General features: G+C 56.7%; 98 protein-coding genes, 1 tRNA gene and 2 other RNA genes (1 of these 101 running past the window's edge). 43 read left to right on the top strand and 58 right to left on the bottom strand.

What is annotated here, in order from left to right; genetic code table 11:
* Both srmB and BLT77_RS10270 read right to left on the bottom strand, forming a co-directional pair.
* On the bottom strand, positions 1 to 614 hold the 5' portion of the coding sequence (srmB, locus tag BLT77_RS10275; protein ID WP_090365182.1) for an ATP-dependent RNA helicase SrmB. 601 nt of this gene lie to the left of the window's left edge; the window shows 614 of its 1,215 coding nt (coding positions 1-614); it begins with the start codon at positions 612 to 614; its stop codon lies beyond the left edge, outside the window.
* A 5-nt stretch (positions 615 to 619) separates the two neighbouring features.
* Positions 620 to 1,315 (bottom strand): tRNA1(Val) (adenine(37)-N6)-methyltransferase, encoded by a 696-nt coding sequence (locus BLT77_RS10270; protein ID WP_090365181.1) that lies wholly within the window; start codon positions 1,313 to 1,315, stop codon positions 620 to 622.
* Between the two features lie 350 nt (positions 1,316 to 1,665).
* Here BLT77_RS10270 and brnQ point away from each other — a divergent pair, with 350 nt between their 5' ends.
* Positions 1,666 to 2,970 (top strand): branched-chain amino acid transport system II carrier protein, encoded by a 1,305-nt coding sequence (brnQ, locus tag BLT77_RS10265; RefSeq protein WP_245709918.1) that lies wholly within the window; start codon positions 1,666 to 1,668, stop codon positions 2,968 to 2,970.
* A 62-nt stretch (positions 2,971 to 3,032) separates the two neighbouring features.
* On the opposite strand, the gene BLT77_RS10260 is transcribed toward brnQ, so the two are convergent.
* Positions 3,033 to 4,283 (bottom strand): glycosyltransferase family protein, encoded by a 1,251-nt coding sequence (locus BLT77_RS10260; protein ID WP_143026610.1) that lies wholly within the window; start codon positions 4,281 to 4,283, stop codon positions 3,033 to 3,035.
* Positions 4,284 to 4,830: 547 nt separating this feature from the next.
* Between BLT77_RS10260 and BLT77_RS10255 the strand changes: the two genes are divergently transcribed.
* From BLT77_RS10255 to BLT77_RS10240, 4 genes are read left to right on the top strand one after another with little or no spacing between them, the layout of a single operon-like run.
* On the top strand, positions 4,831 to 6,024 hold the full coding sequence (locus BLT77_RS10255) for a PP2C family protein-serine/threonine phosphatase (RefSeq protein WP_176819270.1): 1,194 nt from the start codon (positions 4,831 to 4,833) through the stop codon (positions 6,022 to 6,024).
* 12 nt (positions 6,025 to 6,036) lie between these two features.
* Positions 6,037 to 6,372, top strand: coding sequence for an STAS domain-containing protein (locus BLT77_RS10250; protein ID WP_090365177.1), 336 nt, complete (start codon positions 6,037 to 6,039; stop codon positions 6,370 to 6,372).
* 21 nt (positions 6,373 to 6,393) lie between these two features.
* Positions 6,394 to 7,533: a nucleotidyltransferase family protein gene (locus BLT77_RS10245; protein WP_218126926.1), complete on the top strand. Its 1,140-nt coding sequence runs from the start codon at positions 6,394 to 6,396 to the stop codon at positions 7,531 to 7,533.
* 19 nt (positions 7,534 to 7,552) lie between these two features.
* Entirely contained in the window at positions 7,553 to 7,987 is a 435-nt protein-coding gene (locus BLT77_RS10240) for an ATP-binding protein (protein WP_090365176.1), read from the top strand.
* A 150-nt stretch (positions 7,988 to 8,137) separates the two neighbouring features.
* Here the strand turns inward: BLT77_RS10240 and BLT77_RS10235 are convergent, their stop codons facing one another.
* Both BLT77_RS10235 and BLT77_RS10230 read right to left on the bottom strand, forming a co-directional pair.
* Positions 8,138 to 11,257, bottom strand: coding sequence for an efflux RND transporter permease subunit (locus BLT77_RS10235; RefSeq protein WP_090365243.1), 3,120 nt, complete (start codon positions 11,255 to 11,257; stop codon positions 8,138 to 8,140).
* A 1-nt stretch (position 11,258) separates the two neighbouring features.
* Positions 11,259 to 12,455 carry an efflux RND transporter periplasmic adaptor subunit gene (locus BLT77_RS10230; RefSeq protein WP_090365175.1) on the bottom strand — a complete coding sequence of 399 codons (1,197 nt, stop codon included), beginning with the start codon at positions 12,453 to 12,455 and terminating at the stop codon, positions 11,259 to 11,261.
* Between the two features lie 139 nt (positions 12,456 to 12,594).
* Between BLT77_RS10230 and xerD the strand changes: the two genes are divergently transcribed.
* The 3 genes from xerD to recJ all read left to right on the top strand — a co-directional run bounded on the left by xerD (position 12,595) and on the right by recJ (position 16,089).
* Entirely contained in the window at positions 12,595 to 13,485 is an 891-nt protein-coding gene (xerD, locus tag BLT77_RS10225) for a site-specific tyrosine recombinase XerD (RefSeq protein ID WP_090365174.1), read from the top strand.
* 88 nt (positions 13,486 to 13,573) lie between these two features.
* Positions 13,574 to 14,284 carry a bifunctional protein-disulfide isomerase/oxidoreductase DsbC gene (dsbC, locus tag BLT77_RS10220; protein ID WP_090365173.1) on the top strand — a complete coding sequence of 237 codons (711 nt, stop codon included), beginning with the start codon at positions 13,574 to 13,576 and terminating at the stop codon, positions 14,282 to 14,284.
* Between the two features lie 80 nt (positions 14,285 to 14,364).
* On the top strand, positions 14,365 to 16,089 hold the full coding sequence (gene recJ, locus BLT77_RS10215) for a single-stranded-DNA-specific exonuclease RecJ (RefSeq protein WP_090365172.1): 1,725 nt from the start codon (positions 14,365 to 14,367) through the stop codon (positions 16,087 to 16,089).
* On the opposite strand, the gene BLT77_RS10210 is transcribed toward recJ, so the two are convergent.
* Entirely contained in the window at positions 16,073 to 17,548 is a 1,476-nt protein-coding gene (locus tag BLT77_RS10210) for a Na+/H+ antiporter NhaC family protein (protein WP_176819269.1), read from the bottom strand. The two genes, recJ and BLT77_RS10210, sit on opposite strands and share 17 nt — an antisense overlap.
* A 230-nt stretch (positions 17,549 to 17,778) precedes the next feature.
* Here BLT77_RS10210 and prfB point away from each other — a divergent pair.
* The 5 genes from prfB (at position 17,779) to BLT77_RS10185 (ending at position 23,660) form a co-directional block, all read left to right on the top strand.
* Positions 17,779 to 18,877 (top strand): peptide chain release factor 2 gene (prfB, locus tag BLT77_RS10205; RefSeq protein WP_143026609.1). Its coding sequence is split into 2 segments (ribosomal slippage): positions 17,779 to 17,853 and positions 17,855 to 18,877, totalling 1,098 coding nucleotides; the frame shifts between segments, so codons are not numbered across the junction.
* 15 nt (positions 18,878 to 18,892) lie between these two features.
* The gene (gene lysS / locus BLT77_RS10200; RefSeq protein ID WP_090365170.1) at positions 18,893 to 20,398 is read left to right on the top strand and encodes a lysine--tRNA ligase; all 1,506 of its coding nucleotides are present in this window, start codon (positions 18,893 to 18,895) and stop codon (positions 20,396 to 20,398) included.
* A 511-nt stretch (positions 20,399 to 20,909) separates the two neighbouring features.
* Positions 20,910 to 22,178, top strand: coding sequence for a dicarboxylate/amino acid:cation symporter (locus BLT77_RS10195; protein WP_090365169.1), 1,269 nt, complete (start codon positions 20,910 to 20,912; stop codon positions 22,176 to 22,178).
* 101 nt (positions 22,179 to 22,279) lie between these two features.
* Entirely contained in the window at positions 22,280 to 23,023 is a 744-nt protein-coding gene (locus BLT77_RS10190) for a ferredoxin--NADP reductase (protein ID WP_090365168.1), read from the top strand.
* Positions 23,024 to 23,069: 46 nt separating this feature from the next.
* The gene (locus tag BLT77_RS10185; RefSeq protein ID WP_090365167.1) at positions 23,070 to 23,660 is read left to right on the top strand and encodes a glutathione S-transferase family protein; all 591 of its coding nucleotides are present in this window, start codon (positions 23,070 to 23,072) and stop codon (positions 23,658 to 23,660) included.
* Positions 23,661 to 23,709: 49 nt separating this feature from the next.
* Here BLT77_RS10185 and BLT77_RS10180 read toward each other — a convergent pair whose 3' ends face one another.
* From BLT77_RS10180 to BLT77_RS10165, 4 genes are all read right to left on the bottom strand, one after another.
* Positions 23,710 to 24,126: a nitrate reductase cytochrome c-type subunit gene (locus BLT77_RS10180; protein ID WP_090365166.1), complete on the bottom strand. Its 417-nt coding sequence runs from the start codon at positions 24,124 to 24,126 to the stop codon at positions 23,710 to 23,712.
* An 11-nt stretch (positions 24,127 to 24,137) separates the two neighbouring features.
* Positions 24,138 to 26,624: a nitrate reductase catalytic subunit NapA gene (gene napA, locus BLT77_RS10175; protein ID WP_090365165.1), complete on the bottom strand. Its 2,487-nt coding sequence runs from the start codon at positions 26,622 to 26,624 to the stop codon at positions 24,138 to 24,140.
* Positions 26,621 to 26,884 carry a chaperone NapD gene (locus tag BLT77_RS10170; RefSeq protein WP_090365164.1) on the bottom strand — a complete coding sequence of 88 codons (264 nt, stop codon included), beginning with the start codon at positions 26,882 to 26,884 and terminating at the stop codon, positions 26,621 to 26,623. Before BLT77_RS10170 ends, napA begins: the two co-directional genes overlap by 4 nt.
* A 110-nt stretch (positions 26,885 to 26,994) precedes the next feature.
* On the bottom strand, positions 26,995 to 27,195 hold the full coding sequence (locus tag BLT77_RS10165) for a DUF4250 domain-containing protein (RefSeq protein WP_090365163.1): 201 nt from the start codon (positions 27,193 to 27,195) through the stop codon (positions 26,995 to 26,997).
* Positions 27,196 to 27,380: 185 nt separating this feature from the next.
* Between BLT77_RS10165 and BLT77_RS10160 the strand changes: the two genes are divergently transcribed.
* Positions 27,381 to 28,331 carry a DUF3187 family protein gene (locus BLT77_RS10160; RefSeq protein ID WP_218126925.1) on the top strand — a complete coding sequence of 317 codons (951 nt, stop codon included), beginning with the start codon at positions 27,381 to 27,383 and terminating at the stop codon, positions 28,329 to 28,331.
* A 69-nt stretch (positions 28,332 to 28,400) separates the two neighbouring features.
* Here the strand turns inward: BLT77_RS10160 and ygfZ are convergent, their stop codons facing one another.
* Positions 28,401 to 29,285, bottom strand: coding sequence for a CAF17-like 4Fe-4S cluster assembly/insertion protein YgfZ (gene ygfZ / locus BLT77_RS10155; protein WP_090365161.1), 885 nt, complete (start codon positions 29,283 to 29,285; stop codon positions 28,401 to 28,403).
* Positions 29,286 to 29,399: 114 nt separating this feature from the next.
* Positions 29,400 to 30,629 (bottom strand): phosphoglycerate dehydrogenase, encoded by a 1,230-nt coding sequence (gene serA, locus BLT77_RS10150; protein WP_090365160.1) that lies wholly within the window; start codon positions 30,627 to 30,629, stop codon positions 29,400 to 29,402.
* 177 nt (positions 30,630 to 30,806) lie between these two features.
* Here serA and BLT77_RS10145 point away from each other — a divergent pair, with 177 nt between their 5' ends.
* Positions 30,807 to 31,418: a DUF2238 domain-containing protein gene (locus tag BLT77_RS10145; RefSeq protein ID WP_090365159.1), complete on the top strand. Its 612-nt coding sequence runs from the start codon at positions 30,807 to 30,809 to the stop codon at positions 31,416 to 31,418.
* Positions 31,419 to 31,422: 4 nt separating this feature from the next.
* Here BLT77_RS10145 and BLT77_RS10140 read toward each other — a convergent pair whose 3' ends face one another.
* From BLT77_RS10140 to BLT77_RS10115, 6 genes are all read right to left on the bottom strand, one after another.
* On the bottom strand, positions 31,423 to 32,004 hold the full coding sequence (locus tag BLT77_RS10140; RefSeq protein WP_090365158.1) for a TetR/AcrR family transcriptional regulator: 582 nt from the start codon (positions 32,002 to 32,004) through the stop codon (positions 31,423 to 31,425).
* A gap of 9 nt (positions 32,005 to 32,013) precedes the next feature.
* Positions 32,014 to 33,450, bottom strand: a complete 1,437-nt coding sequence (locus BLT77_RS10135; protein ID WP_090365157.1) for a coniferyl aldehyde dehydrogenase — start codon at positions 33,448 to 33,450, stop codon at positions 32,014 to 32,016.
* A 92-nt stretch (positions 33,451 to 33,542) separates the two neighbouring features.
* Positions 33,543 to 34,091 carry a glutathione peroxidase gene (locus tag BLT77_RS10130; protein ID WP_090365156.1) on the bottom strand — a complete coding sequence of 183 codons (549 nt, stop codon included), beginning with the start codon at positions 34,089 to 34,091 and terminating at the stop codon, positions 33,543 to 33,545.
* 93 nt (positions 34,092 to 34,184) lie between these two features.
* On the bottom strand, positions 34,185 to 34,841 hold the full coding sequence (gene rpiA, locus BLT77_RS10125; protein WP_090365155.1) for a ribose-5-phosphate isomerase RpiA: 657 nt from the start codon (positions 34,839 to 34,841) through the stop codon (positions 34,185 to 34,187).
* A gap of 181 nt (positions 34,842 to 35,022) precedes the next feature.
* Complete coding sequence (locus tag BLT77_RS10120; protein ID WP_090365154.1) at positions 35,023 to 35,463, bottom strand: Hsp20 family protein; 441 nt, start codon at positions 35,461 to 35,463, stop codon at positions 35,023 to 35,025.
* A 144-nt stretch (positions 35,464 to 35,607) separates the two neighbouring features.
* A complete protein-coding gene (locus BLT77_RS10115) occupies positions 35,608 to 38,313 on the bottom strand; it encodes a hybrid sensor histidine kinase/response regulator (protein ID WP_090365153.1) in 2,706 nt (901 codons plus the stop codon).
* A 93-nt stretch (positions 38,314 to 38,406) separates the two neighbouring features.
* Between BLT77_RS10115 and BLT77_RS10110 the strand changes: the two genes are divergently transcribed.
* Together BLT77_RS10110 and BLT77_RS10105 are read left to right on the top strand one after the other, a co-directional pair.
* Positions 38,407 to 38,865: a hypothetical protein gene (locus BLT77_RS10110; protein ID WP_090365152.1), complete on the top strand. Its 459-nt coding sequence runs from the start codon at positions 38,407 to 38,409 to the stop codon at positions 38,863 to 38,865.
* Entirely contained in the window at positions 38,862 to 39,896 is a 1,035-nt protein-coding gene (locus BLT77_RS10105) for a hypothetical protein (RefSeq protein WP_143026608.1), read from the top strand. The genes BLT77_RS10110 and BLT77_RS10105 overlap by 4 nt, the downstream gene beginning before the upstream one ends.
* Before the next feature lies 1 nt (position 39,897).
* Here the strand turns inward: BLT77_RS10105 and BLT77_RS10100 are convergent, their stop codons facing one another.
* From BLT77_RS10100 to BLT77_RS10085, 4 genes are all read right to left on the bottom strand, one after another.
* Positions 39,898 to 40,491, bottom strand: coding sequence for a 5-formyltetrahydrofolate cyclo-ligase (locus BLT77_RS10100; protein ID WP_090365150.1), 594 nt, complete (start codon positions 40,489 to 40,491; stop codon positions 39,898 to 39,900).
* Between the two features lie 80 nt (positions 40,492 to 40,571).
* Positions 40,572 to 40,754, bottom strand: a non-coding RNA gene (gene ssrS, locus BLT77_RS10095) — 6S RNA.
* A gap of 139 nt (positions 40,755 to 40,893) precedes the next feature.
* Positions 40,894 to 41,076: non-coding RNA, 6S RNA (ssrS, locus tag BLT77_RS10090), on the bottom strand.
* 52 nt (positions 41,077 to 41,128) lie between these two features.
* Positions 41,129 to 41,467 carry a cell division protein ZapA gene (locus tag BLT77_RS10085; protein ID WP_090365149.1) on the bottom strand — a complete coding sequence of 113 codons (339 nt, stop codon included), beginning with the start codon at positions 41,465 to 41,467 and terminating at the stop codon, positions 41,129 to 41,131.
* Positions 41,468 to 41,763: 296 nt separating this feature from the next.
* Here BLT77_RS10085 and BLT77_RS10080 point away from each other — a divergent pair, with 296 nt between their 5' ends.
* The 7 genes from BLT77_RS10080 to gcvP all read left to right on the top strand — a co-directional run bounded on the left by BLT77_RS10080 (position 41,764) and on the right by gcvP (position 50,697).
* Positions 41,764 to 42,324, top strand: coding sequence for a UPF0149 family protein (locus tag BLT77_RS10080; protein WP_090365148.1), 561 nt, complete (start codon positions 41,764 to 41,766; stop codon positions 42,322 to 42,324).
* Between the two features lie 32 nt (positions 42,325 to 42,356).
* Positions 42,357 to 43,658: a Xaa-Pro aminopeptidase gene (pepP, locus tag BLT77_RS10075; protein ID WP_090365147.1), complete on the top strand. Its 1,302-nt coding sequence runs from the start codon at positions 42,357 to 42,359 to the stop codon at positions 43,656 to 43,658.
* 51 nt (positions 43,659 to 43,709) lie between these two features.
* Positions 43,710 to 44,930 (top strand): 2-octaprenyl-6-methoxyphenyl hydroxylase, encoded by a 1,221-nt coding sequence (ubiH, locus tag BLT77_RS10070; protein WP_090365146.1) that lies wholly within the window; start codon positions 43,710 to 43,712, stop codon positions 44,928 to 44,930.
* Positions 44,924 to 46,120: an FAD-dependent oxidoreductase gene (locus BLT77_RS10065; RefSeq protein WP_090365145.1), complete on the top strand. Its 1,197-nt coding sequence runs from the start codon at positions 44,924 to 44,926 to the stop codon at positions 46,118 to 46,120. The genes ubiH and BLT77_RS10065 overlap by 7 nt, the downstream gene beginning before the upstream one ends.
* A 94-nt stretch (positions 46,121 to 46,214) precedes the next feature.
* The gene (gene gcvT / locus BLT77_RS10060) at positions 46,215 to 47,309 is read left to right on the top strand and encodes a glycine cleavage system aminomethyltransferase GcvT (RefSeq protein WP_090365144.1); all 1,095 of its coding nucleotides are present in this window, start codon (positions 46,215 to 46,217) and stop codon (positions 47,307 to 47,309) included.
* Positions 47,310 to 47,334: 25 nt separating this feature from the next.
* The gene (gcvH, locus tag BLT77_RS10055) at positions 47,335 to 47,724 is read left to right on the top strand and encodes a glycine cleavage system protein GcvH (RefSeq protein ID WP_090365143.1); all 390 of its coding nucleotides are present in this window, start codon (positions 47,335 to 47,337) and stop codon (positions 47,722 to 47,724) included.
* 90 nt (positions 47,725 to 47,814) lie between these two features.
* A complete protein-coding gene (gene gcvP / locus BLT77_RS10050; protein ID WP_090365142.1) occupies positions 47,815 to 50,697 on the top strand; it encodes an aminomethyl-transferring glycine dehydrogenase in 2,883 nt (960 codons plus the stop codon).
* 333 nt (positions 50,698 to 51,030) lie between these two features.
* Here the strand turns inward: gcvP and BLT77_RS10045 are convergent, their stop codons facing one another.
* The 4 genes from BLT77_RS10045 to BLT77_RS10025 all read right to left on the bottom strand — a co-directional run bounded on the left by BLT77_RS10045 (position 51,031) and on the right by BLT77_RS10025 (position 57,779).
* Positions 51,031 to 53,337 (bottom strand): OmcA/MtrC family decaheme c-type cytochrome, encoded by a 2,307-nt coding sequence (locus BLT77_RS10045; protein ID WP_090365141.1) that lies wholly within the window; start codon positions 53,335 to 53,337, stop codon positions 51,031 to 51,033.
* Between the two features lie 175 nt (positions 53,338 to 53,512).
* The gene (locus BLT77_RS10040) at positions 53,513 to 54,472 is read right to left on the bottom strand and encodes a LysR family transcriptional regulator (RefSeq protein WP_090365140.1); all 960 of its coding nucleotides are present in this window, start codon (positions 54,470 to 54,472) and stop codon (positions 53,513 to 53,515) included.
* Between the two features lie 865 nt (positions 54,473 to 55,337).
* A complete protein-coding gene (locus BLT77_RS10030) occupies positions 55,338 to 56,030 on the bottom strand; it encodes a helix-turn-helix transcriptional regulator (protein WP_090365138.1) in 693 nt (230 codons plus the stop codon).
* 624 nt (positions 56,031 to 56,654) lie between these two features.
* A complete protein-coding gene (locus tag BLT77_RS10025) occupies positions 56,655 to 57,779 on the bottom strand; it encodes an ISAs1 family transposase (RefSeq protein ID WP_090365137.1) in 1,125 nt (374 codons plus the stop codon).
* A 377-nt stretch (positions 57,780 to 58,156) separates the two neighbouring features.
* Between BLT77_RS10025 and BLT77_RS10020 the strand changes: the two genes are divergently transcribed.
* The 4 genes from BLT77_RS10020 (at position 58,157) to BLT77_RS10005 (ending at position 62,138) form a co-directional block, all read left to right on the top strand.
* On the top strand, positions 58,157 to 59,773 hold the full coding sequence (locus tag BLT77_RS10020) for a Na/Pi cotransporter family protein (RefSeq protein WP_143026607.1): 1,617 nt from the start codon (positions 58,157 to 58,159) through the stop codon (positions 59,771 to 59,773).
* A gap of 152 nt (positions 59,774 to 59,925) precedes the next feature.
* Complete coding sequence (locus BLT77_RS10015; RefSeq protein WP_090365135.1) at positions 59,926 to 60,843, top strand: LysR family transcriptional regulator; 918 nt, start codon at positions 59,926 to 59,928, stop codon at positions 60,841 to 60,843.
* Positions 60,844 to 61,042: 199 nt separating this feature from the next.
* Positions 61,043 to 61,822 carry a nucleoside phosphorylase gene (locus BLT77_RS10010; RefSeq protein WP_090365134.1) on the top strand — a complete coding sequence of 260 codons (780 nt, stop codon included), beginning with the start codon at positions 61,043 to 61,045 and terminating at the stop codon, positions 61,820 to 61,822.
* An 85-nt stretch (positions 61,823 to 61,907) separates the two neighbouring features.
* Positions 61,908 to 62,138, top strand: a complete 231-nt coding sequence (locus tag BLT77_RS10005) for a hypothetical protein (protein ID WP_090365133.1) — start codon at positions 61,908 to 61,910, stop codon at positions 62,136 to 62,138.
* Here the strand turns inward: BLT77_RS10005 and BLT77_RS20605 are convergent.
* The gene (locus BLT77_RS20605; RefSeq protein ID WP_281241973.1) at positions 62,135 to 62,266 is read right to left on the bottom strand and encodes a hypothetical protein; all 132 of its coding nucleotides are present in this window, start codon (positions 62,264 to 62,266) and stop codon (positions 62,135 to 62,137) included. The two genes, BLT77_RS10005 and BLT77_RS20605, sit on opposite strands and share 4 nt — an antisense overlap.
* 107 nt (positions 62,267 to 62,373) lie before the next feature.
* Between BLT77_RS20605 and BLT77_RS10000 the strand changes: the two genes are divergently transcribed.
* Positions 62,374 to 63,171: a hypothetical protein gene (locus BLT77_RS10000; RefSeq protein ID WP_090365132.1), complete on the top strand. Its 798-nt coding sequence runs from the start codon at positions 62,374 to 62,376 to the stop codon at positions 63,169 to 63,171.
* 238 nt (positions 63,172 to 63,409) lie between these two features.
* A complete protein-coding gene (locus BLT77_RS09995; RefSeq protein ID WP_090365131.1) occupies positions 63,410 to 64,342 on the top strand; it encodes a VirK/YbjX family protein in 933 nt (310 codons plus the stop codon).
* 65 nt (positions 64,343 to 64,407) lie between these two features.
* Here the strand turns inward: BLT77_RS09995 and BLT77_RS09990 are convergent, their stop codons facing one another.
* The 3 genes from BLT77_RS09990 to BLT77_RS09980 all read right to left on the bottom strand — a co-directional run bounded on the left by BLT77_RS09990 (position 64,408) and on the right by BLT77_RS09980 (position 67,543).
* Positions 64,408 to 65,331 carry a M14 family metallopeptidase gene (locus tag BLT77_RS09990; RefSeq protein WP_090365130.1) on the bottom strand — a complete coding sequence of 308 codons (924 nt, stop codon included), beginning with the start codon at positions 65,329 to 65,331 and terminating at the stop codon, positions 64,408 to 64,410.
* Positions 65,332 to 65,603: 272 nt separating this feature from the next.
* Entirely contained in the window at positions 65,604 to 66,572 is a 969-nt protein-coding gene (locus BLT77_RS09985; RefSeq protein WP_090365129.1) for a LysR family transcriptional regulator, read from the bottom strand.
* Entirely contained in the window at positions 66,569 to 67,543 is a 975-nt protein-coding gene (locus tag BLT77_RS09980; protein WP_090365128.1) for a LysR family transcriptional regulator, read from the bottom strand. Before BLT77_RS09980 ends, BLT77_RS09985 begins: the two co-directional genes overlap by 4 nt.
* A 532-nt stretch (positions 67,544 to 68,075) precedes the next feature.
* Here BLT77_RS09980 and BLT77_RS09975 point away from each other — a divergent pair.
* Positions 68,076 to 70,400, top strand: coding sequence for an OmcA/MtrC family decaheme c-type cytochrome (locus BLT77_RS09975; protein ID WP_245709917.1), 2,325 nt, complete (start codon positions 68,076 to 68,078; stop codon positions 70,398 to 70,400).
* Between the two features lie 56 nt (positions 70,401 to 70,456).
* Here BLT77_RS09975 and BLT77_RS09970 read toward each other — a convergent pair whose 3' ends face one another.
* The 8 genes from BLT77_RS09970 to BLT77_RS09935 form a co-directional block, all read right to left on the bottom strand.
* Entirely contained in the window at positions 70,457 to 71,467 is a 1,011-nt protein-coding gene (locus BLT77_RS09970) for an FAD:protein FMN transferase (protein ID WP_090365127.1), read from the bottom strand.
* 67 nt (positions 71,468 to 71,534) lie between these two features.
* Complete coding sequence (locus BLT77_RS09965; RefSeq protein WP_090365126.1) at positions 71,535 to 73,283, bottom strand: flavocytochrome c; 1,749 nt, start codon at positions 73,281 to 73,283, stop codon at positions 71,535 to 71,537.
* A 15-nt stretch (positions 73,284 to 73,298) separates the two neighbouring features.
* A complete protein-coding gene (locus BLT77_RS09960; RefSeq protein WP_090365125.1) occupies positions 73,299 to 74,045 on the bottom strand; it encodes an outer membrane protein OmpK in 747 nt (248 codons plus the stop codon).
* Between the two features lie 341 nt (positions 74,046 to 74,386).
* On the bottom strand, positions 74,387 to 75,601 hold the full coding sequence (locus BLT77_RS09955) for a sensor histidine kinase (RefSeq protein WP_090365124.1): 1,215 nt from the start codon (positions 75,599 to 75,601) through the stop codon (positions 74,387 to 74,389).
* Entirely contained in the window at positions 75,591 to 76,265 is a 675-nt protein-coding gene (locus BLT77_RS09950; protein ID WP_090365123.1) for a response regulator transcription factor, read from the bottom strand. Before BLT77_RS09950 ends, BLT77_RS09955 begins: the two co-directional genes overlap by 11 nt.
* A 3-nt stretch (positions 76,266 to 76,268) precedes the next feature.
* On the bottom strand, positions 76,269 to 77,012 hold the full coding sequence (locus BLT77_RS09945) for a helix-turn-helix transcriptional regulator (protein ID WP_090365122.1): 744 nt from the start codon (positions 77,010 to 77,012) through the stop codon (positions 76,269 to 76,271).
* 352 nt (positions 77,013 to 77,364) lie between these two features.
* Positions 77,365 to 78,246, bottom strand: coding sequence for an AraC family transcriptional regulator (locus BLT77_RS09940; RefSeq protein WP_090365121.1), 882 nt, complete (start codon positions 78,244 to 78,246; stop codon positions 77,365 to 77,367).
* Positions 78,247 to 78,359: 113 nt separating this feature from the next.
* Complete coding sequence (locus BLT77_RS09935) at positions 78,360 to 79,943, bottom strand: Ig-like domain-containing protein (RefSeq protein WP_090365120.1); 1,584 nt, start codon at positions 79,941 to 79,943, stop codon at positions 78,360 to 78,362.
* Positions 79,944 to 80,276: 333 nt separating this feature from the next.
* Here BLT77_RS09935 and BLT77_RS09930 point away from each other — a divergent pair, with 333 nt between their 5' ends.
* Entirely contained in the window at positions 80,277 to 80,519 is a 243-nt protein-coding gene (locus tag BLT77_RS09930) for a YgjV family protein (protein ID WP_090365119.1), read from the top strand.
* A 3-nt stretch (positions 80,520 to 80,522) separates the two neighbouring features.
* On the opposite strand, the gene BLT77_RS09925 is transcribed toward BLT77_RS09930, so the two are convergent.
* The 5 genes from BLT77_RS09925 to BLT77_RS09905 form a co-directional block, all read right to left on the bottom strand.
* Complete coding sequence (locus BLT77_RS09925; protein ID WP_090365118.1) at positions 80,523 to 81,404, bottom strand: AraC family transcriptional regulator; 882 nt, start codon at positions 81,402 to 81,404, stop codon at positions 80,523 to 80,525.
* A gap of 424 nt (positions 81,405 to 81,828) precedes the next feature.
* Positions 81,829 to 82,710 (bottom strand): AraC family transcriptional regulator, encoded by an 882-nt coding sequence (locus BLT77_RS09920; protein WP_090365117.1) that lies wholly within the window; start codon positions 82,708 to 82,710, stop codon positions 81,829 to 81,831.
* 104 nt (positions 82,711 to 82,814) lie between these two features.
* Positions 82,815 to 84,416 (bottom strand): Ig-like domain-containing protein, encoded by a 1,602-nt coding sequence (locus BLT77_RS09915; RefSeq protein WP_090365116.1) that lies wholly within the window; start codon positions 84,414 to 84,416, stop codon positions 82,815 to 82,817.
* Positions 84,417 to 84,632: 216 nt separating this feature from the next.
* Positions 84,633 to 85,268, bottom strand: coding sequence for an esterase/lipase family protein (locus BLT77_RS09910; protein WP_090365115.1), 636 nt, complete (start codon positions 85,266 to 85,268; stop codon positions 84,633 to 84,635).
* Between the two features lie 40 nt (positions 85,269 to 85,308).
* Positions 85,309 to 85,596 (bottom strand): hypothetical protein, encoded by a 288-nt coding sequence (locus tag BLT77_RS09905; protein WP_090365114.1) that lies wholly within the window; start codon positions 85,594 to 85,596, stop codon positions 85,309 to 85,311.
* 212 nt (positions 85,597 to 85,808) lie between these two features.
* Here BLT77_RS09905 and BLT77_RS09900 point away from each other — a divergent pair, with 212 nt between their 5' ends.
* The 4 genes from BLT77_RS09900 (at position 85,809) to BLT77_RS09885 (ending at position 91,387) form a co-directional block, all read left to right on the top strand.
* Positions 85,809 to 87,287 (top strand): catalase, encoded by a 1,479-nt coding sequence (locus tag BLT77_RS09900; protein ID WP_176819268.1) that lies wholly within the window; start codon positions 85,809 to 85,811, stop codon positions 87,285 to 87,287.
* Between the two features lie 355 nt (positions 87,288 to 87,642).
* Complete coding sequence (locus tag BLT77_RS09895; RefSeq protein ID WP_090365112.1) at positions 87,643 to 88,821, top strand: amino acid permease; 1,179 nt, start codon at positions 87,643 to 87,645, stop codon at positions 88,819 to 88,821.
* 222 nt (positions 88,822 to 89,043) lie between these two features.
* Positions 89,044 to 91,203 carry a S46 family peptidase gene (locus tag BLT77_RS09890; RefSeq protein ID WP_090365111.1) on the top strand — a complete coding sequence of 720 codons (2,160 nt, stop codon included), beginning with the start codon at positions 89,044 to 89,046 and terminating at the stop codon, positions 91,201 to 91,203.
* A 110-nt stretch (positions 91,204 to 91,313) separates the two neighbouring features.
* Positions 91,314 to 91,387: transfer RNA gene (locus BLT77_RS09885), tRNA-Gly, on the top strand.
* A 65-nt stretch (positions 91,388 to 91,452) separates the two neighbouring features.
* Here the strand turns inward: BLT77_RS09885 and BLT77_RS09880 are convergent.
* A complete protein-coding gene (locus BLT77_RS09880; protein WP_143026606.1) occupies positions 91,453 to 92,667 on the bottom strand; it encodes a LysR family transcriptional regulator in 1,215 nt (404 codons plus the stop codon).
* 405 nt (positions 92,668 to 93,072) lie between these two features.
* Here BLT77_RS09880 and BLT77_RS09875 point away from each other — a divergent pair, with 405 nt between their 5' ends.
* Positions 93,073 to 95,268, top strand: coding sequence for an OmcA/MtrC family decaheme c-type cytochrome (locus BLT77_RS09875; RefSeq protein ID WP_176819267.1), 2,196 nt, complete (start codon positions 93,073 to 93,075; stop codon positions 95,266 to 95,268).
* Between the two features lie 95 nt (positions 95,269 to 95,363).
* Here BLT77_RS09875 and BLT77_RS09870 read toward each other — a convergent pair whose 3' ends face one another.
* Both BLT77_RS09870 and BLT77_RS09865 read right to left on the bottom strand, forming a co-directional pair.
* Positions 95,364 to 96,266: a 1,4-dihydroxy-2-naphthoyl-CoA synthase gene (locus BLT77_RS09870; protein WP_090365109.1), complete on the bottom strand. Its 903-nt coding sequence runs from the start codon at positions 96,264 to 96,266 to the stop codon at positions 95,364 to 95,366.
* Between the two features lie 93 nt (positions 96,267 to 96,359).
* Entirely contained in the window at positions 96,360 to 96,755 is a 396-nt protein-coding gene (locus tag BLT77_RS09865) for a (deoxy)nucleoside triphosphate pyrophosphohydrolase (protein ID WP_090365108.1), read from the bottom strand.
* 118 nt (positions 96,756 to 96,873) lie between these two features.
* Here BLT77_RS09865 and BLT77_RS09860 point away from each other — a divergent pair, with 118 nt between their 5' ends.
* The 3 genes from BLT77_RS09860 to BLT77_RS09850 all read left to right on the top strand — a co-directional run bounded on the left by BLT77_RS09860 (position 96,874) and on the right by BLT77_RS09850 (position 99,844).
* Entirely contained in the window at positions 96,874 to 97,221 is a 348-nt protein-coding gene (locus tag BLT77_RS09860) for a hypothetical protein (RefSeq protein ID WP_090365107.1), read from the top strand.
* A gap of 142 nt (positions 97,222 to 97,363) precedes the next feature.
* The gene (locus tag BLT77_RS09855; protein WP_090365106.1) at positions 97,364 to 98,095 is read left to right on the top strand and encodes a ferredoxin reductase domain-containing protein; all 732 of its coding nucleotides are present in this window, start codon (positions 97,364 to 97,366) and stop codon (positions 98,093 to 98,095) included.
* A gap of 207 nt (positions 98,096 to 98,302) precedes the next feature.
* Positions 98,303 to 99,844 carry a GGDEF domain-containing protein gene (locus BLT77_RS09850; protein ID WP_090365105.1) on the top strand — a complete coding sequence of 514 codons (1,542 nt, stop codon included), beginning with the start codon at positions 98,303 to 98,305 and terminating at the stop codon, positions 99,842 to 99,844.
* A 14-nt stretch (positions 99,845 to 99,858) separates the two neighbouring features.
* Here BLT77_RS09850 and BLT77_RS09845 read toward each other — a convergent pair whose 3' ends face one another.
* The gene (locus BLT77_RS09845) at positions 99,859 to 100,788 is read right to left on the bottom strand and encodes an adenosylmethionine decarboxylase (protein WP_090365104.1); all 930 of its coding nucleotides are present in this window, start codon (positions 100,786 to 100,788) and stop codon (positions 99,859 to 99,861) included.
* A gap of 434 nt (positions 100,789 to 101,222) precedes the next feature.
* On the opposite strand from BLT77_RS09845, the gene BLT77_RS09840 reads away from it, so the two are divergent.
* Positions 101,223 to 101,552, top strand: a complete 330-nt coding sequence (locus tag BLT77_RS09840; RefSeq protein ID WP_143026605.1) for a hypothetical protein — start codon at positions 101,223 to 101,225, stop codon at positions 101,550 to 101,552.
* A gap of 5 nt (positions 101,553 to 101,557) precedes the next feature.
* On the opposite strand, the gene BLT77_RS09835 is transcribed toward BLT77_RS09840, so the two are convergent.
* The gene (locus BLT77_RS09835) at positions 101,558 to 102,505 is read right to left on the bottom strand and encodes a LysR family transcriptional regulator (RefSeq protein WP_090365102.1); all 948 of its coding nucleotides are present in this window, start codon (positions 102,503 to 102,505) and stop codon (positions 101,558 to 101,560) included.
* 97 nt (positions 102,506 to 102,602) lie between these two features.
* On the opposite strand from BLT77_RS09835, the gene BLT77_RS09830 reads away from it, so the two are divergent.
* Positions 102,603 to 103,790 carry a multidrug effflux MFS transporter gene (locus BLT77_RS09830; RefSeq protein ID WP_090365101.1) on the top strand — a complete coding sequence of 396 codons (1,188 nt, stop codon included), beginning with the start codon at positions 102,603 to 102,605 and terminating at the stop codon, positions 103,788 to 103,790.
* Between the two features lie 48 nt (positions 103,791 to 103,838).
* Here the strand turns inward: BLT77_RS09830 and BLT77_RS09825 are convergent, their stop codons facing one another.
* The 6 genes from BLT77_RS09825 to fkpA form a co-directional block, all read right to left on the bottom strand.
* Positions 103,839 to 104,804, bottom strand: coding sequence for an ABC transporter permease (locus tag BLT77_RS09825; RefSeq protein WP_090365100.1), 966 nt, complete (start codon positions 104,802 to 104,804; stop codon positions 103,839 to 103,841).
* A gap of 2 nt (positions 104,805 to 104,806) precedes the next feature.
* Positions 104,807 to 105,919 carry an ABC transporter permease gene (locus tag BLT77_RS09820; RefSeq protein WP_090365099.1) on the bottom strand — a complete coding sequence of 371 codons (1,113 nt, stop codon included), beginning with the start codon at positions 105,917 to 105,919 and terminating at the stop codon, positions 104,807 to 104,809.
* Positions 105,916 to 107,493, bottom strand: coding sequence for an ABC transporter ATP-binding protein (locus tag BLT77_RS09815; RefSeq protein WP_090365098.1), 1,578 nt, complete (start codon positions 107,491 to 107,493; stop codon positions 105,916 to 105,918). Before BLT77_RS09815 ends, BLT77_RS09820 begins: the two co-directional genes overlap by 4 nt.
* Positions 107,494 to 107,573: 80 nt before the next feature.
* Entirely contained in the window at positions 107,574 to 108,578 is a 1,005-nt protein-coding gene (locus BLT77_RS09810; RefSeq protein ID WP_090365097.1) for a BMP family lipoprotein, read from the bottom strand.
* Positions 108,579 to 108,955: 377 nt separating this feature from the next.
* On the bottom strand, positions 108,956 to 109,654 hold the full coding sequence (locus tag BLT77_RS09805; RefSeq protein WP_090365096.1) for an MOSC domain-containing protein: 699 nt from the start codon (positions 109,652 to 109,654) through the stop codon (positions 108,956 to 108,958).
* Positions 109,655 to 109,732: 78 nt separating this feature from the next.
* Positions 109,733 to 110,524: an FKBP-type peptidyl-prolyl cis-trans isomerase gene (gene fkpA, locus BLT77_RS09800; RefSeq protein ID WP_090365095.1), complete on the bottom strand. Its 792-nt coding sequence runs from the start codon at positions 110,522 to 110,524 to the stop codon at positions 109,733 to 109,735.
* Between the two features lie 173 nt (positions 110,525 to 110,697).
* Between fkpA and BLT77_RS09795 the strand changes: the two genes are divergently transcribed.
* A complete protein-coding gene (locus BLT77_RS09795; protein ID WP_090365094.1) occupies positions 110,698 to 111,243 on the top strand; it encodes a YaeQ family protein in 546 nt (181 codons plus the stop codon).
* 4 nt (positions 111,244 to 111,247) lie between these two features.
* Here BLT77_RS09795 and BLT77_RS09790 read toward each other — a convergent pair whose 3' ends face one another.
* The 4 genes from BLT77_RS09790 to BLT77_RS09775 all read right to left on the bottom strand — a co-directional run bounded on the left by BLT77_RS09790 (position 111,248) and on the right by BLT77_RS09775 (position 115,097).
* Positions 111,248 to 111,676, bottom strand: coding sequence for an HIT domain-containing protein (locus tag BLT77_RS09790; protein WP_090365093.1), 429 nt, complete (start codon positions 111,674 to 111,676; stop codon positions 111,248 to 111,250).
* Between the two features lie 9 nt (positions 111,677 to 111,685).
* The gene (locus tag BLT77_RS09785; protein ID WP_090365092.1) at positions 111,686 to 112,207 is read right to left on the bottom strand and encodes a phosphatase PAP2 family protein; all 522 of its coding nucleotides are present in this window, start codon (positions 112,205 to 112,207) and stop codon (positions 111,686 to 111,688) included.
* A gap of 85 nt (positions 112,208 to 112,292) precedes the next feature.
* Complete coding sequence (locus BLT77_RS09780; RefSeq protein ID WP_090365091.1) at positions 112,293 to 114,179, bottom strand: DEAD/DEAH box helicase; 1,887 nt, start codon at positions 114,177 to 114,179, stop codon at positions 112,293 to 112,295.
* Between the two features lie 291 nt (positions 114,180 to 114,470).
* Positions 114,471 to 115,097 (bottom strand): glutathione S-transferase family protein, encoded by a 627-nt coding sequence (locus BLT77_RS09775; RefSeq protein ID WP_090365090.1) that lies wholly within the window; start codon positions 115,095 to 115,097, stop codon positions 114,471 to 114,473.
* Positions 115,098 to 115,343: the final 246 nt, after the last annotated feature.

Below are 115,343 nucleotides of genomic sequence, written 5' to 3'. Positions count from 1 at the left end.
ATCGGTTCGTCCAGCAGCTCGCGGGCAAAGCCCTCGATACCCTTGCCTTCCAGAGTGGCGGAGAACAGCATCGACTGCTTGCGCCAGCGGGCTTCGGCGGCGATGCGATCCACATTGGGGCCGAAGCCCATGTCCAGCATGCGATCGGCTTCATCGATGATCAGAATCTCAATGTCGCGGCAGGCCACCTTCTCTTTTTCGATGTAATCCAGCAACCGCCCCGGGGTGGCCACCAGCAGATCCAGGTTTTTGGCCAGCATCTGGTTGTCCTGATCGAAATCGACGCCGCCGGTCAGGGTGCCGGTGGTGATGCCGAGATCGCCGATCAGCTTGTCGGCGTACTCTTTGACCTGAGTGGCCAGCTCCCGCGTCGGAGTCAGGATCAGAACCCGTGGGTGGCCGGGTTCCCGGCGGGGGAAGTCCAGCATGTGCTGCAGTGCCGGCAGCAGGAAGGCGGCGGTTTTACCTGTGCCGGTGGGAGCATTGGCAAGAATGTCTTTTTGCTCCATTGCTGCGGGAATGACCTCTGCCTGAACGGCGGTAGGCTCGGTATAACCCGATTTGGTCAGCGCTCGAATCAGGCGGTTGTCGAGCTCTAGGGTGTCGAAACTCATGTTATTTATCCATTCAGATAGAAGTTGGCCGTCAGGTGTTTGAACTCATCGCTGTACACCCCCTGATGGTGGTGGATGACCAGCTGTGTCTGCTCACAGGTGACGGCCTGACGAGCAAGTTCAAGTAGATACAGTTTATCAGGCTTATGGGCGACGGTTTTTACTGCCGTCAGCCGGCTCAGGTGTAGCGTGCGTTCCGCCATCGCCTGTTGCAGCGAGGCGAGGGCGGTCGCCGGAATCACCAGACTGACTCGCCCCTCGGGGTGCAATCGCGTCACCAGAGCGTCAAGCAACTGGTTAAAGGGCAATCCGTGCCTGGCCCTGGCCCGTTGGGGGCAGGGGGCAACCACTCCGGATTCGAAGTAGGGAGGGTTGCTGATCACGTGGTGATAGCTTTGGGTCTGAGTCCGGGCAAACTCCCCGATCTCCTGTCGAATCACCCTGACCTGGTCTGACCAGGGGCTGCGTCTGGCGTTATCTCTGGCCTGGGCACAGGCGCCGGCATCCAGTTCAACGGCGTCGATGTGAGCCTGGGTGCGCTGGGCGCACATCAGTGCCAGCAGCCCACTGCCGGCTCCCGCATCCAGTATTCGCCCTTGTTGGGGCAGCCTGGCCCAGCTGCCCAGCAAAATGGAGTCGGTACTTACTTTCATGCCGCAGCGGTCGTCATCAATGTGAAACTGTTTAAAGGTGAAGCCCATCTCTATGCCCGCCACAGAACAGGGGGCGAATTCTACCAGATTTGTGACTAAAAACCCTGCGCTTGTGTGCAGATTGAATGTTAATGGTTTGGTGTTACTTGGTTTCATTTCATGGTGAGGCTATTGCGCTCGCTTGTGGTGCGTGGTATTAGTTGCGCTGTGATTTGATGGTGAGTTGAATCGCGCTTTCGAAAAAAGAACGATAAAACAACCAGGGATACTCGCTTTTACCAAACGATTGGTTATAAAAGCCTCAATGAATGAGGCATTAACAGAAAATTAGCTGTAATCGAAAGTTTACACGGGAAGGCTTTCGAGCAGAAAGTTTAAAGAGAGAAGAAGAGGCAAGTTTGGAAAAGCGATTGACAGTAATGGACACCCTGAGTGTCGGCTTTATGACCTTCGCGTTCTTTTTGGGCGCAGGTAACATGATTTTCCCTCCCATGGCCGGATTCCTGGCCGGGGACAACTATTTTCCGGCCATGCTTGGCTTTCTGTGCACTGCGGTGGGGCTGCCACTTCTGGGCCTGATCGCCGTCGCCAAGGCCGGCGGCAGCATTCCGGTGATCACCGCCAAGTTGCCCACCTGGATCGGTGCCACTATCGCCTGTGCCATCTTTATTATTATTGGTCCGGCGTTTGCTGCTCCCCGTGCCGGGCTGGTGGCCTATGAGATGGGGGCGGTACCGTTCCTCAACGGCGACAACGCCACCACCCAGGCGCTGTACTCGGTGATCTTCTTCGGCATCGCCATGCTGCTGGCGCTGTTCCCGGGTAAGCTGGTGGACAGTGTCGGTAAGGTGCTGACTCCGGCGTTGATCGTGCTGTTCGCGATTCTGGCGCTGGCGGCGTTTGCCCTTCCTCAGGATCCCATCGTGGCGGCTCAGGGCGGCTATGAAAGTGGCGCCTTTACCAAGGGTTTCCTGGAAGGCTATGGCACCATGGATGCGCTGGCATCGCTGGTGTTTGGCATGCTGATCGTCGATCTGCTGCGTAAGAAGGGCATCACCGAAAGCGCTCAGCAGGCCAAGTACCTGGGCATCGCTGCCATCATTGCCGCCATCGGCCTCAGCTTTGTGTATGTGCCGCTGTTCTACCTCGGTGCCACCAGTTCGGTGCTGGGTATGGGCGCCGATACCGGCGGTGTCATTCTGACCACCTTCGTGAACCAGGTCTTTGGTTCCTATGGTGTGGTGATGTTGGGTGCGGTGGTGACTCTGGCCTGCCTGACCACGGTGATTGGCTTGCTGTCGGCCTGTTCCGATTACTTCGGTGAATTGATGCCGAAAATTGGCTATCGCGGCTTTGTGGTCATCAATGCGGTGTTTTGTGCCGTGGTGGCTAACGTGGGTCTGAGCCAGCTGATTACCATCAGCATTCCCGTGTTGATGGCGGTTTACCCCATCGCCATGGCTTTGATTGCTTTCTGTTTTGTGCGCCCTTACCTGCAGAATGAGCGCGCCGGCCTGATTCTGATGGTGGCGGTATCGACCCTGTTTGGTGTGATTGATGGCGTCAAGGCGGCCGGTATCAATACCGATGTCCTGAACTTCCTGCCGTTCTATGATGTGGGCATGGCCTGGTTGTTGCCGACTCTGGTGGCGACTTTTGTGGCCCTGTTTGCCAAAGCCAGCCCCCAGCCGGCGATGCGTTAACTCGCGGCCGGCCCGGATTCGGCTGAAACAGAGAACGCGCCACGAACCCGTGGCGCGTTTTTTTATGTCGGTACTCCGGCTTCCCGAGCCAGCTTGAGCGGGCTAAACAGCTCCTGGCGGCAGATGGCCTCGATGTCGGTGTCATCGACCACCGCTGCCATGGTGTCCACCAGGGTGTTCCACTGAGTTTCATCCATGGCCTCTATCAGGCTGGCAAACTCATCGGATATCGGTTGGGCCGGCACATAGTGACGGTACATCTTGACGATGGATTTCAACATGGGCAGGTAGGGAGACAGCTCGGAAGTGGTGGAGAGGGCATCGCTGTCGATCCAGCCGACGGCCACCTTGCCGATGCGATGGGGGCTGAGCAGTTGTGATTTCAGCAGCAACTCCATATCGAAGGCAAACTTGGTTTCCATCATCTCCCGGGTCAGCGGTGCGACGAACTCGCTGCGGAGCATCTTGAAACCACACTGGGTGTCGATGATGTTGTGCAGTTGTGGCAGCAGGCGCTTCCACAGGTAGATAAACAGTTTGCCCCGGTGATTGCGCATCCCCTGTTTAACCACCACCGACGTCGGTTCCCGCCGTGAGCCGCAGGCGATGATGTTGTCGTGGTGGTTCAAGTTATCCACCAGCAGCCCCAGTTGCCCCAGATGGCTCGACAGGTCGGCATCGGTGTAGGCGATGAAGTGGTTTCTGCTCGGCCCGGTGCGGGCGGCGTGCCAGATACCGAAGGCGATGGAGCCGCCCTTCTGGCTGTCGGCGGTGGAGGTCAACGAGGCCGCCGGCCCCTCTTTGGCGGCGATGGCCCGGCTGAGGAAGCGCACCTCGATCTTGTGCCCCAGCTTCAACTCATTGACCCGCTTCTGGGCGCACTGGCCGCTGCGTTCAGGGCAGCCGTCGTCCACCAAAATCATCCGCCAGTCGACGTTGGGCAGATCCTTGCACAGCCACTGCAACTGCTCGCTTTTGTGGCGAATAAAGTCCTCACCATGGGGGTGCTCAATGGAGTTGAGCATTCGCTGGTGTTCTTTATACATGGCAAAAACCACACTTATCTGTGTGTTAGCTCTACACTTCTGTAAGCAGAGTTTGGATATGGCCAGCTTGACGGCCATTTTTGCAGCCAGGGCCTGATGCAGAATCAGCTCCTGCTCCATCGCCTTAAGCTGAAACAGGTCCATCCGCGAGGCGAGTAGCAGCTCGGCCATGGTGGTCAGTTTGGCCAGGTGGTGGCCATCGGTGAGATTGAGCTGGTGGGTCAGCTTGCCCTGCTCGACCATGAGCTGCGTCAAAGTCTCCCTCATAACCCCTCCCTGGGTTGTAGCTGAATGGCTACTTTAACGCTAGGACAGGATTCCGGTTTGCACCAAGATATTTTCTGGAATGATTTGATAGGGTTCGGCCCTGATTCAGCCGTGGCGGCGGCCCGTCGCCTACGGCCTTCAAGCGCAGTGTCATGGCGCCCGAGCGCGACAACAATGTCGCTGGCAGCGAAGGCAGTGTTACCTGCTGCCCTTTTTAATGCACTGCCATCGGCAACAGGTTTGCCACCGGCAGTTGCCATCACTATTTTTATCGGCAACCCGGCTAGCCCTGCAGGCTGCCATTCGATGATAGTGGTCGATTCCAACAGGGCGCTTTGATGTTGGTCTGAAGTCTGGCCAGCTCCGGCGATGCTCTTGAGCGCACTCGGGAGGACGCGCTTACCTCCTCCGTGGCGCTGTTCCTACTCCCTGTTCCAGCTACTTATTTAACTGTAATTCACAATACTTTCAGGTTTGCTGACTGTGGTTTTGTCTACTAGCGTTAGTTAAACACAGCGCAGCGTTACTGACAGGGATGTGGGGCGTTATGAAGCTATTGATTGTTGAGGATGCCATGGATGTCCGTATGGTGCTGGCCGCCGCTCTAAGCCGGTTTGGCCACGAGGTGCTTCAGGCCGCCGATGGCGCCGAAGGGCTGGCAATCCTCCAAAATAACACCAGCATACAGCTGGTGATCTCCGATTGGTCGATGCCGGTAATGGACGGCTTTGAGCTATGTCGACGATTGAAGCAGGAGCAGCAGGTCGAGCGCTTCGTGTATTTCATTATGTTCTCCTCCAATGACGATGAAGAGCGGATCATCGCCGGTCTTGAAGCGGGTGCCGATGACTTTATTGCCAAGCAGGCGCCCAAGGCGGAGCTCAATGCCCGCATTCGCGCCGGTGGCCGGTTGGTCGAGCTGCACAACGAATTACAGCGTAAGCAGGAGAAGCTGGAGAAGGCGTATGCCAGCATCGAGAATGACGTAATGCTGGCGGCAGAGATGCATCATAAGCTGCTGCCGACGATCAGAGAGTTGCCCGGGGTACAGTTTTCCTGGTTGGCCACCAGTTCGGCGTTGCTCGGTGGTGATATGTTTGATTACCGCCGCCTGGATGAGCACCACATCTCGTTCTATCTTCTGGATGTGTCCGGCCATGGGCTGCCGTCGGCACTGCTGTCTTTTACTTTGAAACACGTGATGTCCCCTTCACAGAAGGGGTTCAGTGTTATGAAGCGGGATCTGCCGCAGCCTCCCTATTACGAGATTGTCGATCCCGCCGACGTGGTGGCCACCCTCAATGACCGCTTTCAGTCACAAGGGGACAACTGCCAGTATTTCACCATGGTGAATGCGGTACTCAATGTAAAAACCGGCTTGTTGAAACTGTGCCAGGCTGGTCATCCCGGCCCCTTGCATCAGACCTCTGACGAGGTAATTGAGCATACTCAGAACGGTTTTCCCGTAGGGATGCTGCCGGATTTGGAGTATGGCTCTTATGAGGTGCAGTTGGCCCCCGGGGATCGCATCTATCTGTATTCCGACGGGGTGACCGAATGTTTTAACGCCACTCATGAGGAGTTTGGGGTAACCCGCTTTATTCAGTCTCTGCAGCACCAGCGTGATTTGAGCATGGAGCTGCAGTTGCAGAGCATCAAGGCGCAGCTGGATCGATGGAATGTGGGTCCGGATTTTGACGATGATGTATCAATTCTGGCCGTTGAATGGCTGGGGCTGTAAAGGAAATAAGCGATGGACATGCGAACTGAAAATCGAAATGGGTATCTGATCATCACCCTGAACCAGAGCCGGTTGGATGCGGCGTCGGCTCCGGGGTTTCGAAGCGGTGTAGAGGCCGCTATTGCCGAGGGTCGCCAGCCCGTTGTGCTGGATCTGTCCAGGGTGAATTTTATGGACTCCAGTGGTCTGGGGGCGATGGTGGCCGTATTGAAAACACCAAACTGTGGTGAGCTAAGAATTGTCGGGCTGCAACGGGCGGTGCTGCAGCTGTTCCGTTTGACCCGTATGGACCGCATTTTCCACTGTCATGACGATGTGGCCGCCGCGTTGAAAGCGGTAAAGGCGTAGGAGGGGTAATTGGTGCAAGGTATGATTTTAGGAGCAGGTAAAGGCACTCGGGTTCGGCCGATCACCGAGATGATTCCCAAGCCGATGATCCCGATTCTGCGCCGGCCGGTGATGGAGTCCATTGTGCAGCACTTTAAGCTGCACGGCATCGACGAGATCATGGTCAACACCTGCTATCTGGCGGCCAAGATCGAGGATTATTTCCGTGATGGTTATCAGTACGGAGTGAACCTGTGTTACTCCTATGAAGGGGAGATGCAGGGGGGAAAGCTGGTGGGCAAGGCCCTGGGCAGTGCCGGTGGCATGCGCCGGGTGCAGCAACGCTCCGGCTTCTTTCATGACACCTTTGTGGTGGTGTGCGGCGATGCCTGGATTGATCTGGATCTTACTGCCGCGGTCGCCTGGCACAAGAGCAAAGGTGGCCTGGCGACCATCATCACCAAGTGGATGGCCGCAGACACTCTGCATCGCTACGGAGTGGTGCAGACCGACGATCATGGGCAGGTGCTGGCGTTTCAGGAGAAGCCAGCCAAAGGGACGGCGGTCAGCGACATGGTAAACACAGGTATCTACATCTTTGAACCGGAGATCTTCAACTACATCCCTCCTGAAGGTGAGTATGACATCGGCTCACAGTTGTTCCCCGACTTGGTGCGCCGGCAAATCCCGTTTTACGCTGCCGCATTTGAGTTTCAGTGGGTCGATGTGGGCCAGCTGAGCGACATTTGGCAGGTGACCAGCAGCATTCTTAGGGGAGAGGTGGAAAACTACCCGATTCCCGGCCGTGAAGTGGCGCCGAATATCCACATGGGCATCAACTGCGTAGTGGATCTGGAGGCGCTGGACATTAAGGGGCCCGTGGTGATCGGCAATGGCTGTCGCATTGAAACCGGCGCCAAACTGAGGGGACCGTTGGTGATTGGCAATAACTGCACCATCGAGAAGGGGGCGGTGCTGGAGAACAGCTCGGTGGACGATTACACCTACGTTAGCGGCATTGCCGCTATCGTAGACCGAATGATCTTTCAGGATCACTGCATCGATCATTTTGGCAATCACTTTACCCTGAAGGAGATTGGGGCGCACGAATTGCTGTGTGACAGCCGGATTCAGGATCGTCAGCGCCGGCAATCTCCCCCCTGCCTGATCAGCACCAAATGACAATCAAGGGAGCAAGGCAATGGAATGCTGCATCACTCTGAAAGGCATGGCCAGTTACGATGTGGTGGCCATGATGGCCAAGTCGGTGGCCGCCATGTATGAGCTGTCTGCCTTGCCGCAAGAGGACGCCGGCCTGGTTGAGCTGGCGGTGGCTGAGATTGGCAACAACGTGGTGGAGCATGCCTACGGCAATCGTCCGGGCGGCAGCCTCGAGGTTCATTATCGGCAACAGGCCGACGGCATCGAGATTGTGCTGGTAGACGAGGGCATTGCCATGGCGGAATTGCAACGCCGGTGGGTCATTGAACCACAACTGTTGGCGCCAGACCCAGATGATCCCAGCACCTGGCTGACCAGTGGTCGCGGCCTGGTGATCGTCGACCAGGTGATGGATTGTCAGAGTTACTACCGGGAAAACGAGCGCAACTACTTTCGAATGACCAAACAGGCATAGGGTGGCTGTTGCAACGGATCTCGACCCGAAGGTTCCCCTTCGAACCTGAGGCGATAGCCTTTGATACATAGTTGGCTCTGCCATTGAAACCTCAGGAAGGGCCGAGGAAAAACCAAAGGGACCCGAAGGTCCCTTGAATATAGCGGTGGATTAGTCGATGGCCGCTGGCCGCCACCACCAGTGGTAGAAGCGCTTCAGGCTGCGCTTGAAGTCATCCAGCATCAGGTACAGGCAGGGCACCAGAATCAAGGTGACGGTGGTGGAGAACAGAATCCCGAATGCCAGAGAGGTGGCCATCGGAATGACGATCTGGGCCTGCAGGCTCTTCTCGAAGAAGACGATGGGGGCCAGCCCGAGGAAGGTGGTCAGCGAGGTCAGGGTGATGGCCCGGAATCGCTGAGTCCCTGCCTGGATCACCGCATCCCTGACTTGAGCGCCGGCCTTTCTGGCCTGATTGACGAAGTCCACCATGATCAGCGAGTCATTGACCACCACCCCGGCCAGGGCGATGATGCCGCACAGGCTAAGGACGTTCAGACTCAGGCCGAGTACATAATGACCCAGTGCGGCGCCAATCATACCAAAGGGGATCACCGACATGATGATCAGCGGCTGGCTGTAGGAGCGCAATGGAATCGCCATCAGGGCAAAGATCACAAACAGGGCCAGCACGGCACCTTGTCCCAGGCTGACCAGGGCACTGCTCTCTTCGGCGCTGGCACCGTCCAGTTCGGTATCGACGCCGGGGTAACGTTTTAGCAGCGCCGGCATGTACTCCTCGCTGACCTCCTGGGTGACCTTACCTGGCTCGACGATGGCTTTGTCGGCGCGGGCGGTGACGGTGATGGCACGGCGGCCATCGGTGCGGGTAATGGCACTGTAGCTTTCCGCCAGTTCCACCCGGGCGACGGCAGAGAAGGGCACTTCAACGCCGGCCGGAGTGCGGATGCGCATGTTCTCCAGGTGACCCAGGCTGCGGCGTTCGTTCTCCGGATAGCGCACCATCACCTTGACCTCCTCCTTCTCTCTCAGCATGCGTTGGGCTTCGTAACCATAGAAACCGTAGCGCACCTGGCGGGCCAGATCGGACAGGGTCAGCCCCAGGGATTCGGCCTCGGGTTTAATGGCCAGTCTCAACTCCTGACTGCCGGAGGAGTAGTTGTCGTTGATGTCGTGCAGGCCTGCGTAGCTGCCCAGATGCCGTTTCAGCTCGGCGGCGGCGGCGGCCATCTGTTCCATGTCTTTGCCCTCGAGACGGAAGGCGATGTCGGCGCCGGCACCGCCGGTGGAGCCCTCGATGTCGATGGATTTCACGCCTGGAAGTTCACCGATGGCGTCGCGCCACTGGTTGCTGATCTGCACCGTATCCAGTACCCGGTCTTCACCCTTGGTCAGCTCGATGAAGAAGGAGCCGGAACTGCGGCTGTCAAGATCGGCCAGTACGTGTTTGACCATGGTCTGGCCATACTCCTGTTCCCACTGGGCCTCCAGGTCAGACAACTGCTGTTCCATGTGCTGCAGGGTGATCAGGGTGCTGTTTTCCGAGGTGCCCTGCTCCATGGTCAGCTGGACCTGAATGAAGTCGGAGGGGATGTTGGGGAAGAACACAAATCGAATGTGACCGGCAGCCATCATTGCCATCACCAGAATCAGACCGCTGACAAAACCGGTGAACACGGTATAGCGGCGGCTCAGGCAACGCTCCAGCATCGGTTTGTAGCTGTGCTCGATGTGGTAACGAATCCACAGGTTAAAGGCGTGCTGACGTTTGCCCAGCCAACCCAGCTGCTGTTTCTTCTTCAGTTTTGTGTGAACCAGGTGCGCCGGCAGGATCCACTTGGACTCCACCAGCGAGAAGGCCAGACACAGGATCACCACCCAGCCGATGGTTTTCCAGATCACCCCAAAGGGACCGGGCACCAGCAGCATCGGCACGAAGGCGGCGATGGTGGTCAGCACTCCGAAGGTGGCGGGCATGGCGACCCGCTTGGCGCCAGCGATGACGTTGTCCGTGGTGTGGCCGTGGCGCTCAATCTCACTGTAGGAGGACTCGCCGATGACAATGGCGTCGTCGACCACGATCCCCAGCACCAGAATGAAGGCAAACAGGCTCAGCAGGTTGATGCTCATGCCCAGGGGCGGCATCAGGAACAGGGCGCCGAGGAAGCACACCGGCAGGCCCATCATCACCCAGAACGCCACTTTCAGCTCCAGAAACAGCGCCAGAATGATGAACACCAGCAGGGCACCCATGGCCATGTTTTCCAGCATCATATTGAGGCGGCCTTCCAGGTAGAAGGTGACGTCGCCCCAGTGCTCAATCTCGATGCTGGCCGGCAGTTCCTGCTTGAGCTCGTCAACCTTGTCCCGCACCTGCTCGGAGATGGTCATGGCGTTTTGATCGCCGACACTCTTAATGGACACAAACACCGAGGGTTTGCCGTTGAAGCGGGTGTAGCGCAGGCCTTCGACAAACTCATCCTTGATGTAGGCTACGTCCGACAGCATCACCCGGGTACCGTCACTGCGGGTCAGCACCAGCGTCTGGGCGAAATCGTCGTCGGTGTAGGCCTGGCCCTTGGTGCGCAACAGAATGTCCCCATCCTGAGCGCGAATGGCGCCGCCGGGAAGGTCGATGGAGCTGCGTTGTACTGCCTGGGCCACCTGCTCAAAGGTGAGGCCGTACTCCCTGAGCTTGTTTTCGGACACCTCGATGCTGATCTCATAATCGGGGGCGCCGACGATGTCGGCCCGGCTGACCGACGGCAGGTTGGTCATCTCATCGCGTATGGTCTTGGCCAGCTCCTTGAGCTCGGTCAGGGGGGCATCGCCGTAGATGGACAACCAGATGACGTTCTGCTCGGGGCGGATGCGGTACACCTCAGGCTTCTCGATGCTCTCGGGGAAGGTGGAGATGGTGTCGATGCGCAGTTTGACCTCGTCCAGAACCTCGGCGGGATCGGCTTCGTCTTCCACCTCGATGGTGACGCTGCCGGAGGAGTCTGAGGCTACCGAGGTGACCTTCTTGATCCCCTGAACGTCCTTGATCGCTTCCTCGATTTTAATGGTGATGCCCTCTTCAATCTCCTGGGGGGCGCCGCCGGGGTAGCCGACGGAGACCCGAAGCAGGTTGAGTTCGAAGCGGGGGAACACCTCTTTGTTGATGGTGAAAGTGGCGATGATGCCGCCAATTAGCAGCCCGAACATCAGCAGGTTAGCCGCAACGCTGTTGCGGGCGAACCAGGCGATGAGGCCGCTGCGAGTATCGATATCACTCATTGGCATTGGCCTCCGCACTCAGGCTGTCGCTGACGTTGGTGGCGGGTTCCGGCTCGCCGAGGATCTTTACCTCGCTGCCGTCCTCGAAGGAGTTCAGGGCGGTCAGAGAGATGCGTTCGCCTTTCTTAAGGCTGTCGCGGATGTAGACCGAATTGAGATCGGTGTGGACGACGTCTACCTGACGGCGCTCAAGCCGGTTATCGTCGCCAATCACCATTACCGCACCGTTGCGAACACTGTGGCGCGGCAAGCGGACGATGTTGTTCAGGGTTCGGCCTTCGATCTCGGCATTGACAAAGCTGCCGAATTTCAGCGGACCGGACGCCAGCTGACCCTCTTTGTTGTAGGGATCGTGCAGCTCTGCCACCAGATAGATCATACGGCTTTGTTCATCGATCACCTGCTCGGAACGGACCAGATGCGCCTGCCACTGAACCGGGCCGGTGGCACTGGCCTGAGTCAGAGTAACCGGACTGTTCGGGTTGTCCGGGTTGTTGATGAACTGCAGCTGATCGGCAGCCAGAGGCAGCCGCACTTCGGCGACGTCGGTGCCCAGCACCTCGCCCATCATGACCCCCAGGCTGACGTATTGACCCAGGTCGACCTTACGGCTTTTGATCAGCCCATCCAGGGGCGCTCGAATGACGGTGCGCTCCAGATTGCGCTGGGCGCGGGCGAGGGCGGCCTCGGCAGAGCGCAGCTTAGCCTGTTCCTGAGCCAATTGTGGCTTGCGCAGCCCCAGCTCCGGGGGAATGCCGGCGGTAACCCCTTTCCACTCCTGTTCGGCGACCTTGCCGCGGGCGATCTCCTCTTCCAGTACCGCCTTGGCCTGGGCCAGGTTGGCCTGGGCCTGCATCAGGTCGGCCTGGTAATCGGCGGGTTCGATGCGGGCCAGGATCTGGCCCTGCCTGACTTCGCCACCGGCGATGAAGCTGGGATCCAGCTCTACCACCCGACCACTGACTTCGGCCACCAGTTGGGTCTGGTGACGGGGCTGAACTACGCCGTAAGACTTCATCTTCAGGGTGATGTTGTCACTGCGAATCTCACTGACTTCAATGATCGGCAGGACTTTATCCTGCTCCTTGACTTCAGGTTGGGTTTTGGTGGCGAAGATCACTGCCAGTCCGCCAATCAGCGCTGCAAGGATGATGAAAATAGGCAATAATCGTCGAATCCAAACCGACATAGTCGCGTTCCTTTGTCATAATTTTACGTTATGGTGCCACAGGTTAACAAAATGTTGTCTCCCGAGTCAGAGATATTTGTAAGTGAGTTTTTTTCTTCGGTAATGGGATCGCTTACCTTTGTAATCCAAGGTGTTAGCCGTGTCTGATGCAGAGGTTATCGAGGGCTTTCTGGATCACTTGTGGGCCGAAAAAGGCCTGTCGGATAACACCCTGAACGCCTATCGCAGCGATCTGAATCGATTCCGGCAATTTTTGCAGCAGCGCTCCGTGCCGTTGCTGCAGGTGTCGGAGGAGCCGGTGCGTCAGTATCTGGAGTTTCGTCAACACCAAAAGGTGGCCAAGACCAGTACTGCCCGCAGTCTCAGTGCGCTGCGGCGGTTTTACGGTTACGCCCTACGTCAGGGGCTGTGCGACAGTGATCCCATGGCCCGAATCAAGCAGCCTAAACTGAGCCGCGCCATTCCCGAAACTTTGAGTGAAGACCAGGTCAATGCCCTGCTGGATGAGCCGGATAGGGCCGACCCGCTGGAGCTTCGCGACGCCGCCATGTTGGAGTTGTTGTATGCCACCGGGTTGCGGGTGTCGGAGTTGGTGGGGTTGCAACTGGAACAGGTGGGACTGCGCCAGGGCGTAGTCCGGGTGGTGGGCAAGGGCAGTAAGGAGCGGCTGGTCCCCCTGGGAGAAGCGGCGCTGGAGCTGCTGCTGGAGTACCTCAAGCTTGGGCGGCCGGTGATGCTGGCGGGGCGGGAGTCCGACGTACTGTTTCCCAGCAAACGGGGCCTGCTGATGCAGCGGCAGACCTTTTGGCACCGGATTAAACTGTACGCCAGCCGTGCCGGAATTGGCGTCGCCATCTCACCCCACACCCTGCGCCATGCCTTTGCCACCCACCTGCTTAATCATGGCGCCGATCTGCGGGTGGTGCAGCTGTTGCTCGGGCACAGTGATCTGTCCACGACTCAGATCTATACCCATGTGGCACAAGCGCGGTTACAAAAAATACATGAGCAACATCACCCTAGAGGGTGAATGAGGCTTGGCTAATGTACCCCCATACTGTAATTTCTGCTGACAAGGCCCGGTCTATACTGCTGTGGCATCATGGAGTTTATAAATAATGAAAAAACAGATTTTTTCTCTGCTGGGTATGCTGGCGTTGGTTGCGGGCACCGCCTCAGCGGGAGAAGCGGAAGTCAAAGCGGCACTGGAACAGAAGCTGGGTATGCCGGCAGAAGCGATTGCACCGGGCCCCATTGCCGGGCTGTATGAAGTGGTGACCCCTCAGGGGCTGTTCTACGTCACCGAAGACGGCAGCAAACTGATTCACGGCCAGGTGTACGACCTGAACAACAAGATGGCCAACCTGACTGAGCAGCGGATGGCCAGCGTTCGCAAAGGGCTGTTGGCGAAGGTGGCCGACACCGTCATCGAATTCAAATCCCCGAAAGAGAAGCACGTGGTGACGGTGTTTACCGATACCACCTGTGGCTATTGCCGTAAGCTGCACAATGAGATGCAGTCCTACCTGGATGCCGGCATTACCATCCGTTACCTGGCCTACCCTCGCGGAGGTGAGCGCAGTGGCGCCTGGAAGGAGATGGAGAAGCTGTGGTGTGCCAAGGATCCGAAAGCGGCCATGGGCGATGCCAAAGCGGGCAACAAGCTGCCGACCGCCAACTGCGATAAGGCTTCGGCCATTGCCGAACATTACGCCCTGGGTAACACCTTTGGCGTCAACGGTACCCCGGCACTGGTGCTGGAAGACGGTACCCTGGTGCCCGGTTATCTGCCGGCAGAACGCTTGCAGATGCAGCTGAGTACCCGTTAAGCTGGGACTCCCAGACCGAAGCGGGCTTAGGCCCGCTTTTTTTATTGCCTCCACGCTGTGACCCCGGATTGTGACGCCCCATGACTAAGATTGTTCGCCGCCCCACTGTCGATGACCGCCACCTGCCTGCCCACCTGCCCGATCTGCTTCGCCAGTTGTATGCCCGTCGCGGCGTAAGCGGCGGCCACGAGCTGGAGCGGGAGCTTAAGGGATTGCTGAATCCGGCCACCCTTAAAGGTACCGAGGCGGCGGCGGTACTGTTGGCGGATGCCCTGCAGCGTCAGCAGGCGATTTTGGTGGTGGGGGACTTTGATGCCGATGGCGCCACCTCCAGCGCCCTGACGGTGATGGCGATGCGGATGATGGGGGCGCAGAAGATCGATTACCTGGTGCCGAACCGGTTCGATTATGGCTATGGCCTCAGCCCTGAGCTGGTGGAGCTGGCCACCGGGATGCAGGCGGAAGTGCTGGTGACCGTGGACAACGGCATCTCGGCCCACGAGGGGGTTGATGCGGCCAAGGCGGCGGGCATGACGGTGATCGTGACCGACCACCACCTGCCGGGCGAGCGGCTGCCCGAGGCCGACGCCATCGTGAACCCCAGCCAGCCGGGCTGTGAGTTTGCCTCCAAGGCGATGGCCGGTGTGGGGGTGGCGTTCTACCTGATGCTGGCCCTGCGGGGGCAGCTGAGGCAACGGGGCTGGTTCGAGCAACAGCAGATTGCGGTGCCAAACATGGCCACCCTGCTGGATGTGGTGGCCCTGGGCACCGTTGCCGATGTGGTGCCGCTGGACGCCAACAATCGCCTGCTGGTGCAGCAGGGGATTCAGCGGATTCGCGCCGGCCGCTGCCGGCCCGGCATTACCGCACTGCTGGAGGTGGCCGGTCGTAGCGCCGACCGGCTGGTGGCCTCGGATCTGGGCTTTTCTGTCGGCCCCAGGCTCAACGCTGCCGGCCGCCTGGACGACATGTCACTGGGGATCGAGTGCCTGCTGGCGGACAACCTGGTGACCGCCCGGCAGTTGGCCAGTCGTCTCGACAGTCTCAATGCCGAGCGTCGGGAGATTGAGGCAGAGATGCAGCAGGAGGCGGTGCAGGCGCTGGAATCGCTGCAACTCAGGGATGATGACCTGCCCTGGGGGGTGGCGCTGTATCAGGCCGACTGGCATCAGGGGGTGATTGGCATCCTGGCGTCCAGAATCAAGGAGCGTTACCACCGGCCGGTGATCGCCTTTGCCGATGCCGGCAACGGCGAGCTCAAGGGCTCGGCCCGCTCCATCCCTGGTTTGCACATGCGTGACCTGCTGGAGCGCATCGATACTCTGAATCCGGGCATGATCCTCAAATTCGGCGGTCACGCCATGGCCGCCGGCCTGAGCCTGAAAGCGCAGAGCTACCTGGCGTTTGCCAAGGCCTATAATGCGGCGGTGCATGAGCTGCTGGATGAGTCGCAGTTAACCGGCGAGCTGCTCAGTGACGGTGAATTGCCGGCGGCCAGCCTGAGCCTGGAGACTGCTCGGGTGCTGCGGGAAGCGGGTCCCTGGGGCCAGGCGTTTCCAGAGCCGCTGTTCGACGGCCATTTCCGCTTGTTGGATCAACGTCTGGTGGGACACAAACACCTGAAGATGGTGGTGGAGACCGCCTGTGGCAGCCTGCAGCTGGATGCCATCGCCTTTAACGTCGACCTTAAGCAGTGGCCCAACGCCTCGGTGCAGTGGGTCGAGCTGGCGTACCGGCTCGACGTTAATCACTGGCGCGGCAACGACAGCATCCAGCTGATGGTGGAGTTTATCGATCCTCGCTGAGTGAGCGGCGGTGCCTGTGGCTCAGCAGCAGCATCAGAATCAGCAACAGTGGCCAGATGACCAGTATTGGCACCTGCTGGCCGGCCAGGGTGAACCCCAACAGGGCCAGGGTGGCGGTGAACAGCGCCAGGGGCAACTGAGTCCGGACATGATCCACCGGCGTGCAGCCGCTGGCGGTGGCGCTGAGCACCGTGGTGTCAGAGATGGGCGAGCAGTGGTCGCCAAACACCGAGCCTGCCATCACTGCACTCAGAGCCACCAGCAGCAGTTCCGGCTGCAGTTGATGGGCAATGTCGGCGCCGATGGGGATCATCAGGGCAAAGGTGCCCCAGCTGGAGCCGGTGGCAAAGGCCGTCACGGCGCACAGCAGGAACATCCCTGGCAGCAGCAATCCGGGGTGCAGGTGGGCGGCGGCCCAGGTTGCCATCACCTTGCCGGTTCCCAGGTCGCCAATGGCGCGGCCAATCATCCAGGTAAACATCAATATCGCCAGTGCCACCGTGACGCTGCGCAGGCCATGGCCGGCACTGATCACCAGGCTCTGCCACGAATGCTGGCGCCGACGCAGTAACCCCAGCGCCAGGGCGACCGCCAGCAGGCAGGCGTTGCGCATGGCGCCGCCGATGTCGGCATTGGCCAGCCACTGCAGCAGCTGACCGTTGTCGCTGCGCTGGATGCCGGAGAGGAGCGCCAGGATCAGGCTGCCGAAAATCAGCACCGCCACCGGCAGTCCCAGTAACCAGGGAGACCCCTGAGGCTCCGGCTCGTCTGAACGGGCGATCGGCGCGGGCAAAGGACCGCGAAAGCCCAGGTTGGTCCAGGCGACCACCAGCGCCAACAACAGGGTGCCGATGGCGTAGAAGTTAAAACTGGCGATGGTCAGAAACGCCGCCAGCGGCGGCAGCGTCAGGAAACTGATGCTGGCCAGCAGGGTCATGACGTAGGGGCCCCAGCTGGAAAACGGCAGAATCGAGCACAGCGGCGAGGCGGTGCTGTCCACCAGATAAGCCAGCTGAGTATTGCGGATGCGGTAGCGCTCACTCAACGGCCGGCTGACGTTGCCGTTGGCCAGACAGCTGAAGATGCCGTCGATGAACACCAGCCATCCCACCAGCACCACTGCCAGCCTGGCCTGGCGCCGGGAGCGAATGCGGGGGAACAGCCAGTCTGCAAAGGCGGCGACCGCCCCGCTGCGCGCCAGCAGTTGAGTCAGCACCCCCAGCAGGGCGATGGTGGCGATGACGTCCAGGTGCCAGCGTTGCCACTGGCCGTCGGCGTACAGCTGGCCGAGGAAGTTGAGGCTCAGGTACTCCAGCGGCCCGGTGAGGCTGCCCCAGTGCAGAATCAGTGCCGCCAGCAGCAGGCCGCTGCCCAGTGCCAGCAGGGTCCGGCGCAGTACCAGTGCCATGGTGATGGTCAGCAGTACCGGCAGCAGGCTTAAAAGTTCTTTGGATATCATTGCGTTGCTTGGCGTCCTTTGGATTGTTGCCATCATGCCCCAAGGATCACGCCAATTGCCAGCACTGCCCGGCTTTTTCGCGCATTCGCTATGAGCTGTCTCGGTTGCGGTTACGACGAAGGGTGGCCGGGGTAAAAAGTACTCAATTCCTTCGGCCCGATAGGTGCAGTGGCGCTGACTTTCGGTTAAAATTGCCGGTTTGCATAGTGTCATCAATCTGTAGGACGGAAATGTTCGAAATTAATCCGGTTCAAAACAAGATTAAGGAGTTGTCTGAGCGGACAAATCTCCTTAGGGGGTACCTTTGACTATGACGCCAAGAAAGAGCGTCTAGAAGAGGTCAATGCCGAGCTGGAGCAGCCGGACGTGTGGAACGAACCTGAGCGAGCTCAGGCGTTGGGCCGTGAACGGGGTGCTCTGGAAGAGGTGGTGAAAACCATCGACGATCTGGACCAGGGTCTGGAAGACGTGGCCGAGCTGCTGGAGCTGGCGGTGGAAGAGGAAGACGAAGACAGCTTCCTGGAAACCCAGTCCGAGCTGGAGGAGCTGGAAGCGCGTCTGGCCAAGCTGGAGTTCCGTCGCATGTTCTCCGGGCCACAAGATGGCAGCGATGCCTACCTGGATCTGCAGGCCGGTTCCGGCGGTACCGAAGCCCAGGACTGGTGCAACATGCTGCTGCGCATGTACCTGCGCTGGGGTGAGGCCAAAGGCTTTAAGACCGAAATTTTCGAACTGTCCGAAGGGGATGTGGCCGGCATTAAGAGTGCCACCATCAAGTTCTCCGGCGAATACGCCTATGGCTGGCTGCGCACCGAAACCGGCGTGCACCGCCTGGTTCGTAAGTCACCGTTTGATTCCGGCGGCCGTCGTCATACCTCTTTCTCGTCGGCGTTTGCCTACCCGGAAGTGGACGACAACATCAACATCGACATCAACCCGGCTGAGTTGCGCATCGACGTATACCGGGCATCCGGTGCCGGTGGTCAGCACGTGAACACCACCGAATCGGCGGTGCGGATTACTCACCTGCCGACCAATACCGTGGTGCAGTGCCAGAACGAACGTTCGCAGCACAAAAACAAAGATCAGGCGATGAAGCAGTTGAAAGCCAAGCTCTATGAGCTGGAGCTGCAGAGCCAGAACGCGGAGAAGCAGGCAGCGGAAGACGCCAAGTCCGACATCGGTTGGGGCAGCCAGATTCGCTCCTACGTATTGGATGACTCGCGCATCAAGGATCTGCGCACCGGGGTGGAAAACCGAAATACCCAGCAGGTACTGGATGGCGATCTGGATCGCTTTATCGAAGCCAGCCTGAAATCCGGCCTATAAGATTGAGTAGAGAAAATGACTGAACAGGTTCAAGACGAAAACAAGTTGATTGCAGAACGTCGTGCCAAGCTGGCTACGATTCGCGAAAACTGCGCCGCCAATGGCCATCCCAACAGCTGGCGCCCGGAGCACAAAGCGTCCGAGCTGCAGGCTCAATTTGGTCACAAGACCAAAGCCGAGCTGGAAGAGGAAGGCCACATCGTCTCCATCGCCGGCCGCATCATGGCCAAGCGTGGTCCGTTCCTGGCCATCCAGGACGTTAGCGGTCGCATTCAGGGCTACGCCTCCAAAGAGGTGCAGAAAGAGCTGAAGGCCATCGGTGGCCTGGACATCGGTGACATCATCGGCATCAAAGGCCAGCTTCACCTGTCCGGTAAGGGTGACCTGTATGTGGACATGGGTGAGTACCAGCTGTTGACCAAGGCACTGCGTCCGTTGCCTGAGAAGTTCCACGGCCTGACCGATCAGGAGCAACGCTACCGTCAGCGTTACGTGGATCTGATCGTCAACGAAGAGTCCCGCAACGCCTTCGTGATCCGCTCCAAGCTGGTGGCGGCGATTCGCCGTTTCATGGAGTCCAAGCAGTTCATGGAAGTGGAAACTCCTATGATGCAGCTGATCCCTGGTGGCGCCACTGCCCGTCCGTTCATGACTCATCACAACGCCCTGGATCAGCAGATGTTCCTGCGTATCGCGCCGGAGCTCTACTTGAAGCGATTGGTTGTGGGCGGTTTCGATCGGGTGTTTGAGATCAACCGTAACTTCCGTAACGAAGGCCTGTCTCCTCGTCATAACCCCGAGTTCACCATGATGGAATTCTACATGGCGTACGCGGATTACAACGATCTGATGGATCTGACTGAAGAGATGTTGCATACCGTGGCGGTGGAGGTGCTGGGCGCCAGCTCCATGCCGTACGGTGACGAAACCGTCGAGTTTGGTGGCACCTATACCCGCATGAGCATGCTGGAGGCCATTAAGCACTACAACCCGGATCACGCCGATATTCAGGCGCTGACTTACGACTTGGTGCAGGATCGCGACCACATGGCCGCCATCGCCAAGTCCGTCAATATCGAGGTGGAGTCATTCTGGACCTGTGGTCAGCTGCTGGAGGAGATCTTCGGTGAGACCGCCGAGCCTCAGCTGATTCAGCCGACCTTCATCACCGAGTATCCGGCCGACATCTCGCCGCTGGCCCGTCGTAACGACCATAACCCCTTCATCACCGACCGTTTCGAGTTCTTTATCGGTGGCCGTGAAGTGGCCAATGGCTTCTCCGAGCTGAATGATGCCGAAGATCAGGATGCCCGCTTCAAGGCTCAGGTGGACGCCAAGGACGCCGGTGATGACGAAGCGATGTACTACGACGCCGACTACATCACCGCACTGGAGCATGGTCTGCCACCAACTGCCGGCCAGGGCATCGGCATCGACCGTCTGGCGATGCTGTTCACCAACACTCACACCATCCGTGATGTGATTTTGTTCCCGGCGATGCGACCTCAGTCCAACGGCTAAGGATTCGGCACGTCGACAAAAACCGGGCATCTTGCCCGGTTTTTTTATGCCTGTGGAGTGGTGGAAAAGCCAGCGCTTGCACTCGCTGGCCGCCTCGATGGCCCGCCACGCCGGTAATGTTAATCATTTGTGATTGTTGTATTCGCTGCCATTTCCGGAACCGGGCGAGGATCTCACTGCCGCTGTCATTAAAAGCCAGTTAAAAAACAAGGTGATGGGTTTTATCCGCAGTGGGCCTCGGATTGTACTTGTGATTTTGTGATCTTGATCACCTAGAGAGTTATGCTGGCTGAATCCGGTACGCTGGCGGATGAAACTGGGGTTTTCCCGGTTTTGGGTTGGATGTTTTCTCTAAACTTGAGTTGGTAATTGGATAAATCAACTGTTAACGAGCTGGCAACCGCTGCCATTTCGCTGGCAGGGGGCGTATGATGCGATGCCAACAGTGACGGTACCAGGGAATGGTACCGCGACAATGAGCAGGACGCCGGCGGCAGTATCGGGAATCAACATGCAATCACACTCGCTCTCCAAGCGCATCTTTACCGGCCTGTTCAGTGGCCTGATTCTGGGTGGCCTGATTCAGTTCGGCCTCAGTGACGTCGACTTTTTCCAGCAGACGCTGGTGGGGCTGGCCAGCATGGGGGGACAGCTGTTTGTAAACCTCATCATGCTGCTGGTGGTGCCACTGGTGTTTTTCTCCATCGTCAGTGGCGTGTGTGAGTTGCCCGACATCAAGGCCTTCGGTCGCCTCGGCAGCAAGACCTTTGGTCTTTATATTCTCAATACTCTGGTGGCCATCAGTGCGGCGGTGGCGATCGCGCTGGTGTTTGAGCCGGGCGCCGGGGCCAACCTTGTGGCCATGGGCAGTGCAGAGATCAAGGCCACCGAACTGCCGAATATCACCGATCTGGTTCTCAATATCGTGCCCCGCAACCCCATCGATGCCTTTGCCTCCGGCAACATGCTGCAGGTGATCTTTATGGCGTTGTTGCTGGGTGCCGGCATTAAGAAATTGGGTCAGGAGGTGGAGGGCGTGGCCCGGGCCTTTGCCACCGGCAATAAGATTATGATGACTCTGATCACCATGGTGATGAGTCTGGCGCCCTATGGGGTGTTCTGCCTGATGCTGAAGCTGGGGGCGACCCTGGAAGCGGATACCTTCCTGTCGGTAATGGGTTACCTGGGACTGATTCTGTCGCTGCTGCTGTTCTGGCTGTTTGTGGTGTACCCGACCGTGGTGGGGATGACCACCAGCATGAGTGCCTCTGAGTTTCGCCGCAAGACCCAGGAGCAGGTGCTGTTTTCTTTCTCCACTGCCAGCTCTAACGCCACCATCCCGGTGACCATGCGCACCTTGATTGACAAGATTGGCGTCAGTCGGGCCACCGCTGGCTTTGGCGTTCCCCTGGGGGCGACCATGAACATGAGCGGTGTATCCATCTACATCACCATCGCTGCCTTCTTCCTGGGTAACGCCTACGGTGCACCGATCACCATGGAACAGTTGCCATCGTTGGTGACCGCCTGCTTCCTGCTGTCGGTGGGGGCTGGCGGCGTGCCTGGCGGCGGCATGGTAATGATTGGGGTGCTGATTCACCAGATGGGTCTGCCGGTGGAAGCCTTTGCCCTGGTGGCGGCGCTGGATCGGGTCATCGACATGGTGTTGACCTCCACCAACGTGGTGGGGGACACCGCGGTGGTGACCATTGTCGACAAGACCGAACCGGCGATGGAGGCCGAGCCTCTGACTCAGCCCAGCTCTCAGCCTCTGTCCTGATTTTTGACTGACCTTGAATAAAGACCCCGCCAGTGCGGGGTTTTTCTTTATGGGGAGTCTGTTATGCTGGTCAATAATGCGGCGCAATCAGGGGCAATGGAATGAGCGTTTGGGTTAATGGAACCGTAGTAGAGCGTATTGATTGGAATGACAAACTGTTCACTCTCAAAGTGGAGGCGGACACCGATCCTTTTGTTGCCGGCCAGTTCACCAAGCTGGGGTTGGAGCAGGAGGGGGAGCGGTTGCAACGGGCCTACTCCTACGTTAACGCCCCGTCACAGCAGCCACTGGAGTTTCTGGCGGTGGCGGTAGAAGACGGCAGTCTGTCGCCGCGCTTGCAGGATCTGCACCCCGGCGATCAGCTGATGGTGGCTAAACGGGCCACCGGTTTTATGGTACTGGATGAAGTGCCGGCGGGACGTGACATGTGGATGCTGGCCACCGGCACTGCCGTGGGGCCTTTCTTGTCGATGCTGCGCAGTGACGACACCTGGGAGCAGTTCGAAACCTTTAACCTGGTGTATGCCGTTCGTGAGCTTCGGGATATGGCCTACCTGGAGGAGATTCGAGCCTTGGAGGCCGCCCGCCCGGAGCAGTTTCGATTTGTACCTGTGGTCAGCCGCGAAAGCATCGATGGCATGCTGCAGGGACGGATTCCGGAGTTGATCTCCCAGGGCAAAATTCAGGAGTATGCCGATACCCCGATCACCCCCTCCCGCAGTCAGGTGATGATCTGCGGTAACCCGGACATGATTCGCGATACCGTGGCGGTGCTGGAAGGGATGAAACTGCGTAAGAACCTGCGCAGGACGCCGGGGCAGATCACCATGGAGAAATACTGGTAGTGGCGTGCCGGAGTGTGCGCCTTGTTCGCTGCTGGAGGTGAGTGTCATGATGCTGCATTACTCTGATGCCTCTCCCTTTGCCCGCCTGACCCGGGTGGTGGCCCGGGAGTTGGCGGTGGAGGGCGTCAATGAGGTACGCTGGAATCCGTTTGACGATGAAACCCGCCAACACAACCCGTTGGGGAAGATCCCCTTTCTGATCATGCGTGACCATCAGGCGCTGTTTGACAGCGACGTCATCTGTCGTTACTTCGATTCCGAATGGGGCAATCAGACCCTGTTCCTGCCTTTGGCCCACCACTGGGGCCGCCAGTCGATGAATGCGCTGTTGCAGGGATTGCTGGAGACGGCGGTGGCGCTGCGCATCGAGCACACTCGAGAGGATGAGGGCAGTGCGTCGCCGTTCTGGAGTCAGCGCCACCGGGATACCCTGCAACAGGGACTAACGGCCCTGGCGTCACAGTTGCCACTGCTGCCGGAGGAGTGGTCGATTCTGGACATCAAACTGGTGTGCCTGTTGGAGTATCTGGACTTTCGTCATCCCGGACTGGGCTGGCGCAAACACCACCCCCGCCTCAAGGCGTGGCTGGAGTTGGTGAGGGACCGTCCCAGCTTGATCGCCACCCGGCCGCAATAGCGGTAAAGATCAAAAAAGCGGCCCGCAGGCCGCCCGAATGAGACTGAGTTTAGTTGCGGTAGCTGTTGCCGACGTCCGGCTCCCGGTTGCTGGCCTGAGGCACGTGGCACTGATTGCAGTTGTAGAAGCGGTTATCAAGCTTGCCGTCGTCCAGATAGTGGCTGGGATCGATGGCGGTGGTCTTCATCCGCTTGGCTTTCGCCGGTGAGTGACAACTGACGCAACCGTTGCGTTTCAGGTTGATGGGGTAGCTGGCCTTATGCGGCACCAGCGGCGGCTGATGCGCCATGGTCCGTTCGATGGACTTGCCCTTTTTCGGATACTGGGCCGCCGCTTCCGGCGCGCCCTGTTCGGCCACCGGGGTGGCGCCGCGCAGAGATTGAGTTACGGCATCGTCCCCGGCCCTGGTCGCAGATGCCAGAGTCAGTGTGCTCACCAAGGTGGTGATGATAATGGCTGTTTTCATTGTGCTTCCCCTTACGCCTTAACCACTTTAACCGGACATTTCTTGAAATCGGTCTCTTTCGAGAGCGGGTCGGTGGCGTCCAGTAGCAGCTTGTTGACCAGCTGGCGGGCGTCGAAGAACGGCATAAACACCAATCCCTGAGGCGGCTTGTTGCGTCCCTTGGTTTCGACCCGGGTGCGCACTTCGCCCCGTGGGCTGGAGACCACCACTTCGTCGCCCTGTTTGACGCCCCGTTGCTTGGCATCCTGGGGGTGCATGTAGATCTTGGCGTGAGGGTAGGCCTTATCCAGCTCGGCTACCCGCTTGGTCATGGTGCCGGTGTGCCAGTGTTCCAGTACTCGTCCGGTGGACAGCCACAGATCGTACTCTTCGTTTGGCTCCTCCACCGGTGGCTCATAAGGCGAGGCGATGATCAATGCCTTGCCGTCCGGCTTACCGTAGAAGTCGAAGTCGGATCCCTTCTTGGCATATGGGTCCATGCCCTCTTTGAAGCGCCATTTGGTTTCCTGGCCATCGATCACCGGCCAGCGTTTACCGCGGACTTCATGATAGACGTCGAACTGATCCAGGTCGTGCTTGTGACCCCGGCCAAAGTCGGCGTACTCCTCAAACAGCCCTTTCTGCACGTAGTAGCCGAAGTCGTCGGATTCATCGTTATAGCGGCCTTTGCACTCGGAGCGCGGGTACTTGTCGACGACGCCGTTGGCGAACAGCACGTCGTACAGGGTTTTGCCACGGTATTCCGGCTTCTGCATCAACAGCTCGTCGCCCCACACCTCTTCCACCTTGAAGCGCTTGGAGAACTCCATGATCTGCCACAGATCCGATTTGGCACCGGGCTGAGGCTTGACCATCTGGTGCCAGAACTGGGTCCGGCGCTCGGCGTTACCGGTGGCACCCTCTTTCTCCACCCACATGGCGGTGGGCAGCACCAGATCCGCCACCATGGCCGTGACCGTCGGGTAGGGGTCGGAAACGATAATGAAGTTGTCCGGGTTGAGGTAGCCAGGCAGGGCTTCCTCATTGGTGTTGGGGCCCGCCTGCATGTTGTTGGTACACAGGGTCCAGTAGACGTTCATCTTGCTGTCTTTCAGCATCCGGTTGTGCAGGACGGCGTGGTAGCCCGGCTTGGCTGGAATGGTGCCAGCTGGCAGCTGCCACTTACTTTCGGCAATGGTTCGGTGGTTGTCGTTCATCACCACCATGTCGGCAGGCAGACGATGGGCGAAGGTGCCCACTTCCCGGGCGGTACCACAGGCTGACGGCTGGCCGGTGAGGGAGAACGGACTGTTGCCGGGCTCGGAGATCTTGCCGGTCAGCAGGTGCAGGTTGTAGATGGAGTTGTTGGCCCAGACGCCGCGAACGTGCTGGTTGATGCCCATGCACCACAGGCTCATCACCTTGGTCTTAGGATCGGCGTAGACCTTGGCCAGCTGCTCCAGGTTCTCCTTGGGCACACCGGACATCTGGTGGGCGTACTCCAGGGTGTAGCTGGAGACGTACTTGGCGTAGTCGTCAAAGCTGATTCCCGTCATCTTGCCGTTACCCGGGTTCTTGGCTTTCTTTTCCAGAGGGTGCTCGGGGCGCAGGCCATAGCCGATGTCCGGAGTCGCTTCGGCAAACTTGGTGTGTTTGTTGATGAAGTCGGTGTTCACCGCCTTGTTCTGAATGATGTAGTTGGCGATGTAGTTCAGGATCACCAGATCCGATTGTGGCTTCATCACCATCTTGTTGTCCGCCAGCTCGAAGCAGCGGTTTTCATAGGTCGACAGCACATGGACGCTGGTGCCCGGGTTGGACAGGCGACGGTCGGACATGCGAGACCACAGAATCGGGTGCATCTCGGCGGCGTTGGAGCCCCACAGGATGAAGGCGTCGGCGTGTTCGATGTCATCGTAGCAGCCCATGGGCTCGTCGATGCCAAAGGCGCGCAGGAAGCCAACGACCGCAGAAGCCATACAGTGACGGGCATTGGGGTCGATGTTGTTGGATCGGAAACCGGCCTTCATCAGTTTGGCGGCGGCGTAGCCTTCCCATATGGTCCACTGGCCGGAGCCGAACATACCGACCGAGGTGGGACCTTTGGCCTTCAGGGCGGTTTTCCATTTATCGGCCATCACGTCGAAAGCCTGATCCCAGTTGACCGGGGTTAGCTCACCGGATTTGTCGAACTGGCCGTTTTTCATTCGCAGCAGCGGTTGGCTGAGGCGATCCTCTCCGTACATGATCTTCGGCAGGAAATAGCCTTTGATGCAGGTCAGTCCTTTGTTGACCGGGCTTTCCGGGTCGCCCTGAGAGGCCACGACACGACCGTTTTTGGTGCCCACCATGACCGAGCAGCCGACGCCACAGAAGCGGCATGCGGCTTTGTCCCACTGGATCTCCTGGTTAGCTTCGGTGGCGGCTTCCACCACCTTGACCGGCAGGGTGGCACCCACAGCCGTGGCGGCGGCGACGGCGGCGTTGGCCTTTAGAAATTTACGACGGCTGATGCTCATGCAGTGTCCTTGTCTTCGAACTGTTCGACTTGGTGATAGGCCAGGGCCGATGAGATGACGCCCTGAAGTTGATTGATGGTTTCGATGCCATTGAGCACCGCCTGGCGGCTATCGCCCTCCAGGGTAACGACCAGCTTATGGTCGTCGGTGGTCGCGACCAACTCGGCGCCGGCCACCTCAGCAATCTGCTGCTGCAGTTGCTGTTGATGGGTGGGGTTGGCGTGAACCGCCAGACTGACTACGTGGTATTCCTGACTCATGGTGCGTTCCAAAAGCGGGTTTAAAATCAGTATGGTTTTGCGGCCGCCACAGCCAAATACCCCCTAAGTAATAATGGGCAAAATGGCCGATCCCGGTCACTGTATCTGGCCTATTTTGTAAATGATTTGAATTGGTTTTGACTGGCTTGATACTGAAAACCAATGGTTTTTAACCTAGACTCAATCTGTTGCCTGGACAGTCCGAGGTCGTCTTCCAGCGCAGCTAGGTCGCCACAGTCGTGCCGCAGACGCTCATTGACGATGCCCAGTAGAATGTTGGCGTCCAGTCGCTCGGGGTGGTCAATTTCCATGGGACCTCCGGTGGTTTATGACCCTGTTGGGATTAACTATAGACCAACTGGGTGAGGATGATTCAGGGCTGGAATTTATCGGGGAATCATAAAAGTAATCAGAAATCTTTTTGCAAAAACAGGCCTTTAAAACCCGTTGGTGCCAAGGCACTATGGACAAGGAAGCGCAAAGGAATGAGAAGCCCATGAGAATGATACCTTGGTTGTTGCCGTTGCTGCTGAGTCTGTCCCTGCCTTCGCTGGCCCAGGACTACGGGCCTCTGGTGGTGAAGGCCCAGTCGCCGTTGCAGGCACAGAACTACACGCCGATGCTACGCAGCGGCGCGGTGCTGGATACGGGGACGGTGGAGTGGTTGGTGAATGGCACCATCGCCAGTGTTTGGGCCGAGACTCCGGACTACGTGATGGATTACTACCATAATGAAGTGAATCTCGGGGTGCGCTTTGCCCCGGTCGAGCGCTGGGAGTTTGAACTCAACTACCAGTATCGCTTCGCCGCCAACAATGGCCTGGACAGCGTCACCGAGAAGTTTCATGACTTTTTTGGCCTGGGGCATAATGGCCGTGAGGATGTGCCGAAACACCGGTTCTATATTGAAGCCCCCGGGGTGTTGCTGGAAGACTTCAAAGGGGAGACTCTCAATAACGCCCTGACCGGCTACGCTGGCTATCAATTGTACCGCCAGGGCGCGCAGGCTCTGTCGGCGGGGGTTGGGTTGTTTTACAACTATGTGGCCTCGGGGCCGTTTGAGGTGAGCTCGTTTGAACAGGTACTGCAGCTGAATTATCGTTATGATGCCGGTGGCAAGCATGGATTTTATGCCACCGTGGGCACCGCCCACAGTAGCAATGCTAAAACCTCCGGTGGTCTGGAACTCAGTGACTGGGCCTGGATGCTGGCGGGCAGTTACCAGTATCGGTTCAACCCCAGGCACAGCGTGCTACTGGAGTACCACGCCTACAGTGGCGAAACCAAAGAGGTGGATGAGTTGGATGAAATCTCCCACGAGTTTCTGTTGGGGTATCGCTATCACATGACCCGTGGCGCCATCGAGTTCACCATCATTGAGAACGTATTCAATATGGATAACAGCACCGACATCGCCTTTTCATTGGGATACCGGCATCGGCTCTGAAGCGATTAGAGTGGCCAGGATACCACAACGCCGGCAACCGCCGGCGTTGTGGTATCTGGTCTAAGTTGTTCAGCTTTCGCCAAACAGCGGGTAGGGGCGGGGTTGCAGCGTCAGCTCGATCTCCCCTAGGCGCAGGCGGGTGTCGGCATCAAGCTCTTTGGCCAAGATGGTGGTCAGCCAAAGCTGGCCGTTCACCAGGGCCTGGTTCAACACCACCCCGGCCCGGCGCCAGTTATCGCCCATGGCCATCTGCAACTCGGTGTCTTCAGGCAGAGCGTCGGCGGACCCCATAGCGATGTACATGGCGCGTTTATTGCCGCCGCGAAAGTGCATTCTGGCGATGGTTTCCTGGCCGATATAGCAGCCTTTGTCGTACTGAATGCCGCCGACGGCATCCAGGTTGAGCATCTGTGGCACCAGTTCACCGCTGTGGTCCTGGCTTAGCATCGGCCAGGCCTGAGCCACTTCGTGTTGTTGCCAGTGGCTGAGATCGGCGCCGTCAAGGCCGGCAAGCGTCTCTGGAAGCTCGCCGACGACCAAGGCGCTATGGCTATCTCTGAGCAGCTGGCTGTCGCCGAGGCGGCGCAGAGAATCGGTTCCCGGGAAGTGGGCATCGGCCTGATCCAGGGCGTCGTCGCCCAGCAATCCGTGCAGCGGCAGCTGGTCGCTGATGTCGCTCAGCTCGACTTTATTGAACACGGCGTACTTCTGCATCTGCGGCAGATCCACCGCAATCAGATCCCGCGGCATGATCAGCAGTACGTCGGCGTCTCGTTTGAAGATGCGGAAACTGGCCAGCAGCTTGCCTTTGGGGTCGCAGTGTCCTCCCCAGCTCCAGTGGGTCGGTTTCAGCTGGTTCATGTTGCAGGTCAGCTGACCCTGAAGGAAGGTGATGGTGTCATCACCGGTCAAACGGACAATACCCAAGTGGGTGAGGGGAATAAGCTGCGCCATGGCGAGTCCTACAATAGGGATACGGTTATTGCGATTAAGTTTAAGTGATGGCGGGCGGGAAAAAAACCACGCTAAGTCCCCATTTTGCAAAGGGACTTAGCGAAGGTGGTGGTGTTAATGAAGAATGCGGGCGCGAATGGTGCCGTCGATGGCGTCCAGTTGAGCCAGGGCGTCGTCGGCATGTTGGGTAGCCACGTCCATCACCACATAACCCAGGTCGCCTTTGGTCTGCAGGAACTGCGCCAGAATGTTGATCTCTTTGGCGGCAAACGCCTGGTTGATCTGGTTCAGAATGCCGGGCACGTTACGGTGGATGTGCAGCAGGCGGCTGGCGCCGGTGTGCTCGGGCAGAGCCACTTCCGGAAAGTTGACCGCCGAAAGGGTTGATCCGTTGTCGGAGTATTTGGCCATCTTCGCCGCCACTTCGATGCCGATGTTCTCTTGGGCCTCCTGAGTGGAGCCACCCACGTGAGGGGTCAGAATCACATTATCGAACTCCCGCAGTGGCGTCAGCAACTCTTCGTCGTTGGACTTGGGCTCCACCGGGAACACGTCGATGGCGGCGCCACGAATGCGCTTGCTCGACAGGGCGGCGCACAGGGCGGGAATGTCCACCACGGTGCCCCGTGAGGCGTTGATAAGAATGCTGCCCTGGCGCATGTGAGCCAGGGTGTCGGCATTGATCATCTCTTTGGTGGAGGGGGTTTCCGGGACATGCAGGCTGACGACGTCGGCCTGGCTCAGCAGCTGCGGCAGCGACGGCATCTGGCGGGCATTGCCCAGAGGCAGCTTGTTTTCGATGTCGTAGAACATCACCTGCATCCCCAGGCTTTCCGCCAGCACCCCCAGTTGGGTGCCGATGTGGCCGTAGCCGACGATGCCGAGGATCTTGCCCCGGGCTTCGAAGCTGCCGCTGGCGCTCTTGAGCCAACCGCCACGGTGGGCGAGAGCGTTCTTCTCCGGAATGCCACGCAGCAGTAACAGAATCTCGCCCAGCACCAGTTCGGCTACTGAACGGGTATTGGAGAAGGGGGCGTTGAACACCGGGATGCCGCGACGGGCGGCGGCGTCCAGGTTGACCTGGTTGGTGCCGATACAGAAACAACCGATGGCCACCAGTTTCGACGCGCCGTTGATGACCTTTTCCGTCAGCTGAGTTCTCGATCGAATGCCGATGAAGTGCACGTCCTTGGTGCGCTCCATCAGCTCCTCTTCGTTCAGCGAGGTTTTCAGGACATCGACGTTATCGTAGCCGGCCAGCTTAAAGCTCTCGATGGCACGGGGATGAACGCCTTCCAGCAGTAGAATCTTGATCTTACTTTTGTCGAGGGAGTAGTGGTTCATGGTTCTGCTTCCATACAGCGAAAGTCACGATGGCTCGGAGTCCGCGGGTGTGCTGCTGTGAATAGTTATGCCAAAATGCGGATTCCACTACCTTACCTTAAATCCTTTTTCTATGAACAGGGTATTTGCTGGTTATACTAAGGTTCAATTATTTTATTGCATAAATAGATAGTGTTAATGACTGCTACCCTGTCCCGAATTGTCTGGGCCGCGATTTTCGCCGCGGTACTCATCTGGTCTGCCATCGAACCGAAAGACACCCTCACCTGGTTTCTGGAGGTGTTGCCGGCGCTGATCGGCGCCGTCGTTCTGCTGGCGACGCTGAAGCGCTTTCCCCTGACCCCGCTGGCGTACCAGCTGGTGCTGGTGCACTGCATCATCCTGATGGTTGGCGGCCACTACACCTACGCCGAGGTGCCATTATTCGATACCATCGGTGATTGGTTTGGTTGGCAGCGCAACAACTACGACAAGGTGGGCCACCTGGCGCAGGGCTTCATTCCGGCGATTCTGGCGCGAGAGATCTTTGTTCGGCATCAGGTGGTAAAAGCAGGCAACTGGCTGTTTTTCCAGTGTGTCTGCTTTGCCCTGGCGCTGTCGGCCTTCTATGAACTTATCGAGTGGTGGGTGGCCGTGGCCAGTGGCGAGTCGGCGGAAGCCTTCCTGGGTACCCAGGGGTACCAGTGGGATACCCAGTCCGACATGATGTGGGCCATGGCCGGCGCCATTCTGGCGCAGCTGCTGCTGGCCTCTCGCCACGACACCCAGATGGCGGCCCTAAACTCCTAGCTCATCAGATCTGGTGCCCTGGTTTAGCCAGGGCATTCCAGAACATCGCCATGGCCGCCTGCTGATGATCGGCATCCTCCCTGAGCTGGGGGTGATCGATGAAGTAGGCGGCGCTGGTCATAAACAGGGTGTGGCACATCTCCATCATCAGATCGTCCGGATGGTCGGCGATCACCCCCTCCTTTCTGCCCATCTGCAGCAACTCCAACACAAACCCCAGGGTTTCAAACTTGGCGGTTTTGCGAGTCTCGGCGGTCAGAAACGGTGATTGGTAGTAGGCCAGCAGAAACCGAATTTTGTCGGGGTGGGCCAACGCCCAGGCCATGGCACCCTGCCAGATAGCACTGGCCATCTCCAGAGTTCTGGCGTCGGTGTCCAGCGGCGGCAGGGTGTCGGCCATCTGCCGCTTAATCTGCAGGTACAGCGCCGAAATCAGCTCCTGCTTGTTGGCAAAATGGTGAAACAGGGTGCCGGTGGCCACTCCGGCGGCCTTGGCAATCTTGGCCGTGGCCGCGCCCTCCAACCCCTGCTGCACAAACAACACCAGTGCGGCATCCAGAATTTGTTGTCGTTTCGACGCGCTCACCCCGTCTCCTTAACGTAGGAAAAGTTTAAAAATCAGTTTTTGAATCCACTTGCCGTAGGGCGGGTGCATCAGGATGCCGGAGCTGAATTTGCCCTGGGTCAGTACCGTTTTGGCCTTGGAGAAGGTCTTAAAGCCCTCAATGCCGTGGTAATGGCCCATGCCAGACGGACCGATGCCGCCAAAGGGGGCGTCGTCTGCCGCCACGTGGAACAGGGCGTCGTTGATGCACATGCCGCCGGCGTGGGTTTCGCTGATGACCTTTTGTTGCAGCACTTTATCATAACTGAGCAGGTACAGCGCCAGAGGGCGGGGGCGGTGGCGAATGTAGTCCAGGGCGTCGTCGATGCCGTCGTAGGGAATCACCGGCAGCAGCGGGCCGAAGATCTCCTCCTGCAGTACCGTCATCTCTTCGGTGGTATTCAGCAGCAGGTGAGTGGTGAGGCGCTGGCGGCTGTCATCGCGGTGCTGACCTTCGACGCAGGGAATGGCGGTGGCGCCTTTGGCGGTGGCGTCCTCCAGCAGCCCCAGCAGGCGCTTATATTGACGCTCATTGATGACGGAGCCGTAGTCGCTGCTGTGAACGCCTTTGGGGTACATCAAGGCGAAGTTTTTCTGATAACTGCTGACAAAGTCATCCAGCTTGTCGCGGGGTACCAGTACATAGTCCGGCGCGACACAGATCTGGCCGGCATTGAGGCATTTACCGTAACTCATGCGTTCGACGGCGTTGTCGATGTCGACGTCAGGGCACACAATCACCGGTGATTTTCCCCCCAGTTCCAGGGTGACCGGCGTCAGGTTATCGGCTGCGGCGTGCATGACGTGACGGCCGATGGCGGTGGAGCCGGTAAACAGCAGGTGATCGAACGGCAGTGAGGTAAATTGCGCCGCCAGTTTGGCGTCGCCTTCGATGCAGGCGACATGGTCGTTATCAAAGGCACTGGCCAACATTTTCACCAGCACCCTATTGGTGTGAGGGGTGAATTCGGACAGCTTCACCATCGCCCGGTTGCCGGCAGCGATGGCTGTGATCAGGGGGCCCAGTGACAGCATCACCGGAAAGTTCCATGGCACCACGATGCCGACTACGCCCAGAGGTTGGTAATGCACCTCGACCTTGGCGGGAGACAGCAGTAACCCGGCGTGACGACGCTCGGGGCGAGCCCATTTTTTCAGCCGTTTGCAGCTGTATTTGATGTTCATGATGCAGGGCAGGATGTCCGAGATCAGCGTATCCTGGGTGCTGCGGCCGTCGTAATCCTGGTTCAGCGCCTCACAGAGGTGATCTTTATGGGCCAGCAGGGCGGTTTTGAGGCATTGCAGGCTATCGATTCGAGCCTCTACCGAGGGCATGGGCGCCTGGTGAAACGCCTGCTGCTGTCGGGTAAACAGATCCAACATCCGTTGATGGTCATCCGATACCTTGTTGGTTTGTTGCTCGGTCATAGGGATTCCTCGATAACATAGAAACCGACTGATTGGTCGGTCTGATCATCGTCCAAAAGAAAAGCGCCGTCAAGGCGCTCGTCAATTTGGTGTCAGATGCTGTTCTGCGGGTGCATCAACTGCTCAATCTCGGAGACAATTTTCACGTCGTCCGGCTTGGTGGTCGGGGCCCAGTAGTCCACCACCTGGCCGGCCGGGTTAATCAGGTACTTATAGAAATTCCATTTCGGCGATCCGCCTTGGCGAGCCAGCTCTTTGAAGATGGGATCGGCGCTGCTGCCACGGACAGAGATGGGCGACAACATGGTAAAGCTGACGCCGTAGTTGCGGTAGCAGACCTCGGCAGTTTTGGATTCGTCGTCCTCCTCCTGAAAGAAATCGTCGGAGGGAAATCCGATGACGATCAGCCCCTGATCGGCGTACTTTTTGTGCAGGAACTCCAGCTGATTAAACTGGGGGGTGTAACCGCAGTTGCTGGCGGTATTGACGATAAGTACCGGCTTTCCGGCAGTCAGGTCACACAGGTTGACCATCTCTTTATCGTGCAGGCGGCGTTTGCTGACGTTGAGCCAGTCCGGGCAGCTGGCGGCAGTAATGCTGAAGCTGGCAAGCAAAGCCAGAATACAAACTAGGGGGCGCATCGCAATCTTCCTTGTTGATCTGAAAACGGGATTCCATAACCGTTTACGGTGAGGGGGGAGCAGCCGATCACCCTGAAGGTGACCGGCTTGGGTTTACTTGATGGTCTTGACCCCTTCCGGGGTGCCCAGCAGCAGCACGTCGGCTCCACGGTCGGCAAACAGGCCATTGGTCACCACGCCAACGATGGCGTTCAGCTGGGTTTCCAGCTTGGCCGGCTCCATGATCTTCATGTTGTACACATCGAGAATGATGTTGCCATTGTCGGTGATGACGCCTTCCCGGTACACAGGGTCGCCGCCCAGTTTTACGATTTCACGGGCGACGTAGCTGCGGGCCATGGGAATCACCTCCACCGGCAGCGGGAAGTCGCCGAGGATGTCTACCTGTTTGCTGCCATCGGCGATGCAAACAAAGGTTTTTGCCACGGCGGCCACGATTTTCTCGCGGGTCAGGGCTGCGCCGCCGCCTTTGATCATCGCCATGTGCGGGTTGATCTCGTCGGCACCGTCGACATAGACCGACAACTGATCGACGCTGTTGAGGTCGAAGACTGGAATGCCGAGGGCTTTCATCTTGGCGGTGGAGGCTTCGGAGCTGGATACCGCGCCTTCGATGCTGGATTTTTTGGTGGCTAGGGCATCGATGAAGTGGTTGACGGTTGAGCCGGTGCCAACGCCAACAATGCTGCCATCTTCTACGTATTCAAGCGCGGCCCAGCCTGCGGCCTTTTTCATTTCGTCTTGTGTCATGGGGCAATCTCCTGGAAGTTTGCCCGAATTATAGTTCCCTTAGGGCATAGAGATAAATAGATGTCTGACAGACAACGGGGAATTGAGGTGGAAACTTGTGGCTGTGGTTGCAAATGGCGAGGGCTGGGATGAGCCTTCTTATCGGGGCCGCAGGGAGAGACGGCCCCGATACTCTTAGGCTTTAGGCGTCAACCAGACGACCTTCCTGCTTGATGGCGATCTTTTTTGGCTTCATCGCTTCGGGAATCTCCCGCACCAGATCCACGTGCAGCAGGCCATTTTCCATGTTGGCGTTGCTGACCTCAACGTGGTCGGCCAGTTTGAAGCGGCGTTTAAAGTTGCGCTCGGCAATGCCTTGGTGCAGGAAGTGACGGCTCTGCTCGGTTTTGGCCTTGGTGCCATCGATGCGCAGGGTATCACCTTCGACTTCGATGGCCAGTTCATGGTCGGCAAACCCGGCCACGGCCATGGTGATGCGGTAGTGGTTTTCCTCTACCAATTCAATATTGTATGGAGGGTAGCCATTCTGGTTTTCACTGCGCTGGGCTTCGTCCATTAACTTGGCAAAACGCTCGAAACCGATGGCGGATTTGTACAGGGGGGCAAGATCAAAACTACGCATACTGTGTGTCCTCAATTGAGCAACAAAAATAGAGAGTGTTTGCACCTTCGGCTGGCCTCCATTGAGCACCAGCCCGGTACACTTACTAGATGGGGTTGGGGAAGCGGCTTTCAAGTCCGGCAGGCTAATTTTTTAGCCATCGGTCTATGCATTGGCCGGGTTGAGTCGTCTTATCGCTCCGATTAGTTGTTGTTTTTCAAATGGTTTTGGTACGTAATAATCCATTCCTGCGTCGTAACAGGCGCGGACATCGTCGTCGAGCACACTGGCGGTGAGGGCGATGATGGGGACGCGGCGGCGTTTGTGACTCTCCTCGATCTGGCGTATCTGGCGGGTCGCCTCAAAACCGTCCATTACCGGCATCATGCAATCCATCAAAATGATGTCAAACTCCCGCTCCAGCACCATATCGGTGGCGATCTGGCCATTTTCGGCAATGGTGACCTGGTAACCAGCTTTTTTTAAAATGATTTCAGCCACCCGTTGATTGGTTTTATTGTCTTCCACCAGCAGTAACTGGTTGTGGGCATCGTGGCTGTGCTCGGTGTGACCCTGGGCGTCGCTGATCCGTCGTTTCGGCCTCAGTGTCTGTGTGGTGGTTTGCTTGACCTGGCCCAGTAGCTTCAGCAGGTTTTTTGCCAGCCGCTCCCCCCGAACCGGAGTCATCAGCATCTGGGTCGGGGCTTTTATCTGGCCCAGAGTCAACCCGGATGACAGGTCGTTAAGCACCAAAACCGGTAGCGGGTGGTGGCTCTGGGTCAGCAACCGGTTGAGATCATTCAGCCCGTCGCCCAGGCTGGAGTAGCGCACCATCATCAGATCAAACTGGTGATGGTCGTGATCCTTCAGCAGGGTTTCAGCATCCAGCAGACGACTGGCGTAGTTGACACTCATCTGCCAGGTGTTGAGTTCGCGGGTATAGCGTTTGGCTGAGTTGAGGTTGGTGTCAAGCAGCAGCACTTTGGTTCCCTTCAGGGGGCTGCCGCACAGAGCCGGGCTGGCATTGATTTCAGCGGGAATCCGGACACTGAAACAGCTGCCCTCACCCTTGGTGCTGGAGACGACGATCTCGCCGCCCATCAGTTCAGTGAGCTGCCGGCAGATGCTCAGACCTAGCCCGGTGCCGCCAAACTGGCGGGTCGTGGAGCCGTCCTCCTGCCTGAAGGGGTGGAATATGTCTTCCAGCTTGTCGGAGTCGACGCCGATGCCGGTGTCGCTGACCGACATGGTCAGCATCACCATATTGTCGGCTCCCAACTGCCCTTGACAGGACAACAGCACCTCCCCTTCGCTGGTGAATTTGACCGCGTTTGAGAGCAGGTTGAGCAGGATCTGACGCAGGCGGTGGCCGTCGATCATTACATGAGAGGGCAGGTCTGGTGGCAAATCCACATCGAACTGAATCTGTTTTTCCATTGCCTTGGGCGCGATGACGCTGGCCACTTCGTAGAGCAACTCACTGAGCTTGGTTTTGATGGGGGAGATCACCAGGCTGCCAGCTTCGATCTTGGACAGATCCAGCACGTCGTTGATGATGGATTGCAGTGCCCGGGAGGAGTTCTGGATGGTGTTGAGGTACTCGACCTGCTCACCGTCCATGTTGGTGGCGCTGAGAATGTCGGTCATGCCGATGATACCGTTCAGCGGCGTGCGGATCTCATGGGACATGTTGGCCAGGAAGATGCTCTTGGCGTGGTTGGCCTGCTCGGCTTCCTCTTTGGCCTGGATCAGGCTGGCTTCGAAACTCCCCCGCTCCTGAATCAACCGGTTGAGAGTGGCACCGAGCCGGGCCAGTTCGTCATTGCCCTGCAGCTGAATGCGGGTGTCGTAGTCGCGGCTCTCCTCGACGGTTTTCATGGTGGTACCGATGACCTCAATGCCTCGGTTCAGGTGTCGGGACAGCCTGGCCGCCATTAGTATCAGCAGTGCCATCATTGATACCAGGATGGCGAGGTTGATGATGAAATTCTGTTGCCTATGGGCGTACGCCGAGGCGGCCGTGGAGGCGATATCCTGGTGAACCGAATCCAGCACCCGGTTGAGCAGACCCATGCGGTTGTCGGTGGCGCTGTGGTCACTGCCGCCGCTGAATTCGCCATTCAGTAGCCGCTGCTTCAGGATGTTGCCTGAGGTGAAGGCGGCTTCGGTGAATGTCTCCAGCAACAGGTTGATCTGAGCATCGGTGGCGTAGACCGTCAGGTATTTGTCCAGCACCGATTGCTGCAATATCGACAGCTCAACCAGCCGGGCACGCATCAGCGGGTGCAGCTGTTGCTGCTGTAGCGCGTCATTGACGATCACCTGCTCCTGACGGGCAAACTCCTGCATAAACAGCAACTGGTTATAGGCCTGAATCCCTTCACGAACCACCCGGCTCTCCACCTCCACCGGTAGCGATTCCACCCGTCTAAGGCTGCCGATTTGCCAGTCGTTGACCAGAGTCAGCCACTCCCAGATATTATCCCGTCCCTGATTTGGGTCAGGCAGGCTGCCGACCAGCATCTCCAGCTCCTCCAGGTGCAGCGAGAAGTCGCCGCTGCTGGTTTCAAATAGGGTGCTGAAGGCGGGATCGCCCAGCCGGGTTTTGGCGAGCTGGGCGTCGGAGAGCAGGGTTGCCATGTGAGTGACGGAGGGGGCCAGGATCAGCTGCTGGCGCAACTGATCCATGGTGTGCATCCCCAGTTGAAAATCGGAGATCAGCCGATAGCGTTCGTCAATCTGCTGCAGATTCTGCAGCTCCTGGTATTGCCACAGCAGGTAACGGCCAAAAATGATGGAGCAGAACAGGACCGGTATGGCGACCAATAGGCGGATTTTTGCACGCAAAGACAGACCGACGGCCATGAGCATCCCTTCTCAAGCAGCAAAAGTCGAAGAACTTTCTATACTGTTAGCTAAAGCCTAGCAACTAATCTCAGTTTTGCTGCTCAAGGATGGGCGTTGATGAAAACACCTTGGACAATCGGTGGCGGGGGGCTGCTGCTTGCTCTGGCACTTTTGTGGCCAGGCGTAGGCCTGTGCGGCGATTACGTACTGATTACCCTCAATGATGCCATGCCGGTTATCAGTGAAAGCAAAGCCAAGATGTTGTATCTGGGCAAGCTGAGATCCATCGATGCCTTTGGCAAGGTGGACCTGGTGGACTGGCCTGAGGGCAGCCCGGAAAAACAGACCTTCTATAAATCCTTTCTGAATAAATCCATCCCCCAGATCAACAGCCGCCGGGCGCGATTGGCCTTTTCCGGCAAAGGGCAACCGCCAGATGCCATCAGGGAGGCGTCGGCCGAAGCCATATTGCAGTGGCTGTCTGAAAATCCCAGGGGGATCGCTTACGTGGAACGGCAACAGGTGCCTCAGGGGGCACGCATTATTCTCGATATCGAACAGGGAGTGGGTCGATGAGAGCAGCAAGAGTTGTGTTGGTGGCGGCCTTGGCACTGATCGCCGCTCCGGCCTGGGGAGGCATCGCCTTATGGGATGACTATCTGGTGCTGTCGGGGTTTGCGTCGGTGTCGGCGGCCAAGAGTGACAACGCCACCCCCCTGTACATCCACCGCCGCTTCGATGACGACTGGTGCTTCGATTGTGACACCACGGTGGGGTTACAGCTGGACTCTCAGCTCAGTGAGTCGTGGCGGGCGTCGGCGCAGGTGGTGAAACGGCCACAGGATACGTTTTCTGATCCTCAATTTGAGTGGGGCTACCTGGGGTGGCAGCTGACCGACAATCTGCAGGCCCGAGGTGGTCGACTGAGGCTGCCGCTGTTTGTGGCCTCGGAGTACTACTATGTGGGCAACGGCTACCCCTGGGCCCGTCCCCCCATCGATGTGTATGGCACCATGCTGGGCATTACCTCCTTTAACGGCCTCGATCTGTTGTACAACTACAGCCTGGGTGACGAGCTTGAGCTGCAACTGCACCCCTTCTATGGCGGCCATAACCACGAGAAGGTCGATTTCGGGCCGTCGACACTGAAGGTTGAAACCAAGGTGCAGACCGGCGTCAGCGTTAAACTGCATGGCGCCCGCTTCCTGCTGAATTTTACCTACTTCTACGCCGATTTCGAGTTGGATGATGAGCCCGATAGCCTGGATGTGTTCTCCCTCGGTGGCCGTTATGAGTTTGTTCAATGGGAACTGTGGGCCGAGTTCGAGCGCGATAAGCTGCAGCAAGCCGCTTACGTGGCCGCCGCCTGGAATCTGGATTCATGGCAACCCTATGTGATGGTGTCTCAGGCCTGGAAGCGGCTGGAATCCACCAGCTACATAGCTGGTGTCCGCTATAACTGGCTGCCTAACTTGTCGGTCAACCTGGAGTATCAGCTGGCGGATGCCCGCAATGGCAGCAGTGGCCAGTTTACTCTGCCGCCCCAGACGTTAGGGGAACCCACCGAGGCCAACCTGGTGACCCTGATGCTGAGTTACAACTTCTGAGCTACGGGTTGGGCCGACACTCTATCCACTGTTCCGGGGTGGCGATGGCGTCGATGTCGATGTCCCACGGCTGAGGGGGGAGTGCCGAGACTTGCTGGCATTGGTGGGCGATGCCGATCAGATGGCAGGGCCGGTTGGGGCCGGCGAGAAAGCGATCGTAAAAGCCTCCGCCCATCCCCAGCCGGTGCCCCTGTGCGTCGAATCCCACCAGAGGCATCAGCATCACCTCCATCTGATGTTTCAGAATCAGTTCGCTTTGGTTCCAGTAGGGTTCGGCGATGCCAAAGTGATTGGGCTTGAGCCGGGTGTCGGGGGCGTAGCGTTGAAACAGCATCCGCTCCCGGCAGAACGGGTGCATCACTGGCAGTGCCAGGGTTTTTCCCTGTTGCCATAGCCGGTGGGACAGGGGCTGCAGGTCGGGTTCGCCATCCTGTGGCAGGTACAGGGCGATAACCTTGGCGTGTTGAATCTGGGGGTGCTGGCTCAGTCGCTGGCTCAGCTGTTCGGCGGCGCTCAGATGCTGGGCTGGGGTCAGCGCCCTGCGGGCCTGGCGCAGCTGTTGCCTGAGCGTATGTCGAGGGTCGGTACAGGTCATGATAGAGGGTTCGACAGAATCGAGGGTAAAGTTACCCTACCGCAAAACGGGTTCTGGAAGAAGGAGAGCACGAGGAGATGGTGCTCCCCGTAGATGCCGCTGTAAGGTGTAAGCCCGTGAACCGTAGGTTCAGGGCGGAATCGCTGTTATCGCCGTAGGCTTCTCGGTGCGTGCCGAGCATGCACAATAGCAACAAGCAGTGATCCCTTGGATCTTAAGCATCGGCCAGGGACATAACCTACTGGCGAACATCACAGGGAGCTCAGTATCTGTAGAGCATTCTACCGGGCGGTACCTTAATCCTGCCTTACCGGCCGGGTTGGCGGTGAAAGCAGGCGCCGGTTGCGGTGATAGGCACCATTGCACTTAGCCTGTGCAATTACTTGAATCCGCTTGGGCGTGAGTTTCCCCGTAGATGCCGCTGTCAGGCGTAAGCCCATGAACCGTAGGTTCAGGGCGGAATCGCTGGTGTCACCGTAGGCTTCTCGGTTCGAGCCGAGCCTGCACAATAGCAACGAGCAGTGATCCCTTGGTTTGTAAGCATCGGCCAGGGACATAACCTACTGGCGAACACCACAGGGAGCTCAATAAGTGTAGAGCCAAACCCCTTGCGGTGCCTTAACCCTACGTCTTCAGTCTATTGTGGCTCGGAGCCGGACTCAACCGATTTCGGCAGGTCCTTTGCGCGATCGCACAAAGCCTGTGCAATTGTTTTCTCAAGTGCTTGAATTCGCTTCGATGTGAGCTTTTGCTCTTCATCGGCACGGGTCTGGTAGGCGAGCAGTTCGTGGGTCAGATTCAGGGCCGCCATCACCGCCAGCTGATCAATGGTCAGCAGGGCGTTGCGTTGTTTCAGCTCCAGGAAACGACGATTCAGCAGTTGGCTGACGTGTTGAAGGGTGGCCTCTTCTCCCGGTGGGCAGGCGATGGTGTATACCCGTTCAAGTAGCGTAATTTCAATGGTGTTGGAGCTCATTCTGGTTCCCGGTAACCTGACTGGTGGCCGACTCTATATCGGCGCGACGAATTGTTCAATGCCGGCGGTGCGTCATGCGGGCCAATGGCATTGATATTGCTAGATTAGCACAGATAACGGGGGCTGCGTGGGTTGGTGATTGCGGTTTCTGAGCTGATTCACGCCATGGCGAAGGGCTGCGGTGGACGCTGGCCCGGGGATGACCACCGTGTCGGCGCTGACAACGGGGCGTAGATATGGAGCGTTGCAGTTGCCCGTGATAGCATGAGTTCACTTCTAATGCGGGAATTAAACTCATGAAATGTAACTCACCTTTGTTGATGAATAAGCTGGAAGCGGCGCTGAACAGGTCAGACTTGACCATGTTGCCCAGTGAATTCCATGGCCTGATGACAGGCCTTGTCTGTGGCGGTATTCGTCTGGACAAGCGAGGGTGGCAGAAGAGTTTCCTGGAGCTGGCCAATGATGGGCAGCCTTTCAGCGGCGAACTCGAGCAGGTTATGAAAGAGGTTTACCGCTGCATCGACAATGGGTTGTCCGAGGATCCGGAGGTGCCGTTTCAGCCTCTGTTGCCGGATGAAGACGAAGCCCTGTCGGAGCGGTTGGAAGCGCTGATCGAGTGGATTCAGAGCTTCTTCCTGGGGCTGGCCCGGCTGCAGCCCTCTTTCAATACCGTCAAAGGTGAGCTGGGCGAGATGCTCGGCGATCTGCGTGAAATCACCCAGGTCGAGTTTGATGTGGAAGACAATGAGGAGAATGTCGAGGGCTTTTCGGTGCTGGTGGATCACGTGGTGGATACCTGCTGGAAATGCCTGCTGGAGTTCGGCACCCTGCCCGGCGATAAAACCCTGCACTGATAAATACAACAATGGAATAGGAATTCAGGCCCATGGAAATCAAGGATTTCGTTGCTCACAGACAACAGCTGCTGCAGGCCCTGCCTCAGGGCGGCGTGGCGTTGCTGTTTGCGGCTCAGGAGAGCACCCGATCCAATGATACCGAGTACCACTTTCGCCAGAACAGCGACTTCTTCTACCTGACCGGCTTCAATGAGCCCGATGCGGTGTTGATGCTTCGTCCGGGTCAGAGCCCGGAGACGGTGCTGTTTGTTCGCCCCACCGATAAGATGGCGGAGATCTGGCATGGCCGACGCCTGGGCGTCGATGCCGCCCCAGGAGAACTGGCGGTGGATGAGGCGTACGACATCGGTCAGTTGGCGGAGTTGTTGCCGGATCTGGTTAATGGCAGCGATACCCTGGGCTACCTGCCGGGCCAGTGTCCTCGTGGAGATGCCGTGGTGGCCGAGTTGCTGGCGACCCTGCGCGGCGGCAGCCGCCGAGGCCTGAAATCGCCGTCGCAGATGCTGGACCTGCGCCCGCAGTTGCATGAGATGCGTCTGCATAAGTCTGAGGCGGAAGTGGCGGTGATGGCCCAGGCCGGTGAGATCAGTGCCAAGGCCCACATTCGGGCGATGCAATCCTGCCGTCCCGGCATGTTCGAGTATCAATTGGAGGCGGAGATCGCCCACCACTGTGCCATGTTGGGGGCCCGTTTTATGGCCTACAACACCATTGTCGGCAGTGGCGACAACGCCTGCATTCTGCACTATACCGAGAACGAAGCGCCCATGGGGGACGGCGAACTGGTGTTGATCGACGCCGGTTGTGAATATCAGGGTTATGCGGCGGACATCACTCGCACCTTCCCCGTTAATGGTCGTTTTAGCGACGACCAGAAAGCGCTGTACAGCCTGGTGCTGGAAGCGGAGAAAGCCGCCATCGAGATGATTAAGCCCGGGGTCTCCATCAAGGATGCCAACCACAGGGTGCTGCAGATCATGGTGGGTGGCCTGGTGGCGCTGGGGATCATGGAGGGCGACGTCGAAACCCTGATCGCCGACGAGGCCTACAAGGCGTATTACATGCATGGCCTGGGGCACTGGATCGGCATCGATGTTCACGATGTGGGTGATTACCACAGCCCGGATCGCAGCCGTCCGTTGGAGCCTGGCATGGTACTGACCATTGAGCCCGGGTTGTATATTGGTCCCGATGCCGAGGTGGATCCCCGCTGGCGCGGCATCGGCATTCGAGTGGAAGACGATGTGCTGGTGACTGAGGACGGTCACCGGGTGCTGACCGCCTCGGTGGCCAAAGAGATCGACGAGATTGAGGCCATCATGGCCATGTAAAGGCTGCGGCGGTCATCGGCCGCTGTGGACGCACACTACGGACAGTACGTGATGGAACAGGTTGATATTGCAATTGTGGGTGGCGGCATGGCCGGCACGACTCTGGCGTTGGCCCTGGCGCGGCAGGAGTTTTGCGCTGCCGGCGAGGCGCCGCGTCGCTGGCGGGTGGCGCTGATTGAAGCCCAGCCGGTCAGTGACGATGACCATCCCGGCTTCGACAGCCGCGCCATTGCCCTCGCTTATGGCTCGGTGGAGCACTACCGGCAGTTGGGGCTGTGGCCATCCCTGGCCAGTGGCGCGGCGGCCATCGATACCATTCATGTCAGCGACCGCGGTCACTGGGGCCAGGTGCGGATGAGCGCCGCCGAGCAGGGGGTGGATGCCCTCGGTCAGGTGGTGGAGCTGGAGCGGGTCGGGCCGGCGCTGCACCGGGCGCTGGTTGATACTCAGGTGCAGGTTCATTGTCCGGAGCAACTGGTGTCGATGACGCAGCACCGGGATCACTGCGAGCTGACTCTGACCTCGGGCCAGGCACTGAAGGCGGGATTGGTGGTGGCCGCCGATGGCGGTTCGTCATTGGTTCGCCAGCAACTGAATCTGCCACTTCAGCGCAGCGACTATCAGCAGGTGGCGGTGATCGCCAATGTGCGCATGGCCGAGGCCGGCGCCACCGCTTTTGAACGCTTTACCGATGAAGGGCCACTGGCCCTGCTGCCGATGAGCGACGGCCGCTACTCTCTGGTGTGGGTACGCAGCCAGCTGCAGGCAGAGCGCATTTTGCAGCTCAGCGATGCGGCGTTTGCGGCCGAATTACAGCGTGCCTTTGGTTTTCGCCTGGGGCCAGTGGAGAAGGTGGGCAAGCGCGCCAGCTACCCACTGGTCCTGCAGCGGGTCTGCAAGCCGGTGCATCACCGGGTGGTGCTCATCGGCAATGCCGCTCAAACGCTTCACCCCATCGCCGGTCAGGGTTTCAATCTGGGTCTGCGCGATGTCATGACCCTGTCTCAGCGATTGGACCAAAGCCTGCAGCAGCAGGCGGATCCCGGTGCCTTCTCGGTACTGGACGATTACTGGTGCGCCCGTCAGGCCGACGTGGAACGCACTGTCAGCCTCACCAATGGCCTGGTGAAGCTGTTCTCTAACAACAACCCTGTGCTGCAGGTGGGTCGCAATCTTGGGCTGATGGCCATGGATTGGATGCCCACCCTGGCTCAGGGACTGGTATCCCAGACCATGGGGCAACGTTCGTCAGTAAGGAAAGCACAATGGTAATGGCTCAGTCGGTACAGGTCGCAATTGTCGGGGGTGGCATGGTGGGCATGGCCACGGCGCTGGGGTTGGCCCGGGCCGGCATTTCGGTGGCGGTGATTGACCGCGCTAAACCGGAGGCGGCCAGCGGTCCCTATGACGTTCGGGTCAGTGCCATCAACCGGGCCAGCGAGTTGTATCTGCGTCAGCTCGGTGCCTGGCAGCGGATGTCGCCGCAGCGGCTGTCGGCGTACACCGGCATGAAGGTGTGGGACAAAGACAGCATCGGCAACATCGAGTTTGATGCCAGCGATTACAACCAGCCGGATCTGGGCCACATCATCGAAAACCGGGTGATTGCCCATGCGCTGTGGCAGCAGGCGGAGCACGATGCCAACATCAAGTGCTTTTTCGGAGCACCGCAGTCGGTGGCCTTTGGCGAGCACGAAGCCTGGATCACCCTGGCCGACGGCGGCATGCTCAGTGCCCGGCTGTTGGTGGCTGCCGACGGTGCCAACTCCTGGTTGCGGCAGCAGCTCAATGTGCCGCTGAGCTTCCGCGACTACGGTCATCATGGCTTGGTGGCCACGGTGCAGTGCAGTCGTCCCCATGAAGGCATCGCCCGCCAGGTGTTTCTGCCGCAGGGACCGCTGGCGCTGTTGCCGTTGCCGAATCCCAACCAGTGCTCCATCGTCTGGTCACTGCCGCCGGAGCAGGCGCAGGAGTTGACCGAGTGTGACGCCGAGGCGTTTTGTCAGCGCATTACCCTGGCCAGCGAAGCGGCACTGGGTAAGGTGGAGGTGGTCAGCGATCGTCTGGCCATTCCGTTGACCATGCGTTATGCCTGGGACTTTGTGTTGCCACGGCTGGCGCTGGTGGGCGATGCCGCCCACACCATCCACCCACTGGCGGGCCAGGGAGTGAACCTGGGACTGGCCGACAGTGAGCATTTGGTGAGCGTGATCAAGGACGCGGTCGGCAAAGGACGGGATATTGGTGACCTGCGGGTGCTGCAGCGCTATGCCCGCCCCCGTAAAGCCGCGGCTCAGGAGATGATCGCCGCCATGTCCGGATTCAAGTGGCTGTTCGCAGGACAAGATCCTGTTAAAAAGGGCGTTCGCGACATCGGATTGGCGCTGGTTAACCGAATCCCTGGATTAAAGCGGAAGTTTATTGAGCAAGCCCTAGGGGTTGCCACCACCAACTTACGGTGAAATTGTATACAAACCAGAAGGGTTGGGTATAATGCGCCCAACCCCTAAATAGACCCTGATCACAAAAGGGCAAAAAGCCAGACAAGGAACACAGATGGCGAATCAAACCGTACTCTACGCTAAGCACCTGGAGTCCAATGCCAAGATGGTGGATTTCCACGGTTGGGAGATGCCGATCAACTACGGCTCCCAGGTTGAAGAACATCATCAGGTGCGTACCGACGCCGGCATGTTTGACGTGTCCCACATGACCGTGGTCGACATCACCGGTGCCGAGGCCAAACCCTTCCTGCGCAAACTGCTGGCCAACGACGTGGCCAAACTGACGGTGGCGGGCAAAGCCCTCTATGGTGGTATGCTCAATGAGCAGGGTGGGGTCATCGACGATCTCATCACCTACTACCTGAGTGACACCCATTACCGCATGGTGGTGAACTCCGCCACCCGCGAAAAAGACCTGGAGTGGATCGGTCGTCAGGCGGCCGGGTTCGAGGTGACGGTGTCTGAGCTGCCGGATCTGGCGATGATCGCCGTCCAGGGGCCCAAGGCGATCGAACGCACCGCCACGGTCTTGTCTGCCGAGCAACAGGCGATGGTAGAGGGAATGAAGCCCTTCTTTGGCGTGCAGGCCGGCGATCTGTTCCTGGCCACCACCGGCTACACCGGCGAAGCGGGCTACGAGATCATGGTACCTTCTGCACAGGCGGCGGATCTGTGGCAACAACTGCTGCAGGCTGGTGTCAAACCCGCAGGCCTGGGTGCTCGAGACACCCTGCGACTGGAAGCGGGCATGAACCTGTATGGTCAGGACATGGATGAAAGCGTGAATCCACTGGCGGCCAACATGGGCTGGACGGTGGCCTGGGAACCCCAGGAGCGCGATTTTATTGGCCGTGATGCCCTGGCTGGCGTCAAGGCAGAGGGAACCGACAAGCTGGTTGGCCTGGTGATGACCGACAAAGGCGTGCTTCGCAGCGGCCTCAAGGTGTTCTTTACCGATGCCGCCGGCGTTGAACAGCAGGGGGTCATTACCTCTGGCAGTTTCTCTCCGACTCTGGGGTACTCCATCGCCATGGCGCGGGTGCCTCGCAGTGTGGGTGAACAGGTCGAAGTGGAGATGCGTAAAAAGCGGGTAACGGTTCGCGTGATCAAGCCCAGCTTCGTACGTAATGGAAAACAAGCGTTTTAAGACACATTGATGGGGAAACACAACAATGAGCAATATTCCATCTGAACTCAAGTACACCAACTCCCACGAGTGGGTGCGTGCTGAGGGCGACAACGAGTACACCATCGGCATTACCGAGCACGCCCAGGAGCTGCTCGGTGACATGGTGTTTGTGGACCTGCCGGACGTGGGTGACGAAGTGAATGCCGGTGAAGACTGCGCCGTGGCGGAGTCGGTGAAGGCGGCGTCAGACGTCTACTCACCGCTGACCGGTGAAGTGGTCGCCATTAACGAAGAGCTGGAAGACGCCCCCGAGCAGGTCAACAGCGACCCGTTTGGCGACGGTTGGTTGTTCCGGGTGAAAATCACCGACGAGTCTGAGCTGGCCGGTCTGCTGGACGCAGAAGCCTACCAGACCGTGATCGACGACGAATAAACAACAATAAAAAAAGCCCCCGCAGAGGGGCTTTTGTCTTCTTATCTGTGCCGCGACCCTACCACGCTGGCAGAACAAGGATTTTGGATAATGAGCGAGCAGCAGTCTCTGTCCCAACTGTTTAACGGGGACGAATTTCTCCCCCGTCATATCGGCCCCACCGAACCGCAGCGCCACGAGATGCTGGCGGCCATCGGTGCCGACAACCTGGAGCATCTGACCGCCCAGATTGTCCCGGAAGGGATTCGCCTGCCTGGCCTGATGGGCATTGGCGAGCCGCAGCGCGAAGTGGATGCGCTGGCTACCCTCAAAGGCTTTGCCGAACAAAACCAGGTGTACACCTCCTACATCGGCATGGGCTACTACAACACCCATGTGCCCCATGTGATTCAGCGTAACGTGCTGGAAAACCCGGGCTGGTACACCGCCTACACCCCCTATCAACCGGAAATTGCCCAGGGTCGCCTGGAAGCGATTCTGAATTTCCAGCAGCTGACCATGGACCTGACCGGTCTGGATCTGGCGTCTGCCTCGTTGCTGGATGAGGGCACCGCCGCCGCCGAAGCCATGGCGCTGGCCAAACGGGTGTCCAAGAACAAAAAGTGCAACCTGTTCTACATCGCCGACAACGTGTTTCCGCAGACCATCGATGTGGTCGTCACCCGGGCCAAGCATCTGGGCATTGAGGTGCTGGTGGGTCCGGCGGCGGACGCGGCGGAGCACGACATCTTCGGTGTGCTGTTGCAGTACCCGGATCGTCATGGCCAGGTGACCGACTTCAGCCAGCTGGCGGCGGACGTGAAAGCCAAAAAAGGGATCGTCTGTGTGGCCTCGGATCTGCTGGCGTTGGTGAAACTGACTGCCCCGGCCAAACTGGGGGCCGATGTGGTGCTGGGCAGTGCCCAGCGCTTCGGGGTGCCCATGGGCTATGGCGGCCCCCACGCCGCCTTCTTTGCCACCCGCGACGCCTATAAGCGCTCCATGCCCGGTCGCATCATCGGTGTCTCCAAGGACAGCCGCGGTAAACCGGCGCTGCGGATGGCGATGCAGACCCGCGAGCAGCACATTCGTCGTGAGAAGGCCAACTCCAACATCTGTACCGCTCAGGTGCTGCTGGCCAATATGGCCTCCTTCTACGCCGTGTATCATGGCCCCCAAGGGCTGAAGCGCATTGCCGAGCGGACTCACCGCCTGACCACAGTACTGGCCCACGGCCTCAAGCAGGCCGGTGTGTCTGTTATCAACGACAACTGGTTCGACACCCTGAGTTTTGAGGTTGGCGACGCCGGGGCCCTGCAGGCCCGTGCCGATGCCGCCCGTATTAACCTGCGCCATGACGGTGAGGGTCGTTTTGGTGTCAGCCTGGATGAGACCACGACTTCGGCGGCGCTGCAGACGCTGTACGCGGTGATCATCGGCAGTGAGGCCCGGCTGGAGGTGGACGCCATCGATGCCGAAGTGGCCACGCCGCTGTCGCCACAACTGGTGCGGGTGGATGAGATTCTGTCCCATGAGGTGTTTAACGCCTACCACAGCGAAACCGAGATGCTGCGTTACATTCGCCGCCTCGAGGGTAAGGATCTGGCCTTGAACCACAGCATGATTTCGCTGGGTTCCTGCACCATGAAGCTGAACGCCACCGCCGAGATGTTGCCCATCAGCTGGCCGGAGTTTGCCAACCTGCACCCCTTCTGCCCGCAGGAGCAGGCGAAGGGCTACCGCGCCATGGTGGATACCCTGGCGGACTGGCTGGTGAAGGTGACCGGTTACGACGCCATGTGCATGCAACCCAACTCCGGTGCTTCCGGAGAATACGCCGGTCTGCTGGCGATCAAGGAGTACCAGGAGTCACTGGGCCAGAGCCATCGCGACATCTGCCTGATTCCCAGCTCCGCCCACGGCACCAACCCGGCGTCGGCGATGCTGGCCAGCCTGAAGGTGGTGGTGGTCGCCTGCGACAACAAGGGCAACGTCGACATGGCCGACCTCAAGGCCAAGGCCGAAGAGCACGCCGAGCGGTTGTCCTGCGTCATGATCACCTATCCCTCTACCCACGGGGTGTACGAAGAGACGGTACGCGAGATCTGCGACATCATCCACCACCATGGTGGCCAGGTGTACATGGACGGCGCCAACATGAACGCCCAGGTGGGCATCACCGCTCCGGGTTTCATCGGCTCCGACGTGTCGCACCTGAACCTGCACAAGACCTTCGCCATTCCCCACGGTGGCGGTGGTCCCGGCATGGGCCCCATCGGTGTTAAATCGCACCTGGCGCCGTTTGTCGCCGGTCACAGCATCGTTAAAACCGGCCTGGCGTCTGAGGACAACGGGGCGGTCAGTTCGGCGCAGTACGGTTCGGCCAGCATTCTTGCCATCAGCTGGATGTATATTGCCATGCTGGGGGATCGCGGTCTGGCGGAGTCCACCCAGGTGGCGATGCTGTCCGGGAACTACCTGGCCAACAAACTGGGGCAGCACTATCCGGTGCTGTACACCGGCCGTAACGACCGGGTGGCCCATGAGTGCATCATCGACCTGCGGCCGTTGAAAGAGGCCAGTGGCGTGACCGAGATGGACGTAGCCAAGCGCCTGATGGACTACGGTTTCCACGCGCCGACCATGAGTTTTCCGGTGGCGGGCACCCTGATGGTGGAGCCCACCGAATCCGAGTCCAAGGTGGAGCTGGATCGCTTCGTCGAGGCGATGGTCAGCATCCGCAATGAGATCGACAAGGTGCAGTCCGGTGAGTGGCCGGCGGACAACAACCCGCTGCGTAATGCGCCCCACACCCAGGCCGACATCATGGATTCCGGGTTCGATGAGCGACCCTACAGCCGTGAGCTGGCGGCCTTCCCGACCCAGGCTACCCGCGACAACAAGTTCTGGCCGACGGTGAATCGCATCGACGACGTATTCGGTGATCGCAACCTGTTCTGCGCCTGCGTGCCGATGGAGGCGTACCAGGACTGATTGCAGGGTTGATCACGTCATATCAAGTTGGAAACCGGTGATATGTAGTTGGAGACTGCAAATCAAGTTGGAAACTCTAATTTGAAGTCATAAAAAGAGCATCACGAAAGTGGTGCTCTTTTTTTATGAAGTTTATTTTAGCTGAGGTTTACACCTGCTCTTGATAATTAAAATTTATCTAGGAAGAATTTGATTAGCTAAATGCGGTAACGTAGCTGAACCTTTATGACTATTACGGCGACATTTCCAATACAAAAAAGGGGCTCAGAGGCCCCCAATTAAAATGCAATACAGTTATGGGCCCTTGCAGGGTAAACCCATAGGGAGCATCACTTAGCTTCCGTGTACCTTATCTACACCGTAGGTCTTACCTTCAGCATGACACGTTGCACAAGACTCTATAGGCAGATCGGCAGTTGTAGCCATATCTTCAAGCGTTGTCGCGCCATTGCTTCTGAAGTGTGCGTATGCGGCTGGATTTGCATGGGCGTGACATGAACGGCAAGCCTCTGCTACTGGTGAGATGAATGCATTGTCATCAACTGCAATCGCACGTTTACCAGAAGTTAGGCCACCGTCGTCAGCGAACAATTTAGCGTCTTCTTTATGACAGGCACTACAATCAGTCTGCACTGCGGGGTAGTTAACCAGTTCGTTATTGGCATCTCGATACATAACTGCACCGTTTGGTTGAGTCATGATGCCACTGTGTGCACGATGGACAACGGTAACCAAATCATGATTATTGAATTCGACATCCGGCATAGTTTCCCATACCGGCTCACCACTGTCATCAATACCAGTTTGGGTATACACATTTTTAAAGAAAGAGCCTGATTTTTTACTGTTATGACAGCTGGCACACTGGGTAAATGTAAGGTTACCATAATGATGATTGGTCAAATTACCGTGGCAAGTATTACAGCCATCTTCAGATGCTGTCATAATGTCTGGCTGACTTAAGCGGCCGATATTAGCCTTGCTACCATCAGCTTCGGCCAGGTTCCAATATAATGTTGGCATCGCCACGGAAATACGATTCTGATACTCACTCCCATCACATGCGGATAATTCGCCTGCTTTATCGTTACAAAGGAGAATGGATGATGTGAGATATAAACTTTCACCGTCGAGATCTAAATCACCAATTTTAGTTAAGGTAACCTTACCATCGATGTCAGCTTTCACTCCGTTAAGACTCATCTGGAATTTTTCCGTGATAAAACCTACCGAATCTACGGTTCCAACCATAATATCAGCAAGGTAACCGCCATGCTTCGATGGCATTGCATAATCAGTAAAATCAAACCCCTCGGCAACAGCTTGACCGTCAAACTTCACTTCCAAAATAACAGAGATTGAATCTACATCATCGATGGCAGCACCTTCAATGTAAGAGATATCGCTGACGTTGACTTCAAGCGCTGCGATGGCCGCTGCACGTTTTCCAATTTTATGGGCAATAGCAGGACTAAGATCGCCAGCACCATGACAAGCCATACACTGGCTATCATCAGCCTGGGCTAGGTTAAACTCTGAGTGACCTTCGCCAGTCTCGAAGTTCACCGCCATATGACAACCCACACACGCTTGGGCATAGATATTATCGTTCCAGCCCTGATCACTTTGGTGACAGCTAGTACAGTCAGCCAGATCATTGGGGGAACCAATGTTTCCGAACATCTCTAATGCTTCACCCGTTAGCGCACCCGATTCTGCATTATAAGCACCAGAGTGAATGGTATGAACCATAGGCCCAAAATCAATGTTAAATCCTAATTCTGTATATTCAGAGTCAGCGGCATTAGCAGGGTTATGGCAGGCGATACAGTTTTCAACCTGTTGATAATTATGATGTGCATCAATATTAGCGATGCGCTGATAACCTTCTCCATAGCCCGCAATTTCACTGTGACATTGAATACATGTCGCATTTGCAACTAAATCTTTTGCCGATATCGCTAGCTCTCCCGTTGCAGGAATAAAATCAACTGGAGCTGACAATACCTTGTCACTTATCTCGACACCTGAAGTATCAACCACATTGTAGGTCCGAACCATGACTCTGAACATGCTATTCGGATCGCCATCGGCAACCACTACAGGCGCATTACCATCATGCTCCCAAGTACCGGTATAAGTACCTGGGCTTTCAGCATCTTCAACCAAAGTACAGGCATCAACAACAGAACCTCCACGAGCGGTAGCTGTACCTTCAGGCGTACAATACATGCTCGAACCAAACTCATTGACTAACGCATTGTTAGACCACTGCATTGGCGCGCCAGTGACTGCGGTGTTTTCGCGCAGGTTTGTGACATAGAAGGCAACCTTGTCTAGGCCAACGAAAGGCACCATATCGCCCTTCGCATTCTTGCCACTTGCAGTAAATTTAACGGCAAATGGTTCGGTGCCTGTAACTACAATATCTGTTGGTGCTAATGTTAATACTAAGTCGGCAGCATCATCGACTGTATCGACAAATGAGCCAGCTGGTAAACCTTGCGAGCCAGGTAAACCTACACCACCGGTTACTCCATCGACACCATCTTTGCCATCGTCCCCACCACTACATGCGCTTAAACTGATAGCACTAGCGAGCGCTAATGCTAATACCGATACATTGGTTTTATTGTTCATTATCACACCTTTACCTTTTATTTATTCAAACTGCTGTTGCAGTGAAAGCATAATAAGATAAGCGATGAAAATTGTTGGAAATTTGTGCTTGGTTTGTGAAAGGTGATTATAGATGCATAAATCGCAATCCTGATAACCGAATTTCTCGATTTTAAAAAAATCAATGTGAAATCAATCAAACAAATAGCTCTCTGAGGAGGGTCAGTAATTCCTGCTTGGTGTCATTGTTGTAACGTCTGAGAGGCGAGAGTCTCTCCACTAGATGGACTCTGGGTTCCATGATAGAAGCATTAAATCTGGCAATTTCCTGCTGGGGTAACAACTCGCTTCTGAGTCCCAGCATGCAGTTGAGCTGGTCCTTTTCCGATGAAGGAGCAAAAGCCAGACTGTCTAAGGTCTGCAAGTGGGCGAACCACTCTTCAACATTAGCAGCCGCTTCTATGTTGTCTATGCAGATGCCCTGCTCACGGGCAAATTGTTCCAGGGGATCGATTCTATCGTTGAAGCCCTTGCCGACCTGATAAATAAAAGGATGGTTACAGATATCTTCGAGTCGGATATCTGGATAAGACTGCCAGATGGCGTGAGTTTCTTTGGCAACCATACACACAGAGCTATTATAACCGACTCTTTCGCAGGTCAGTTCGTTGATATCGTGTGCTCCGAAGGCGATCCCACAATCAAGCTCGCCCCTATAGATCATATTAAGCGTCCTATCATTCCAGGTATACAAACGCACAGGCCCCAGCCTCTGTTGTAATGTTTTATCGGCCAGTTTGAGCGCTAGGCTGTGCATCACTATAGGCTCCACTGCCAGTTTTAATATTGGCAGCTTTTCCTGGCTCGCTTTTTCAATCACAGTCTGTTCCAGACTGGTCACTGAATGGATCAACTGACATACTGGTTGATACAGCTTTTCGGCCAATGGTGTGGGCTTAAGCCCCTGCTGCCGTCGATAGAACAGCTCATCATCGAAGGCAACCCTGAGTGCACTGAGACTGCGGCTGATCTTAGATGCTGAAACCGCCAGTTTTTTAGCTGCAATATTGGCTTGACCTGTGTCGAAGATGATCTTAAATACGAGCAGACTGAAAAAATCGAGTTCACGGATCTTCTTTTTTAGGTGTGTGGTCATTGCGCTGAAATCTCTATACGGCTAGCATTAAAAAAACTTATTTATTAACTAGTTAAGGGAGCAGTCTCTGACAATTTTTGATGTCTTAGTTATTGAACTGTCTCGACGTTCTTCTTCCTGTATTGCAGGATGATATTTAGTTCCTCAATCTAGTGGAGTTGTTCACTAAATATGGGTACTTAATCACTTAATCAAAAAGTTATGGTACGCTGAATTTATTAAACTAGAATGGTTGCTTGCACACAGCTTTTTCTTGAGCTGGACGATTCGGTAGTCGACACCTCGAGAAGATAAATAGGACGCTTTCGCAATTGATTCGCGACTGTATCCGTTTGCCAGCATAGATAATATAGCTATATCGATCTCCCTTATTAAACCGTAGTCTAAAAACGGATTAATATCCTCAATTTTGGATTGGATAATCATATAATGAATATTACTTAGATCTTTATATAGTTTGGTTAGTTCTTGAGGTTCTATATGTCTGCTATTATCTATCATCAAGTAGAACCGACCCACCCAGTTTGGGTTTATCATGCATGGTATCTCGACCGACACCTTTTTTTCGTATCCAAACTTCAACAGATCATCATTAGGGCTAAATTTAAACTTGGGCCAATCATTGTAGTCCCAGACATGATATTCGCTCGATAGGGATATTTCAGTATTTGGATCTTTTCTTGCCCATCTTTTTCGAGATGTAATGCTGTACTTTATCGCAGTAAGTGAGCTAGATAGAATAAGTTCTCTTTCTGACGCCTTGTTAACCTTAGAAAACCCGAGAGGTAATTTAGAATTCTTGATATCTAAAGCAAACATGGTGTCTGCAATATTATGAGTCCGCGAAAACTCAGTTAGGATGCTACTAATTTTCATGCTTATCCCCTTCTTCTAAAGAGACTCTCAGTAGGCCATATTTGCTGGCACTATACACTAACTCTGACAATGTATTCGCTTCAAATGAAAGCTTTGCTATTTCTATATAATAATCGACTCCGCTGACGGACAAGTTTAATTTTTCTGCAACTTCCTCTCTGGAGTAACCAGCTGAAACTAAAGTAATTATGTCTACTGTTTTACAATTGATCAATCCCATACTCATTAATGATTGTCGGATAAATTTATGACTATTATTGATGCTAATAACAGCTTGCAGGAGCTTTGCATTAATCAGTTCAATATTTGCAGAAAGATCTCTAGTGAAAGGCTCTTTTGAATAGAACACGAACTTGGCTTTTAGCTTGGGAGCGAATAAAAGTACGATATCTATCGCCAAGCTTTCCTTATATATGGCAGTGAAAGAATCATCATGTTCAACGATCCTACGGCTACCCGATTTTATTCTATCAGCTTGTAAATCCTCTTTATTTGTATGTTGTGTCTTGAATGTGTTTACTGCATTATGATTGCTACTTACTATGAGACCAATTTCCTCACCTGTCATGGATAGATTAATATTGTGGTATTTGGGGTCATTCAAACAAATATAGACCAAACAAGAATTAGCACCAAATTCCTTAGAAAGCGTACATAAATTTTTGTCTATTATTGTTTTCATTAGAGGAATATCATCACAGCAATCTGAATTCAATTGTAATATTTACATGATTGTTTTTATTGTTAGAAGGGTAATTAATTAGTTTTTTAATATTCATTTGTATTCTACTTTCCAATTAAAACTACACCTCGGAAGTAGAGGTGTCTGCGGTTATTTTTCGGCGGTGTTCCACCAATACTGACGATGTTTCCAAATTCTAACTGTATCGTTTTAAAGTCTCTTCTGTTCTATCTTCCATTGGCCTGAAATCTCAAATTATGGATAGCCGACTTCAAGTCAATCTAATTTAGAACTTTGTCAAGTTCAATTTCTACTCCTTATAAATGTGAACAGCATCAAGATAATCGTATTGGAAACATAATCGTTACAATTTTTATTAAATATCTGTGAGAAGTCACTAACGGCAACTGAATTGTATGTGGCGAGACAAAGGCGTGGTAATTCAAGGTGTTAGAGTTTTTGGCATGTTGACGAGAATGAAGCCGATTACTAATTTTGACACACATCAAAGCTGAGATTTTGATATCATTTTTATAACAACTGGTGTGAGCTTTACTATGAGAAATCACTAACTCTAAAGGAATAGGTTAAGTAATTATATTCTCAGGGCGAGAGCACGTATGTTCAGTTTTTGCCCAACCTGTTAATTCCGGCCAGTATCACTTGCTCCAGATAGGCACTATTCATGGCAGCCATCTTCTGTTTGCGCCGGATGCTCGCTTTTTTGCCCGTTTCTAATCGCAGCATGTTGAGCGCCATGTGGCGAACTCCAGCCAATACCTCGGCAGCATTACCACGATAGATTTGGCAAGCATCTTCATTCATCGTGACATCAAGCACCCAGTGCAATCGACTTTCAATCTCCCAGTGTCCTCGAACAGCATCGGCAAATCGTTCAGGAGTCAGTTCCGCTGAACTGATGTAATAGCGGTAGTCCAATGACTCTTTGCCGGTCGAATCCAGCCGGTAGCCGATGGCAACACCAATCGTTTTGAGCCCTTCCCAAACAGGAAGTTCGGCGGCGATATCGGTTGCTGGTAGAACATGGTACTCGTGGGCTTCAACACGGCCATGGCCTTGCCCGATGGTACTTGTATGGTTCTTTTGCGAGACTGGGGCCAGCGCTTTTTGCACGACTTTAGCTAAGTTTTCCTGGTTACCTTTTACTGCCAGAAGGTAGTCACCACCTTGTTTAACGATCTGGCTGGCGATATCAGTTTGGCAGCCCATTGCGTCAATGGAAACCAAGCAACCACTGACATCCAGAAGCTTCAGCAACTCAGGAATAGCGGTGATCTCATTGGATTTCTCTTGGGTTTTAACCTGGCCCATGACCACGCCGTTGGCAGTAGCAAAGGCGCTGACCATATGAATCGTGGATTTACGATCTTCGCGGTTGTAGGACCCTCGGAGGACCTTACCATCAATGGCGATGAGTTCACCTTCAGAACTTGCACTGACAGCCTGCATCCATTTCAAGAAACAGTCTTGGAATTGCGATGGTTCAACCGAAGATACCACCCTCGCGATGGTGTCATGAACTGGGAGCCCTTCGCGGAACAAACCTTTGCTTTGCAGCCAGTCAAGGTGGGCCTCACCAAAGTCTTCAATATCCTCCCAGCCATCCATGCCAGCGATGGTGGCACATACGGTCAGGAACAGCACATCGAACAACGGGTATGTGATTTTGGCGGATTGACGTGGGTCTTGGATCACTGCGAAGTGCTGTGAAAAGGAATCGATGTGCATGAGGGGCTCCCCAAAAAGGAGTATAAGATCACAACCGGATCTGCTGGTCAAATCCAGCTTTTAGCGCTCAAGAAATGTTCGCGATCTCGCCCTGCTAGATTTGTTTTTTGATGTTAGGTAACTAATTGATTTTAGGCGCCTGAGAGTTTCCAACTAGATATGACATGATCAAGGGTTCGATAACAGCAGAAGGCGGTCACTTAGGTGGCCGCTTTTTTTATCTCCCGTGTCGGGCCCCGTGGCTGTGAACCGCGCAACCTTGTCCCTCTGACCCCGCTCTGTTGTTGCCAAATAGCCGACAGAATGCCGTTCACTCACCTAATCTAACTTAATGAGATACAGGCTTTAAGGGCGAGTGCGAAGTGGCGGGAAACTGGTTGGAATTCATCGCCGGGTTGGGGATTTTCCTCTATGCCATGCAGCGGCTGGAGAGTGCCCTGGGGATGCTGGCGGAGGCCACTTTCCGCCGGGTATTACTGAGTGCCACAGATTCGGCCTCGGGCTCTATCGCCAGTGGAACCCTGGCGACGGCGGTACTGCAAAGCAGTTCCATGGTCGGGCTGATGGTGTTGGCTCTGGTGGGCAGCGGTGTTCTGCCGCTGGCCAACGCCATTGGCATGATAATCGGCGCCAACCTGGGTACTACGGTCACCGGTTGGCTGGTTACCCTACTGGGGTTCAAGCTGTCGTTATCGGCCTTGGTACTGCCGATGATGGGGGTTGGTGGACTGGTCTACATCACCGGTGAACGTCGGCGACGGCTACAGGCGCTGGGGCTGCTGCTGTTTGCCCTGGGCCTGCTGGTCTTCGGCCTGGATACCATGAAAGAGAGCGTCGCTGGGCTGAAGGAGGGCTTCAGGCCCGAGTCGTACGCCCATCTGCACAACTTTGTCTACCTGCTGGTTGGGTTAGTATTTACCGCCATCATCCAGTCCAGCTCCGCCTGCATGCTGATCACCCTCAATGCCCTGAGCGCCGGGTTGGTGGAGTTGCCCGCCGCCGCGGCCATCATTATCGGTGCCGATCTGGGTACCACGGTGACCATAGTGATCGGCTGCATCAAGGGCAGTGACAACAAGCGGCGGGTGGCGGCCGCCCATGTGCTGTTTAACCTGGGAACGTCAATCTTGGCCTACCCGCTGATTGTGCCCGTATTCGATTACCTCTATCCCTGGCTGAATTTCACCGATCCTCTGTACGGGCTGGTGGTCTTCCACAGCTTGTTTAACCTGCTGGGGGTGGTGCTGGTGTACCCCTTTATGGGAATGCTGGCCCGGCTGCTAAGGCGGTTCTTCCGTACCCCTTCGCCGGCGATGGATCGAATGCTGATGGACATCCCTCCGGAGAAGGTGGTGCTCGCTACCCTGGCTATCGACCGGGCGTTGCAGGAGTGCTGCCTGCTTGCCCTCAAGGTCAACAACCGGGTGTTGAAGCTACCTGTAGCCTCATCCGTCACACCATTGTTCCAGGCAGAGACGCCTGCCAGTTTCGATGAAGAGTATGCGGCACTGAGAGACCGGGAGGGACAGCTGAGTGAATTTATTCTGGATGTGCTGGCCCATGCCCAGGATAAGCAGAAGGCCGGGTTGAGGGATGCTCTCAAGCTGCTGCGTCATATCGGCTATGCGGCCAAAGCGGTTAAGGACATCAAGGGGGACTTGCAACAGGCAGGGCTTTCCGGCGACAAGAGCGTGGTCCGCTTTAAGCGGGATCGCACCCTGCAGGAGCAGCAGAGACTGGAGCGCATTGCCCAGTGGTTGACCGCTCCGCCGGAAGAGATCGACATCGGGAGGCTCCATGCCCTGCAGGAGCAGGCCAGAGCCGACCATCTGGCGTTTATCGACCGGGTGTATACCTGGATTCAGCAGGATGAGATCGAGGGGGAAACCTTCATCGTGCTGACCAACATTAGCAAACACCTGCTGAATATGAATAAGCAGTGGGCTTGTTGCTTGGAGATCCTCATTTCGATACGTTGCAAACTTAACGACTGAGATCGCCGGCCACAGAGCACTTCAGCGGAGCGGGTTGTTTCGATTCACAGCCTAATAAAACTTTTTGGCTTGTTTGGACCCGGGTCATTTATGATTCCCCGGAATATGGCAATGTAGCTGTGAATTGGAATTCTGAAACAGGTCGGGCGCAAATGAACAAGCACGGTAAATACGATGCCTATCAGATGATCATCTTCGATGCGCTGGCGTCGGCGGGCAGCTTTACTCTGGCGGCGGAGCGGCTGGAGGTGTCCATCTCCCACGTCAGCAAGCAGGTGAAGGATCTCGAGCAGCGCCTGGGAGTGAAACTGGTCAAGGTGACGCCCCGGCAGTTGACGCTGACCCGTGAAGGGGCGCTGTTTGCCGATGCCTGTCAGCGGATGATTGCGGTGATGGACCAGGCCACAGAGCAGGTGCTCGATTCCAAGGCGGAGATCGCCGGTGTGGTGCGCATTGCCATGTCCCACTCGCTGGGAGCCCGCTATATGGTGCCCATTGCCCAGACGTTGCAGGCGCGCTATCCGGGGCTGGCACTGGAGGTGACTCTGGGGGACTGCCGGGTCGACATGTTGGAGGATGACGTGGATCTGTGGTTCACCACCAGCAAGCAGATCAGCCAGGGCTATATCGCCCAACGGCTGTACGATGTCGGCTTTGTATTGCTGGCTTCCGCCTCCTATCTGCAGTGCCATGGCGCGCCTTCCCACCCGGATCAGCTGAGTCAGCACAACTGCATCATCTATCGAAGTAAGACCCGGGATTACCACAACTGGTCGTTCTGCCGCCAGGGTCGGCATCTGGAGGTCGAGGTATCGGGAAACTTTGTTATCGACAGTGCCGAAGCGGTGCTGGATGCGGTGAGTTCGGGGCTGGGCATCGGCTACATCGCCGATTATCTGCTGCCTAAGCACGCCGGGGCCGAGCCGCTGGTGCCACTGCTTAAGGAGTGGCGTACGGATCTGTCGATGCCGGTGTACGCCGTCTACCCGTCCCGCAAGGCATTGCCCAATCGCCTCAAGGTGGTGATCGATACGGTCAGGGAGTACCTGAACCGTCCGGTTGATGGGTGAGGATTGGGGGATTGCAACAGGGAGCCTGAGGGCTCCTTTTTTTTGTTTTCTCAGCAGGAAAAGCAGCTTTTCCGTCTGGATCTGTGTGGCCCTGGGGGGCGGCGCTAAGATGAGGGCGTTTTTTGGCAGGCGAGGGGTCTCGGGACGCCCTGGCCGAATGAGACCGCACAGAGGTCATCAGATGACGACGAGGGCTGTTATGACTGTTGTAAACAAAGATGAAAAAACCAAGGGGATTCGCCAGTACCACATCGGTATGGTTGATGGCGACGTGGCCGAATATGTGTTGTTGCCCGGCGACCCCTTTCGCACCGACATTATCGCTAAATACTTAGATGACGCCGAGCTGGTGGCACACAAACGGGAACACAAAACCTATACCGGCTTTTACAAAGGGGTTCGCATCTCCGTCACCTCCACCGGCATGGGCTGCCCCTCTACCGCCATTGCCGCCGAGGAGCTGGCCAACATCGGCGCCAAAGTCTTTATCCGCCTGGGCAGCTGCGCGGCCCTGCAGGATGAGATCGACATTGGCGATCTGGTGGTGACCACCGGGGCGATGAAAAATGAGGGTACCTCAAAATTCTACGTGCCGGATAACTTTCCGGCCATCGCCGATCTGGAGGTGACCTCGGAGCTGATATCGGTGGCCAAGGAGTACTGCAACGATAAGACGGCCAAGGTGCATTGGGGTATCACCTCCACCGACGACTCTTTCTATGGTGAAAGTCCGGAGTGGATTCAGAAACTGATCGATCTGGGTTTGAAGAACATCGAGATGGAGTCCTCGGCGCTGTTTACCGTCTGTCACCGGCGAGGCCTCAGAGGGGCGACCATCTGTGCGGCGGCGGCCAATCATAAGCGCGGTGAAAACCTCTGGGGCAAACGCAACCTTCCGCTGGAGGAGGGAATCGAGCTGGAGACCCAGATCGCCCTGGAAACCCTGTATCGCCTGCATCAGGCCGGCCTGAAGCTGTAGTGATTCGGCGCGGGAGGTCTCACGTGGTGGTGATCACGGTGGCCTCCTTTGCGTTTTGCCCACGCCATAATTAAGGAGGCTTGTTGTGACTGTTGAGTTGATGGGGTATCTGGGGTCGGCGCTGATTACGGTGTCATTGCTGTCGGCCAATGTGTACTTTCTCCGGACCTTTAATTCACTGGGGTGCCTGATCATGGCCGGATACGGTCTGGCCATCGAGGCCTACCCGGTGACGTTGATGAACGGCGCCTGTGTGTTGATCAACCTGGCGCAGATGCTCAAGGCCCGCCGACACAACAGGGCGGTGCAGTCCTAGCCGCCGCTGTTGATGGCCGGGGAGTGCGGTAACGACGGCTTCGGCTCGTTGCCAAACCGAGTGACCGACAGCGGCATGGTGTCGAGCGGCGCCCCGGCCTTTGAGTCGTGCTGCCCTTGCCAGAACATGGGGCCCCCGGGCGTGATTCTGTTTGCCGGGATGCCCGGGGTCGATAAGCGGACGGCTTCTGGGCTAGAATAATCGCCCTTGCCCTTGAGCCTCAATAAGAGCGTGAATGACTGAACTGGAACCGCGTTATCGCATTATGCGCGCCGCCGATGACGCGCATTTTCACACCTGCTTCTATTGCGGCTGCATCGCCACCGAATCGGATTTCGCCCCTCCCCGAGATCACTGGTACGCCTTTGCGGATCATCAACAGGCCGCCGACAACCTGCAGGTGCCCGCCTGCAAGGAGTGCCTGACCCTGTTGAAGGGCTGCACCATGGGACTGTTGCTGCAGCGCCGGGATGTGGTTCAGGCCAGGCTGGCCAACAAATACAAGCAAGCCATCAATGTCTATCTTCGCTGGAATCCGGATGAGGTGGCGGAGCTGGATCGCTCGCTCAAGCACAGCATCGTCGCCGGTCTGACTCTCGGCGAGGAGGCCCATCGGCGCAGTAGGTACCCCGGTTATGCCTATGAGCTTGAGGGGAGCCGCATCGAGGTTGCCCAGTTGCAGCCGCAGCCGGTACGGGTGTTTGGTGAGCGTTTCGACAGTCTGAAGGCCGCGCTGGTGTACGCCAGTCGTACCTACGGCATTAAACAGGGCCAGCTGGCGGAAGGCCTGGCCAAGCACAACCACAACCTGGATGCGGTGATCCTGGCGTTTCAGCAGCAACAGCAGCAGCAGTTGTCGGAGCGGGAGATCAACCGTCACTGTGCGGCCTTTGCCAAGCAGCATGGCCAGTCCCGTCGCTATGTGGTTAATGCGGTGCACCGCTACCTTGATCGTGACGACACCCTGACGGTGACCGAGGCGCTGGACAAGCTGTATCAGGAACGCATTCAGCATTTTCTGAAGTCGACCTGAGCGGGGATGCACCTTTGCTGTGGCAACGGTGTGGTTGTGCGTCGATGTGATTATTGGCGCATGGCGTTTTTCTGCCTGATTCATCGCCATTCAAGCCGTTTGCTGTAAGCGGTTGTCAGGATTTTCGTCAGCCTGTGTCAGCACCCTTAACCGCTGACGCAGGATCACGTTTTCACTCCCCTCCTTTCTCCTACCCTAGCGCCGTTGTTTTTCCTGTTTCGCAAGCTAAGGGGTAAGGGTGTCCATCAGAGAACGAGTGGAAAATCAAAAGGCGTTATTGTGGCTCTCGCGATCACTGAACCGAAAACACCAGGGCCTGAAGCGGCGGTTCCGCATCGCGTCAACCCTGGTCTGGAGCAACCTGCATGCTCGGGACATTGCCCGGGTTACCCGGGTATTGGATGCCGAATGTCTGCAGCCGGTGCTGCAAATTAATCCCAGGGTGGTGCGTAAGCCGTTTCGCCCCTATGTGTGTATTGGATGGGATAAAGAGCGCCGTATCGACGAGATCAATGGCCACCACCAGTGTTTGTTGCAGCGCTTTGGGCCTCGGGTGGCAGCGATCTATACCGGCCATGGCATTAAGTTGCTGGAGGTTCAGGATAACGAGGCGCAGTCCTATGAGATCTATCTGGATCAGGGGCTGAATAAGGAGGGGGGCCTGGGGCTGAGCGTGAAAAACCGCCTCGGTCAGCGGGTGTTCACCATCAGTTTCAGCTTGTCCGAGCGCGATGGCGGGGCTATGTACATCGGGGCGGTTCAGGGGCCCACCAACCGGGTTGAGAACCGCGAACAGGTGATTCGGGCACTGACCAGGGGGATGCACGGCCTGAGGCCCAAGTCGCTGGTGGTGGAGCTGGCGTTAATGCTGGCTCGGCAGCTGGGGTTAGCGAAGGTCTACGCAGTGACCAACAAGGGCCACATCTACCAGTCTCCCCGCTACATCGGCCGCAAGCGCAATGCGGTACGTTTTGATTACGACGCCCAGTGGCTGGAACATGGTGGCGAGCCAGTGAATGCGCATCTCTTCCAGCTGCCGCTGACGCCGGTACGAAAAGATACCGCCAGTCTTAAGCGCAGCAAACGGCGGTTGTACAACAAACGCTATGAGTGGCTAGATGGCCTGGAGCAGCAGTTTGCCCAGCAGCTTTACCAGGTGACGCTTCACTAAGGCACTGACCGGTACCGCAGACGTTAACAAGGCCGCATCGCGCGGCCTGGCTGGTTTGTGCGGGGTTAATTATTGCGGTTGCTGATGTACTCCAGGCCCCCGCAGATCGCCGCGACCTGGGCCTGGTTGCACTGCTCAGCCGTGGCCGTGGGGCTGTCCGGGTACACCTCGGTGGTGGTGACAAAGGGGGCATCACTGAGGCCGGCACACAGGCCCAGCTTCTTGGTGGGGTAGTTGATGACCCCGGTTTGTTGCACCGGCGAGCCGATGATATTGCCGTCGCTGTCGGCGGGGGCGATGTGGGTCACCTGACGTACTGCGGCGATCATGGCAGACTGAAATTCCGGCTCGGGTTTGTCGCTGTCCCCCACCAGATAGAAGCCATCGGGAATGGTGCCTTTCACGTACTCGATCCCATCCCGGGCGGCCAGCGCCGGACGAAACTCCAGCTCATCGGTGTCGGTGGTTTCATGGAGGTCGATGTGGGCCAGCAACTCGATCTGCAGGGAGTCAACCAGCCGCATCAGCGACGCCGACTCTTGCGCCGGGCTGTCCGGATAGAAAGAACGATTGGGATCCACCGCATTGGGGTTCCAGCGGTTGATGGTTTCATAGCCCCAGGGGCTGACGCAGGGGGCAATGATCAGGTTGAAGCGGGCCTGATAGTCCTGTGCCCGGCTGGCGGCAAACGCCAGGGCGCCATGGACACCACTGGTTTCGTAGCCATGGACGCCTCCGCTGATAAGTACCGTTGGTTTGTGTGGCTGCCAGTCGTGGCTTTTCAGGGCCAGCAGCGGGTAGCGTTCGGTGTCGTAAGACAGGGCGCCGTATTGCAACAGTTCGAAGCGATTGGCCAGTGCGCGAATGGCGCTGACCACCTCAGTTTGGTAGCTGCGCTGAATCTGTGCTCGGGCACGCCAGGCCGCTTTATCGGCGTCGCTCCACGGGGTGTGGGGGCGACCAATGGGGTAGGCGCGTGAATCGGTCATCGTTCCCTCTTATGATTGTTCTGCTTGGTTTACCAGTATAGGGGCGATGACGGCAGCAGAACACCGTCGCTGTCGTGGTTGTGCTGGCGAGTGCGGGTCGAGTCGGTCACAGGCCGATTTCGGGGGCAGGGGCGAGGAGAGACAGTCACTGAATGTCGGCCATCGTCCGTTACTGCCTGATACTCGACCTCTGCTCAGCGGTTATCTGCAGTCTGTCATTGAACTTGGAGTCATACTCCGGGGCTGTGGGGGTGCCCCGGCGCGTGGATGTTCTAACCGGCCTGGCCCAGAGAATTAAGAATGTGCTGCTCCAGGCTTTTTTGTAGCCAGATGGGGGTGGATACCCGACCATCCTGATCGTGCTTAAGCCACAGGTAAACGGTCTTAGGGGTTTTAAAACTGATCAGCTCTTCAAACTGGCGGGAACTCAACTGAATCGCCTGAATGCCTTTCAGGTCCCGAAAGAAACTGGCACAAGAGCTGAATGCCAGTAGAGAGATTGCATCCGATTCCAGCAGCGAGTTGGACATGGCAGCCATGTCGGAGGCGATGGAGTCCAGTTGGAAGGGGATGCCCTTGCGCTTGCAGTAAAACTTCATCGGTGACTGGCTGTTAGGGTAACAGGCGTTGCCGTACAAGATATGGGGGTAGCTGGCAATTTGCTCCAGGCTGGGGTTGTCCCAGATAGGGTGCCCCTCACGGGCGACCAGATACACCTTCTTTGGGGTGGCGATGGCTTTGGACAGGATCCCTTCGCGCTCGGCCGGGGTAAAACTGATCACCGCATCGGCGCGGTTGGAGGCCAGTTCATCCAGGGTGGAGTCGTTGAACAGTTTCAGATGAATACTGTGAGGATCGTTATTGTTTTCGGCGGCACAGCGCACGCTGTGAATCAGGTTGATGGCCAACTGCGGTGGGGTAATGATGTGCAGGTTATTGTGGTGGTCCATCTCTTTGAAGTGGCCGATGGCGGCGATCTCCTCCGATTCGCCTAGTAGCCTGCTGAGGATGGGGTACAGGTTGTCTGCCAGAGGCGTAGGTTCAAAGCCGTGCTGACGACGAATGAACAGTTGGTCGGAGAAGGACTGCCTCAGTGCATTGAGGCTGCGACTGATTTTCGATGGTGGCACATCCAGAATGCCAGCCACGGCGATGGAGTTACCATGTTGGTACACCAGACAGAAGGCGCGAATGACAAACAGGTTGATGTCTTTCAATTTGTCGATATTGACGCTGGTCATGGGTAATCCTTGGATTCAATCGGCGGCAGCACCACGGAGTTAATGATGAATTGCTCGATGCAGGACAGCAGCCATTCTGGCATCTGCTGTTGCCTAGTGGGGCTGAGCAGGTAATAGTTTGGCACGCCCATACGCTGGTGTAGCAGGTCGAATTGATCCTGAGGCAGACGGCGAATGCTGATGTCGCTGAGGCGATCCATAAATTCAGCTGCGAATTTCTGGCCGATAAAGGTCAACCCGTGGCTGGTTTCCAGCTGGTCGGCCAACTCGGTGAGGCCGCTGACTTTGGTTTCAATCGTCAGGTGGCGACCGATGTCATTGGCGTACACTTCCAGAGGATCAATGCGGTCGTTAAAGGCCGGGCAATCGGTGACAATAAACGGATAATCAATGATCTCTTTTAATTGTGGCTGAATACTGCGCTGCCAGATCGGGTGTTGATGGTTGCCAACGACAAACAAAGCATTGCCTTCGGTAATAAACTGACTGCGCACACTTTCCGCTGTAGAGCTCTCAAAGCTGATGGCAACATCAATATCCCCCTGCTGAATTTCAGAGTCAACGTGATGGGTGATCGGCTTTACATTAAAAGTAAAATGCTGATTATTCTCATTTGCACTTGCCTGAAGGTATTGCGCCAGCTTGATACATAAGCCGGTGGGGCAGGCGATAACAATCTCTTGCTTTAGGCGGTTATTCTCTTCCTGGCCGAGGTTGCAGGCCTGCCCGGCAAATTCCAGCACCCGTTTCATCTCTGGGTAGATGCGCGTAGCCATCTCACTGGGCTCAAAGCCATATTGTTTGCGATGGAACAGAGGATCGTCCAAGGCATGGCGTAAGCTATTTAGACAGCGGCTTATTTTGGATGCAGGTACATTCAGTGTCTGAGCCACACTTAGAGAATTCAGTGACTCGTATACAAGTACGAAGACCTGAAAAGAGAAAATGTTGATGTCTCGTAATTTGTCCATCGCCTAGATTCACCCCACTTTTTATCGCACTATACGTTATCGAGTGAATCAGGTGTCTGATTAGAATCACAGAATTAGCAAGAATTAATGCAGCAAGTTTATTCTTATTCACTCGAAAACGGCTAGGCTGTAGCGATAAATACAAATTTATTGATAGTAGTGTCACTTATTTCATTATTTCTGTCGCCTTATTAGTCATTAATGCAACCAGTTGAGGCTTTCTCGAATTGCATTAATATTTAATGTTCCCCAATCACTCAGGCAGAATTGCTGAAAATAGGTTTCATAAATGCAAGCGTCGCAACCTGAGTGTATTCTCCAAAGTTGCATCGGCTTTGCATTATACATTTCGATAACACCGTTGGATTTGGTGTATCACGCTGAATCCTAGCTGTTTCTTGGTTTTTCTGCGGCCTGGTTGCTGTTTTGTAATACAGTGACTCAGTTCAAATTCATCGTTTAGTTACTTCAAATAGTATTTATTCCAGCCACTTAGAGGGCGAATTCCATTTTTGGAGAAATGATGATGAGAATGACAAAAAGAACACCGTTGGCGCTGCTGATTGCATCGGCTTTGATGATGGCCGGTTGCAGTGATGGTGACGATGGTAAAGATGGTGCTCCGGGGCAGCCTGGTGAACCGGGTCAGCCGGGAGAGCCTGGTTTGCCTGCGGGCAGCTTTGCCGAAACCATTGAGTCTGCTGCAGAGATGACCATTACTCTGCTGCCTGAAAACCTGGCCATCGCGGCCGGTCAGCCGTTTTCCATCGCGTTTAGCGTGACCGGCAAAAATGCCAAAGGGGAAGATGTGCCCTTCCTTGGCATGGATAAGGTGGCGCTGTACGTGCTGAACGAACAGGCCAACGACGCGGGCGGTGCGCCCAAGCAGTGGGTCAACCATGTGATGGCCAATGAAGCCGGCTATTACATGTACTGTACCCCAGAGGGCACCACCATCTCCTGGGGCAATGAGGTGAATGCCTGCACCCTGGTGGAAGACGAGGCCAACCCGGGTACCTACACCGGTACCTGGACCCATGAGGGGCCGGCGCCGGTCATTCTGGCGTCCGCCAGTGCCGATGATCTGCATCGGGTATTCATGAGGGCTTACAACATCGTCAATGCCGCCGGTGAAGGGATTTCCGATAAGATCTTCTCCTCACCGCTGGACTACATTCCGGCCACCGGAGAGCTGGCACAGTCTGAAAAAGACACCGTCAGCAGCGCCGCCTGCATCCAGTGCCACGGCGAGCAGGATGGCCGCATTGCCAACATTGAAGCCCACCACAATTATCAGAAAGTGGAAAACTGTGTAGCCTGTCATAACCCGGCACTGAGCGGTGGCCAGGACGATCCGGCCATCGGCTGGAACGCTGACTTTGGCCCCATGGTGCATACCATCCACGGTGGTCATAAGCTTCATACCATTCTGGGTAAAGAACTGACTGGCGAAGCCCACGAGATGTTCGGTGAAATCGGGTTCCCGTCCGAGCTGAACGAATGTACCGTGTGTCACGATGGCGAGCCAAGCTGGCAGACCAATGTCTATGCCGAAGCCTGCCAGGCCTGCCACATCGACTTCAGAAATGACGATTCGCTGGCGGTGCCCCATGCCGGCATTGACGCTGCGGCGTGTGGCGGCTGTCACACCACCGAGTGGATGAGCAGTGCCCACAACGTGGGTGACCGTACCAAGGCAACCGCTTCTATCGAGGCACAAGTCGTGGATGTGGTGTACACCGAAGGCGCCATCGAAGGCGATGATGACACCTTGCAGGTGACCCTGGCGGTAACTCAGGATGGTGAAGCCGTTGCTGATGGCTTCGACCTTCTGCCCTACACCAAGCTGGACAAAGATGGTAATCCAGCTTACTCCACCGTGATGGTGGGCAGTGTGGATGAAGAGGGTACGGTGACCAACAACAGCTATGTAGAGATGTCCGGTAATGCCGCCGCTGGTGGTGAGATCACCGCGACTCTGGCCGGTGACCTGAATCTGGATAGCATGAGCCTCTACCTGGCTTCCCGTATCTCCCTGTGCAGTAAGGACGGCGCGTTGGTGGAGTGCTATGTGGATCGCGATGCTGCCGAACCTGTACCTCAGTATGAAGTGGCTTATACCGCCATTACTATGCCGACGGCTTACTGGAATCTGGCCAACGCCGACGGCAGCGATGCCCTGGTGTCCCGTTTCAGCCAGCCGGATCGCATCACTGCCGATGAAGCCAAGTGCAACAACTGCCACGATACGCTGGCCAACGCCAAGCACTACGGTAACCTCAAATTTGACCAGTGCATGAACTGCCACAATGAAACCTGGGGCGGTTCCTACCACTCTACCGTGGAGTACAAGTCCGACGAGGTGGATGCCGATGGTAATCCGGTGTTTAAGACCATCGATGGCCTGAGCTACCACACTCGTGACCTGTTTGCGGTGGCCCACCGCTTCCATACCGGTCTGTGGGACGACAACCGTGGCTTCCCGGCCATCCATCTGGACAGCAGCATGGAGACTCAGGGCTATCCGGATCAGGCCAACAGCTGTGTGGCCTGCCACAAGGATGATACCGCCCTGTTTGCCGCCGACGGTGGTCTGGCGTCCGGCAAGCGAGCTCTGGGTGTGGATCTGAACTTTGATGGTGTCAACGACGGCTACCTGTCGCCTGTAGCGGAAGCGTGCCGAACCTGTCACGCCCACTCCAGTCCGGCGGCGCTGGCGCACTTCAAGAGTAACGGCTCTTACGTAGAGGGTGAGCCTTCTACCAGCGCGGATCTGCCGGTCGAGTCCTGTGGGACTTGTCACGCCGAAGGCAAGACCTACGGTATTGACGTGATGCACGCCGGTGGTGCTCACTAAGACGTTGCATTTCCCTGCAACTGAGTTAAAGCGCCTTCGGGCGCTTTTTTTGTGCCTCAGTGGCGGTGGATCAGTCGCTTGAACGACTCGCTGAAGTGGCTGCGGGGGCCGGTGCTGGATTGCTCGATGATCATCACCGCCAGGGAGTGCCGGCGGGCGATGGCCAGGGCGCGTTCGGCATCCAGTACCATCAGCGCAGTGGCGTAGGCGTCGGCAACGGCGCAACTGGAGTGAACCACGGTCACCGACAGGGTATCGCTGAGGCTGGGGTAGCCGCTGCGGGGATCGATGATGTGTCCAAGGCGCACCCCGTTGTTTTCAATGAAGTTAACATAGTTTCCCGAGGTGGCCATGGACAGGTTCTTCAGGGGCACGATCTGCTGCAAGGCCAGGCTCAGTTTTTCTGGCCGGGTCACGGCAACCTGCCAGTCGCGGCCGGGCTGTGGTTGGCCCCGGGTTTTGACTTCGCCGCCGATCTCCACCAGGTAGTGGTCAATGCCCAGTTGATCCAACACCAGCGCGACGCGATCGACGCCATAGCCTTTGGCCACGGCGGAGGGGTTAAAGGCCAGGCCGGCAATCTGTTTGGTCAGGGTGCGTTGTTGCAGTTCGAACCCCGCCATGCCGGTGTGGCTGCGGGCACGCTCTAACTGGCCGCGATTCTTATGATTCAGGTCCCGGGGTTGGTGGCCAAAGCCCCAGAATTCGATTACCGGTCCCAGGGTGATGTCGAGGGCACCGTCGGTGTTGTCACTGATCTGGCTGGCGATGGCGACCACGGTAGACAGATCCTCTGAAACCATGATCGGTTGGCCGGTGGGCGCCTGATTGACCCGGGTGATCTCTGAGTCGGGTCGAAATACCGACAGGCCCGCGTTGATCTGCTGCAGTTGCTGCTGAACGGCCAGCAGTACCTGGTGGGGACTCTGTCGGGGCGAGTCTTGGCGCCACTGTATGGTGTAGGTGGTGCCCATGGTGTCTCCGGCGATATGGCGCATTCGGGGGGCGGCGGAGGAGGCAAGACTGAGCAGTGCCAGCAGGGCGCAGACGGGAGGCAGAAGCTTCATGGCGGGGTTCCTGAAATGAAAAAGGCCAGCCTCGAAGGCCGGCCTTATAGGGTGAGTAAACCTTGGTTTAGTTGGCGGCTGCCTGTTGGCCGGCAAGGCGGCCGAACACCGTGATGTCGGTAATGGCGTTGCCACCCAGGCGGTTGGAGCCGTGGGTCATGCCGGTCACTTCACCGGCGGCAAACAGGCCTTCAATAGGTTGGCCGTTGTCGGCGATGACCCGAGTGTGGGTATCGGTGACCAGGCCGCCCATGGTGTGGTGTACCGAAGGCTTGGCAACCAGCATGTAGAACGGAGGCTGCAGCAGCGTTTTCAGGCCGCCACGGTGGTTGAACTCCTGGTCTTTGCCCTGCTTGGCAAACTGATTGACCCGGCCGACCTGAGCCATCAGAGCCTGCTTGTCGATGCCAAATTTGTCGGCCAACTCTTCGATGCTGTCGGCTTTGTACATGAAGCCTTTGCGGTTCAGCTCAGCGAACTCATCTTTGTGTACACCCACGACTTTGGCGGCTTGCTCGATCTCGTTGCCCCACAGGACATAAGCCTGCTGGTTGGTTTGGGCCAGAATGGCGCGGCTGATGACGTCACGGCGTTCCAGCTCTTCCACAAAGCGTTTGCCTTGCTTGTTCACCAGCAGGGCACCGAAGAATCGGGAGTCGGCGATCAGCGAGATCACACCGGTGTCCACGTGGCAGATGGGGTAGGTCTGAATCGAGGACATGTTGTGGGTCTTGGCGTGCAGCTTTTCCGCCATCACGATGCCGTCGCCGGTGATGCCGCGGGCGTTGGTGGTGCCGTAGCGATTATCCAGCTCAGGGACGTAGCGGGTACGCATCTCGACGTTGGCGCCAAATCCACCGGTCGCCAGTATCACGCCCTTGCTGGCGAAGTAGCTGATGGTCTTGCCGTTCTTCTCTGCTTCCACGCCGATAACCCGGCCATTCTGATCTTGAATCAGGGCCTTGGCCGTGGTGCGGGTATGGATGGGAATCTGCAGCTCATCGGTTTTGGCCATAAACTTGCTGATCCATTCGGCACCGGTGTGGTTTTTCGGGATCAGGGCGCGCTTGACGCTGTGACCGCCAAACTGGAACAGCTGATCTTTATAGAAGTCGACGTGAATGTAATCTCGCAGCCACTCGGCGGCCGGCAGGGCTTGTTCTGCCAGAATCTGAACCATCTCCGGATCGCCCAGATAGTCGCCCCCCTTGAGGGTGTCTTTGACAAACAGTTCGATGCTGTCTTCGATCCCTTTCTGTTTCTGAACCCAGTTGCCAGGGACGTTCATCTGGCCACCGGTGATCAGGCTGTTGCCGCCGACGGTTGGCATCTTCTCGATGATGACCACATTGGCACCGGCGTTCTTGGCGGTGATGGCGGCACTGAACCCGGCACCACCGGAACCGATAACCACCACATCAAACTGCTGCTCGGTGGCCACATCGGCTTGCTTTTTGGCTTTGGCTGCTCCGGCAATCAGGGTGACACCGGCCGCATCCAGGGAGTTGTTGACTGCCTCTTTAAAGGCGCCACTGGTGATGGTGGCACCGCTGATGCCGTCCACTTCGGTGCTGTTGTTGGCGATCATCGCGTCTTTCATCTCGGTGAAGACCGAGGCGGCGAGCACCTTGTTTTCGTTCTGTTTCAGAATCTGGATGCCCAGCAGCTGGCCATCTTTGACCTCGGTTTGCACCTGGATTTCACCATGCTTACCAAAGGCTTTGCCTTCGCTGGTGACGCTGGGGCTGTCAACGTGGCTGCTGCAGCCGACGACCAGGGCCAGGATGGCGCTGGAGATTAGAGTTTTCTTTAACACAGGATGTCTCTCTCTTTAAAAGCTCATGCCGATGGCGATGCCGTACTCGATGCCGTCGTTGGGCGTGGCCCCCCAGCTGTCGAACTGGGTCAGGTGCAGCTTGGTGTACACGGATTTGGTCAGGTTGGTTTTCAGGGTAGTGATAAGCTGATGACCGTAGCTGTCGTAACCCAGGGTCTGCTTGTGTTCGCCATCACGGCCGAATTGGCCTTCGTAGTTAACGGTCAGGCTGTGTTTCAGACCGGCGAGGGCGAAGGGGTAGCGGGCATTGATGACGGCGGCTGCACCACTGAGGCCATCGAAGCTGGCATTGGTGGGGCTAAAGGAAGCGGCGGAATAGTTAATGCCGGCACCGGCATTAATAAACAGGTCGCCAAATTTCTGATTGGTGGTCAGGCCCAAATACAGATTGTCTTCCATTACGGTGCGATTGGAGACCAGGAAATTCTGCATCCACAAGTTGTGATTGCTGCTGCCAATCTGTTTATCCACAATGGCCAGAGATTTAACTGTTAATTTGCCGTCAGCACCGTGTTGAGCGTCCTTAACTTCGCCTGGGTTTTCCAGTTTTACATAGGCAAATAGTGTGCCCCAGTCGGCTTTGTTAAAGTGGCTTAGTTTTAAAAATGGCTGGTTGTAGGCGCCGGCGTTGTCGTCTCGGGTATCTGAAGTATAGGCCTTGTAGCCCAGGTCCAGTGAGGTGGCTGACATGGCGGGAGCCACCAGGAGTACGGACAGTGCTGCGATTAACTTGGTGTTCATCTGAGGGATTCCTAGCTGAAAATTCCTGTTTAGAATACCGAGTTGGAAATAATTGACTGCGAGGTGGTTCCGAGGTTGGGTTGTCGGTTATTAAAGTGTGTGGAATGAGGAAGTGAATGAAATCGTTTTTATCAAATGCGAGAGAATTTGTGAGCGGCTCTAAATAATTTGATGGAACTTGATTGGTTTGGCTTTTTATCAATGTCTTGCCTTTGTGAAATTAACGTCAAAATAATCTTTTTTGTTTTATATATCAACTTAATAATCGTTGGCTTTGATTTTTTAAGTGCACCCAATACAAAAAAAGGCGCCCAGAGGGCGCCTGCGTCTATCCGTCGGAATTAGCCATCCGGCAGCGTCAGCGACGCCCGGAAGCGGTTGTCGCTGGTGTCGATCTCAAACTGCCACTCCAGTTGGCTGGTCAGGCGTTTGACCAGCATCAGCCCTAGGCCGAAGCCACTGTGGTTGTTGTTGGTCATGGGGTTGCTGATGACAATGCGGCTGCCCCGCTGCTGAATGTCGATGCCATCGGCACCATGTTCCAGGCTGTTTCGAATCAGGTTGTTGAGCACGATGGACAGGGGTTCTTTCAGCGTGGTCAACCGGGTGGCGTCACCGTCCAGAGTGACCGGAATGCTGCTGCCCTGGGCGTGCTGCTGATCTTCGACAATCTGACTCAGCATCTGGTTCAGGTGAACCGGTGACGGGTTCATGGAGCTGCAGTCCGGATCCATCATCCACAACAGGGTTTCGGTGATCGATTTCATCTGGGCGGTAGCCTGGCGAGCGTGCAGCGTCGGGCCGCTCAGCTGGCCCTGCTGAAGGGTTAGAATATCGAATGAGGACTGGCAGATGGCGATGGGGGTGCGCAGTTCATGGCTGGCAAAGCGCAGAAAACTCAGCTCTCGCTGTTGAGCCTGTTTCAGTTGCCGTATCGAGCCTTCCAGGGCGTCAACGATGGACTGCAGTTCGGCGTAGCACTGTTTGGGGAACTGCAGTGGCAGCATCTTCTGCCAGTCGTGTTGCTTGATGGCCTGGCTGATCTGGTGCACCGGCGTGATGACCTGGCTTTGCATGTAGAACGCCAGGCTGGCGACCACGCCGAAGGTCATCACGATCAGCAGCAAAATGGCGGTCATGTTTTTGGGAGCAAACACCAAGTCGTGAGTGGCATTGTAGTGCAGCCAGACGTAGTAGGGGCGTTGGTCACTGCCCTGATACAGCATCAAGGCATCGATAAAGGGGCCATCCACGTGTTGGTAGCTGATGGACTGAGGTTGTTTGGGCGGGACAAAGTCGTTGATGGCCCGCACCTGCCTGGGAACCGATTGCCAACTGTCAAATACCTGAATGTTATCGGTAATAAAGGCCTTTCCATTGGCCATGAAGAGCTGTTCGGCGGCCTGGCCAGCGTTATTCATGGTGATTTCATGCATCGAAAACATGCCGGTGCACATCATGCACAGGGGGATGATGCTGTTGATGGCCAGGGTGATGGCAAGAAATGCCAGACCATAGCCCTGGTAGACCCGTTTAAGGCTGAGTTTAGGCTTCATCTTGACTGACCTTAAGGCATAAGCCGACGCCGCGCAGGGTATGAATCAGCTTGCTGTCGAAGGGTTTGTCGACCACTTTTCTGAGCAGGTGAAGGTGGCTGCGCAGGCTGTCACTGTCCGGGGGAGTGTCGGGCCACAGCATCCGTTCAATCTCTTCCCGTTCTACCGTTTCCGGGCTGCGCCTGGCCAGTAAAGAGAGGATCTGCCAGCCGGTTTTCGACAGCGCCAGCGGCTGCTGCTGGCGCCAGGCCTGATGACTGCCAAAATCAATCTCAAGGTCTCCCAGTTTGAGCACCTTGGGGGCCGGACGACGCTCGGCGATTACCCTCAGGCGGGCCACCAGCTCCGGCAGGGCAAAGGGTTTCACCAGATAGTCATCGGCGCCGACTTCAAAGCCTTTGAGGCGGTCGTTGAGGTTGCCCCTGGCGGTGAGCATGATGATTGGGGTCGGCAGGCATTGGGCTTTCCACTGCTGGCAGGCCTGAACGCCGTCGCCGTCGGGCAGGTTCAGATCCAGGATCAGGGCGTCGTAGTGACACTGGAACAGCAACTCGCCCCCCTGGTGCAGGGTGCTGGCGTAATCGCAGTCGATGCCGTTGAGCTCAAGAAAGTGAACGATGTTCTTAGCCAGCAGGCAGTTGTCTTCGACCAGGAGGACGAGCATGATTCAGATAATCTCCAGTTGATGGGCGATGTGGATCAGGTTGGCGCGATTGCTGGCGGCCAGTTTTTTTCTCATCGCTTCGAGGTGGTACTCCACCCCTCTTACTGTCAGGTGCAGTTGTTCGGCAATCTGGTGGTTGTGCAAGCCCCGGGCGGTCAGTGCCAAGACCCCTAATGCCGTAGTGGTGAAGACCCGCCCTTGACGGTAGGGGTTAAACCGCTCCCGTCCCAGGCGGAACAGGTTCATCTGGGCCACCTCCAGAGTGCCGCCGAGGTGCTCGGTATCGATGTTGGTGTCGCTGAGCAGCGTAAAGCGTCCGGCCCAGGAGTGGCAGTCGGTCTGAATCAGCGGCCAGCTCAATACCTGGCGGATACCATGGCTGTGAAACAGGCGCCCGGCCTTGGTGGCATCCGGATCCAGACCATAGCAATAGGGTTGATGCAGCTGCAAGGCGGCGGCAAAGTTGGAATCCGATGTCGCGACCCGGCTCACGTAGTGCTGGTGCAACTGTCGAATCGTTGGCGACGAACACAGCACCCCTTGAGCCCGCCTCAGGGTGTGGGGGGTAAACAGGTTGCTGCGGCAGTTACTGTGGTAGTTGTCGTAGGCGCAGTGGGCTACTCCCTGAAACCAGAACCCGAGCACACCGTGGCGGAAGATGGCCGGCTTGATGGTATCCAGTACCTGTTGCCACGGGGGGGGAGTCCCGGTTATCCGGGAGGGTGACTGCGCGAGAGAGGTGTTCATCGACCGGTCCGAATGCCTGTTCAGGAAGAGGGAATACCGGGACTGTACTCAGGAGTGTCGTTGGGGGTAAAGGCCTTTGGCGCGGATCTTCAGGGCGCACAACAAAAGCGCAATTTCATTATGTAGGAAACGGAATTTTGACGTGATTTTGATGTCCCGCGAGTTAGAATCGGAGCGGCCTATGGATGGCTTGCCGATCCAGTGCCGCCTGCAGGGCGTCGATGATCCCCCTCTTCGGAAAGGGGCGCTGATCCATCACTTGGCGGTGTGGCAAGGTTGCTCGGATTTTTTGATTATCCATTTGAAAATGGGTGTGTAAGGTGCCCCTTTGATGGTGTTGGAGGCCAGGGGGTTAACCCTCGTAAGCCCGCTTGAATGCTGCCGGCGTTTTTCCGGTGTGGCGCTTGAAGTACTTGATGAAGTGAGTGGTGTCCTCAAATCCCAACTCAAAGGCCGCCTGCTGAACCGAGAGTCCGTCCATGGCCAGTTTGCGTTTTATCTCCAGGATAATCCGAAAATCGATTAACTGTTTGGCCGTGTGGCCACAGCAAGTTTTGCATAGCTGATTCAGGCATTTGTAACTGCTGTGCATCAGCTGGGCATACTGGCTCGCCTCCCGGATTTCGGTGAAATGCCTATCCACCAAGCGCAGAAACTCACCGAAACGCTCTTTCTGTTGTTCACTCAGGTGGATAAGGTGGCTCTCCCTCTGCTTGGCCAGCTTGATCAACATGGCTGACAGCAGCAGTTGCACAATGACGCCGCTGTCCGGCCCTTCGTTCATGGCTCGCTTCATCTCAGTCAGCATTGCCTTGCAGCTTTCGTTCAACTCCGAATTGAGATGGAGTACTGGAAAAGCGCTCAGGCTTTGATGCACAGGGACAAAATAGGAGGTACGGATGTTGGCGGAACTGGCGGAGAAGAACTCTCTGGTCATCAGAACCAGCTTCCCCCTGATCTTCTGCTTAACGTCGAACGCATGTATCTGCGATTTGTTGAGAAAGATGATGCAGTCTGATTCATAGGGGTAGGAGTGGAAATCGATATAGTGTTGCCCCTCTCCCTGTTCCACAAAGATCAGACAGAAGTGACTGACCCTGTGTGGCTCGTAAGGGTTGGCGCCATCATCGCAGATACTCTGGAGAAACTCCTCAAGGTCCAGTATATCCATGCCCGTCTCGCGAAGCTTAGGGCTGTCGTAGGTGATATTGGGAATGTCGTCGATTTTATCCATTTATAGGGCTTCTCAAGAGGGTTTGCCCCCGTGACTGCGCAGAAGTCTGAAGGCGTCTTGTGGAAAAAGAGGCATCAGCCCTTAATGGCCGACACCTCTCGGAGCAGAGTACCTTAGAGGTGCACTTGTTTCATCTTAGTCGCTCGTGCGTCATAGTCCTCGGTATGACACCCCTGACAGGCATCGGAGGGTCTCAGCCAAGGCTGACTGTACACGCCATCCTCTGAGTAGTGGTGGTCATCCTCAGAGGGGGCAGAGATGTCCACCTTGAACAGGTGTGACTGGCTGGGCATGTGACAGTTTGTGCACTCGGTGCTGCCGTGTACCATGGCAGCCATGCCGTTACCGCTCTCGGCGTTGGCAAATTCCATCTGGTGACAGTCCGTGCAGGCTTTCTTCAGGCCGCCTTCGTGTCCGGGCTTATCCCTGAAGTGGGTAGACATATGGCTCTCGTGGCAGGTGTTGCAGTGCATGTTCCGTTTCTTGCCTTCTGCGACTCCTGTTTCCGGGTTATAGCCCATCATGGTATCGGCGGCAATACGGCCACCTCGGCCGCCCAGGCCCCCAGTCCCTTTGAGAACCAGGCCTCCGATGGCATCACCGCCAAACTCTTCGGTATAGTCGGTCAGGTACTCGGGATAGGACTTATCACCGGCGTGGGTATGGCATTCAACGCAGGCAACCGGCTTGCCGAAGGCCTGGTCGTCAGCCTTCATGTCCGCTGAGGTACGAGCTTTGGCCAGGCGGGTAATGTTGTCGCTGGACGGGGCCTTGATGTGGTCGCTACCCGCACCGTGGCAGGATTCACACTGAACCCCGGTTTGTTCGAAAGTTCCCAGGATTCCCTCCAGGCCATCCTGATGATTGGGGTTGCGAACATCGCCCTCCTCGGAGGTGAAGTCCTTCCAGCCGGTGGTGTGGCAACGGCCGCAGTAGAAGGGGGCCCGATCCGGCCCCAGGTTATCGCCCCATGACCACATCTCATAGACGTAACCATTGTCATCGAGTTTGCCGATCACCTTGTCACCGGAGTAACGGTATCCATCGAGATCCAGCCACATAACCTGTTTCTTGTAGCCACCAATCACGTAGGAAACATCGTCATAACTGGTGGGGGCGCCACCTGGGTTGACGACGCCCTCCAGCATATCCAAGGCACCGATGATGTTGGTGAAGGGGTATTCTGGCATCTCGCCATCGATCACCTGGTTGAGCTTGAAGGGGTGGCCGGACTCAAGGAAGGCCTCCTTGTCGCTGTGACAGCCCAGGCAGGCCTGAGTGCCCACATAGCTCAGTTGGGCCACGGGCTCGGCTGCGATTGCGACGGTGACGGTGGATCTCGCTTCACCACCCCGACCATCGCTCATCTCGTAGGCCAGCTTGGCTTCACCGGCTTTTTCGGGCTCAAAGAGGATCTTATTGTCTTCGATGGAGACTCTACCGCTTCCGATCACTAGATCGACGCGGGTCAGGGTCAGTGGATCGCCATCGGGATCGCTGTCGTTGGCCAGGACGTCGATGGCCAGCTGAGTGCCAACGGTGGCCTCGGCGGTGTTCGGTTGTGCTATGGGAGCGGCATTCTCCGGCGGAGGAGTACCCGAGCGGTTGTCATCGCTGCCACAACCAGCAAGCAAGCTGATCAGTATCGCGGCTGTCAGCGTCTGTATGGGCGTGTTGGGCGCGTGGGGTTTCATCATCATCATTTCCTTGTAATAGGTGACACAACGCTTCGTTTGACCTTAGGGCCGAAACGAACTGAGTTGTGCATTATTAAAAGTACTGATGGACTCGATCATGAAACAGGTCGGCAAGGTTCTGATAATTGCCTTTAGCACACCGGGTTCTTGGAGTGTGATCGGAGCACGCCCTCTCTTTCTTCTGGGTTTGCGGTTCGCCTGAAGTGGTTTCTTCCACTGGGCAAAGGGGGGCTGGTCGGCGCGATGAGTGGGGCTGAACTGAGGCGGGAATATTCGCCGTTCCAAGCAGAATTACCACTACAATGAAGGAATAGCATCGACAGAGAGATTGGAATGGAACTGCACTGGATCTGGGAGTGGGTGGGGTATGCGGCCTCCATCGTGGTGGCGGTATCCCTGATGATGGCCGACATAAAGAAGTTGCGCTGGTGGAATCTGCTGGGGGCGGCACTGTTTGTTATTTATGGCTGGGCCATTGGCGCCTATCCGGTGATGTTGGTGAATGCCTTTATTGTGGTGATTGACATCTACTACCTGTTGAAGCTCTATCGTCATGAGGCGGAGGAGGCCAGCTGAGCCTCAGCCTTCGTGCTCTCGTTTGAAGGCCGCCGGGGTTTTGCCCGTATGGCGCTTAAAGTACTTGATGAAGTGGGTGATGTCTTCAAAGCCCATCTCGAAGGCGGCATCCTGTACCGACAGCCCATCCATGGCCAGTTTGCGTTTTATCTCCAGAATGATCCGGAAATCGATCAGCTGTTTGGCAGTATGACCGCAGCAGGCTTTACATAGCTGGTTCAGGCATTTGTAGCTGATATGCATCAACTGGGCATACTGACTGGCCTCCCTGATCTCGGTGAAATGCTCATCCACCAGGCGCAGGAACTCTCCGTAACGATCCTTCTGCTGTTCACTCAAGTGGGCGAGATGGCCCTCTCTCTGTTTGGCCAACTTGAGCATCATGGCTGACAGCAGCAGCTGCACAATGACGCGGCTGTCCGGTCCCTCGTTCAAGGCTCGTGTCATCTCGCTCAACATCGCCCTGGTGCTTTCGTTCAGAGCGCCGGAGAGGTGGAGTATTGGGAAGGCGCTCAGGGTTTGATGTGCTGGTACAAAATAGGAGGTGCGAATGTTGGCGGCGCCGGCGGCGAAGAACTCCCGAGTCATCAGCACCAGCTTGCCTTTGATTTTGTTCTCTCTGTTGAATGTATGGATTTGATATTTATTAAGAAATATGACGCAGCCAGGTTTGTAGGGGTAGGAGTGAAAATCGATATAGTGCTCCCCCTCCCCCTGCTCCACAAAAATAAGACAGAAATGACTGATCCTATGAGGCTGGTAGGGATTGGCCCCATGGTTACAGAGATCCTGAAGAAATGCCTCCAGATCCAGTATGTCCATGCCTGTATCACGAAGCTGAGGGCTGTCATAGGTGATGCTGGGGATGTCGTCGACTTTATCCATTTGTAAGCCTTATCAATAGGATCCGGTAAAGATGACTGCGTTGGGGTCAAGGGCTTCGTTGTGAAAAAAGAGGTGTCAGCTTAAACAGTTGACACCTCTTAGAGCAGAGTGCCTTAAAGGTGTACTCGTCTCATCCAGCGGTTGTCGGCGTTTTCATAGGCGCATTGGCCGCATTGGGGTTCATCATCATTTCCCTGCAATAGGTAACACGGCGGCACCACTGCCCAGGTTGGTCAACGGGTGCCAGGTTGTGCACTTGGGAAAATAATGGTGAACCTAATGATGAAACAGGTCGAAAAAGGCCCGAAAATTGCCGTTAAGGTACCGTGTGACGGGAATGTGATCGCCAGCGTCGAAAACGGGGGTTTTTGAATCTTCGGAAATGTCAGAGGGTGCCCGAGAGAGGGATGAGGGTCCTCGTCCGTTAACGTTCATTATCTCGCTTAAAGGCCGCAGGCGTTTGGCCGGTTAAGCGTTTGAAGTATTTGTTCAGATAGGTGGTGTCTTCAAAACTGAGATCCGAGGCGGTTTCCTGAGTCGATAGGCCATCCAGAACCAGCTTACGCTTTATTTCCAGAACCGTGCGAAAATCGATCAGCTGTTTGGCGGTCTGGCCACAACAGGCCTTGCACAACTGGTTGAGGCTTTTATAGCTGATGTGCATCCACTGCGTGTATTGGTTGGCTTCCCGGGTCTCGAGGTAGTGCTGCTCCACCAAGGTAAGGAACTGACCGAAACGCTCTTTCTGCTGTTCGCTCAGATGGGCCAGGTGGCTCTGTCGTTGACGCCCCAGCTTAACCAATAAGGCGATAAACAGTAGCTGTACCACCAGGTCATCATCGGCGCCCTCTTTCTGGGCCAGCCTTACTTCCTCCAGAAGGGTGTGGCAGCTCTGATCCAGCTGAGGAGACAGCTGCAGAACCGGTGAAGATGCTCGGTTCAGGTGAGTGGGAATGAAGTAGGAGGTGCGGATGTTGGCGGCACTGGAGGCAAAAAAGGATGGGGTCATGTTGATCATCTTTCCCTGCGGCCGGTCATCGGGGTCGAAGGCATGCACCTGATTGGGGTTGATGAAGATGACGCTGCCGGAGTGGTAAGGGTAGCGTTGGAAATCAATAAAATGCTCTCCCTTACCTTCGGTAATGTAGAGGAAGCAGAAATAGTTCACCCTGTGGGGCTGGTAAGGGTCGAAGTGGTAGCGTTCCAGCCTCGCCCGGAATAGATCAAGGTCCAGTATTTCAATGCCTGACTCCTCTATCGAAGGGGGGCGATAGCTGATGTCGGGAATATGGTCGCCGCTGTCCACGATGTCTCCTAAGGCTATGTACTGGGTAATGATGACAGGTTCGGGGGGAAGTGCCAGAGCGGGCAAAAATTAGCCAGCGACGAGTTGCCGCTGGCTGACAGGGATTACAGGTGAATCTTGCCTATTCGAGTGGCACGTTCATCATAGTCATCCTCGTGACAACCGGAGCAGCTGTCGTAGGCGCGAAGCCATGGTTTCACGTAGTCGCCGTCCGCCGAGAAGTGCCTTGGATCGTCCTTGGTGCCCTCGAGGTCGATCTTGAACATGTGCGAATTCCCGGGCATGTGGCAATCGATGCATTTGGCGGTGAATTCGTGGGCGGCGGAAGCGATGTCACTGCCCGAAGCGTTGGCGAACTCCTTGGTATGGCAATCGCTGCAGTCGCGCGCCATGGCGCCTTCGTGGCCGGGTTTATCCTGATTGACTTTGGATTTATGCGGGTTGTGACAGGTCGAGCAGGTGAAGCCTCCCTTTTTACCCATGGCGATGCCGGTGTCAGGATCGGTGCCCAGCAGTTCTGTCGCGGCTTGACGGCCACCTCGGCCGTCCCGGCGACCTTCGGGGCCGAAACCCGTCATCACTTTCAGGCGTGCCTCCAGGCTGTCGCCGCCAAACTCCTGGTTATGAGGGGACACGTAGTCTGGATAGCGTCGCACGGCATCATCAGTGCTATGACACTCGGCGCAGGCGATGGGCTTACCGAAGCCCATGTCCTGTGCCAGGTAGTCGTCGGTGGATCGGGGTTCGGCGATCTTGACGATGTTGTGCTTGGACGGGCTCTGGATGTGGGCCCTGCCAGCGCCGTGACAGGCTTCGCACTGGATCCCTGTCAGGGCAAAGGTGCCACCCATGCCCGGCATGTCGTCCTGTCGGTTCAGGTTGCGGTGATCACCACTGCCTTCGGTGTAGTCCTTCCAGCCGGTGGTGTGGCAGCGACCGCAATAATCGAAGCCATGGGAGTCAGGTGTATCATTGGCGCTATAAGGAAACGCATAGGGCACCTGCCCGCCTTTGGGGGCGACACCCACACCCGCCTTATCGCCGGACAGGATATAGCCATTGTTATCGATAAACATGGCACTGCGCATGTAGCCGCCGATGACGTAGCTGATGTCTGCCCAACTGCTGGGGTTGCCCAGAGTGTTGTCTACGTCCAGCAAGTCCAGCGCCCCTGAAATCGAAGTGAAGGGGTAGAGGGGCTCCTGATCGCCATCGACCTTGGTTAGCTTGAAGTTGTGGCCGGTTTCCAGATAGGTTTTTTTATCGGTGTGACAGGAGAGGCAGGCCTGGGATCCCACATAGGAGAGCTCTTGGGCACTGACCACCACGGTGACCGTGGATTCCGCCTGGCCGCCGTTGCCGTCGGAGATGGCGTAGCTGAGGATGGTGGTGCCCACCTCAACTGGGTCAAACAGTACCTGATTGTTGTGGACGGAGGCAGAACCCAGCCCCTTCAGGAGGATCACCGTCTCCAGGGTCAGGTTATGGCCATCGGCATCGCTGTCGTTGGCCAGGGCATCGATAAGGGTCTTGCTACCCATGGTGGCACTGGCTTCCACCGGGTTGGCGACCGGTGCGGTGTTACCCGGTTCGGTAGGGGTGCTGCTGTCGCTATCGCTATCGCTGCCACAAGCGCTCAGCAGGCTGAGCAGCATGGCGGCGGTGAGGGTTTTTAGGGGCAAACCGGCCCCATAGAGTTTCATCATCATCATTTCCCTTTAGTAGGTGACACAGTCGGCGTCCCGGGTATGGGAGAGCCCGAAGCGCAATAAGTTGTGCACCTGTGAAAGTAATGCCGAACCCCGGTTCAACATAGGTAAGAAAAGTCCTGAAACTGGCGATTTTTGTACCTGATTCACAGACTGTGATCCGGACCGATGATGTACGGCTGGAATGAGAATGATTTGGTCTGGTGAAGCTGATTAGTGTTTCTGATCAAGGGGTTGGTGGTGAAAATGTCCGTAACTCAGAAAGTGGTGCGTTTGCCTGGCGACGTCCGATGACAGCAACATGCTGGTGTGGCTAACCGGAAGCACGATGTGATCGCTCATGCCGTCGATGCGGGTTTCATCGACGGTAACGGTGCCGTCGTTGGGGGTATCGCTGAGGTTGAGCAGGAGATTGCCCATACCGATGCCGGCATCACCGGCCAGGCTGCCAAGAGGTGTGTCGGCCTCGTAGCCTCGATACCCTGAGGGCATCAGGCCATGTTCATGGGCGTTGCCCAGCAGCCTCAGCAGATTCCACTTCTGCAACTGCCGTGTCACTCTGGCCCCCTGATGAGGCGATCCCAGAGTGATCAGCCGGGATCCTGGCGGTAGGGAGCGCTGTTCGGCGTATTGGCGAATCAGCACGCCCCCCAGGCTGTGTCCCAGCAGGTAGATGGGTTGGCCAGGGCGCCAACGCTGATCCAAGCGCCGAAACAGCCTTTCCGGATCAATGGCCAGGCTGTTGTAACTGAAACCGTCCACCTGCCAGCCCCGATTGCGCATCAGGGCGGCGAGGGGACGCATGATGGTGTGGTGCATGTAGAGCCCATGAAGCATCACCAGCTGCATTGGTCTCTCCCCAATCTAGATCACGAGCAATCAGGGTACGCTAGTTTTTGCGCTTTTGGATCATGCTCAGGGTTTCACCCTTGGGCTTGTTGCCATAGAAGTTGTTGTAGTTGAGCAGATCGATCTGGTTAACACCAGTAACCGGACAGCGGCGCTCCTTCTTCATGATGGCACTGTCTTTGATGCGCTTTGCGTTAGCGTCATAGCAGTGAGTAGCCGAGATATTGACCCCGGACGCGGGGCCCGGGTTGCCACCGCCACCGCCTCCGGTGGCCAAAGCGGTGGAGCTGAAGAACAGGGCAACCAAGGTAAACAGTAACGTCTTCATGGTGGATCTCCATTTTTTTGTACTCATTACTCAGAGTAGACCGGGTTAACCGAATTTTTGTCACAGGCAGTTGGTTTTTTGTAATCGATAAAAACGAATACCTACATTCAATGTAATTGCTTTTGTATTTTAAGGCTGGCATCCATAATTGGTTTTAGCGATTAAGGAGGGGGTTATGTGGCACGGCCTCTACGAGTGGATTGAAAGGCGCTATGGCGCAAAGGAGCAACACCATGACACAGCATCTGACCGCACAAAATGGCGCACCCATTGCTGATGATCAAAATAGCCTGACTGCCGGACGACGCGGCCCGGTTGGCCTACAGGACTGGCACTTAATTGAAAAGCTCGCACATTTTAACCGCGAGCGGATTCCAGAGCGGGTGGTTCATGCCAAGGGCAGTGGTGCTTACGGCACCTTTACCCTGACTCAGGATCTGTCTCGGTACACCCTGGCGGAGCACTTTAATGAGGTGGGCAAACAGACCGAGGTGGTGGTGCGTTTCTCCACCGTTGGTGGCGAGGCTGGCAGTGCCGATGCCGAACGGGATCCTCGTGGGTTTGCGGTGCGTTTCTATACCAAAAACGGTAACCATGACATTGTTGGTAACAATACTCCGGTATTTTTCCTGCGGGATGGCATCAAGTTCCCGGACTTTATCCATACTCAGAAGCGCAATCCCATTACCAACCTCAAAGACCCGCAGGCGATGTGGGACTTCTGGTCGCTGAATCCGGAGGCACTGCATCAGGTCACCATTTTGATGTCGGACCGTGGTATTCCGCTGAACTATCGCCATATGAATGGCTATGGCTCTCATACTTTCTCGTTGTGGAACAAACAGGGGGAGCGGTTCTGGGTTAAGTTCCACTTTAAGACCCAACAGGGGGTAAGAAACCTGTCCAATGCCGAAGCGGACACCCTGAAAGGGATCGACCCGGACCATGCCCAGCGGGATCTGTACGGGGCGATTGAGGATGGTCAGGCGCCCAAGTGGACCCTGTATCTGCAGGTCATGCCGGAGAGGGACGCCGACAGCTATGGCATCAATCCGTTTGATTTGACCAAGGTCTGGCCTCACAGCGATTACCCGCTGATTGAAGCCGGGGTGCTGGAGCTGAACCGTAATCCACAAAACTACTTCAACGAGATTGAACAAGCGGCCTTTGCCCCCTCCAACCTGGTTCCCGGTGTGGGAGCGTCGCCGGACAAAATGTTGCAGGCACGGTTGTTCGCCTATGCCGATGCCCAGCGCTATCGCATTGGGGGTAACTACAACCAGTTGCCGGTGAACTGTCCCCATGCGGCTCAGCCCAATCATTATCAGCGCGCCGGAGCGATGGCCGGGGGCGGATGCCCTTACCACGGTGCCCAGCAGGAGTCCGGGGTGAACTACGGCCCCAATACCCAGCAGGGGCCGGAGCAGAAGCCACAGTATGCCGAGCCGCCACTGGCCGTGGAGGGCAATCTGGATCGTTTTGATCGCTTCGAGGAGGAGAACGTCGAGCAGGCCGGAAACCTGTACCGGCTGATGAGCGACACTCAGCGCCAGGCTCTGGCAGACACCATTGCCGCCACGTTGTCTCAGGTGACTGCACCGGTACAGCAGAGGATGCTGGCGCAGTTTGCCGGTGCCGATGCCGAGTACGCCGAGCGGGTTGCACAGGCCATCGAGGCGGTGCGAGGCTAGCAACTTCGGCGTGACAGCGAGCAATCACTGTCACCCTGAAGCTGGAAAAATGTGAGCCGGGTCTCTTGTTTCGCCAAGGTGGACGCTGTTAGTCTTCTTGGGCTGCGGGAGACCCGCTCTTTGTTTTCAGGTAGAGATGATGTCATTAACCATCACTTTTATCGCTCGATTTTGCCAGCCTCAATGGCATGGAGAGCGGTAACATAGATCGCTAACCACGCCATTGGGGCTAATTGAACCGACACCAACCGGGTCGGGATTCAATTGGCAAGGTGGTGTGTGCAACCTGACGCAGTCCTTCCTCTTCTCTCCCTGACCCGTTGTAACTCCACTTTTTTGCACCGGGAATACCATTTTGAAAAGCAAGCTTTTAGGCGCAACACTGATCGTTGCCGGCACCAGTATTGGCGCGGGTATGCTGGCCCTGCCCATTGCCGTGTCCCACATCGGGTTCTGGCCCGCCATGGTACTGATGATTCTGATCTGGGGATTGTCAGGCTACACCGCACTGCTGTTGACCGAAGCCAACCTGAGGGTAGGCAGCGGCCTGAACTTCCACGGCATGGCCGGAAAAGCGCTGGGGCCCTGGGGGCAGGTGATCTGTTCTGCCAGCTTTCTGGCTCTGCTGTACGCCTTGACGGCCGCTTATCTGACCGGCGGTGCCTCATTGGTGATGCTCAAGGCGCAATCCTTGTTGTCACTGCCCCTGGACAGTACTCCGGCCACATTGATCTTTGCCTGTACTCTGGGGCTGGTGGCGGCATTTGGAGTCAAGTATGTGGATCTGCTGACCCGGGGCCTGTTCAGCCTGAAGATGGTGGCGCTGGTGATCCTGGTGGCGATGCTGCTGCCGCAGAGTGAGCCGGCGAACCTGGCGCTGAACCTGGAGACCACCCTGGGCAACAGCCACTACCTGATTGCAGCGCTGCCTCTGATCTTCACCTCCTTTGGTTTCCATGTCTGCATTCCGCCGCTGGTGAAATACCTCGACGGCGATGTCGGCCAGTTGCGTAAAGCGTTTCTGTTGGGCAGTGCTTTGCCGCTGCTGTGCTACAGCTTGTGGCTGCTGTCGGTATTCGGCCCGATGGGGGTGTCTCAGCTGCAAACCCTGGCCGAGGGCGACAGCCTGGCCAACCTGGTCACGGCCATGACTCAGATCACCGGCTCAAGTCGGGTGGGCACCCTGGTGACCCTGTTTGCGGATCTGGCCTTGGTCACCTCCTTCATCGGCGTGACCCTGAGCTTGTTTGAGTATCTGGCGGAACTGCGTGGCCGTCGCAATGGCAAGATCAGTACCTGGCTGATCACCTTTGTGCCGCCGCTGACTCTGGCCCTGGCGATGCCGGAAGGGTTCATTGCGGTTCTTGGTTTTGCCGCCATTCCGCTGGCGGTGTTGATCGTGTTTCTTCCGGTAGCCATGGCCATCAAGTTGCGCCAGCCTGGACAAGGTGGCTATCAGGTGAGTGGTGGTAAGCCGGCTCTGGCGCTGGTGACCGTGCTGGGAACGGTGATCGTGGCGGCACAGCTGGCCTGACGACGCCGCATGCCAGGGGTTTAGTCACAAAAACGTTGCCAGGTGAACGGCCTGGCGGTGAAATTGCATCATGATGTTACGGTGAGGTTATGCCCCTCGCTGGCTTGTGATACAGTGACTTGGAACACAGAACAGCCGCCTTTTCAGGGCGGCTTTTCTAAACCCCATAAGGAATCTCCGCTCACCTTTCCCCAGAGACGGAGTCTGAAAAGGATCATAACGATGAAATCTTGGTTAACTGCGGCCATGGTCGTATTGCCGCTGACGGCGATGGCCGATGAAGGGATGTGGCAGCCTTATCAAATTCCCGCTCTGGAAGACAAGCTGACGGAGATGGGCCTGGAAATTGACGCCAAGACCATGTCGGATCTGGGTGCTTTCCCGATGAACGCCATCATCAACTTCGGTGGTTGTACCGCCTCCTTTGTTTCCCCCGATGGCCTGGTGGTCACCAACCACCACTGTGGTTACGGTGCCATTCAGTACCACTCCACTCCGGAAGACAACATTCTCGAGAACGGCTTCCTGGCCAAGACCAAAGCGGAAGAGAAGGAACCGGTTCCTGGCTACAAGATCTGGGCCACCGAGTCGATGGTGGACGTGACCGATAAGGTCCTGGCCGGAACGCAGGGCGCCGACAATGGCGAAGCGTATTACAGCACCATCGAAACCAACACCAAGGCGCTGGTTGCCGAGTGTGAGGTGAGCAAAGACTACCGCTGTGACGTTTACAACTTTCACCGCGGCGCCCAGTACTTCCTGATCAAGGAGCTGGAGATTCGCGATGTGCGCCTGGTGTACACCCCCTCCATGTCCGTGGGCAAGTACGGTGGTGACATCGATAACTGGATGTGGCCTCGTCACACCGGTGACTTCTCCTTCTTCCGCGCCTATGTTGGCAAGGACGGCCGTCCGGCGGACTACAGCGAAGACAACGTGCCGTTCCAGCCGGAGCGGTTCCTGAAGGTCTCCGCCAAGGGTGTAGAGAACGGGGACTTTGTGATGGTGGCCGGTTACCCTGGTCGCACCAACCGATACCGCACCGCCGAAGAGGTGCAGACCTACTTCGAAGCCATCTATCCCAAGTCCAAGGTGGCTCGGGAAGCGATCATCGATCTGATCAAGTCGACCTCTGCTGATGGCAGTGAAGCGCGCATCAAGTATGAGAGCACCCTGGCCAGCCTGGCCAACTACGCCAAGAACTTCCAGTCGATGATCGAAGGCTACGCCAAGACCGGCATCCTGGCCAAAAAACAGGGTGAAGAGAAGGCGCTGCTGGACTGGATCAACAGCGACAGCAAGCGGGCCAAGCAATACGGTGACGTGATTAATCAGCTTAATGCGCTGATTGAAGAGGATCACGCCCATCTGGATCGTGACATTATCCTCGGTTACTTGCGCTACAACCAGATGACCAGCATCGCCGCACGTCTGTACCGCTTGTCTCAGGAGAAGCAGAAGCCGGATCTGGAGCGTGAGCCTGGCTATCAGGAGCGTGACTGGGATGGCATCAAAGCGGCCATGCAGCGTGTCGATCGTCGCTACGATGTCGAAGTCGATAAGGCGATTCTGGCACTGCAACTGGGCCAGTACGCCCAGCTGCCAGCTTCCGAGCATCTGGAAGATCTGGACCGGGTGTTCGGCCTGTCGGGCAAGTTTGACGCCGAGGCACTCAGCAGCAAGCTGGACGCCATGTACGCCACCACCGACCTGGGTAAGGCGGACACCCGTCTGGCGTGGCTGGACAAGACGCCGGAAGAGTTCCAGGCCAGCAACGACCCCTTCATCCGTTATGCGGTCGCAACTTACGATGCCAAGATGAAGCGTGAAAAGCAGGCCAAGGATCTGTCCGGTCGCCTGCTGCAGGTGCGTCCCGATTACATGGGCGCGATCATCGCCTACAACGAAAGCCTGGGGCTGCCGGTATACGCCGATGCCAACTCCAGCCTGCGTCTGACCTTTGGTAGCGTGGTACCTTACTCACCTCAGGATGGCCTGGTGGCGGTGCCATTCACCACCCTGGAAGGTCTGGCAGCCAAGGCCTCTGACGAGGCGCCTTTCGATGCTTCTGCCAAGCAGTTGCAGCTGATCAATGACAAGGTCTACGGTCCCTACAAGCAGGAGTCTCTGGGCAGCGTTCCGGTGAACTTCCTGTCCAACCTGGACTCCACCGGTGGCAACTCCGGCTCGCCGACCATGAACGGTCGTGGTGAGCTGGTGGGGCTGCTGTTTGATGGTGTGTATGAGTCCATCACCGCCGACTGGAGCTACAACAACGAACTGAGTCGTTCCATCCACGTCGACAGCCGTTACATGCTGTGGGTGATGAAGTACCTCGACGGTGCCGATAACCTGCTGGCTGAGATGGAAGTGGTGAAGTAATCACTGCGGTGCAATTTTGAGCCGAGCCCCGCAAAGCGGGGCTTTTTTCGGCTGTTGGCACGGTTGTTGTTGCGTTCAGGCCATCGAATTGCATAAGCTAACCCTCTGATGCGGCTATCGTATAGTGGTATTACCCAAGCTTCCCAAGCTTGTGAGACGGGTTCGATTCCCGTTAGCCGCTCCACAGACATAAAAAACCGACTCTCCGGAGTCGGTTTTTTGTTTTGTGGCTGCCAGTGCACTCACCCATTATTGGTGCGACTCCAGCACATAGTTCTCCAGGCACCTTTGCAGCCAGGAAGGGGTTGCCAGCCTCCCCTGGGCGTCCTGTTTCAACCAAAGGTAGGTGCTTGGGGGGCTGAAATGATCCAGTACCTGCTTGTCCTGCTGATAGCCCATCTTCTGAGCCTTGAGCCCCTTAAACTGCTTGAGGTAGTCCACGGCAGAGCGGATGCCGACGATGATGAACCCCTGGCTGTTGAGCAGCAGTTGCGCGGCGCAGCCGAGATCCGGCACTGTCGCCATTTCTTCCAGATAGGTTCCTTTGGAGCGGGCGTAACAGGCAAGAGGAGATTGATTGTCAGGAAAAGGCAGCGAGGCCAGCTTGACCAGTGGGTACCTCAGTAGCTGGTCCGGGCTCGGCTCCTCCCAAACCGGGTGATCCTCTCTGGCCACCAGGTAGCCGGATCGAATCTGAATGATTTTTTTACTCAGGATACCCTCTCTGTTCGCGGGCTCAAAGGCGATGACCGCATCCACCTCATTACCGCTTAGCCGGTTGATGCTGTCCCTGTTCCAGTAATCCATCTTTAGGGTCAGGCTGGTCTGATGCCGCTTGGCGGCTCTTTGCAGTGTCAGCGGCAGTGACATGGCCAGTTGAGGTACCGTGGTGATGGAGAGGCTCACCGAGTGTCCATCCTGAAGCGCGTCGCCAGTATCACAGGCTTCTTCACACAGCATGATCAGCTGGCGCAGTAATGGGTAGAAGTCGTGGGCAACCTCTGTGGGATGCATGCCTCCCGGCTGGCGGATCAACAAAGGGTCTTCAAACACCAGCCTCAGGGATTTCAGGTTGCGATTGACCTTGGAGAGGGTGATGTCCAACTGTTCGGCCAACTGAGCGATGCCGGTGCCATTGTACAGATGGCAAAAGATTTCCAGAGTAAACAAACTGAGTTTCTGTATCGCGGCAGACCGGTTGAGACGGTAAGGGGTGTCTTCGCACAGCTGCTGCATCCGTTTGATAACGGGGTAGAGCCGTTCTGCGACCTGGCTTCGTTCAAACCCGGTCTGCCTGCGGATAAACAGCGGGTCACCAAGGGCGTCGCGCAAGGTGTTGAGCCCCCGACTGATGGCGGCGGGGGTTATTGCCAGAGCGTGTGCTGCCTCCTTGGCATTGAGACGCTCATACACCTCAATAAAAATAGTCAGTTGGAAGAGGGTACAGTGCCGCAGTTTTTTCACAATCCAGACGTCCTGATAAAACTTACGGGTAATTTAATTGCAATGGAGGGCGTTGGCGATGTGTCTGTGAATAAAAGTGAACCTTTGTCAGCGGTTGTGATCCATTTCGTGATCCCCGCCCCGTATCGATGTCGTCAGGCGATCAAAACCCAGTATTCCTAAAATCGACATTTGATAATTCGTTTTTTAGGATTTGGTTATTACTCCATTTTGCGGGGGAAGGTTGGCGGCAATTGCCTGTTTTTTTATTTTGGTCAGTTTAAACCCCTTGTTTTCCCGAACGGTATTGGCTTTGCATGCTGTTGCGCTGCGGCTGATTCAGGGTGACCTTGGTCAACTTCGGTAATCGTCAGGCTCAATACCATGGCTACGACCACGGAGATGATGGTTTTACGGAGAATGATAATGATGAAAACACCTAAGGCACCCTTGGCGCTGTTGATCGCCTCTGCCCTGATGTTGGGCGGTTGTGGGGACGGAGACGATGGTAAGGATGGTCAGCCTGGTAATCCAGGACAGCCGGGGGATCCCGGGGATCCGGGCAGTGTTGGGCTGCATATTGACATGGCCCAAGAAGCCATCGCCCAGATAAAAGGGGCAAGCTATGACGACGGTATCATCACTGTTGATTTTGAGCTGACCAATTCACAGGGGGTTGGCCTGTTTGGCCTGGATGGCCATAACCCCTTCCACGATTTCCGCTTTTCAGTGGCTCAGTTGACCGTAGATGGCGACCTCAAGCAGTGGCAGTCACTGCTTAATGAGACCACCAATGACGCCGGTACCACGTTTGAGCAGGGTTTTGAAAAACTGAAAGACTGCCCGGATTGTCTGCAGGACAACCTCGATGGCAGCTACACCTATAAGTTCCACGCCGATCTGCTGCAGTGGGATGACCCCGCCGGTGTGACCTTTGACCCAGCCTTGACCCAGAGGCTGGCCATCGAGATGCAGTTTGAGTATGACTCCGGCCATGAACTGGCTGAAAACGCGCACTATGACTGGACTCCTGCCAGTGGAACCCAGGAGGGGGTGGAGACCCGGCAACTGCTGTCTATGGAGACCTGCTACACCTGTCACCAGCCGGATAGCCTCAAGGCCCACGGTGGACGGCGCCTGGATCTGGAGAACTGCCAGTCCTGCCACAACGGCGTGGTGTCTGATCCCGAGGGTGTCTCGGTGGAGCTGGGGCATATGGTTCACGCCATCCATATGGGGCCCAGTCGTCAAGGTAAGGACGAACAGGGTAATGTCGTGCCGATGCCTTACACTGTTTCGGGCTATCACGGCGCTCACGCCTTCGATTACCCCGCTTTCCCCACCAAGCCCTTTATGGATTGCACCGTCTGTCACGTCGAGGATGGGTCTCTGGCCGATGCGGATCTGTGGCTGAAAGACGCCAATGCCAATGCTTGTACTGGCTGCCATACCGACAGCCCGGTACAGCACAGCTCAGCCAAGAACCCGGAGCTGGTGTGTACCGATTGCCATAGTGGTGTGGATCACCGCCAGCATGGCGCCCCCTATGACGCGGCTGCAGGCTACCAGGTAACGGTCTCCAACATCCAGATTAACGCAGAAAACCTGCTGGAGTTTGATGTTCAGGTGACTGACTCAGAAGGGGGACTGGTGACCATCGACGAGGTCTACCAGCAGGGCTACTCTAACCCCTACATGGTGGTGAGCTGGGATGTGGAGAAAGACTACCCTGAACAGTCGGTGACTCTGGAAGGCGCCGACTTCAGCGAGGGCACTACCTATGAGCACCGCCGTTTCAGCCTCAAGGGTGATGGCTCAACGACCTATGCCGATGGCACCTTCCATGTCACCACCGAGAAGGTGAAGCGAGACATTACCTATACCCTGGATCTGCCCGCGGATATCAACCAGAGAACCCTGGAGATCCTGCCTTTGGTGAAGGTGTGTTTCGAGGACAACAGCTCTGTGCGTACCGATTGCAGCAGCGATGATGCCTACCCTGCTTATGTGCAGAGTGAGCCTGTGCGCACCATTCTGGGGGATGCTGGCGCCCAAGTGCCAGAGCGCCGGGGCATCGTCGATGAGGCCAGTTGCTTTGGTTGTCACTCCAAGGAGTTCTACCATGACTCCAACGGGGTGAACTGTATCGCTTGCCACACCAACGACAAGAAGTTGGTGGATGTGGAGGTGGATCATCAACCCACAGGCTACATGAAGTCTTCCAGCTTTATGTACAAGGCCCACAAGGCCCAGGGCCATGATAATGGCCATGGTGGCAGTGGCACCCTGCTCAAGACCGACTGCATGACCTGCCACTCAGCGGAGCAGGGATGGGGTGGTCTGGATTATGGCTTTGAATTGGGTCGTAATGCCGGCGCTGCGCTGGTCGTACCCAGCACCGTCACCGAGAAGGATGTGGCCGAGACCTGGTACGCCTCTCCGGACGTGGGAGCCTGCATGAGTTGCCACCAGAAGTACCTGTCCGATGCTGCCATGTCTCATATGGTCAGCAACGGCGGCTATTTCGGTGACGATAAGGCTCAGGCCCAGGCAGCTCAGGAAGCCTGTGCCGTGTGCCACACACCTGAGAAGGTGATGGCCCATCATGGGCACAAACTCTAAGTATCATCATTACTTGCAGTGACCCAAAGCGCCCGTTAGGGCGCTTTTTTTCTTAAAAAAAAGCCGCCCACTGGGCGGCCTTTTTCACATGGGGGTTAGTAATGCCAGGGGAAATCGGAGAAGTCCTGGTCCCGTTTTTCCAGGAAGGCATCACGCCCCTCCTGGGCTTCGGCGGTGCCATAGGCCAGTCGAGTGGCTTCGCCGGCAAACAGTTGCTGGCCCACCAGGCCGTCATCGGGCAGGTTGAAGCCGTATTTGAGCATGCGCATGGCAGTGGGGGACTTGGAGTTGATCTCCCGGGCCCAGCGTAGCGCTTCGGTTTCCAGCTCGGTGTGCGGCACCGAGCGGTTGACCATACCCATATCAAAGGCTTCGTCGGCGCTGTAGTTGAAGCCGCAGAAGAAGATCTCCCGCGCCCGTTTCTGGCCGATCATCTTGGCCAGGTAGGCGGAGCCGTAGCCGGAGTCAAAACTGGCTACGTCTGGATCGGTCTGCTTAAAGACCGCGTGCTCTTTGGAGGCCAGAGTCAGATCGCACACCACGTGCAGGCTGTGGCCGCCGCCGACCGCCCACCCGGGAACGACCGCAATGACTACCTTAGGCATAAAGCGGATCAGGCGCTGTACTTCCAGAATGTGCAGACGGCCCATGCGAGCCACGTCGGCCTTGCCGGCTTCCTCGCCTTCGTACTTGTAGCCATCCTTGCCGCGAATGCGCTGATCACCACCGGAGGAGAATGCCCACTGGCCTTTGGCTGAGGGGCCGTTTCCGGTCAGCAGCACACAACCGACATCAGACCATTGGCGGGCGTGATCCAGAGCGACATAGAGCTCATCAACGGTTTTGGGACGAAAAGCGTTGAGGCAGTCGGCGCGATCGATGGCGATCCGTACTGTGCCCTGATCTTTGGCTCTGTGGTAGGTGATGTCTTCGAAGTTAAAGCCTTCGACCTCTTCCCATAGGGAGGGGTCAAAGATATCGGAAACCGCGTTGCTCATGGAGATACCCTTCTGATTTATCTGCGCCAAAGGCTAGGCGGAAAGCCGATTAAGGTCAATGGCGGAAATGAGGAGTATGGTCAGGCTGTGACTTTATTCCTGCGGTAATGCGTTGATAAGGGCGTCCAGCAGCGGCAGGTCGGCCGGGGCCAGGGTGGTGGTATCCACCTGCCTGGGAGCGACCCACTGCCATTGGTCATGGCTGCCGGTGAGTTTGATGGGTTGCGGCCGCCAGTGGCACAAAAATCCATGCAGACGCACGCCTTTGCTGCCGTAGTGATGCTCGTTGTAGCCCAGGCTCGGGCCAATGGCTTGGGTGATGGTCAACTCCTCCATCAACTCTCTGGCCAGCGCCTGCTGCAGGCTCTCCCCCGGCTCCTGCTTACCGCCGGGAAACTCCCACAAGCCCCCCTGGCTGCTGTTGGGGTGGCGGCGGGTCAGCAGTAGTTTGTGGCCATCGAAGATGAGGGCACAGGCGACATTAAGCATTGAGGGACCTTATTCGAGTGGCGCGAGTCAACAAAAACAGCCTCAGTTTGGTAGTATTCAATCAGGAATTCAATGACCTTCCCACAAGGGAAGGTCTCGAGTAAGGAGAGCTCAACTCATGACCCAGGATAGGGATCTCAGCCGCCCATGGCTGAAAGTCTGGATTGCGTGCCTATATCTGCCTCTGGGCATTCAGATGATGTTTTGGTTGATGGCCCTCGGGGTGGTGGATTTCAGCCTGCCGTCGACGCTGACTGAGTTGCCACTGATGCTGCTGCGTTATTATGTGTCGGTGACCGTGTTGCTGTATCCGGCGTTTTTCCTCTATGGCCTGTTTTATGCCTTGCATCAGAATCGATGTGGCTGGCCGGCGTGGAAGGTGATGCTGGCTAGCCTGATCCCTTTCCTCAGTGCGGCCCCCTATGTACTGGTGGTGGAGATCGGCAGTTACTTTTCCGGCCAGTAGAGAGAGTGGGATCACAGTGTGGGCGGGGTATTCCCCTGCCACGATTCCAGCTTCCGAGCTGGATCACACTGTTGGCGTTGCCCCTGTGCAGCGGCTCTGACGGAGGTTTAGACTGCTGAAAAACGTAACTCATTAAGGTGTCATGATGCAGCCGACCACTGCCACCGTTGTCAGTGCACAGCGGGTCAACCAGGACGTATATCACGTCCGCCTCCAGCCGCAACAGCCATTGTCAGCCACCGCGGGCCAGTACGTTGAGATCTGCCTGGATAACGGTTGGTGTGTGCCCTATTCCATGGCCAACTGCCCGGTTCCCGACGGTGAGCTGGAGTTATACATTCAGCACTTTGCCGACGGTGCGGCCTGCCATCAGGTGATTGAAACCCTGACCAGTCGCAAAGAGGTGCCGATTCTGGTGGATGGCCAGGTAAGTTACCAGCCTGACTGGGATAACGATCCCCTGGTGGTGTTGTCAGCTGGTTGTGGTGTCAGCCAGTCGCGCAGTCTGATCGAGGCTCGCCTGGCCTCCGGATCGGCGCAGCCGGTGTATCTCTGCTGGGGGGGGCGAGATGAGCAGGAGTTGTTTGAACTGCCGCTGCTGGAGCAATGGCTGACGGATCCGAGATTTATGGCTGATCTGACCCTGGAGCAGCCACCTCTGGGGTGGAGCAACAGCGAAGGCTACGTGGTGGATGTGGCACTAAAACGCCTGTCCTGGATGACCCCGCTGGAGCGCCGTCGTGCCAGGGTGGTGATGACCGGTTCCCCGACCATGGTCGATGCGACCATCGCTCGAATGGAGCTGGCCGGCTTCTGCCGCACCAACCTGCTGGCCGATCAGGACTTCTACCAGCCCCGCACCCTTAACGCCTGATTTCCTCCTTAACATCAACGCCATCATTGAGGTGGCGTTGTTATTCATTTTTGTGCCAAAAATCAGTGAACGTGCCACACTTTATAACATTGGTACAGGCTGAGGAACTGTCTGGTTTTCCCCGCGAGAGGGGATCCGGGAGGGTTGCTTTTCGCTGAATTTGCGGTTTCAGTGCCTGAGGTTTTGTTGTCGTCGTAAGGCTGGTTAATGACCCTGAAGCGTCTGGCGTTGCTGCTGTCCATGGTGTTGGTGTTGGTGCTGGTGGCCAGTTATTGGCTGCTGCGGACTCTGGTGATCATCCCTATGCTGGAGCGGGAGGTGGCGGCGCTGCAGTGGCATGAAACCCTGACGGTGCAGCAGTGGCTGACTCAGCAACAGATGGTGGTGACCGAACTGGCGGCGTCTCCCGGCTATCGCGATTGGGCGTCGCTGGTGTTGGCGGGGCAACCCGCGCCGCTGACCTTCAGCCGGGGCGAAGAGGTGGCGTTGCTGTATCAGCCGGATTTGTCATTGACAGGGTTCAGTGCCCGCGAGCCACTGGTGGCGGAACAGTTTCCCCTGTTGGCGGCGGGGGCTCCCTATGTGAGAGCCCGGTTAATGCCGGCGATGCTGCCGGAGACGGCCATGGAGCGCACGGGACTGCTGCGCTCCGGAAACCAGTTATACAGCTTCAGTGCTTCTACCGTGTGTGCTGGGCGGGGACTGGGATGCAGCCTGGGATACCTGCTGCTGCTCAAACCACTGCCCCGGGCAGAGATGGCTCAGCTGTTCGATCGTTTGGGTATTCGGGTCGAGGTCAGGGCGGCCACCATCGACGATCAGACTCTGCCCCGTTTGTTTGAGATCAGCGGGTTTGATGAACCGCAGCAGGTTCGCAACCTGTTGTTAAATGATGCCCTGTCCCGGGGGGGCTGGGTGATCACCATTGAGCATGCCGCCATGGTAAGCCGGGGCGTGGAGAAGCGGGAGTGGATCGCCTTCGCGCTGTTGCTGGTGCTGTTGCCCGCCACTAACTTCCTATTATGGCGCGTGTTTGTCACTCCTATTGAGTTTGGCAGCGCCCAGTTGCGGCAGATGGAGCGGGAGCAGCATTACCGAAAGTTGCCGGTAAAGCTGTATGTGGAAGAGTTTCGACACCTGTTGAATGCTTTTAATGGTTTGATCTCCCGTGTCGAAAAGCAGCGTCAGCAACTGCAGGATCTCAGCCAGACCGATGCCCTGACCGGGTTGGCCAATCGCCGAGGTCTGGATTACTTCTGTGAGCGGGAGTGGCGCCGGTTATGCCGGGCTCGTTACGGCGGCGCCGTGTTGATGTTGGATATCGACGACTTTAAAGCCTACAACGATGAGTTTGGCCACCAGGCCGGCGACGAGTGCCTGATGGCGGTGGCTCGCGAGATCAAGCGGGTGGCCAGGCGTGGCGAGGACATCGCCTGTCGCTACGGCGGTGAGGAGTTTTGCATTATCTATGTGGAGATACAGCCGGATACCATGGAGAAGCTGGCGGAGTCGCTGCGTCACCATGTGGAAGTGCTGAATAAAAGCACGGCCGTGATTAAGCGCCACCTTACTGCCAGCATCGGCGTGGCCTTGGTGGACCCAGGGGTCGATCTCGGGAAGCAGTTCAATAATTTTGAGCAGTTAATTCGCATCGCCGACCAGCAACTCTATCTGGCCAAGCAGCAGGGTAAGAATCGGGTAAAATTATGGCGAATGCGGGCCGAGGCTCCGCAGAATCAGAAAGCCTGATCCTGCGGGCTGGCTCAGAGCCGGGTAGCGCTGCGACAGGCGGAGGCAGGTTTGACGAAATGCTGGAAGCGCATTCGGTAGCCGCAACTGAGATCCTGCTGGGCCTGATCGATGCAGACGACACCGGGTTGATGATCGAGGAACTGCTCCTGGTTGAAGCTGATCAGGTCGTAGCTGTCCGGTTGCAGCGTGCCGAGCAGGTGTCCCAATACCTGTTGAGCCTCCTGCTGAGGCAGGTTGGTTTCAAAACTCACGTAGGAGCTGTTTTCTTGTGGCGTGATGTGCATGGTGGCGTAACGGTCACCGTTGATGGCGTTCATGGAGTAGCCAAAGGGCTCAAACAGGAAGTCGTCCACATCAAACGCCGGCAGCAACTGCGACCAGTTCAGTCGTTGGCGTATCCCCTCCAGGCTTTGGTTGTTACTGCGCAGGTAGGCGGCGGCGTCACCATTGATGTGGTACATCAGCAGCTCGACCGTGGCATCATCCTGAGGCGGCTCAAAGGGGCGATCCAGGTGGTAAACGTAGTTGTGGTGACCATCCAGGTAGCCGAGCTGATAGCAACAACCGTCCAGATGCTGGTTCAGCGCCTGAAGATCCTGCTCGAAAGAGCTTTTCTGCAGATGGGACTGGTATTCGTTTTTGCGCTGGTAACTGAGCATGGCCAGCTGCTGCTTAGGAAAGCGATCCAGAAAACTGACGACCGCATCCACCAGGGTGGTGGTACCACAGGTCAGCATCAGGAAGCGATCGTCCCAGACAAACAGACTCGACTCACTGAGTAAGTAAGCATCACAGTGCTCGTTGTGCACGGACGACAAAATGGTGGCATTGGCTTTGGCAACGATCTGGTGCCAGAACGGCTGCTCCAGCTGCCGCAAAGAAGGTTGACCGGGTTGGAGAACCACCTCGATTTTCTTTTCAGAACCTTCAAAAAATTGCATTACGTGTTTTACTCCTGTTGAAGGACTGCCCCATGTTGGGAGCAATAAAACCGGATTAGCAGAAGGCTTCTGCCTCCCCTCAACAAGTTTGGTGTTCCTTTTGGGGTCTGAATGAAACGGTTAAGCATTGGTTGTTTCAGCCAGGCCGCCAGACGGAGCCACCTCCCCATATTTCTTGTTCACTTCCCCAAAAAGCCGCTAGCTGCGATGGCTACGGCCGGGGAGAGCCTATGCCCAAATGGCAATGGGGCCGGATTATACACAAATTTTCAGTGTGGCTCATGGCCCTGGCCTAGACTTAATGGACGTGGTTACCCGACTCACGGCCATAAATCTGTCATTCGACGGTCATGAAAATCGCACATTGATTACTGAGGTTAGCGGATAGCCGGCCAACAGGCCATGGGAGGGGGAAGATTCGGGGAGGAGCCTTGATGAAACACAGGATGAGTGTAGTGGTGGGGCTGGCGTTGGTGCCAGCCTCTTTGGCCTGGGCTGACGTTCAACCGGTGCTGACCGAGCAGCGCTGCAGTGAAGGCCAGTGCCGACTGGTATGGCAGTATGAGGGCCAATGGCAGGCGTCAGGCCAGTCGTTGCTGTCGCTGTACCAGGAAGCGGAGCGCTACGGCAATGGTGCGGTGCAGATTCGGGAGGACCTGGCTTCCCGAACTTTGATTGTTACAGTGGATCAACTGCATCCGACACAGGTACAGCAACGCAGTTCTGCGCCAGTCTCCTGCGCTACCCGCTCTTGTGAGCATTGATCCGCTCAGGCAAGCGGCAGGTCGTCTGCCAGGCTGCGATGAACAATGAACTCCCTGAGCCAGCGATGGGCCGGATCCTTGGTCAGGTGTTCTGGCCAGCCCAGAAGGTTGCTCAATGGTGCCATTTTTAATGGCAGGGGCAGTTGCACCAGTTGGTGAGTGCTGCAGACTCGATCGGCAAAACTTCGGGTACAGGTAAAGGCCAGTTCACTGTGTTGACACAGCAGGGCGGCAGAGTAGAAGTCGGAGGTTCGCATGGCCGCATCCAGATGGTGACCGGTTTCCGCCAATACCTGATCCAACAACCAGGAATCACTGCCTTCACACTCTATTTTCAGATGCGTCAGGCCGACGTATTGCTCCAGATCCCAGCGCTTTTTTAACACCGGATGCTGCCGGTGTACCAGACAGACATGATCGTCCCGGTTGAGCTCAATGCTCTCCAGCTGTTTTGGCAGGCTGGAGACGTGAAACGGGTGCGGTGATCTGGGGTCGTTGTCTCTGGGAAAGATCGCCAGATCCACTTCGCCTTTGCAGAGTTTATCCAGGCCCACAGAATCCCAGGTTTTGGTTTCCAGCATGATGCCCGGGGCTTCGCTCATCAATGGGCCCAGAAAGCGTGGCAGCAGGGTGGCGAAGCAGGTTTCGGTCATGGCCAGTCGAAATCGTCGCTGGCTGGTGTGGGGGTCAAAGCCCTGAGGTTCCAGTATGTCGTCGGCCATGGCCAACCACTGTCTGATTCGAGGTTCCAGAGAGCGGGCCCTTGGCGTTGGGGTCAACCCTTTTGGATGGCGGACAAACAGGGGATCGCCGAGTTGCTGGCGCAACCGGGACAGCTGTTTACTGACGGCGGACTGAGTCAGGCACAGTTTATCGGCGGTGCGGGAAACACTGAGTTCCTCCATCAGGGTCAGCAAAATTCTGAGCAGATTCAGATCGGTATGGCGCAGCATGATATTCCTGTTGAGACTATCCGGTTAGGATTATTCGTCATTTTAATTCATATCCAGCAGCCCCTACAATAGACGCCATCATCAAGTAGGAGTTTGCATGCGCTTAAGAAATCCATTGCCGCTGTTTATGATGATGGTGTTGTTTTCACCATTGGCCATAGACATCTTTTTACCCGCGATTCCACAGATGGCCGAGGCGCTGTCGGTGCCCGTTGCCTGGGTGCAACAAAGTTTGCCGATGTTTATGCTGGCGTTTGGGGCCGGTCAGTTGGTGGCCGGACCGCTGGCGGATCGCTATGGTCGCCGTCCGGTGGCGCTGGTGGGAACCCTGCTGTATGTGGCGACCTCGGCCATGGCGGCGCTGGCAACGGATTATTCGATGTTGATGCTGTCGCGCTTGGGGCAGGGGTTTGCCGCTTGCGCCCTGTCGGTGGCGGCGTTTGCTGGGGTTCGGGATTACTTTGGCGCCGAACGATCCAAGCCGATGTTCAGCTACCTCAACGGGGTAATCTGCATTGTTCCGGCTGCGGCGCCCCTGCTGGGCGGCTTGCTGACCCATTGGTGGGGCTGGGCGTCCAACTTTTGGTTTATGGCCGGTTACGGTGCTCTGGTAAGCCTGTTGCTGTGGCTGATGTTGCCGGAGACCCGTCCCGCAGAAACTCGCTCAGAAGGCCGCCTGTTGTCCCTGAGCCGTTATATGAGCGTGGTGTCGGTGCCAACCTTCCGTTTCTATGCGGTGCTGGCCATGCTGGGGATGGCGATGATCATCGGCTATGTATCGCAGTCGCCTACCCGTTTGATGGTGGAACTGGGGCTGGATGCACAGAGCTACGCCATCTGGTTTGGCTGTAACGCTCTGGTCAACATTATCGCTGCCTTTACCGCGCCGAAAATGGTGGGCATCGTCGGCCAGAAACGTTCTCTGTGGCTGGGGGTGATGCTGATGGCGGCGGCCGGTGTGGCTGAATACAGCCTGAGAGGGTCGATGCAGCCGCTGGCCTTCATGGGGCCGGTGTTCGTTGCCAGCATTGCGTTCTCGTTCCTGATAGCCATCTGTGCCGGCAGTGCGCTGGCCCCCTTTGGCGATCGTGCCGGTACCGCCTCGGCATTGCTGGGATTGTTCCAGATGACCGGTGCGGCGATTGTGGTCGGGGTCTTCGGCGCCAGTGGCCTGACGGCGGTGGAGCAACTGTCGTTGATGATGGCACTGCCCCTGGTCTGGGTGCTGGTCTGCAGGTTGACCCGGGGACGGGAGATGATGCGGCCTGTTTCGGCACAGGCCTAAAAAAACGGCGCCCTCGGGGCGCCGTTTTTGTTTCATGACAATGTCGTCTTAGCGAGATTTCACGTACGGGGTGCCGACGGCTTTCGGAGCCACAGAGCGGCCGATAAAGCCGGCCAGCAGCAGTACGGTCAGGATGTAAGGCAGTACCTCAATGGCCTGAACCGGTACTTCGCCAATGCCCGGCAGAGACACACCCTGCAGACGGATGGCAACGGCATCCAGGAAGCCAAACAGCAAACAGCCGAGCATCACGGTTACCGGGCGCCACTTACCGAAGATCAGCGCCGCCAGGGCGATAAAGCCTTTACCAGCACTCATATTGGGCACGAAGCCGGCGTTCTGTCCGGTGGACAGGTAAGCTCCGGCGATACCACACAGGATGCCGGCGATGATCAGGGCGCGGTAACGCAACCAGGCCACGGAGATACCGGCGGTGTCTACCGCATGTGGATTTTCACCCACCGCTCGCAGACGCAAACCAAAGCGGGTGCGGTACAGAATCCACCAGCACACGGGTACCAGAGCAAAGGCGCCATACACCAGCAGGTTATGACCGGAGAGCAGGGTCGAGTAGATGCCACCAATCACCGGAACGTCTGCCAGAGTGTCGGCAAACGGGAAGTGGATCGGGTTGAAACGCTGCTCGTCGGTCAGGGTCGGGGTCTGGCCACCGAGTCCGAACCAGTAACGGCCCAGGGTGATGGTCAGGCCGGCCGCCAGAATGTTGATGGCGACACCGGAGACCACCTGATCACCATTGTGGGTGATGGAGGCAAAGGCGTGAATCATCGACATGCAGACCGCGACAAAAATTGCCGCCAGCAGACCCAGCCAGACGCTGCCGGTAACCGAGGCGGTGGCTGCCGCCGCAAAGGCCGCAGACAGCATCTTGCCTTCCAGGGCAATGTTAACCACACCGCTTCGCTCGGAGAACATGCCGGCCATGGCAGCCAGCAGCAGTGGAGTGGATACCCGCAGGGTGGCGTCCAGAATCAGAATGATATTCTCAAACATGGTTATGCCTCCGCCTGAGCTTTGGGAGTGATCATGGCAAAGCCTTTCTCCAGGTACGGCTTGAGCATGTACTCAAGGGCACCACAGAACAGAATCACCAGTGCCTGTACCACCACCACGATGTTGCGGTCCAGTTCCGGGAACTCAAACGCCAGTTCGGCGCCGCCCTGGAACAACAAACCAAACAGGATGGAGGCCAGGATGATGCCTACCGGGTGGCCACGTCCCATCAGGGCGACGGCGATACCGGTGAAACCGTAGCCGGCAACGAAGTCCAGCTTCAGCTGGCCGCTGTAGCCCTGCACTTCGTTGATGCCCACTAGGCCAGCCAGGGCGCCGGAGATCAGCATGACGATCACCGTCAGCTTCTTGGGATCGATGCCGCCATAACGGGCTGCGGTCGGGTTGCTGCCCAGGGCGCGAATGGCAAAGCCCCAACGGGTGTGCCACAGCAGGACCCACAGGAACACGCCGGCCAGCAGGGCGATGATGAACGACAGATTCAGGGGGGAAGCTTCAAACTCGATGCCAAACCATCCGAGAATCTCATGCATAAACGGCAGCTGTGCGCTCTGTTCGAAGATCCGTGATACCGGGGCCATCTGACCGTCCAGCTTGAGCACGTTGACCATCAGGTACACCATCAGCGACGAGGCGATGAAGTTGAACATGATGGTGGTGATCACGATGTGGGAGCCACGGTAGGCCTGAAGGTACGCCGGAATCAGTGCCCACAGGGCACCAAACAGCATACTGGCGATCATGGTGATGGGCAGCAGCGCCCAGAACGGCAGGCTGGCATCCAGGGCCAGACAGGCGAGACCCACGCCCAGACCACCGATGTACGCCTGACCTTCACCACCGATGTTAAACAGGCCGGCGGAGAACGCCAGTGCCACACACAGGCCGGTAAAGATGAAGTTGGTGGCGTAGAACAGGGTATAGCCGATACCCTCTTCGTAGCCCAGGGCGCCGTACAGCATCACTTCAGCGGCTTCGATCGGATCGATGCCGATGAACAGGAACACCAGGGCGGAAACGGCAAATGCCATTGTTACGTTCAGCAGCGGCATCAGGCCTACGTTGGCCCATGCCGGCATTTTGGAGTCGCTCACGCTGCATCTCCTTCGGCCTTATCGGCCTGTTTCAGTTCATCAGGGATGACGTTAGCCATCATCATGCCCAGAATCCGTTCATTGGCTTTGTCGGCGGCCACTTCGCCTACGACCTGGCCGTCAAACATCACGATGATGCGATCGGACAGGGACAGTACTTCATCCAGCTCAACGGAGACCAGCAGGACCCCTTTGCCTTCGTCGCGCAGCTCGATGAGCCGCTTGTGGATGAATTCGATGGCGCCGATATCCACGCCCCGGGTAGGTTGACCCACCAGCAGCACGTCTGGGTTCTGGTCGACTTCACGGGCGATGATCAGCTTTTGCTGGTTACCACCGGAGAACAGAGAGCTTCGCAGATTCGGGTTGCGCGGACGCACGTCCCATTCGTCCATCAGGCGGCTGCACTCGGATTCAATGACCTTGGTTTTGGTCAGAACAGCGCCGTTGTACTTATTCTGCTCGTGATAGCCCAACAGGGCGGATTCTTTCGCGGTAAATGGCTTCACCAGACCCATGGCGAGGCGATCTTCCGGTACGTGGGCCACACCCAGTTCGCGAACCGCTTTCGGATCGCTGGGGTGCTGGGCATCGATGACGGTAGAACCAATGGTGACCTGGCCACTGGTGGGCGTCATCAGGCCACTGAGCACTTCCATCAGCTCAGACTGGCCATTGCCGGAGACGCCGGCAATGCCGACCACTTCGCCGGCCTTGAGGTCGATATTGACCTTCTTCAGCAGTTCCACACCACGATCGTCGACCACCGTCAGGTCTTCGGTCTTGAGCAGAGTCTGCTTGGGCTTGGCGGTTTCCTTGTCCACTTTCAGGCGAACCTTGCGGCCTACCATCAGTTCAGCCAACTCTTCCTTGTTGGTCTCTTTGGTAACCACGTGAGAAACCATGGCCCCCTGGCGCATAACCGATACATTGTCGGTGGCAGCCAGGATTTCCCTCAGTTTGTGGGTGATCAGCAGTACCGTGACCCCCTGGTCGCGCAGGGCGTCCAGAATTCGGAACAGGTGATCGGTTTCCTGAGGTGTCAGAACCCCGGTGGGTTCATCCAGAATCAGAATGCGGGCGCCGCGATACAGCGCCTTAAGAATCTCCACCCGCTGCTGCAGGCCTACCGGAAGGTCTTCGACAACCGCATCGAGAGGCACATCCAGTTGATATTCTTTGGCGAGACGCGCCAGTTCTTTACGGGCTTTGCTCAGGCTCCCTGCCAATAAAGCACCTTCCTCGGCGCCCAGAACGACGTTTTCCAATACCGTGAAATTGTCCACCAACATAAAGTGCTGGTGCACCATGCCGATGCCGGCGGCGATCGCCAGCCTCGAGGTTTTGATTTCACACTTTTTACCGTCCACCAGGATGTCACCTTTATCGGCTTCATAGAAACCGTAGATGATGTTCATCAGAGTGGATTTGCCGGCGCCGTTTTCGCCGATGATGCCGTGGATAGTCCCCGCGGGGACCTGCAGGTCGATATGATCGTTGGCGTGTACAGCGCCAAAACGTTTATCGATGCCACGCAGTTCCAGGGCGAACGGTTTTTCAGTTCGGTCTGACATAGCAGAGTTCTCTTTGCGATCTGGCTGAGATGCAGGGAGGGGAAACCCGGGGGCGTGGCCCCCGGGCTTGGAGCAGTAACTTAGTAGTTACAGGTGTTGTCGCTCATGTAGTCATGAACAACAATATCACCGGACTTGATCTTGTCGGAGATGGCAGTCAACTGCTTTTCCATCTCTGGAGTAACCAAGGAGCGGTTGTAGTCATCCAGTGCCCAGTCAACGCCATTTTCTTTCAGGCCGTTGGCGTGGATACCAGGTTCCCACTTGCCGTTCTGGTAGTCTTCAAACATGGAGTAGGTGGCCAGACCGACGCGCTTAACCATGGAGGTCAGCATCACGCCTGGGTGCAGGTAGTTCTGGTTGGAGTCTACACCGATGGCGAATTTGCCTTCGTCTTTCGCGGCCTGGTAAACACCCACACCGGTACCGCCTGCAGCGGCGAAGACAACGTCAGCACCCTTGGTGAACTGAGACTTGGCCAGTTCGGAGCCACGGGCTGGATCGTTCCAGGCCGCAACGGTAGAACCGGTCATGTTCTGGAATACTTCGGCGTCTTTGCTGACGAACTTGGCACCCTGCTCATAACCACAAGCGAACTTACGGATCAGAGGGATATCCATGCCACCTACGAAGCCCAGCTTCTTGGATTCAGACTTCATGGCTGCCAGCGCGCCTACCAGGAAAGACCCTTCGTGCTCTTTAAACACGATGGATTTAACGTTTGGCAGGTCTACTACAGAATCGATGATTACAAATTCGGTTTCAGGGTACTTCTTAGCCACTTTTTCCAGGGCGGTGCCGTACATGAAACCGACAACGACGATGGGGGTGAAGCCACGCTTTGCCAGGCGCTCCAGACCCTGTTCGCGCTGGGCGTCGTTGGCAGGTTCGAACTCACGGATCTTCAGGCCTTTGTCGTTGTTGAATTTGGTCACACCATTTTCAAATACGGCTTGGTTGAAGGATTTGTCGTACTTACCAGTGACGTCATAGGCTACAGCAGGCTTAAAGTCTACTGCCCCGGCGACAAAGGAGGTCAGAGCCAGAGTTACTGCCGCGGCAGTAGAGGCAATTGCTTTCATCATCAAGTCCTCGCGAATTGTAGTAATTTTCTTTTAGCAACTTTCAGTCATAAAAGTTGATGTGACAGGCTTATAACGTCCCCACCCTTGCTTCAAGCAGCGTGTTTAACTTAGCTTGGCTTGTGTGACTTGAGTCACGTTATTTTTGCCTTTCGTTCGAAAAGTGCGCGATTTGGCGAGATTTTTGGTTTGAAAGTGGCTGACGGAAAAAACGCCATTCGTGGTAATATTACGAAAAAAGTCACTGATTAGGTTGGATGAACGGGATTTTTGCCAGTTGTGTTAGCGACAGTTTTGAGAGTTTAAAACGAAGTTCTGCTTTTTTGAGTCGCCGCTAAGTTGAATTTGAGCACAAACTCAACTCAACGGCTAAATAAGGTTCATTGGCTGGTTGTCGGGTGACCGAACAGGCGTCGGCTCCAGTCTGCGGCCTGTTCGTTTTCTAGCCATTTTATGGCGTGATTTTGCCACACCTGAGTCAATTTAGGGTGCTCCGTCAGGCGTTTTAGCTGCTCGGGCTGGCGCTGCTGCCCATAGAGAATCTCCATGCAGCGTGCCACGCTCAGGCTGCGCTCATCCTGATGCACCCGCTTCAGGCTGTCGCCCTGCTTGATTTCGCCCGGAGTAATGACCCGGAAAAACCAACCGCTGCGCCCGGTCAGCTGCACCAGCATCGCCAGTTGGCTGTAGTTAAAGCGGGTATTGATTTTGTGGCAGGGGCAGCGGGGTTCGCTGACTTCCAGTAACACCTCACCCAACCGGAAGCGGTCGCCGATGCAGACATTGCGCTCGGTCCAGCCGGTTTCCGACAGGTTTTCACCAAAGGCACCGCCCTGAAACGGGGTCGGGCTGGGAGTCAGAGCCAGCGACTGCCACATCTGTTCCCAGAACGGGTAATGCTCGGCCGGGTAGTAGTGCAGTGCCCGCTCGCTACCGCCATGAAAGCGGGGATCGGCCACCTCATCTTCGGCCAACCCGAGGGGGGAGCAGTATCGGGGCAGGCTGATGGCGGTTTTGTGGATGGCACTGGTTTCGGCGCCAAAGGCGGCACTTTTGCCGCTGTAGAGGGTGACAGACATGGATGCTCCCTAGAGGATGGTAAGGCGTAAAGGAGATAAAAAAAGGCGCCCCAAGGCGCCTTTTTTGTTGTTGCAGGTTTAGTGCTGTTCCTGGCCGGTATTGCTCTTTTCCTGAGAAGGGATGCTCAGCAGTTCCACTTCAAACACCAGGGCGGCGTTGCCAGGAATGGATGCGCCGGCACCGCGCTCGCCGTAGGCCAGCTCAGACGGGATGTACAGCTCGTACTTGGAGCCAACGGTCATCAGCTGCAGGCCTTCGGTCCAGCCTTTGATCACCCCATTGAGCGGGAAGCTGATTGACTCACCGCGCTTGTAGGAGGAGTCAAACTCGGTACCGTCAATCAGGGTACCACGGTAGTGCACCTCGACGGTGTCGGCGGCCACAGGCATGGCGCCCTCACCTTCGGTGAGGACTTTGTACTGCAGGCCGGATTCGGTGACTTTAACGCCTTCTTTTTTGGCGTTCTCGGCCAGGAAGGCTTCGCCTTCGGCTTTGGCAGCCTGGGCTTCCGCGGCTTCTTTTTCCTGAGCAACCTTGGCGATGCGGGCGTCAAACGCCTGCAGGGTTTCGGCTAACTGCTCTTCGGTCATCTTGCTGTTGCCTTCCAGGCCGGCTTTGATGCCTTCCAGAACGGTGGCGTTGTCGATGACGATGTCCAACTCTTTCAGCTGGTCGAAGCTTTGAGCCAGGTTGGCTGCAAAAGAGGCGCCCAGGGCATAAGCGGTCTTTTGATCTTCATTGGCCCACTGCTGGGATTCGGTGGTCGCCGGCGCCGCATCAGCTTTTACTTCTTCGGTTTTGGCTTGCTCCTGGCAACCTGCCAGAGCCACGGCCGCGCTAACCAGGCCGATCTTAAATAGAGTACGCATTGGATTCTCCGGAAAAATGTCCCATCTACTATTAGGGCTCAGCCTTGATTATGCAAGGGTTGTTAAGGAAATCAGCACATAAGACAGAAAAATTACCTGCGGGTTCCCACTCAAAAAGAAATATTTGGGGGTACAATACCGGATTATTCTGAACTGAAACTGGATGCCCGATCATGGCTCTAAAAGCGACGGTGTTTAAAGCCCACGTCGAACTGGCGGATATGGACCGCCATCAATATCTGAATCAGAGCCTGACCCTGGCCCGCCACCCATCTGAAACCGACGGTCGCCTGATGGTGCGCTTGCTGGCCTGGTGCCTTTACGCCGAGGAGCGGCTGGAGTTTACCAAGGGCTTATGCGCCGACGATGAGCCCGAGTTGTGGCTGAAAAATGACGCCGGTGAGATTGAGCTGTGGATTGAACTGGGGCAGCCGGATGAAAAGCGGCTGAAGAAGGCCTGTGGTCGTGCCAAGCAGGTGGTGCTGTTTAACTATGGCGAACGTTCCGCCAAGGTGTGGTGGCAGCAAAACCAGGCCAATCTCAGTCGCCAGGACAACCTGAGTGTCTGGAGCCTGAGTGATGTGGACTTCAATGCCCTGGCGGAACTGGCCGGGCGCAACATTAAGCTGCAGGCCAACATTATGGATGGCCAGTGTCTGTTGTCCACCGAATCGGGCTCTATCAGCATTGAGCCCGAGTGTCGGCAGAAGTCCCAGTAGGGATTTAGGGCGCCGGTTTAAACCGTTCCAGCGGCGCCAGCCACTGTTGCCACTGGCGTCGCTTGTCCTGCAGTTGCTGTTCTGACTCCAGCACGCCCGGATGGGCCCCCCAGATGGGACCCGGCCAGGCATCATCCTGCTGGAAGCGAGCGACGTGATGCAGGTGTAACTGCTCAACCACGTTGCCCAGTGAGGCGACATTGATTTTATCCGGTGTCAGGTGTTGCTCCATGATGGCGGCAACGCTGCACGACTCTTTCATCAACTGCTGCTGGGCGTCGGCGGTCAGTTGATGAAGTTCACGGGTGCCATTTTGTTTGGGCACCAGAATCAGCCAGGGGTAACGGGCGTCTTTGGCCAGACGAATTTGACACAGGGGCAGTTCGCCCACCAGCACAGAGTCCTGCGCCAGTCTTTCATGCAGTTGGAACATCGTACTCTCCTAAAAACGGACCTGGCCCACTAAGCCGGCGGTGTCACCGTCATAGTATGGACTGATGGCTACGCTGGGGTGGGGGCTAACCAGAAAATAGTTGAAGGCCATGCCGATCGCCGCTCCTGCCAGCACATCCACCACTTCGTGATTGTCTGTCTGAACCCGGGCGTAACCGGTGTAGCTGGCCAGCAGGTAGGCGGGGAGGCCGTAGTGCCAGCCATAACGCCGTTGCAGAAAGCCGGCGGCGCTGAAGGTAATGGCAGCGTGGCCACTGGGAAAGGCGTCGTTGTCCTCGCCATTCGGGCGCTCTTTGTTCACCAGGGCCTTGAGTCCGTAGGTGGTCAGGGTGGTGGCCCCCAGGCTGTAGCCCAGTTGCCACAGGCCGTCGGTGTCGTCTTCAGCAAAGTAGGCGATGGAGGCGGCGGCAGCCGGCAAAGCCAGCTCCAGTACATCGCTGCTGGTTTCGGTAAATGAGGCGTGAGCCTGGCTGCTGAGAAGCAGGGTAAACGCAAAAATCCAGGGTTTCATACAAAAAAAGCTGCCGTCCTATAAAGGACGGCAGCTTATCAGACCCTGTGCATCAGCTAAAGAAAGCCGATGCTAAAACAGTGGCTTAATTATTGAAATCACGCTGTGGACGCTGACCGCGATGGCCACCTTCACGACGTTGGCCACCTTCACGGTTGCCATCACGGCGACCACGGAAGTCTCCGTCACGACGTGGGCGACGCTCGCCATCACGGCTGCCTCGGAATTCACCTTCACGACGTGGGCGACGTTCGCCATCACGGTTACCGCGGAATTCACCTTCACGGCGAGGACGGCGATCGCCATCGCGCTCTGGGCGTGGTGGAATCTGCTCGTTGGTCACCTGGCCGTCGATCTGACGGTTGCGGATGCGCACTTTACGCAGATCGTTTTTGGCATAAGGAGGCATGTCGGCCGGCAGCTGCACCAGAGTGTGGCCGTCGAACAGGCGAATCTGACCAATCAGGCGGCTTTCCATCTGCAACTCGTTGGCAATGGCGCCGACGATGTCCTTCACCTGAGCACCGTGCTCTTTACCTACAGCCAGGCGGTAGGTATCGAAGTTGATGTTCTCACGACGTGGACCTCGCTCGCGACGCTCACCGCGATCCGGGCGATCGCCACGTTCGCGACGCTCGAAACGAGGCTCTGGATCCGGCTTAGGCTTAAGCGGCTTCTTGCGCTGACGCTCGAACAGCAGGGCGGCGGCCAGGCTCAGGATGTCCTGCTCGGTCTTTTCTGCCATATCGGTGAGCATCTCTTTCAGCTCGTTCAGGTCACGTTCTTCAACGCACTTGACCAGCTCTTCCTGCAGACGGCCAACACGGTGGCGTCCCAGTTCTTCGGCGCTGGGCAGGTCCATTGGAGCAATGGTGCCTTTGGTCTGACGCTCGTAGTTGCGCAGCAGACGCATTTCACGTGGGCGGGCAAACAGAATCGCCTCACCTTCGCGGCCTGCACGGCCGGTACGGCCGATACGGTGCACATAGGACTCGGAGTCCATCGGCAAATCGTAGTTCACTACGTGAGTGATGCGAGGCACATCCAGACCACGGGCGACTACGTCGGTGGCGATCAGAATGGAGATCTTACCTTTATGCAGCTGGGCAACGGTGTGTTCACGTTGCTGCTGGCTCATGTCACCGTTCAGGGCGGCGGCGCGGAAGCCCAGGCCATTCAGGTGTGCGGCCAGATCGACGGTGTCGCCACGGGTACGAACGAACACGATCATGGCATCGTAAGGCAGGGTTTCAGCCAGACGCTCCAGGGCGGTCTGCTTGGAAACACCGGTCACCTTCCAGGCTTTCTGGGTGATGTTGGCCTTAGTGTTCTCGTTAGAGGCGATCTTAACGTGCTTAGGATCTTTCAGGAATCGGTTGGCGATTCGACGGATCTGCTGAGGCATGGTGGCGGAGAATAGGGCCATTTGGGCGCTGTCGTCCAGGTGCTCCAGAATCCACTCGATGTCTTCCAGAAAGCCCATGTTGAGCATTTCGTCAGCTTCGTCCAAAACGCAGCACTTTACGTTTTCAAGATCGAGGCTACCGCGACGAATGTGGTCCATCAGGCGGCCCGGGGTGGCCACAACAACCTGAGCTCCACGCTCAAGATCGCGCAACTGAGGACCGTAAGGCTGACCACCGTACAGGGTAGTCAGGCGCAAACCTTTCAGGTTTACGGCAAATTCTTCCAAAGATTTTGCTACCTGGATAGCCAGCTCGCGAGTAGGAGCCAGAACCAGCATCTGCACATGGCGCTTGCTTGGATCCAGACCTGCCAATGCAGGCAGACCGAATGCGGCGGTTTTACCGGTACCGGTTTGGGCTTCGCCCAGAATGTCGTTGCCTTCCAGCATGAAGGGGATGGCTTGCGCTTGAATAGGCGTAGGAGCGGTAAAGCCCAGGTCAGTTACGGCCGCAAGCAGAGGTGCCGGCAGGTTTAAGCCAGCAAAATCAATAGTGGTGTCAGACATGTATATCCAATCAGGTTGTCGCAGATGCGCTGCGATACAAAATAATGAGGCGTTAGCCCAACCAACAACCCATATAGCCGCCCTGGCCGGCAGACGTTGTTTGGCGCTAATTGCCTCCCAATAGGGAGAGTGATCCCGAGGGCGCGCATATTACTCTTCTTGGAAGGAATTGCAAGTGTTTTGTTGAAAAAAACATCAGGCAAAGTTGACCTCCGCCCGAAAAACAGGCGGAAAGACTGAAACAGTTTCGCACCGTGGTCACTTGTACGGGTTGGTTCGCCTAGGGCTGGCTCAATTTTTCAGCACGGCACTCTCTTTTGCCAACGCCGATGCCAGGGCGGGGCGGGCGGAGATTCTGGTCCGATAGCCATCCAATCGTTCAGAGAGTGGCAGCTTGAATCCCCTGGCCCAGTTGAGAGTGTGGGTGAGCAGTATGTCGGCGACGCTGAACTGATCGCCGAGCAGGAATCCCTGCTCGGACAGGTAGGGTTCGATCAGCTTGCAGGCCTTGTCAAACTCCCAGCAGGCGGTGTCGATGACGGCACTGACGCGCTTATCTTTCGGCAAGGCAAATTTGTGTTTGCCTATGGTCCACAGCGGTTGTTCCAGTTCACACAGGACAAAGATCATCAGCTGATGGTGCAGGGCGCTGGCATCGCTGCCGGGTTGAGGAAGCAACAGGCCCTGACCGTATTTTTGTGCCAGGTGCAGACAGATGGCTCCGGACTCAACCAGGGTCAACTCACCATCGGTCAGGGCTGGCACCTTGCCGGCCGGGTTGATGCTCAGAAACGCCTTCGAGCGATGCTCGCCCTGGTTAAAGTCCACCAGCGAGTAGTCCCAATCCAGGCCCAGCTCTTCCAGTAGCCAGGAGATTCGCAGCGAGCGGGTGTGGGGGTAGCCGTATAGGGTGATCATAAGGTGTCCTTTTCCTCTGAGTCTGGTGAGAATTAACCTAAAGGGAAAGGGCGGCGGCATCAAGGGGCATCGCTCAAGCGCCCACGGCCGTCGAGGCAGAGTCGTACAACCGATACCGAGATTGAGCGGGGTAGGAGATGAGCATTGGCGTTGGGCCGTACCGGACAAGGTTTCTCAAATAGGGGGCCTTGGCTCGGCCACGGAGGGGGGACGAGCGGAGTCACATCGCAGGCGATGGCTAGAAGG

The sequence above is a fragment of the Ferrimonas sediminum genome (assembly GCF_900100175.1).
Lineage (GTDB): Bacteria > Pseudomonadota > Gammaproteobacteria > Enterobacterales > Shewanellaceae > Ferrimonas > Ferrimonas sediminum.
The sequence above is the reverse complement of the archived record's forward strand: the minus strand, read 5'-3'. Positions and strand labels throughout refer to the sequence as shown.

What these genes read in the sequence shown, in the direction of transcription:
- BLT77_RS10120 (WP_090365154.1), bottom strand. Translation starts at nt 35,463, where the DNA reads ATGCGTAGTTTTGATCTTGCCCCCCTGTACAAATCCGCCATCGGTTTC.
- lysS (WP_090365170.1), top strand. Translation starts at nt 18,893, where the DNA reads ATGACTGAACAGGTTCAAGACGAAAACAAGTTGATTGCAGAACGTCGT.
- BLT77_RS09780 (WP_090365091.1), bottom strand. Translation starts at nt 114,179, where the DNA reads ATGTCTGACACCACTATTGATTTTGCTGGCTTAAACCTGCCGGCACCT.
- BLT77_RS10000 (WP_090365132.1), top strand. Translation starts at nt 62,374, where the DNA reads ATGACTGAACTGGAACCGCGTTATCGCATTATGCGCGCCGCCGATGAC.
- fkpA (WP_090365095.1), bottom strand. Translation starts at nt 110,524, where the DNA reads ATGCGTACTCTATTTAAGATCGGCCTGGTTAGCGCGGCCGTGGCTCTG.
- BLT77_RS10025 (WP_090365137.1), bottom strand. Translation starts at nt 57,779, where the DNA reads ATGCACATCGATTCCTTTTCACAGCACTTCGCAGTGATCCAAGACCCA.
- BLT77_RS10115 (WP_090365153.1), bottom strand. Translation starts at nt 38,313, where the DNA reads ATGCTCATGGCCGTCGGTCTGTCTTTGCGTGCAAAAATCCGCCTATTG.
- BLT77_RS09815 (WP_090365098.1), bottom strand. Translation starts at nt 107,493, where the DNA reads ATGTCAGACCGAACTGAAAAACCGTTCGCCCTGGAACTGCGTGGCATC.
- BLT77_RS10105 (WP_143026608.1), top strand. Translation starts at nt 38,862, where the DNA reads ATGAGAGCAGCAAGAGTTGTGTTGGTGGCGGCCTTGGCACTGATCGCC.
- BLT77_RS09845 (WP_090365104.1), bottom strand. Translation starts at nt 100,788, where the DNA reads ATGCAATTTTTTGAAGGTTCTGAAAAGAAAATCGAGGTGGTTCTCCAA.
- BLT77_RS09905 (WP_090365114.1), bottom strand. Translation starts at nt 85,596, where the DNA reads ATGAAGACGTTACTGTTTACCTTGGTTGCCCTGTTCTTCAGCTCCACC.
- serA (WP_090365160.1), bottom strand. Translation starts at nt 30,629, where the DNA reads ATGAACCACTACTCCCTCGACAAAAGTAAGATCAAGATTCTACTGCTG.
- BLT77_RS10255 (WP_176819270.1), top strand. Translation starts at nt 4,831, where the DNA reads ATGAAGCTATTGATTGTTGAGGATGCCATGGATGTCCGTATGGTGCTG.
- BLT77_RS10195 (WP_090365169.1), top strand. Translation starts at nt 20,910, where the DNA reads ATGCAATCACACTCGCTCTCCAAGCGCATCTTTACCGGCCTGTTCAGT.
- BLT77_RS10080 (WP_090365148.1), top strand. Translation starts at nt 41,764, where the DNA reads ATGAAATGTAACTCACCTTTGTTGATGAATAAGCTGGAAGCGGCGCTG.
- BLT77_RS09955 (WP_090365124.1), bottom strand. Translation starts at nt 75,601, where the DNA reads ATGAAGCCTAAACTCAGCCTTAAACGGGTCTACCAGGGCTATGGTCTG.
- BLT77_RS09930 (WP_090365119.1), top strand. Translation starts at nt 80,277, where the DNA reads ATGGAACTGCACTGGATCTGGGAGTGGGTGGGGTATGCGGCCTCCATC.
- BLT77_RS10065 (WP_090365145.1), top strand. Translation starts at nt 44,924, where the DNA reads ATGGTAATGGCTCAGTCGGTACAGGTCGCAATTGTCGGGGGTGGCATG.
- BLT77_RS10180 (WP_090365166.1), bottom strand. Translation starts at nt 24,126, where the DNA reads ATGAAAACAGCCATTATCATCACCACCTTGGTGAGCACACTGACTCTG.
- BLT77_RS10165 (WP_090365163.1), bottom strand. Translation starts at nt 27,195, where the DNA reads ATGGAAATTGACCACCCCGAGCGACTGGACGCCAACATTCTACTGGGC.
- BLT77_RS10230 (WP_090365175.1), bottom strand. Translation starts at nt 12,455, where the DNA reads ATGTCGGTTTGGATTCGACGATTATTGCCTATTTTCATCATCCTTGCA.
- BLT77_RS09875 (WP_176819267.1), top strand. Translation starts at nt 93,073, where the DNA reads ATGATGAAAACACCTAAGGCACCCTTGGCGCTGTTGATCGCCTCTGCC.
- rpiA (WP_090365155.1), bottom strand. Translation starts at nt 34,841, where the DNA reads ATGACACAAGACGAAATGAAAAAGGCCGCAGGCTGGGCCGCGCTTGAA.
- BLT77_RS10250 (WP_090365177.1), top strand. Translation starts at nt 6,037, where the DNA reads ATGGACATGCGAACTGAAAATCGAAATGGGTATCTGATCATCACCCTG.
- BLT77_RS09790 (WP_090365093.1), bottom strand. Translation starts at nt 111,676, where the DNA reads ATGTTCCAACTGCATGAAAGACTGGCGCAGGACTCTGTGCTGGTGGGC.
- BLT77_RS09825 (WP_090365100.1), bottom strand. Translation starts at nt 104,804, where the DNA reads ATGTTTGAGAATATCATTCTGATTCTGGACGCCACCCTGCGGGTATCC.
- BLT77_RS10030 (WP_090365138.1), bottom strand. Translation starts at nt 56,030, where the DNA reads ATGAAAACAATAATAGACAAAAATTTATGTACGCTTTCTAAGGAATTT.
- BLT77_RS09795 (WP_090365094.1), top strand. Translation starts at nt 110,698, where the DNA reads ATGGCTCTAAAAGCGACGGTGTTTAAAGCCCACGTCGAACTGGCGGAT.
- pepP (WP_090365147.1), top strand. Translation starts at nt 42,357, where the DNA reads ATGGAAATCAAGGATTTCGTTGCTCACAGACAACAGCTGCTGCAGGCC.
- BLT77_RS09890 (WP_090365111.1), top strand. Translation starts at nt 89,044, where the DNA reads ATGAAATCTTGGTTAACTGCGGCCATGGTCGTATTGCCGCTGACGGCG.
- BLT77_RS09865 (WP_090365108.1), bottom strand. Translation starts at nt 96,755, where the DNA reads ATGCTTAATGTCGCCTGTGCCCTCATCTTCGATGGCCACAAACTACTG.
- BLT77_RS09945 (WP_090365122.1), bottom strand. Translation starts at nt 77,012, where the DNA reads ATGAACACCTCTCTCGCGCAGTCACCCTCCCGGATAACCGGGACTCCC.
- BLT77_RS10210 (WP_176819269.1), bottom strand. Translation starts at nt 17,548, where the DNA reads ATGATATCCAAAGAACTTTTAAGCCTGCTGCCGGTACTGCTGACCATC.
- BLT77_RS09990 (WP_090365130.1), bottom strand. Translation starts at nt 65,331, where the DNA reads ATGACCGATTCACGCGCCTACCCCATTGGTCGCCCCCACACCCCGTGG.
- BLT77_RS10100 (WP_090365150.1), bottom strand. Translation starts at nt 40,491, where the DNA reads ATGACCTGTACCGACCCTCGACATACGCTCAGGCAACAGCTGCGCCAG.
- BLT77_RS09915 (WP_090365116.1), bottom strand. Translation starts at nt 84,416, where the DNA reads ATGATGAAACTCTATGGGGCCGGTTTGCCCCTAAAAACCCTCACCGCC.
- BLT77_RS09985 (WP_090365129.1), bottom strand. Translation starts at nt 66,572, where the DNA reads ATGACCAGCGTCAATATCGACAAATTGAAAGACATCAACCTGTTTGTC.
- BLT77_RS09975 (WP_245709917.1), top strand. Translation starts at nt 68,076, where the DNA reads ATGACAAAAAGAACACCGTTGGCGCTGCTGATTGCATCGGCTTTGATG.
- BLT77_RS09870 (WP_090365109.1), bottom strand. Translation starts at nt 96,266, where the DNA reads ATGAGCAACGCGGTTTCCGATATCTTTGACCCCTCCCTATGGGAAGAG.
- BLT77_RS09805 (WP_090365096.1), bottom strand. Translation starts at nt 109,654, where the DNA reads ATGTCTGTCACCCTCTACAGCGGCAAAAGTGCCGCCTTTGGCGCCGAA.
- BLT77_RS09935 (WP_090365120.1), bottom strand. Translation starts at nt 79,943, where the DNA reads ATGATGAAACCCCACGCGCCCAACACGCCCATACAGACGCTGACAGCC.
- BLT77_RS09910 (WP_090365115.1), bottom strand. Translation starts at nt 85,268, where the DNA reads ATGCAGCTGGTGATGCTTCATGGGCTCTACATGCACCACACCATCATG.
- BLT77_RS10045 (WP_090365141.1), bottom strand. Translation starts at nt 53,337, where the DNA reads ATGAACAATAAAACCAATGTATCGGTATTAGCATTAGCGCTCGCTAGT.
- gcvT (WP_090365144.1), top strand. Translation starts at nt 46,215, where the DNA reads ATGGCGAATCAAACCGTACTCTACGCTAAGCACCTGGAGTCCAATGCC.
- napA (WP_090365165.1), bottom strand. Translation starts at nt 26,624, where the DNA reads ATGAGCATCAGCCGTCGTAAATTTCTAAAGGCCAACGCCGCCGTCGCC.
- BLT77_RS09860 (WP_090365107.1), top strand. Translation starts at nt 96,874, where the DNA reads ATGACCCAGGATAGGGATCTCAGCCGCCCATGGCTGAAAGTCTGGATT.
- BLT77_RS09850 (WP_090365105.1), top strand. Translation starts at nt 98,303, where the DNA reads ATGACCCTGAAGCGTCTGGCGTTGCTGCTGTCCATGGTGTTGGTGTTG.
- gcvP (WP_090365142.1), top strand. Translation starts at nt 47,815, where the DNA reads ATGAGCGAGCAGCAGTCTCTGTCCCAACTGTTTAACGGGGACGAATTT.
- BLT77_RS09855 (WP_090365106.1), top strand. Translation starts at nt 97,364, where the DNA reads ATGATGCAGCCGACCACTGCCACCGTTGTCAGTGCACAGCGGGTCAAC.
- BLT77_RS09950 (WP_090365123.1), bottom strand. Translation starts at nt 76,265, where the DNA reads ATGCTCGTCCTCCTGGTCGAAGACAACTGCCTGCTGGCTAAGAACATC.
- ygfZ (WP_090365161.1), bottom strand. Translation starts at nt 29,285, where the DNA reads ATGGCGCAGCTTATTCCCCTCACCCACTTGGGTATTGTCCGTTTGACC.
- BLT77_RS09940 (WP_090365121.1), bottom strand. Translation starts at nt 78,246, where the DNA reads ATGGATAAAATCGACGACATTCCCAATATCACCTACGACAGCCCTAAG.
- BLT77_RS10185 (WP_090365167.1), top strand. Translation starts at nt 23,070, where the DNA reads ATGATGCTGCATTACTCTGATGCCTCTCCCTTTGCCCGCCTGACCCGG.
- dsbC (WP_090365173.1), top strand. Translation starts at nt 13,574, where the DNA reads ATGAAAAAACAGATTTTTTCTCTGCTGGGTATGCTGGCGTTGGTTGCG.
- BLT77_RS09925 (WP_090365118.1), bottom strand. Translation starts at nt 81,404, where the DNA reads ATGGATAAAGTCGACGACATCCCCAGCATCACCTATGACAGCCCTCAG.
- BLT77_RS10135 (WP_090365157.1), bottom strand. Translation starts at nt 33,450, where the DNA reads ATGACCGAGCAACAAACCAACAAGGTATCGGATGACCATCAACGGATG.
- BLT77_RS09835 (WP_090365102.1), bottom strand. Translation starts at nt 102,505, where the DNA reads ATGCTGCGCCATACCGATCTGAATCTGCTCAGAATTTTGCTGACCCTG.
- recJ (WP_090365172.1), top strand. Translation starts at nt 14,365, where the DNA reads ATGACTAAGATTGTTCGCCGCCCCACTGTCGATGACCGCCACCTGCCT.
- BLT77_RS10130 (WP_090365156.1), bottom strand. Translation starts at nt 34,091, where the DNA reads ATGCGCCCCCTAGTTTGTATTCTGGCTTTGCTTGCCAGCTTCAGCATT.
- BLT77_RS10240 (WP_090365176.1), top strand. Translation starts at nt 7,553, where the DNA reads ATGGAATGCTGCATCACTCTGAAAGGCATGGCCAGTTACGATGTGGTG.
- BLT77_RS09960 (WP_090365125.1), bottom strand. Translation starts at nt 74,045, where the DNA reads ATGAACACCAAGTTAATCGCAGCACTGTCCGTACTCCTGGTGGCTCCC.
- ubiH (WP_090365146.1), top strand. Translation starts at nt 43,710, where the DNA reads ATGGAACAGGTTGATATTGCAATTGTGGGTGGCGGCATGGCCGGCACG.
- BLT77_RS10040 (WP_090365140.1), bottom strand. Translation starts at nt 54,472, where the DNA reads ATGACCACACACCTAAAAAAGAAGATCCGTGAACTCGATTTTTTCAGT.
- BLT77_RS10160 (WP_218126925.1), top strand. Translation starts at nt 27,381, where the DNA reads ATGAGAATGATACCTTGGTTGTTGCCGTTGCTGCTGAGTCTGTCCCTG.
- BLT77_RS10270 (WP_090365181.1), bottom strand. Translation starts at nt 1,315, where the DNA reads ATGGGCTTCACCTTTAAACAGTTTCACATTGATGACGACCGCTGCGGC.
- BLT77_RS10190 (WP_090365168.1), top strand. Translation starts at nt 22,280, where the DNA reads ATGAGCGTTTGGGTTAATGGAACCGTAGTAGAGCGTATTGATTGGAAT.
- BLT77_RS09775 (WP_090365090.1), bottom strand. Translation starts at nt 115,097, where the DNA reads ATGATCACCCTATACGGCTACCCCCACACCCGCTCGCTGCGAATCTCC.
- BLT77_RS10145 (WP_090365159.1), top strand. Translation starts at nt 30,807, where the DNA reads ATGACTGCTACCCTGTCCCGAATTGTCTGGGCCGCGATTTTCGCCGCG.
- BLT77_RS09900 (WP_176819268.1), top strand. Translation starts at nt 85,809, where the DNA reads ATGGCGCAAAGGAGCAACACCATGACACAGCATCTGACCGCACAAAAT.
- BLT77_RS10260 (WP_143026610.1), bottom strand. Translation starts at nt 4,283, where the DNA reads ATGAGGGAGACTTTGACGCAGCTCATGGTCGAGCAGGGCAAGCTGACC.
- gcvH (WP_090365143.1), top strand. Translation starts at nt 47,335, where the DNA reads ATGAGCAATATTCCATCTGAACTCAAGTACACCAACTCCCACGAGTGG.
- BLT77_RS20605 (WP_281241973.1), bottom strand. Translation starts at nt 62,266, where the DNA reads ATGTTCTGGCAAGGGCAGCACGACTCAAAGGCCGGGGCGCCGCTCGAC.
- BLT77_RS09980 (WP_090365128.1), bottom strand. Translation starts at nt 67,543, where the DNA reads ATGGACAAATTACGAGACATCAACATTTTCTCTTTTCAGGTCTTCGTA.
- BLT77_RS10110 (WP_090365152.1), top strand. Translation starts at nt 38,407, where the DNA reads ATGAAAACACCTTGGACAATCGGTGGCGGGGGGCTGCTGCTTGCTCTG.
- BLT77_RS10245 (WP_218126926.1), top strand. Translation starts at nt 6,394, where the DNA reads ATGATTTTAGGAGCAGGTAAAGGCACTCGGGTTCGGCCGATCACCGAG.
- BLT77_RS10010 (WP_090365134.1), top strand. Translation starts at nt 61,043, where the DNA reads ATGACTGTTGTAAACAAAGATGAAAAAACCAAGGGGATTCGCCAGTAC.
- BLT77_RS10170 (WP_090365164.1), bottom strand. Translation starts at nt 26,884, where the DNA reads ATGAGTCAGGAATACCACGTAGTCAGTCTGGCGGTTCACGCCAACCCC.
- BLT77_RS09785 (WP_090365092.1), bottom strand. Translation starts at nt 112,207, where the DNA reads ATGAAACCCTGGATTTTTGCGTTTACCCTGCTTCTCAGCAGCCAGGCT.
- BLT77_RS09840 (WP_143026605.1), top strand. Translation starts at nt 101,223, where the DNA reads ATGAAACACAGGATGAGTGTAGTGGTGGGGCTGGCGTTGGTGCCAGCC.
- BLT77_RS10015 (WP_090365135.1), top strand. Translation starts at nt 59,926, where the DNA reads ATGAACAAGCACGGTAAATACGATGCCTATCAGATGATCATCTTCGAT.
- BLT77_RS09830 (WP_090365101.1), top strand. Translation starts at nt 102,603, where the DNA reads ATGCGCTTAAGAAATCCATTGCCGCTGTTTATGATGATGGTGTTGTTT.
- BLT77_RS10085 (WP_090365149.1), bottom strand. Translation starts at nt 41,467, where the DNA reads ATGAGCTCCAACACCATTGAAATTACGCTACTTGAACGGGTATACACC.
- BLT77_RS09810 (WP_090365097.1), bottom strand. Translation starts at nt 108,578, where the DNA reads ATGATGAAAGCAATTGCCTCTACTGCCGCGGCAGTAACTCTGGCTCTG.
- BLT77_RS09970 (WP_090365127.1), bottom strand. Translation starts at nt 71,467, where the DNA reads ATGAAGCTTCTGCCTCCCGTCTGCGCCCTGCTGGCACTGCTCAGTCTT.